This window comes from Cronobacter sp. HA18003, from assembly GCF_011605905.1.
GTDB classification, from domain to species: domain Bacteria; phylum Pseudomonadota; class Gammaproteobacteria; order Enterobacterales; family Enterobacteriaceae; genus Cronobacter; species Cronobacter sakazakii.
The window spans coordinates 1-115343 of record NZ_JAANQO010000023.1 but is presented as its reverse complement, the minus strand read 5'-3'; the positions used below and the strand labels follow the sequence as shown (position 1 = coordinate 115343).

Here is a 115343-nt window from a genome sequence, read left to right as displayed (position 1 = left end):
GGCCGAACTGATGGCGGATTGCCAGATATCTTCCGTCTATCTGGCGCTTTCCGGCAAGCATATCAGCTGCCAGAACGAAATCGGTATGGTACCGATCTCCGAAGAGGAAGTGACGCAGGAAGATGTTGAAAATGTTGTCCATACCGCAAAATCAGTACGCGTACGCGATGAACATCGCGTATTGCATGTGATTCCTCAGGAATACGCTATTGATTACCAGGAAGGGATTAAAAACCCGGTTGGCTTATCCGGCGTTCGCATGCAGGCGAAAGTACATTTAATCACCTGCCACAATGACATGGCGAAAAACATCGTCAAGGCAGTGGAACGTTGCGGCCTGAAAGTTGACCAACTTATTTTCGCGGGCCTGGCCTCAAGCTACTCCGTCTTAACGGAAGATGAGCGTGAGCTGGGCGTCTGCGTGGTGGATATCGGCGGTGGTACAATGGATATCGCGGTCTACACCGGCGGTGCGCTGCGTCATACTAAAGTGATTCCGTATGCCGGTAACGTGGTGACCAGCGATATCGCATATGCTTTCGGCACACCGCCGAGCGATGCCGAGGCGATTAAAGTGCGCCATGGCTGCGCGCTCGGGTCGCTGGTCGGTAAAGACGAGAGCGTTGAAGTGCCGAGCGTGGGCGGTCGTCCGCCGCGCAGCCTGCAGCGCCAGACGCTGGCAGAAGTGATTGAACCGCGTTATACCGAGCTGCTTAATCTGGTCAACGAAGAAATTTTGCAATTGCAGGAGCAGCTTCGCCAGCAAGGCGTGAAACATCATCTTGCGGCGGGGATTGTATTAACCGGCGGCGCGGCGCAAATTGAAGGTCTGGCGGCGTGTGCGCAGCGGGTGTTCCATACGCAGGTGCGTATCGGACAACCCTTAAATATTACTGGCCTTACCGATTACGCCCAGGAGCCTTACTACTCCACGGCGGTGGGTTTACTTCACTATGGTAAAGAATCGCATTTAAGCGGTGAGGCGGAAGTGGAAAAACGGACTTCAGTCGGCTCGTGGATCAAACGGATCAACAGCTGGCTGCGAAAAGAGTTTTAATTTTTTTCAGAGACCAGACAAAATTATCGGTCTCAGGCGAAAGGCACAAAACGGAGAGACATTATGTTTGAACCTATGGAACTGACCAACGACGCGGTGATTAAAGTCATCGGCGTCGGTGGCGGCGGCGGTAATGCCGTAGAACATATGGTGCGCGAGCGCATCGAAGGTGTTGAGTTCTTCGCAGTCAACACCGATGCCCAGGCGCTGCGTAAAACCGCAGTCGGCCAGACCATCCAGATTGGTAGCGGCATCACTAAAGGTCTGGGTGCGGGCGCAAACCCGGAAGTCGGTCGTAACGCTGCGGAAGAAGACCGCGAAGCGCTGCGTGCCGCGTTAGATGGCGCTGACATGGTGTTTATCGCAGCCGGTATGGGCGGCGGTACAGGCACCGGTGCTGCGCCGGTTGTCGCTGAAGTGGCGAAAGACCTCGGCATTCTGACCGTGGCTGTCGTGACCAAGCCGTTTAACTTTGAAGGCAAGAAGCGTATGGCTTTTGCCGAACAGGGTATTGCCGAGCTCTCCCGTCATGTCGACTCCCTGATCACCATTCCTAACGACAAGCTGCTGAAAGTGCTGGGTCGTGGGATCTCTCTGCTGGACGCGTTTGGTGCTGCGAACGACGTGCTGAAAGGCGCGGTGCAGGGTATCGCCGAGCTGATTACGCGTCCGGGTCTGATGAACGTCGACTTCGCGGACGTGCGTACCGTGATGTCTGAAATGGGCTACGCCATGATGGGTTCGGGCGTGGCAAGTGGCGAAGACCGTGCGGAAGAAGCGGCCGAAATGGCCATCTCCAGCCCGCTGCTGGAAGATATCGATCTGTCCGGCGCGCGCGGCGTTCTGGTCAACATCACGGCGGGCTTTGACCTGCGTCTTGATGAGTTCGAAACCGTGGGTAACACCATTCGTGCCTTCGCATCGGATAACGCGACCGTGGTTATCGGTACGTCTCTCGACCCGGATATGAACGACGAACTGCGCGTGACCGTAGTTGCGACCGGCATCGGCATGGATAAGCGTCCTGAAATCACGCTGGTGACCAATAAGCAGACGCAGCAGCCTGCAATGGATCGTTATCAGCAACACGGTATGGCGCCGCTGACCCAGGAGCAGAAACCGGCTTCTAAAGTGGTTAACGACCCGACGCCGCAGACGGCAAAAGAGCCAGATTATCTGGATATTCCGGCGTTTCTGCGTAAGCAGGCTGATTAAGAATAAGCCGGAATTTGGGCATATTCGCTCTTTGTGCTAAAATGGCCCACCGGTTGTGATGTACACTATCGGTAAGGTGAATTATTTGGCGAGATTATACGATGATCAAACAAAGGACTCTTAAACGTATCGTTCAGGCGACTGGCGTCGGTTTACATACCGGCAAAAAAGTCACCCTGACGCTGCGCCCTGCGCCGGCAAATACCGGGGTCATCTATCGTCGCACCGACTTGAATCCTCCGGTAGACTTCCCGGCCGATGCCAAATCTGTGCGTGATACCATGCTCTGTACGTGCCTGGTGAATGAGCATGATGTGCGGATTTCTACCGTTGAGCACCTGAACGCCGCGCTGGCTGGCCTCGGTATCGACAACATCATCGTCGAAGTGGATGCGCCTGAAATCCCGATTATGGATGGCAGCGCTGCACCGTTCGTTTACCTGCTCGTTGACGCAGGTATTGATGAGCTGAATGTGGCGAAGAAATTCGTGCGCATTAAAGAAACCGTGCGTGTTGAAGATGGCGATAAGTGGGCGGAATTTAAGCCGTACAACGGTTTTTCGCTGGACTTCACCATCGACTTCAACCACCCGGCGATTGATGCGAGCAACCAGCGCTACTGCATGAATTTCTCTGCAGACGCGTTTATGCGCCAGATTAGCCGCGCTCGTACTTTCGGTTTCATGCGTGATATCGAATATCTGCAGTCCCGCGGCTTGTGCCTGGGCGGCAGCTTCGATTGTGCCATCGTTGTTGACGATTATCGCGTACTGAACGAAGACGGCCTGCGTTTTGAAGACGAATTTGTTCGTCACAAAATGCTGGATGCGATTGGTGACCTGTTCATGTGTGGCCACAACATTATCGGCGCGTTTACCGCCTATAAGTCTGGTCATGCGCTGAACAACAAATTGCTGCAGGCGGTTCTTGCGAAACAAGAAGCCTGGGAATATGTCACCTATGAAGACGAGGCTGAACTGCCTCTGGCCTTCAAAGCGCCGTCGCTGGTGCTGGCGTAACAGCATAGTCTGACTAAAGACGACTGGTAGACCAGGTACTCTCTCCGGCCTGTGTTCACCAGTCGTTTTTTATTGCTCTTAAACAGCCATTTTTCTCTTCGCCTTTTACCCTGCTTTACCATCTCCCTCTTGATGATTAACTGCTGGTTTCTTGTGCGGATTGCGTAAGGTATCGCAGTGATACTGCTGCCGCCTCGCGGGAAAGATGGTAATATTTATCCCCTTATTAACAGACAACATAACGCGGGCAAAAGCCGGCGTTATCCGGTGGGTTACAGTGCCTGGTATATTCACGCGTTGGCGACAGTTTGGAAGACGCTATTTTTGGCCGCATCTCCTTTTGGGGATGGTCGCGGCCAGTCTTGGCCTGCCTGCGCTTAATAACAACGCTGAACCCGCCGCGCCTGCCGAGGCCAGCACCAGCCATACCGGTACGCTACGCAGTTTTGATTCACTGGCGCTGATTAGTGAAACCTCGCGTCGCTCTGCGTCATTCGGGGTGGATTACTGGCAGCAGCACGCCATTCGCACCGTTATCCGTCATCTCTCTTTCGCCATGGCGCCGCAGGCGCTGCCGATGGCGATGGAAGAAAGCCTGCCGCTAAATGCACAGCATCTCGCGCTGCTGGACACCCTGAGCGCGATGCTAACGCAGGATTTACAGCCTGCCGCCGCGCAGGTGCAGCCCGCACCGCGTTTGCTTCCTCCTCTTTCTTTTACGGTCTCTGCCTGGATTCGCCAGGTACAGGGTATCCGCGCCGGTCCTCGTCTCCTCGCCTGAGTATTTTCATTCTTATTCACTTACTTTTTGCCTGTGCGAGGCTTCAGAGAATTTATTATGTTGATCAAAATGTTAACCAAGGTATTTGGGAGTCGTAACGATCGTACTTTACGTCGTATGCGTAAGGTCGTTGCGCTTATTAACGGCATGGAACCGGCGCTGGAGAAACTCTCCGATGAAGAGTTGAAAGCGAAAACCGCAGAGTTCCGCGCGCGTCTGGAAAAAGGCGAAACGCTGGAAAACCTGCTGCCGGAAGCGTTCGCGGTGGTGCGTGAAGCAAGCAAGCGCGTCTTCGGCATGCGTCACTTTGACGTTCAGCTGCTGGGTGGCATGGTGCTTAACGATCGCTGCATCGCGGAGATGCGTACCGGTGAAGGTAAAACCCTGACCGCGACGCTGCCAGCCTACCTGAACGCGCTGACCGGCAAAGGCGTTCACGTGGTCACCGTCAACGACTATCTGGCGCAGCGTGACGCCGAAAACAACCGCCCGCTGTTTGAATTTTTAGGCATGAGCGTTGCGGTTAACATGTCCGGCATGCCGGCACCGGCAAAACGCGAAGCCTACGCTGCGGATATCACCTACGGCACCAACAACGAATATGGTTTCGACTATCTGCGCGACAACATGGCGTTCAGCCCGGAAGAGCGCGTGCAGCGTAAGCTTCACTACGCGCTGGTGGATGAAGTTGACTCCATTCTTATCGATGAGGCGCGTACGCCGCTGATTATCTCCGGCCCGGCCGAAGACAGCTCCGAGCTTTACAAGAAAGTGAACAAAATTATCCCGCATCTGGTACGTCAGGAGAAAGAAGACTCCGATACGTTCCAGGGCGAAGGCCACTTCTCTGTGGACGAAAAAGCGCGTCAGGTTAACCTGACCGAGCGCGGTCTGGTGTTAGTCGAAGAGCTGCTGGTGAAAGAAGGCATCATGGATGAAGGCGAATCGCTCTACTCGCCGGGCAACATCATGCTGATGCACCACGTGACTGCCGCGCTGCGCGCGCACGTGCTCTTTACCCGCGACGTTGATTACATCGTCAAAGATGGCGAAGTCATTATCGTCGATGAACACACCGGTCGTACCATGCAGGGTCGCCGCTGGTCTGATGGTCTGCATCAGGCGGTGGAAGCCAAAGAGGGCGTGGAGATCCAGAATGAAAACCAGACGCTGGCTTCTATCACCTTCCAGAACTATTTCCGTCTCTATGAAAAACTGGCGGGGATGACCGGTACGGCAGATACCGAAGCGTTTGAATTCAGCTCTATCTATAAGCTCGATACCGTCGTGGTACCGACCAACCGTCCGATGATTCGTAAAGACCTGCCGGATCTGGTCTACATGACCGAAGCCGAGAAAATCGACGCAATCATTGAAGATATCAAAGAGCGCACCGCCAAAGGCCAGCCGGTTCTGGTGGGGACCATCTCTATTGAGAAATCTGAAGTTATCTCTCAGGCGCTCACCAAAGCAGGCATCGAACACAACGTCCTGAACGCCAAATTCCACGCCCGCGAAGCGGATATCGTTGCGCAGGCGGGCTACCCGGGTGCGGTCACCATCGCCACCAATATGGCAGGCCGTGGTACCGACATCATGCTGGGCGGTAGCTGGCAGGCGGAAGTCGCCGAGCTGGAAGCGCCGAGCGAAGAGCAGATCGCGCAGATCAAAGCCGACTGGCAGAAACGCCACGACGCGGTGCTGGCCTCAGGTGGCCTGCATATTATCGGTACCGAGCGCCACGAATCGCGTCGTATCGATAACCAGCTGCGTGGCCGTTCTGGCCGTCAGGGCGATCCGGGTTCTTCCCGTTTCTACCTCTCCATGGAAGATGCGCTGATGCGTATTTTCGCCTCGGATCGCGTCGCCAACATGATGCGTAAACTGGGCATGAAGCCGGGCGAAGCGATTGAACACCCGTGGGTGACTAAGGCCATCGCCAACGCGCAGCGCAAAGTGGAAAGCCGCAACTTCGATATCCGTAAGCAACTGCTGGAATATGATGACGTGGCCAACGACCAGCGTCGCGCTATCTACACCCAGCGTAACGAACTGCTGGATGTGGCGGACATTAGCGAAACCATCAACAGCATCCGTGAAGATGTCTTCAAGGCGACCATTGATGCCCATATCCCGCCGCAGTCGCTGGAAGAGATGTGGGATATTCCGGGTCTGGAAGAGCGCCTGAAAAACGACTTCGATCTGGAACTGCCGATTGCGCAGTGGCTGGATAAAGAGCCAGAGCTGCACGAAGAAACGCTGCGTGAACGTATTCTGGAAAGCGCGAAAGAAGTGTATGCGCGTAAAGAGGAAGTCGTAGGCGCAGAGATGATGCGTCACTTCGAAAAAGGCGTGATGCTGCAAACCCTGGACTCCCTCTGGAAAGAGCACCTGGCGGCGATGGACTACCTGCGTCAGGGTATTCATCTGCGCGGTTATGCACAGAAAGATCCGAAGCAGGAATATAAGCGCGAATCGTTTGCCATGTTTGCGGCTATGCTGGAATCGCTGAAATATGAAGTAATCAGCACCATCAGCAAAGTGCAGGTGCGCATGCCGGAAGAAGTGGAAGCGATGGAGCAGCAGCGCCGCGAAGAGGCCGAGCGCCTGGCGCAGATGCAGCAGCTCAGCCATCAGGACGACGAAACCGCTGCCGCTGCAGCACTCGCTGAGCAGACCGGCGAGCGTAAAGTCGGCCGCAACGATCCTTGCCCGTGCGGCTCCGGTAAAAAGTATAAGCAGTGCCACGGCCGCTTAAGCTAACCGGTTGTTAACCGACATAAAAGGCGCAGATATCTGCGCCTTTTTTACAGGAAGAAATGCATGAAAAAATTACAGATTGCGGTAGGTATCGTGCGTAACGCAAAAGGCGAAATCTTTATTACGCAACGTGCCGCCGATGCGCATATGGCGAATAAATGGGAATTTCCTGGCGGTAAAATTGAAGCGGGCGAAACGCCTGAAGCGGCGCTTCGCCGCGAGCTTCAGGAAGAGACCGGCATAACCGTAACTTCCGCCACACTGTTTGAAACGCTGGATTATGAATTCCCGGACCGCCACATCAGCCTGTGGTTTTACCTGGTAGAAAGCTGGGAAGGGGAGCCGTGGGGCAAAGAAGGGCAACCGGGGCATTGGGTGCATCAACAGGCTCTGGATGCGCAGGCGTTTCCGCCCGCCAACGAGCCTGTGATTGCTAAGCTTCGCGCGCAGTCTTAAGGCTGGTTTTCTTCTTCGCTCCAGCCGTCGGTGTCGGAGCGATCGCCGCTGCTGGGAATACGTTTCTCTTCAGCGGCCCATTCACCCAGATCGATAAGCTGGCAGCGTTTTGAACAGAAAGGACGAAACGGACTCTTTTCGCCCCAGATAACTTCTTTGCCGCAGGTCGGGCAGTTAACAATAGTAGCGTCTGACATCATAATTCCTTAACAGCAGGCCAGTTCAAAATCGAACCGTTCCGGTACGCGGCCATGCTCGCTGTCGAGCGGCATAAAGCGGATCGCAAAACGGCTCTTGTGGCCGGAAATCTGTGGGTAAAGCGCTTCCTGAAGCGGAAGTTGCAGGCGCAGCAGGTCGGCATCATCGCCGTTATCCTGATAAAACCCATTCAGGCTGGTTTGTTTGCGAAACGGCGCTGACTGGCGAATAAGATCGAGGATCATATCCAGTGTATACGTCAGCGGTTGTAGCGTGGCCAGCCAGCTATTGACCTGAACGTCACGTTCTTCCTGCGGCGAGCAGAGCCAGACGTGCAGCAGTGGTAAATCGAAGCTGCAACAGCCGCCCGGAATGCTCAGTCGCTGGCGCACCAGAGCGATAAGACGATCTTCACGCAATGTTTGCCCGAGGCGAGGGGCGGCCATCAGCATACTGCTGCGTGCTTTCAGTTCGTGGCGCAGTGACTCAATGCGCTCGTTATCCACCCCCGGCACTTCTGCCCAGCTTTGCAGTTTACGCTGCTGACGTTCCAGCTCTTTTAAGAGCTCAGTGCGGGTATCACCACGCTCAAAGACGTCCAGCAAATCGCCGACATTGCGAAAGAAGTGCAGCGCAGAGGCATGATCGCTGACAGGCAGCAGCGCTTTCATTTGCTGGATGAGAAATTCGATACGCAGCCAGGTGCGCATTTTTTCATTCAGGGGATGTTCAAAAAGAACGTGAGTCTGCATTACTTATTTTCCTGTGGTACGGCCTGCGCCGCCAGTTGCAGATAGCGCTGATGCAGGCGCGCCACATCAGCCTCTATCGTTTCCGGCGAGCCGTTATTATCTATGACGTCATCAGCGACCGCTAACCGGGCTTCACGTGTGGCCTGTGCATTAAGGATAAGCTCAGCATGCTCGCGAGAAACCCCATCGCGCTGCATAGTGCGCTGTATCTGTGTTTCGGGGGTGACATCCACCACCAGCACACGGTTAGCTTTGCTGTGTAATTGGTTTTCAATCAGCAGCGGAACGACCCACAGCACATAGGCCGACGTGGCGCGCGCTATTTCAGTCTGCGTCTGTTGATGAATAAGCGGGTGCAGGAGGCCATTCAGCCAGGCTTTTTCCTGCGGGCTTGAGAAGATGATTTCGCGAAGTGCGCGGCGATTAAGCGTGCCGTCGGCGTGACAAATGGTCGAGCCGAAACGCGCAATAATGGCCTGTAATCCGGGCGTACCAGGCTCCACCACCTGGCGTGCGATGATGTCAGCATCAACAACGGTTACACCGAGATGGGCAAAGGCGTCAGCGACTGTGCTTTTGCCGCTTCCGATACCGCCCGTCAGTGCTACCGTATAAACCATAAAGCCATCATCCCAAAGTGTTGAAGTCTGCGTGAATAGTATAAAAAACAGTCTTTTCAAAAGGTTACGCAGAACGAATTAACGTCACTAGCGGGCTCGCTTATCGACCCGGCGCGCAAGGTAAATTTATAGGATTGTAGCGTAAAAAAGCGCGCTTTCGCAGTCTTGCAGCGCCATTATTAGTGCGTATGATAACGTCACTGGAGTTGGCTGTTGTCCCGCCGCACATGTTCTGTGCTCATCGCCATTAACCAGGAATCGCACATGCGTATTGAAGAAGATTTGAAGTTAGGTTTTAAAGACGTTCTTATCCGCCCGAAACGCTCCACTCTCAAAAGTCGCTCTGACGTTGAACTTGAGCGCCAGTTCACTTTTAAACATTCCCGCGTTCAATGGTCCGGTGTTCCGATCATCGCTGCCAATATGGATACCGTCGGGACTTTCGCAATGGCGCAGGCGCTGGCCGGTTTCGATATCCTGACGGCGGTGCATAAACATTACAGCGTTCAGGACTGGGCAGGGTTTATTGACGCCGTTTCTCCGGATGTGCTGAAGCACGTCATGGTATCTACGGGCACTTCCGACGCTGATTTTGAAAAAACCAAGGAAATCCTCGCGCTTTCTGCGTCCTTAAAGTTTATCTGTATTGACGTTGCGAACGGCTATTCAGAGCATTTCGTGCAGTTCGTTGCTAAAGCACGTGCCGCCTGGCCTGATAAAGCGATTATCGCCGGTAACGTCGTCACCGGTGAAATGTGCGAAGAACTGATCCTCGCGGGTGCCGATATCGTTAAAGTCGGTATTGGTCCGGGGTCTGTCTGCACCACACGCGTAAAAACCGGTGTGGGTTATCCGCAGCTTTCTGCGGTAATCGAATGTGCGGATGCTGCACACGGCCTCGGCGGCCAGATCATCAGCGATGGTGGCTGCACTGTACCAGGAGATGTGGCCAAGGCCTTCGGCGGCGGCGCAGATTTTGTCATGCTGGGCGGAATGCTGGCCGGTCATGACGAAAGCGGCGGTACGGTCGTTGAGCAGAATGGTGAAAAATTCATGCTCTTTTACGGTATGAGCTCTGAGTCCGCCATGAATCGTCACGTTGGCGGTGTAGCGCAGTATCGTGCTGCAGAAGGCAAAACGGTTAAACTACCTCTGCGTGGGCCGGTAGAAAACACCGCGCGCGACATCCTGGGCGGTCTGCGTTCTGCCTGTACCTATGTCGGTGCCTCTCGTCTGAAAGAACTGACCAAGCGCACCACGTTTATTCGTGTGCTGGAGCAGGAAAACCGCGTATTCAACAGTCTCTGAGGGGCTGAACATTATGCTGGCGCACTTCTTGCGCCAGCATTAATTCATTCCACTCATCGCATCCCCGAGCCGGAAAATCGGCAGATACATCGCCACCACCAGCGTACCGACGATTAATCCGATAACCATCATCATGAGCGGCTCCAGCGTGGCCGCCAGCGTTTGTGCGCGCTCAGAGGTTTGACCGAGATGCCATTCGGCAAGTTTCTCCAGCATCAGATCCAGCGAGCCGGTTTCTTCGCCAGTGCGAACCAGTTGAATACACAGGGCGGTAAAAACGGATTCCTGTTCCAGAGCCTTCCAGAACGGCAGGCCACCGGCGATGCTTGCTTTAACACGCCCGACAGCCTGTTGCCACAGCGGCGATGCCAGCGTCTCTTCTACACTTCCCAGGCTTTGCAGTAACGGAATACCGGCGCGCTGCATGAGTGACAGCACCGTATAGATTTGGCTTAACTGCTGGCCGCTAATCAGCGCGCCAAAAAGCGGCATCTTCAGCAGCCATGCGGCCTCACGTAGCTGCCATTGTGGTCTGCGGCGAAGCCTGATAATGACCACAGGCGTAATCACCAGAACACTGAGCCACAAGGCGGCGTGCTGTATCAAAGCTTCAGACAATGCGATAACAGCGCGCGTCACCAGCGGCAGCGGCGTGTTGAAAGAGCGGTAGATAGCCGTGAATTGCGGGAGAACAAAGCAGGTCATCCCGAGTGTCAGCAACAGCGCGACGTTAAAAATAAAGGCCGGATAGCGCAGCGCTTTAATGACCTGTTTACGCAGTTTTTGCTGATCTTCCTGCTGTTGCGCCAGCTGCTGGCAGCATACGTCAAGCTTCCCGGTCATTTCACCGGTGCGCATAAGCAGGATATAAAGTGGTGGAAAAACGGCCGGCCACTGGCGCAAGGTTTCAGAAAAGGCGACGCCTCGACCGAGCTGTTTCGCAAGCTCCCCAAGAAGTGCGCGCCATTGTGCGATGGGATGCTGGCTTGCCAGCATCATCAACCCTTGCGTCAGGCTGACGCCTGCCTGGAGCAGGGCCGCCAACTGGCGGATTGCCAGAATTTTATGTTCGCTGCCCCAGTGGCGTGGGTTTATGCTGGCGCGCTTAAGCATGAAATGTTGCACCTCGTCATCCATCAGCTGCAGCGATGCGTTGATTTTATCTGACGCCCAGACCATGCCTTCGCAGCTTGCGCCTTCTTTATTAACGCCGCGCCAGCGCCATAACAAGTTATCCATGCGGCATACCCGAAACGCGATAAAGCTCTTCAGGCGTCGTCAGCCCCGCTTCAACAGCCTGTAACCCATGCTCAAACAGAGTGGTCATGCCCTGCGCCCGCGCTTGTAAAGCGATCTCTTCAGGCGGTGCGCCGCTGGCGATAGTCTGGCGCAGCGCGGCATTAATGCTGAGCAGCTCGAAAAGCGCGATACGCCCGTAATAACCGCCGTAACAGCGCTCACACCCACAGGCCTTATAGGGATGAATCGGGCGCGGCCAGAGCGAAGCCGGGAGCGTCACTGGTTCCTGTGAAAAGACGCGGCAGTAAGGACAAAGCTTCCTGACCAGCCGTTGTGCGATGACCAGCTCAAGTGCGGAGGCAAGCATCCAGCGCGGCAAACCCATCTGTTCAAGCCGCACCAGGGTTTCGGTTGTAGAGTTAGTGTGAAGCGTGGAGAGCACCAGATGCCCGGTCTGCGCCGCTTTAACCGCAATTTCAGCAGTTTCGAGATCGCGAATCTCACCAATCATGATTACGTCAGGATCTTGCCTGAGCAACGCCCGTAGCACCGCCTGAAAAGTCAGTCCGGCCTTCGGCAGCACCGGCGTCTGGTTCAGGCCCGTTACAGGAATTTCGACGGGGTCCTCCACGCTACAGATATTTACCTGTGGTGCATTAAGTGTATTGAGCGCAGTGTACAACGTGACGGTTTTACCGCTCCCTGTCGGGCCAGTCACCAGGATTAACCCTTGAGGGCGCTGTAACGCCTGACAAAAAAGTGTCTGCTGCGCCTGCGACAGCCCCAGTGCCTGGACTTCCAGTGGTTGTTCCGTTTGCTGTAACAGACGCAAAACCACCTTTTCGCCACAGCGGCAAAGCAGGGTAGAGATGCGAAAAGAGACTGTTCGCCCGCCAAGCTCGATGCTGAATTGTCCGTCTTGCGGGAGCCTGCGCTCCGCAATGTCAAGATTACCCAGCACTTTCAGACGCGCCGTCAGCGCATCCGCAAGCGCTGCAGGTAGCGGCGGCAATGGATGTAAAACGCCGTCGATACGAAATCTTACCTGGTAGTGCGCTTCGGCAGGCTCAAAGTGGATATCGGAAGCGCGCCGCTGTAGCGCCTGTTGCAGCGTCTGGTTAACCAGCTCCACCACAGAAGCGGTTTCCTCCTGAGCTGTCTGGCGTAACGGCTCTGCCGCCAGTTGCCGTTCTTTTTCCAGCCGTTCAGGGCTCCAGCATTCAATATCAATATGCCGGTGCGTGGAAAAACGTAGCGCATCCATCAGCTCATTACTGGGTTCGCCCGCCACGGCGATATGCACCGTGGCGTCATCGATATCCAGTACCAGAGCGTTATAGCGCTGGCATAACGTATGCAGGTAATCGATTAGCATTGCAGCGTCCTCGCTTAAGGTAACGAGCTGCGAAAGACGTCTTCGCAGGCCTGCTTCAATGCGGTATCGCTGGTATCACAGGTTCGTTTCCAGCCTTCCATACCGTTAGTGGTGTTCCACTGCGGTGTGAGCGTTACCGATAAGCCGTTAAGGCTATCCTGCCCGGTAGCGCTTATCACGCCTTGTGCGATAGTCATTTCGCTCACATAACGGGTGGTTTTGGGGGCCGGAATGCCGTTTACGCCTGCATCACAGCTGCTAAGCCCACCGCGATCGATAGCGCACAGCTCAATAGCGGTGCGATAAGGGATAACGGTTTGCAGCATGTCCGTCAGCGCTGCTTTGCGCAGGTAATTCTGATATGCCGGTACGCCAATGGCGCTAAGTATGGCGATGATGCCGATCACCACCATCAGTTCAATGAGTGTAAAGCCGCCCTGTCTGTTCATGGTTCCTCCTTGTTTGGGTGACGCCACTCTGGCAGGCCGTAAAAGGCGGCTCCAGACAAAGAAACCGATTCAGGAATCTGTCTTCAGAAGAAGATTATGTTGTTACATGAAACTGCAACGCGGTTGCGTAATATCTCGCAAATCCTTTTATAAACAACAGAGTGTTGAAAAAACACGGAGACAAAAAAGAGAGGACACAGGAAGATAACGACAAGAAAAGGAGAGGGCAGGCGAAAACCTGCCCGGTATGAGTCAGCGAAAACGCATGGAGAGGTCGAGCGCGCGAATATGTTTAGTCAATGCACCCACAGAGATGAAATCCACGCCGGTTTCTGCGAATTCGCGCAGCGTTTCCAGCGTGACGTTGCCGGAAACTTCCAGCCGTGCCTGGCCCGCAGTACGTTTTACCGCTTCACGCATCTGATCGACGGTAAAGTTGTCGAGCATGATGATATCGGCACCGGCTTTCAGCGCGGCGTCCAGCTCATCAAGCGATTCCACCTCGACTTCTACCGGCACGTCAGGGTGCAACCAGAACGCTTTCTCCACCGCCTGGCGCACCGAGCCGGAAGCGATAATATGGTTTTCTTTGATAAGAAAGGCATCAGAAAGCCCAAGACGATGGTTAGCGCCGCCGCCGCACAGTACCGCGTATTTCAGCGCGCTGCGCAGGCCCGGTATGGTTTTACGGGTGTCGAGCAGTTGTGTGTGCGTACCTTCCAGCAGCGCCACATAGCGGCGCACTTCGGTAGCCACACCGGAAAGCGTCTGTACGAAATTCAGCGCGGTGCGTTCGCCCGTCAGCAGAACACGGGAGGTGCCTTCAAGCTCAAAAAGCGGCTGATCGGGCTGCACGTCGTCACCATCCTTTACGTGCCACGTGACGCGGACATCGCCGCCAAGCTGGATAAACACCTCATCCACCCAACGCTTACCGCAGAATACGCCCGCCTCGCGCGTAATGACGACCGCATGCGAGCGACTGTCTGGCGGTAACAACTGCGCGGTAATATCGCGGCTGGCATCGGTCTCGCCGCCAAGATCTTCACGCAGAGCCTGAGCGACGGTAAAGGGGATATCCAGGGCGATTCGTTCCAGTAGCGCGTCACGTCGATGGTCCGGATTGTAACGGCGAGGTGGCATGATATAACTCCAGATTGGTGGCTAATCAAAAGAATGAAACATGCTACTCTGAAGCGAGTTTGAGTACCACAGAAAGGAGAATTGCACATGCAGGTGAAAGATGGCTGGCTGGTGGATGCCCGGCACGCGCCCTCGCCGCATCATGACTGCCGGCCTGAGGATGAAGCACCTTCGTTGCTGGTGGTGCATAACATCAGCCTGCCGCCGGGCGAGTTCGGTGGCCCGTGGATCGATGCGCTGTTCGCCGGTACGCTTGACCCACAGGCGCACCCTTATTTCGCGGGCATCGCCCACCTGCGCGTTTCGGCGCACTGCCTGATTCGTCGCGATGGTGAAATTGTGCAGTATGTGCCTTTTAATAAACGCGCCTGGCACGCTGGCGTATCCTGCTACCAGGGGCGCGAGCGCTGCAACGACTTTTCTATTGGCATTGAGCTTGAAGGAACGGATGTACAGCCCTACACCGATGCGCAGTACCGGCAACTGGCCGCTGTGACGCGCACGCTGATAAGCCTTTACCCGGCGATGAAAAGTCATATGACTGGCCACAGCGATATCGCGCCTGAACGTAAAACCGATCCCGGTCCGGCTTTTGACTGGCCGCGCTTTCGCGCGCTGGTGGCCGACCCGTCTGATAAGGAGATGAGATGACGCTTTTCACCCTGCTGCTGGTGCTTATCGCCGAACGGCTTTTCAAACTGGGCGAGCACTGGCAACTGGATCATCGCCTTGAGCCGCTGTTTCGCCGCGTGCGCCACTTTTCGCTGTTCTTTACGCTCGGTATGGCAGTGCTGGCAATGTTGGTGGTCTTTCTGTGCCTGAACGCGCTGGAAGGCTGGTTTTTTAATGTGCCGCTGCTGATCTTCTGGATCTTAATCGGCGTGCTGTGTATCGGGGCGGGCGGGGTGCGCAGGCACTATCATGCTTACCTTAAAGCGGCGAGCCAGGATGACAGCCACGCGCGCGAAAACATGGCGTATGAGCTGACGCTTATTCACGGCGTGCCGCCGGGTTGCGATGAGCGTGAGTATTTGCGCGAACTGCAAAACGGTCTGTTGTGGATTAACTACCGCTTTTATCTGGCACCGATGTTCTGGTTTGTGGTGGGCGGTATGTGGGGGCCGGTGACGCTGACGGGTTATGCTTTCTTACGTGCCTGGCAGAGCTGGGTTGCCCGTCATCACACCCCGCACCAGCGATTGCTTTCGGGCATCGACGCCATATTGCATGTGCTGGACTGGGTGCCGGTGCGTCTTGCGGGCGTGGTGTATGCGCTCGTCGGGCATGGTGAGAAAGCGCTGCCTGCGTGGTTTGCCTCACTGCTCGATCGCTATACCTCGCAGTATCAGGTATTAACGGGCCTGGCGCAGTTTGCGCTGGCGCGTGAGCCACACGTGGATAAGGTGGCAACGCCTAAGGCGGCGGTGTCGATGGCGAAGAAAGCGACGCTGGTAATTGTGGTGGTGGTGGCGTTGTTAACGATTTACGGCACGCTCATGTGAGCGTGCCGCTGAAGATACCTCAGGGGTGATCGGCGGGCGGAGTGCCAAACTGCGGCATGCCGTCGTCATCCCAGGTGATCAGCTTCACGCGGGTATGGCGGTTCGGGTCCCAGAGCGGATCGCCTTCAATTTCCGTATAGTTGCGCGCATGGTAGACCAGCACGTCCTGACCATCCGGTGTGGTGGTGAAGCTGTTGTGGCCCGGTCCGTACTGCCGGTTTTCATAGCTGGTGGTGAAAACCGGCCGCAGGGATTTATGCCAGTTACGCGGTTCACGTAAATCCGCCGCCTGATCTATCCAGAGCAGCCCCATGCAGTAGTTTTCATCGGTTGCACTCGCAGAGTAAGTCACGAACAGGCGTTCGCCGTGTTTCACCACTGCCGGGCCTTCATTGACTAAAAAGCCGCGGCACTCCCACTCGAGCTCAGGCTTGCTCAGCATCACCGGCTCGCCTTTCAGCGTCCACGGGTTTTCCATTTCGCACAGGTACAGATTGGAATTACCCGGAATAGTCGGCGCTTTTTGCGCCCACAGATACCAGAGCTTGCCCTGATGTTCGAAGGTCGTAGCGTCCAGTGAGAAGGTATCGTAAGGCGTCTGAATCTGGCCTTTATCCGTCCAGGTGCCGGTCAGCGGGTCGCTGTCTGCACATTCCAGCACGTACATCCGGTGCTGAAACATATTGTCTTTCAGCGCGCGTGTCGGGGCCGCGGCGAAGTAGATGTACCATTTGCCATTGATGTAATGCAGCTCCGGCGCCCAGATGAGCTCGCTCATCGGCCCGGTATCCGGCTTACGCCAGACCACCACCGGTTGCGCCTGGCGCAGCGATTCAATCGACGGCGCGCGGCGAATTTCCAGCCGGTCATACTCCGGCACAGAGGCGATAAAGTAGTACTGGCCCTGATGGCGCAGGATAAACGGATCGGCGCGCTGCTCAATCAGCGGGTTTGGCCAGGGTGAAGTATTCATCATCGCTCCTTACGATTTTGCTTCCACAGGTTTGGTCTGCGGGTATTCAGACAGCTCGCGGTAGTTTTCGCGGCGTTTTTCGAGGTCGCTCTGAATACGCGCCATCAGTTCACGGTCCACTTTCAGCAGGCGCACAACGCCCGCGGTAATCAGATACCCGACGCCCGGGATCACGGTAAAGAGCATGACGATGCCGTTAAGCGCTGTGGCGCTCTGGGCTTTGGCACCCGCGTCGTAGCCATACCAGGAGAGCAGAAAGCCTACCAGCGCGCCAGCAATCGCCAGCCCTAATTTCAGGAAAAAGAGGTTGCCGGAGAAGCTGATACCGGTAATGCGCTTGCCGGTTTTCCATTCGCCGTAATCATCCACGTCTGCCATTAACGACCAGTGCAGCGGCGACGGGATCTGATGCAGCACGTTCAGCAGGAAATACATCACCACAATCAGCACCGTGGCGTGCGGGTTAAGGAAATAGAAGCCGCTGGAGAAAATCGCCAGCACAATATTGGTCCAGAAGAAAACTTTCAGCTTGCACCAGCGGTCGGTCAGCACTTTGGCAAGCGTGCTGCCAATCATCATGCCGATCACGCCGAGGCTGATAAACATCGTGGCGAAGCTGGTGCTCTGCTGCATGACCCAGGTGACGTAATACATGGTCGCCGCCATGCGGATAAAACCCGGGCAGACGTTGCAGATGGTCAGCAGCAGAATGCGCACCCACTGGTCGTTTTTCCAGACATCTTTCAGATCGGCTTTTAAGTCGTCATTGGTCGGTACCGCCGGGCGGATACGCTCGCGCACCGTAGCGAAACTGAACAGGAACATGCACATGCCAATCAGCGCCAGAATGGTCATGGCGATTTGATAGCCTTTGGCTTTGTCCCCGCCGCCGAAGTAATCCACCATCGGCAGCAGCGTCAGGGAGAGGAGCAGCGTGGCAATCCCTACCATCACAAAACGATAAGACTGGCAGGCGACGCGCTCTTTCGGATCATTGGTTATCACGCTGCCCAGCGAACAGTAGGGAATATTGATGGCGGTGTAGGTAATGGAAAGCAGGAAGTAGGTCACAAAGGCATAGACAACTTTGCTGCTGTAGCTCCAGTCCGGTGTGGTAAACATCAGCACGCTGAATAACGCATAGGGGAACGCTATCCACAGCAGCCATGGACGAAAACGCCCGAAGCGGCTGCGGGTGCGGTCGGCGATGGCACCCATAATCGGGTCGGTCACTGCGTCAATCACGCGAATCGACAGAAGCAATACGCCAACCAGCGCCGGGGCCAGGCCAAAAATATCGGTATAGAAGTAATTAACAAACAACATGATGGCGCCAAAGATAATATTGCAGCCGGCGTCACCCATTCCGTAGCCGATTTTTTCTTTGACAGAGAGTCTGCTGTTTTCCATCGACACATCTCCGGTGAATGATATGGACGGAAGTATCATTCGGCCTAAGCAAAACTGCGCAGCAGTAATAAGTCGCAGAGATGGATAATCGTGTTGTGCGAAGGAATTTGTGAGGAAGGTAACAACCCTCACCCGGACGAGTGAGGGTTTGATAGCTTAGCGGGCGTGCGCCGCTTTCGCTTTTTTCTCTTTAATGAAGTAACCGATAGCCAGGATAAGCAGCCATACCGGGATCAGCCACACGGAGATCGCCATACCCGGCGTCATCAGCATAATGACCAGCACCGCAGCCATAAAGAGCAGGCATAGCCAGTTGCCGAGCGGGTAGAAGAGCGCCGGGAAGCGCGGCGTCACCCCCTGTTGCTGTTTGGCGCGGCGAAAACGCATATGGGCAAGGCTAATCATCGCCCAGTTAATCACCAGCGCGGAGACCACCAGCGCCATCAGCAGGCCAAAGGCTTCCTGCGGGGCCAGGTAGTTAATCAACACGCACAGCGCGGTAAAGGCGGCGGAGACCAGAATGGTGTTGACCGGCACGCCGCGCTTGTCGACTTTTTGCAACGCTTTCGGGGCGTTGCCTTGTCTGGCGAGGCCAAACAGCATACGGCTGTTGCAGTAAACGCAGCTGTTATAGACGGAGAGCGCCGCAGTCAGCACCACGATGTTGAGCGCGTTCGCCACGAGAGAGTCGCCCAGTTCATGGAAAATCAGGACAAACGGGCTGGTATCGGCCGTGATACGCGTCCACGGCAGCAGGGAGAGCAGCACCGCCAGCGAGCCCACATAGAAGATCAGAATGCGATAGATAACCTGGTTGGTGGCTTTCGGAATGCTTTTTTCCGGCTCGTCGGCTTCCGCCGCCGTAATGCCGACCAGCTCCAGACCGCCGAACGAAAACATGATGATCGCCATCATCATGACCAGCCCTGAGACGCCATGCGGCAGGAAGCCGCCATGTTCCCACAGGTTGCGCACCGTGGCCTGCGGGCCTGCGGTACCGCTAAAAAGCAGCCAGGCGCCGAACAGGATCATCGCGACCACCGCGATAACTTTAATGATGGCGAACCAGAACTCCATCTCGCCAAAGACTTTTACGTTGGTCAGGTTGATGGCGTTGATAACCACAAAGAATACGGCGGCGGAGGCCCAGGTCGGGATTTCGGGCCACCAGAACTGGATATATTTACCGACCGCGGTCAGCTCCGCCATCGCCACCAGCACATACAGCACCCAGTAGTTCCAGCCGGACGCGAAGCCTGCGAAACCGCCCCAATATTTATAGGCAAAATGGCTAAAAGAGCCTGCCACAGGTTCTTCCACGACCATTTCGCCAAGCTGGCGCATGATCAGAAAGGCAATAAACCCCGCGATGGCGTAACCGAGAATAATCCCCGGCCCTGCGGACTGGATTACGGAGGCGCTGCCCAGAAACAGGCCCGTACCAATAGCACCACCCAGCGCGATAAGCTGAATATGGCGGTTTTTGAGGCCGCGCTTCAGCGTGTCGCCGTGCTGTTGACCTTCCATCATAAAACCTCGTTTGTGGTTATTTTTAATCCGCAGCGTGGCGCTGCTGTAATGTTGTTATGTCGCTGTGTGTAGTCTTTTCTTTACAGCCAATAAGGATGAAATTTCTAATAACGACTACCGCAGCGCCAAGAATAGTGATAAGCGCTGCCAAATGCACCTGCTTTCTCAGCGGGCACTCGCGGAGTGAATAAAAAGAAACCATTTGTAAATCGCTGTGGTTATTTCACGGACGGGCGCGCGTATTGATCTTAAGCGCAGATATTGAATAGATATTCATATTTTAAACTAATGAATCGGTTCAGGTTGCACGCCTTTACGTTTCATTTGAGTTAAAACTACCGCTTTTGAGGTAACGGGTTCATTTGTGCGGAGTTACATTTCTGAAACGTTATTTCTTTATCATTGTTAAAATATGCGGGCTTTCCTGATTTCAATCAAAACCAGGATGGACAGAAGGTGAATACTTTGTTACTTTACCAACACGAACGTTAAATTGGTCATACCAATTGACTCCGGGCGAATGGCAGAGACAGGGAATAATGGCCTACAGCAAAATCCGCCAACCAAAACTTTCCGATGTGATTGAGCAGCAACTGGAGTTTTTGATCCTCGAAGGGACGCTGCGTCCCGGCGAAAAACTGCCTCCTGAACGCGAGCTGGCTAAACAGTTCGACGTTTCCCGACCCTCCCTGCGAGAGGCGATTCAGCGTCTCGAAGCGAAGGGCCTGCTGCTTCGTCGCCAGGGCGGCGGTACTTTTGTTCAGAGTACGCTCTGGCAAAGCTTCAGCGACCCGCTGGTAGAACTCCTCTCTGACCACCCCGAATCCCAGTTTGATCTTCTTGAGACGCGTCACGCGCTGGAAGGCATCGCTGCGTACTACGCGGCGCTGCGCAGCACCGACGAAGACAGAGCGCGGATGAGCGAATGTCATCAGGCTATCGAGCGCGCTCAGGAGTCCGGCGATCTGGACGCAGAATCAAACGCGGTGGTGCAGTATCAGATAGCGGTCACGGAAGCCGCGCATAATGTAGTGCTGCTTCATCTGCTACGCTGCATGGAGCCGATGCTGGCGCAAAACGTCCGTCAGAACTTCGAATTGCTCTACGCGCGACGTGAAATGCTGCCGCTGGTCAGCGGCCATCGCACTCGGATTTACGAGGCGATTATGGCGCGGGAGCCGGAGCAGGCGCGGGAAGCCTCGCATCGTCACCTGGCGTTCATTGAAGAAATTTTGCTGGACCGCAGCCGTGAGCAGAGCCGTCGTGACCGCTCGCTGCGTCGTCTGGAGCAACGTAAGAATTAATGTTTTTCCGGCTTGTGCCGGAAGATTTGTACCAAAAGCGCCATTGAAGCGCGGCAACTAAACCCAGAACCTGTCTTATTGCGCTTTGTTAAGTGCCCGTAGTTCAGGTTGCATCGCGGCGGCAAGATGAAGCCCTTGAAAAGAAAGGGGGCGCACAGCCGCTACAGACGCAGCCGGACGCTGTAAGAGCACAGAGTGCAATGGGACAGGTTCCAGATAAATCAACGTATTAGATAGATGATAAGGAATACCCCCATGTCAGAACGTTTACAAAATGACGTGGATCCGATCGAAACTCGCGACTGGCTACAGGCGATCGAATCGGTAATCCGTGAAGAAGGTGTTGAGCGTGCTCAGTATCTGATCGATCAGCTGCTTTCCGAAGCCCGTAAAGGCGGCGTGAACGTAGCGGCGGGCAGTGCCGCCCGTCAGTACATCAATACCATCCCCGTTGAAGAAGAGCCGGAATACCCGGGTAATCTGGAACTGGAGCGCCGTATTCGTTCTGCTATCCGCTGGAACGCCATTATGACCGTGCTGCGTGCGTCCAAAAAAGACCTCGAGCTCGGCGGCCACATGGCGTCCTTCCAGTCTTCCGCGACCGTCTACGAAGTGTGCTTTAACCACTTCTTCCGTGCGCGCAACGACAAAGACGGCGGCGACCTGGTGTACTTCCAGGGCCACATCTCTCCGGGCGTTTATGCGCGTGCGTTCCTTGAAGGCCGCCTGACCGAAGAGCAGATGAACAACTTCCGTCAGGAAGTTCACGGCAATGGTCTGTCTTCTTACCCGCACCCGAAACTGATGCCGGAATTCTGGCAGTTCCCGACCGTATCCATGGGCCTTGGCCCGATCGGCGCTATCTACCAGGCGAAATTCCTGAAATATCTGGAACACCGCGGCCTGAAAGATACCTCTGAACAGACCGTTTACGCGTTCCTCGGCGACGGTGAAATGGATGAGCCGGAATCTAAAGGCGCCATCACCATCGCGACCCGCGAAAAACTGGACAACCTGGTCTTCGTCATCAACTGCAACCTGCAGCGTCTGGACGGCCCGGTCACCGGTAACGGCAAAATCATCAACGAACTGGAAGGCATCTTCGAAGGCGCTGGCTGGAACGTTATCAAGGTGATGTGGGGTTCCCGTTGGGACGAGCTGCTGCGTAAAGACACCAGCGGCAAACTGGTTCAGCTGATGAACGAAACCGTTGACGGCGACTACCAGACCTTCAAATCCAAAAACGGCGCATACGTGCGTGAGCACTTCTTCGGTAAATACCCGGAGACCGCAGCGCTGGTTGCAGACTGGTCTGACGACGAGATTTGGGCGCTGAACCGTGGCGGCCACGATCCGAAGAAAATCTACGCGGCATTCAAAAAAGCGAAAGAAACCAAAGGTAAAGCGACCGTTATCCTTGCTCACACCATTAAAGGTTACGGCATGGGCGACACCGCCGAAGGTAAGAACATCGCTCACCAGGTGAAGAAAATGAACATGGACGGCGTTCGCTACGTCCGCGATCGTTTCAGCGTGCCGGTGGCCGACGAAGACCTGGAAAAACTGCCGTACATCACCTTCCCGGAAGGCTCTGAAGAGTACAAGTACCTGCATGAACGCCGTCAGGCGCTGCACGGTTACCTGCCGTCTCGTCAGCCGAACTTCACCGAGAAGCTGGAGCTGCCGACGCTTGAAGATTTCCGCTCCCTGCTGGATGAGCAGAGCAAAGAGATCTCCACCACCATCGCTTTCGTACGCGCCCTGAACGTGATGCTGAAGAACCCGTCTATCAAAGACCGTCTGGTTCCTATCATCGCGGACGAAGCCCGTACCTTCGGTATGGAAGGTCTGTTCCGTCAGATCGGTATCTACAGCCCGAACGGCCAGCAGTACACCCCGCAGGACCGTGAGCAGGTGGCGTACTATAAAGAAGACGAGAAAGGCCAGATTCTGCAGGAAGGGATCAACGAGCTGGGCGCAGGTTCTTCCTGGCTTGCCGCTGCGACCTCTTACAGCACCAACAACCTGCCGATGATCCCGTTCTACATCTACTACTCCATGTTCGGGTTCCAGCGTATCGGCGACCTGTGCTGGGCAGCTGGTGACCAGCAGGCGCGCGGCTTCCTGATCGGCGGTACTTCCGGTCGTACCACGCTTAACGGCGAAGGTCTGCAGCACGAAGATGGTCACAGCCACATTCAGTCGCTGACTATCCCGAACTGTATCTCCTACGATCCGGCTTACGCTTACGAAGTCGCTGTCATCATGCATGACGGTCTGCAGCGTATGTACGGCGAAGCGCAGGAAAACGTGTACTACTACATCACCACGCTGAACGAAAACTACCACATGCCGGCGATGCCGGAAGGTGCCGAGGAAGGTATCCGTAAAGGTATCTACAAACTCGAAACCCTCGAAGGTAGCAAAGGTAAAGTTCAGCTGCTGGGCTCCGGCGCTATCCTGCGTCACGTCCGTGAAGCGGCAGAGATTCTGGCGAAAGAGTACGGCGTGGGCTCCGATGTCTACAGCGTGACCTCCTTCACCGAACTGGCGCGCGACGGCCAGGACTGCGAGCGCTGGAACATGCTGCACCCGCTGGAAACTCCGCGTGTACCGTACATCGCTCAGGTGATGAACGACGCACCGGCAGTTGCTTCCACCGACTACATGAAACTGTTCGCCGAGCAGGTTCGTACTTATGTACCGGCTGATGATTATCGCGTACTGGGCACCGACGGCTTTGGCCGCTCTGACAGCCGCGAAAACCTGCGCCACCACTTCGAAGTTGACGCTTCTTACGTGGTTGTCGCTGCGCTGGGCGAACTGGCTAAACGTGGTGAAATCGATAAGAAAGTGGTGGCTGACGCTATCACCAAATTCAATATCGATGCAGAGAAAGTCAACCCGCGTCTGGCATAAGAGGTAAAGAAAGAATGGCTATCGAAATCAATGTACCGGACATCGGGGCGGACGAAGTTGAAGTCACCGAGATCCTGGTCAAAGTGGGCGACAAGGTTGAAGCTGAACAGTCGCTGATCACCGTAGAAGGCGACAAAGCCTCTATGGAAGTCCCGTCTCCGCAGGCGGGCGTGGTCAAAGAGATCAAAGTGTCCGTGGGCGACAAAGTCGAAACCGGCAAACTGATCATGATTTTCGATTCCGCCGAAGGTGCAGCAGCCGCTGCACCTGCGAAGGCTGAAGAGAAGAAAGAAGCCGCTCCGGCAGCAGCACCTGCAGCCGCGGCAGCAAAAGACGTTAACGTACCGGATATCGGCGGCGACGAAGTCGAAGTCACCGAGATCCTGGTGAAAGTGGGCGACAAAGTTGAAGCCGAGCAGTCTCTTATCACCGTAGAAGGCGACAAAGCCTCTATGGAAGTCCCGGCGCCGTTCGCGGGTACCGTGAAAGAGATCAAAATCAACACCGGCGACAAAGTTTCCACTAGCTCCCTGATTATGGTCTTCGAAGTGGCGGGCGCTGCGCCTGCGGCTGAAGCCAAACCGCAGGTTACCGAGCAGGCGGCATCTGCACCGGCGGCAGCCGCTGGCGCGAAAGACGTCAACGTGCCGGATATCGGCGGCGATGAAGTCGAAGTGACCGAAGTGCTGGTGAAAGTGGGCGACAAAGTCACCGCTGAACAGTCTCTTATCACCGTAGAAGGCGACAAAGCCTCTATGGAAGTTCCGGCACCGTTCGCAGGTACCGTGAAAGAGCTGAAGGTGAACGTGGGCGATAAAGTCTCCACCGGGTCGCTTATCATGGTCTTCGAAGTAGAAGGCGCAGCGCCTGCGGCGGCTCCGGCGGCGAAACAGGAAGCGGCGGCTCCGGCTCCGGCGGCGAAAGCTGACAAACCGGCTGCGGCTCCGGCGAAAGCCGAAGGCAAATCTGAATTTGCTGAAAACGACGCTTACGTCCACGCGACGCCGCTGATCCGCCGCCTGGCGCGCGAATTCGGCGTGAACCTCGCGAAAGTGAAAGGCACCGGTCGTAAAGGCCGCATCCTGCGCGAAGACGTTCAGGCTTACGTGAAAGACGCCGTTAAACGTGCAGAATCCGCACCTGCCGCTGGCGCGACCGGTGGTTCTCTGCCGGGTCTGCTGCCGTGGCCGAAAGTGGACTTCAGCAAGTTTGGTGAAGTGGAAGAAGTGGAACTGGGCCGCATCCAGAAAATCTCTGGCGCGAACCTGAGCCGTAACTGGGTGATGATCCCGCACGTTACGCACTTCGACAAAACCGATATCACCGATCTGGAAGCGTTCCGTAAGCAGCAGAACGCCGAAGCTGAGAAGCGTAAGCTGGATGTGAAGATCACCCCGGTTGTCTTCATCATGAAAGCCGTTGCCGCTGCCCTTGAGCAGATGCCGCGCTTTAACAGCTCGCTGTCTGAAGACGGTCAGCGTCTGACGCTGAAAAAATACATCAACATCGGCGTGGCGGTGGATACCCCGAACGGCCTGGTTGTACCGGTGTTCAAAGATGTGAACAAGAAAGGCATCATCGAGCTTTCTCGCGAGCTGATGACCATCTCCAAAAAAGCGCGCGATGGCAAGCTGACCGCCGGCGAAATGCAGGGCGGCTGCTTCACCATCTCCAGCATCGGCGGCCTGGGCACCACCCACTTCGCGCCGATCGTGAACGCGCCGGAAGTGGCTATCCTCGGCGTCTCCAAGTCTGCGATGGAGCCGGTGTGGAATGGTAAAGAGTTCGTGCCGCGCCTGATGCTGCCGATCTCCCTGTCCTTCGACCACCGCGTGATCGACGGTGCTGATGGTGCGCGTTTCATCACCATCATCAACAACACCCTGTCGGACATTCGCCGCCTGGTGATGTAAGCGAAAAGCCGGCCTGACGGCCGGCTTTTTTCTGGTAATTCCGCCTGACTGTGCGAAATTATCAGGTGCCAAAAGGATTCGTCTGCCGTTTGTTGTTTCAAAATTGTTAACAGTTTTGTAAAATGCGAGCGGATAGAACGTCCCGGTGGATGATGGGCGTTAAAACTTAAGCGTCAGACCCGCCGGAAAATTACAAAGAGGTCATGATGAGTACTGAAATCAAAACTCAGGTCGTGGTACTTGGGGCAGGCCCGGCAGGTTACTCTGCAGCCTTCCGTTGCGCTGACTTAGGTCTGGAAACCGTAATCGTCGAGCGTTACAGCACCCTGGGCGGTGTTTGCCTGAACGTAGGCTGTATCCCTTCTAAAGCGCTGCTGCACGTAGCGAAAGTTATCGAAGAAGCCAAAGCGCTTGCCGAGCACGGCATCGTTTTCGGCGAGCCGAAAACCGACATCGATAAAATCCGCACCTGGAAAGAAAAAGTCATCAATCAGCTGACCGGCGGTCTGTCTGGTATGGCCAAAGGCCGTAAAGTGAAAGTGGTGAACGGCCTGGGTAAATTCACCGGCGCGAACACCCTGGAAGTGGAAGGCGAGAACGGCAAAACAGTGATTAACTTCGACAACGCGATCATCGCGGCGGGTTCTCGTCCGATTCAGCTGCCGTTTATTCCGCATGAAGATCCGCGCGTATGGGATTCCACCGACGCACTGGAACTGAAAGAAGTGCCGAAGCGTATGCTGGTTATGGGCGGCGGTATCATCGGTCTGGAGATGGGTACCGTTTACCACGCGCTGGGTTCAGAGATCGACGTGGTTGAAATGTTCGACCAGGTTATCCCGGCTGCCGACAAAGACGTAGTGAAAGTCTTCACCAAGCGCATCAGCAAGAAATTCAACCTGATGCTGGAAACTAAAGTGACTGCCGTTGAAGCGAAAGAAGACGGTATTTACGTTTCTATGGAAGGCAAAAAAGCGCCGGCGGAAGCGCAGCGTTACGACGCGGTGCTGGTAGCTATCGGCCGTGTGCCGAACGGCAAAAACCTGGATGCAGGCAAAGCGGGCGTGGAAGTGGACGACCGTGGCTTTATCCGCGTTGACAAACAAATGCGCACCAACGTGCCGCACATCTATGCGATCGGCGATATCGTCGGTCAGCCGATGCTGGCGCACAAAGGCGTTCACGAAGGTCACGTTGCCGCTGAAGTTATCGCGGGCATGAAACACTACTTCGACCCGAAAGTGATCCCGTCTATCGCTTACACCGAGCCGGAAGTGGCATGGGTGGGTCTGACCGAGAAAGAAGCGAAAGAGAAAGGCATCAGCTACGAAACTGCCACCTTCCCGTGGGCAGCCTCTGGCCGTGCTATCGCTTCCGATTGCGCAGACGGTATGACCAAACTGATTTTCGACAAAGAAACCCACCGTGTCATCGGCGGCGCGATTGTCGGCACCAACGGCGGCGAGCTGCTGGGTGAAATCGGTCTGGCTATCGAAATGGGTTGTGACGCGGAAGATATCGCGCTCACCATCCACGCGCACCCGACCCTGCACGAGTCTGTAGGCCTAGCGGCAGAAGTGTTCGAAGGCAGCATTACCGACCTGCCGAACCCGAAAGCGAAGAAAAAGTAAGTTTTCTCGCTACATAAACGCCTCTTCGGAGGCGTTTTTTATGGCTGTTATTCAGCAGTGCGTCTTCCCTTATTCTTTAACTACCTAATCTGGTAGGAAATTTTCGCTAATCTTCTTCCTTGTATCGCCGATAACAACGTAATAAAGGCGTTTTTGCCGCCGACGGCACGCTCTGGATGCTCAGGACTGTGTGGACAAGGAACGTATTCATCCCCGCTTTGCTTTGCTCATCTCAACACGGTGACGGTGTCTTGCTGTCAACGGCGTGTCTCTTTTTTTCACTCTGGTGACTTTCAATAAAAAAGGAAAAGGTATGTCTGTAAAAAAACTGGCTGTCGTTGGCCTGGTATTAGCCGCGTTTACCCTCACTGGCTGCGGGGCAATGACCACCGCTATCAAGAAACGCAATCTTGAGGTGAAAACCCAGATGAGCCAGACCATCTGGCTTGAGCCGTCTTCTGAGAAAACCGTGTATATCCAGGTGAAAAACACGTCAGACAAAGACATGAGCAACCTGCAAACCCTGCTGGCGAACGATCTCTCCGCCAAAGGGTACAAAGTCACCAGCTCGCCGGACTCTGCCTACTACTGGATCCAGGCGAACGTCCTGAAAGCCGACAAAATGGATCTGCGTGAAGCGCAGGGCTACCTGAAAACCGGTTATGAAGGCGCCGTCGCGGGCGCAGCGCTGGGTGCGGGCATCACCGCGTACAACAGCAACTCTTCCGGTGCGGCGTTAGGCGTTGGCCTGGCGGCGGGGCTTATCGGCATGGCGGCTGACGCGATGGTCGAAGATGTGAACTATACAATGGTCACCGACCTGCAAATTTCCGAGCGCAGCAAAGCGACAGTGACGACGGATAATATTGCTGCGCTGCGTCAGGGCACCTCCGGCGTGAAGCTGCAAACCAGCACCGAGCAGGGTAACCGTGCGAAATACCAGACGCGTGTGGTGTCCAGCGCCAACAAAGTTAACCTGAAATTTGAAGAAGCTAAGCCTGCGCTGGAAGCGCAGCTGGCGAAATCTGTCGCCAGCATTCTGTAAGCGGCATAACGATGGGCCGTCAGTACACGGCCCATCGGTTTTTTGCGTAAAACCCTTACGGAGCGACGGGGTCCCACGTGTTATCGAGATGAGCCGGGTCAATAGCGCTGGCGCGCTGCGCCGTATCCGTCCCCAGGTTTGCCTGAAGCACCCGATCGTCCTGCTTTACAATAAAACTCATCACGCCCGTTTCACCGTAACTGACAGGCCAGGCTAACATCGCAAAACCGTTGTCGTGAGTGGGCAAAAGACGGAAATGGTAACCGTGATAGCCCATATCCTGCCTTTGCGGGCTGAACGCCGGGCCGAGCGGGCTCGGTGCCTCGCCGGGTTTGACCGGCCAGTAAAGACCATCTTTCTTCCCCTCGCTGCTGATGATTTTCTCTGCGTAACGCTGATTCAGGGCGTAATAGCTCAGCTGTGCATCGACGCCGGCATGGAGTGCGGCAATCGCGGCGAGTTCGTTGCGTCCGATCGTGCGGGTGAGGATTTCCTCCGCTGCGCCCTGCATGTCGAACTGCCAGCCCTGCGCGTGTTTGACGAGAGGAACGGGCAATTGCCAGTCCTGCGCGCCCACTTGCAGATGCGCCGTATCACCCTGCAGGACGATATGATGATTTACTTTCCAGTCGCGCAGAAAACGGCTGACTTCCTCAGGATCGGCACCTTCGGGCGGCAAAATCTCGCGCCACTCATCGCCAAGAAGATGATTTAAGGCCGCCTCGTCGTGTGTCGAAATCGCCTGCGTCAGGGCGTCAGCGGCCTGATCCGGCGTGCTGAATTGCGCCTGCGCAAAGGCGTGCGATGCGGACAACCCGAACGCCAGCGCGGCGAGAAATGTCGATTTCACCTTTTTCTCCTTCTTAGTGATGGCGCTCATGCTGACGATGCTCAATGTGCCGCTCTCTTACCGGCGTGTCCGGGCGGTGGGCTGCCGCCAGATGCCGGCTTTCGATACCGCGCTGCTGTTGCACCTGCCAGCGGGCGGAACGGCTGTCGTTACCGCTGAACGCGCTGGCGTGCAGATCGTGATAAGGCGCATGTTGTGTCGCGTCATGGAAAGGGCGTTCCGACGCGTTATGCGCGTGTCTGGCCAGCCGTGCGCTTTCGGGTTTGATATCGTAACCGCGATAGTTGCTACGCTGGGCGCGCGCCTGCAACGACTGTCGGGCGGCCTGGTGCGGGGTATTCACCGTGGCGTTGTGCCCCGTGGCCTGCTGAAAGCGCGCGGCCGCCGCCTGGCGCTGTGAGGCCCGGTTGTCGGCAATAGGGTCTGTTGCGCTGGCAGGGCGGTGAAGCGGTGTGACGACACGGGTATGGGGATTGTCCATACCGTTGCGATACGCCGGATTGGGGTGCCAGGGCATCGTGTTCCCGCGCCGGTTTTCACCGGTGATTCGGTTGTAGTTATTCACGTTAATATTGATGTTATCGCCATTGTGCCAGTAGCCGCCGTCGTGGCGATCGTGATGGTGGTAGTCATCGTCATGATGATGGTGGTGGTCATCATCATCCCAGTCAATGGCGCTGAAAAGCGCATACGTTGTGGCGACACCGAGACTGTATCCCAGCCCTCTGACAAAACTGTTGCCGAACTGCTCGCCGGGCGTTGGTGGTAAATAAACAGGCGGGTACGCCGGGTTCTGCCAGGTGCCGTAAACCGTCGCCGGGTTATAAGTGGGCACGTAAACCACGTTGGGTGTCGCCGGTTCAATTTCGATAACGGTTGAACTGCGCGGCGCGGCGGCAGGTTTTTCCGGTGAGACTGGCGGCGCGGTTCTGGTGATGGTCGTTACCTTTTGCTGTAGCGAAGAGGTGAGCGCGCCAGTCTGTTGAGCCAGCGCGCGCAGGCGCTGTACCGACGCCATGACGTCATCAGGCTGTGCCAGGAAGGCATCGCCCAGGTTTTGTATCCACGACGGGTTCTGCCCCAGCAGCGCCATTAATTGCGGGAACGCTACCAGCGATTTGACGCTGGCGTCCCACGGTTGCCCGGCGACTGCCTGAATGGCAGCGTCGCCCTGTAGGGTGGGATGGTCCTGTGACCACTGCGCGGCCTGCACCATATTCATCGGGTAAGTAGAGGCCATCAGGATCTGCGACAACAGCGCATCAGGGTAGAGCGCGATGGGCGCGACCCACTGGTCAATTTGCGCGGCGGAATATGTCGGTGTGGTTGCGGGCGCAGGCGTGGGTTGAGGCGGCACCGGCGCGGTGGGTGGTGCCGCGACAGGCGCTTCGGCGGCGGAAGGCACCTGACTTTTCACAAACAGGACGCCTGAGGCGCCGAACAGCCCGGCGCTGCACAGCAACGCGAGCAGGTGTGGCTTTAAAGGCAACTTCATAGATGACTCCGGGGCTCATGGCGCCATACGGGCGCTGACGTTGCCGCGAGTATTATCTACCCGAGTTTTCCTTTTTTAACCTTAACAGGGAAAGGGACGCGTGAGTCCGGAATAAGAGTGTGAGTATTTATTACGCAATTATAACTGATAACGAAGCGCAGGGTGGAGAGATGTAGAAGACCGCCCTTGCGGGCGGTCAGCAGCTTAATTGCCCAGATTCAACACCAGCAGCACCGTGATGTCGGAAATATTCCAGCCACCGTGTGATGCCGCCAGCAGTGAACCCAGCGCAACGATGAGCGCAAAAAGCCAACGCATCTCCATTGCGAGTAGTCCCGAAGGCGCTACGTTGATCCTCTCTTCACCGGGAAAGGCAGAACCAGGCAAGTGTGTTATACCTGCCACGTAGGTTGTTGGAACTGCTTCCAGGCCCGGTGACTGGCTGCTACACCAGCGAAGCAGGCCAGGCGCTACTGTAGCGAGCCGGAGAAAAGGCTCAAAGGGCTTTTCGGCGTTTGCAGCGACTTACATGTAAATTCTGAAAGCGGTACGCAAAACGTACATCCGGGCTTGCGGGCCTGTCTTTCTGATGTCACTATTTGCCCTGTGTTATACCTGCCATATAATCTGTGCAACGGTGTCTGCTACCACTCGCGCACAACAGAGAAACCGCCACCCGGCGGTTTTTTTGTGCCCGAAAACACACTTCTGAAACGCGTTCTGCGTAGCTTAACGATTCAGCAAAGATTTAATGTTGCTTTTTTGTAAACAGATTAACACCCCACCAAATTCCTGCTATTCTGCCCGTCGCGGATCCGGGCATTTACCCTACAAACTGCTGTCTCACAGGAGCGTGAAGAGAGAAGCCTGGCTCCCACTATGACAATGAGAGCGAGGAGAACCGTCGTGCTAGAAGAATACCGTAAGCACGTAGCTGAGCGTGCCGCCGAGGGGATTGTAGCCAAACCCTTAGATGCAACCCAAATGGCCGCACTCGTCGAGCTGCTGAAGAACCCGCCCGCGGGTGAAGAAGAGTTTCTGTTAGACCTGCTGACCAACCGTGTACCCCCAGGCGTTGACGAAGCCGCCTATGTAAAAGCAGGTTTCCTTGCCGCTGTCGCCAAAGGCGAAGCCACCTCCCCGCTGGTCACCCCTGAAAAAGCCGTTGAACTGTTAGGCACCATGCAGGGCGGTTATAACATTCATCCGCTGATTGAAGCGCTGGATAACGACAAACTGGCACCGATCGCCGCCAAAGCGCTGTCCCACACGCTGCTGATGTTCGATAACTTCTACGATGTCGAAGAGAAAGCGAAAGCGGGCAACGCTTACGCGAAGCAGATCATGCAGTCCTGGGCGGACGCCGAATGGTTCCTGTCGCGCCCGGAGCTGGCAGAAAAAATCACCGTCACCGTGTTTAAAGTGACCGGTGAAACCAACACCGACGATCTCTCACCTGCGCCGGATGCCTGGTCGCGTCCGGATATTCCGCTGCACGCTCTGGCGATGCTGAAAAACGCCCGCGAAGGCATTGAGCCGGATCAGCCGGGCAGCGTTGGCCCGATCAAACAGATTGAAGCGCTCCAGCAGAAAGGTTTCCCGCTGGCCTACGTCGGCGACGTCGTGGGCACCGGCTCATCGCGTAAATCCGCGACTAACTCCGTGCTGTGGTTTATGGGCGACGACATCCCGTACGTGCCGAACAAACGCGGCGGCGGCGTGGTGCTCGGCGGCAAAATCGCGCCGATTTTCTTCAACACGATGGAAGATGCGGGCGCGCTGCCGATCGAAGTGGATGTGTCAAACCTGAACATGGGCGATGTGATTGACATCTACCCGTTCAAAGGTGAAGTACGCCACCACGAAACCGGTGAGCTGTTGGCGAATTTTGAACTGAAAACCGACGTGCTGATCGACGAAGTGCGCGCGGGCGGCCGTATTCCGCTGATCATCGGCCGCGGCCTGACTACCAAAGCGCGTGAAGCGCTGGGCCTGCCGCACAGCGACGTGTTCCGTCACGCGAAAGATGTGGCTGAAAGCAATCGCGGCTACTCGCTGGCGCAGAAAATGGTCGGTCGCGCCTGCGGCGTCGCGGGTGTCCGTCCGGGTGCCTATTGCGAGCCGAAAATGACCTCCGTGGGTTCTCAGGACACCACCGGTCCGATGACCCGTGATGAACTGAAAGATCTGGCGTGCCTCGGCTTCTCCGCCGATCTCGTGATGCAGTCCTTCTGCCACACGGCGGCGTATCCGAAGCCGGTTGACGTCACCACGCATCACACGCTGCCGGACTTCATCATGAACCGCGGCGGCGTGTCGCTGCGCCCTGGCGACGGCGTGATCCACTCCTGGCTGAACCGTATGCTGCTGCCGGATACCGTCGGTACCGGCGGCGACTCCCACACCCGTTTCCCTATCGGGATTTCGTTCCCGGCGGGCTCTGGCCTGGTGGCGTTCGCTGCCGCGACTGGCGTCATGCCGCTCGATATGCCGGAATCGGTGCTGGTGCGCTTCAAAGGCCAGATGCAGCCGGGCATTACGCTTCGCGATCTGGTGCATGCGATCCCGTATTACGCCATTCAGCAGGGCCTGCTGACCGTTGAGAAGAAAGGGAAGAAAAACATCTTCTCGGGCCGCATTCTGGAAATCGAAGGCTTGCCGGATCTGAAAGTGGAGCAGGCGTTTGAGCTGACTGACGCCTCTGCCGAGCGTTCTGCGGCGGGCTGCACCATCAAGCTCAACAAAGAGCCGATCATCGAGTATCTCAACTCCAACATCGTGCTGCTGAAGTGGATGATTGCGGAAGGCTACGGCGATCGCCGTACGCTGGAGCGTCGTATTCAGGGCATGGAGAAGTGGCTTGCCGATCCGCAACTGCTGGAAGCGGATGCTGACGCGGAATACGCGGCGGTGATCGAGATCGATCTCAACGAGATCAAAGAGCCGATTCTCTGTGCGCCGAACGACCCGGACGACGCACGTCTGCTCTCTGACGTGACCGGCGATAAGATTGACGAAGTGTTTATCGGTTCGTGCATGACCAACATCGGTCACTTCCGTGCGGCCGGTAAGCTGCTGGATACCCATAAAGGCCAGCTGCCGACCCGTCTGTGGGTGGCGCCGCCGACCCGTATGGACGCCGCGCAGCTCACCGAAGAGGGCTACTACAGCGTCTTCGGTAAGAGCGGTGCGCGTATCGAGATCCCGGGCTGCTCGCTGTGCATGGGTAACCAGGCGCGCGTGGCGGACGGCGCGACGGTGGTGTCCACCTCGACCCGTAACTTCCCGAACCGTCTTGGTACCGGCGCGAACGTCTACCTGGCGTCTGCCGAACTCGCCGCCGTCGCGGCGCTGATTGGCCGTCTGCCGACGCCGGAAGAGTATCAGCAGTTCATGTCCCAGGTGGATAAAACCGCCGTGGACACCTACCGTTACCTGAACTTCGACCAGCTTGATCAGTACACTGAGAAAGCGGACGGCGTGATTTTCCAGACGGCGGTATAACGCACCTCTGCCCGGCGTTATTCGCGTCGGGACAGACAGTAAAAAGGGAAGCCACTGGCTTCCCTTTTTTATTGCGGTTAACGGCTCACGACTCCGCTTTGCCGTCGTAGCGCGGCAGGCTCACCACCGGATAAGTAAACTCGCCTTCCACCTGACAGCGCTCCGGTTTCTGCTTACCGGCGTCAAACAGCACATAGCGCTCTTTGTCGGGGAAATAGATCAGATCGTCGCCGTTACGAAACGAAATCATTTCATAAGGTACGCCGTTGTCGGTTTTGCTCTTTTCAATGCCGGAGGCTATCTGGAAGTGATCTTTCCACTTCATCGTGGAGAGGTGATATTTAAAAAACGAGACCAGCACATTGCCGCGATTAACGCATTCAAGGCGAACCGCTTCACCGGCATACGCGTGGGAGAGCGGCAGCGCGACGAGCAGCAGCGCGCGGCGCAGAAGAGTAAAGTTCACAGGCAACCTCAATACAACAGCACTTAAGATAAACCAAGAGTAACACAGCTCATGCAACGGCTTGTCTACAGGGGTGTTGTCAGTTTCGTCGGCGGCTGCGCTTTTCTTTCCGTTTCATGCTGCGATAATAACAAGAGATAAACAAAGCAGCGGCCAGGCGACGCCCGGCCAGAGGAAAACACCATGGATTATGAATTCTTGCGCGACATCACCGGCGTGGTGAAAGTCCGCCTCTCAATGGGCCACGAAGCGCTCGGGCACTGGTTCAACGAAGAGGTGAAAGGCAATCTGGCGCTGCTGGATGAAGTCGAAGCGGCGGCGCGCGACGTCAAGGGCAGCGAGCGGCAGTGGCAGAAAACCGGCCATGAATACACGCTGTGGCTGGATGGCGAAGAAGTCATGGTGCGCGCCAATCAACTGGAATTCTCCGGCGACGAAATGGAAGAAGGAATGAGCTACTACGATGAAGAAAGCCTGTCGCTCTGCGGCGTTGAGGATTTCCTTCAGGTGGTGCAGGCGTACCGCGATTTTCTGGCGCAATACGGATAACGGCGGCGCTTCCGTGCGCCGCGCAGGATCATACGGACGGGATATTGCGTCCGTAATAGATTTCACGCATCTCTTTCCAGAGCTGGTCGGTAATGACCTTGCGCTCTTCTTCGGTTAACTCTTCCGGCCGGGTGTGGAACATGTAGTGCTTAAGGTCGAACTCTTTAAGCAACATTTTGGTATGGAAGATATTTTCCTGATAAACGTTCACATCCATCATGTCATACAGCGATTTAATGTCGTCTGACATAAAGTTCTGTATCGAGTTAATCTCATGATCGATAAAGTGTTTCATACCGTTGACGTCGCGGGTAAAGCCGCGCACGCGGTAGTCGATAGTCACGATATCGGACTCAAGCTGATGGATTAAATAATTCAGCGCCTTCAGAGGCGAAATCACGCCGCAGGTTGACACTTCAATGTCGGCGCGGAAAGTGCACAGGCCGCCTTCCGGGTGGCTTTCCGGGTAGGTGTGGACGCAGATATGGCTCTTGTCGAGGTGCGCGACCACGGTCTCCGGCAGCGGGCCGGGGTGCTCGGTTTTGTCGATAAGCTGCGGGTCGACCGGCTCTTCGCTCACCAGAATCGTGACGCTGGCACCCTGTGGCTCATAGTCCTGGCGTGCGATATTCAGAATATTGGCACCGATAATCGAGCAGGTTTCCGTCAGGATTTCCGTAAGACGGTTGGCGTTATAGAGTTCATCGATATACGCGATATAGCCATCGCGTTCTTCCGCCGTTTTGGCGTAGCAAATATCGTAAATACAAAAACTCAGGCTTTTGGTCAGGTTGTTAAAGCCATGCAGTTTCAGCTTTTTCAATTTTTATCACCTCCTTAGGATGCCTGAGACGCCAGGGCATCTTGCAAATATTGCGGCAGAGCGAATGCTGCCGTATGAATGGCCGGATTGTAATAACGGCACTTCAGCCCCGCGGTGTGAAAGCGCGCCTGTAAGGTTTCGAGCGGGAGTTTGCGCAGGGCGTCGTTATCGGTCGCCCAGGCGAACGTCATGATGCCGCCGTAGTAGGTGGGGATTGCCGCCTGATAAAAGCTCACATCGCCAAAGTAGTGGCTGAGCTTTTTATGGCTGTCGATGGCTTCATCCTGCTGGAGAAAGCAGACGCCGTTCTGCGCGACGAAAATCCCGCCCGGATTCAGGCAGCGCTTGCACCCTTCATAAAACGCCGACGTGAACAGGCTCTCTCCCGGCCCGATGGGATCGGTGCAGTCGGAGATAATCACATCAAACTTCTGGGTGGTCTGGTTGACGAAATTCACGCCGTCGTCGATCACCAGCGTAAAGCGCGGATCGTCATAGCTACCGGCATTGTGGTTAGGCAGATGCTCGCGGCAAAACGCCACCACGCCGGCGTCGATTTCCACCATCGTGATGGATTCCACGCTCTGATGACGCGTCACTTCACGCAGCATCGCGCCATCGCCGCCGCCGATGATCAGCACGCGCTTCGCGTGGCCGTGGGCCAGCAGCGGCACATGCGTCATCATTTCGTGATAGATAAACTCGTCGCGTTCGGTGGTTTGCACCACGCCGTCCAGCGCCATCACCCGGCCAAAGGCGGAGTTTTCGAAAATAATCAGATCCTGATGATCGGTCTTTTCGCGATAGAGCACTTTGTCGACGGCAAAGTATTGACCAAACTGATCGTGCAGCGTTTCGTGCCACATAGGATTCTCGGTCACGGGCTGATTCCTCCTTCGTTAACACCCCATAAAAACGGGCGCAACATCATAGCTAACTATGACCGTAGATGCACGGTCACCATTTCACCAAAGGAGCGGGGGAGGGGATTACTTCACGTAGGCAAGCAGGCTTAGCGAATCACGCGCCAGGGCTTTGCACTTTTTAGCGGTAGGAATAGCGATGCCGCTCAGATCGCGGTAACTGTCCTCGCCGAGCGCCTTCATATTAAAGCTGTCGTAATTGCTTAAATCCCACTGATTCTGCTGGGCGAAAAAGACCAGCGCGCGACGGATCTGCCCGTTCGGCAGGTTCTGGTAGCCACAATCATTTTTCAGAAAAACAAAAACCGCCGTCAGGTCGGCCATGTCTTCCGCTTCTGATTCACTGAGCGCAAAACTGTTAGTGGAAAAGGCCAACAGACAGCCCAGAAACATTAGCCTGACTACTTTTCTCATCACGTCTACCACTCGCCAACCAATACCCAACGATAGCACATTTCGTTCAGGCGCGACGAGGAGATTTCTTGCCTTTAACGCGCGGATAACTGCCTGTTTCAGGCGATGTTGTACGAACATCATCGACCAGAAAGCAGCAGAAAAATCCCTCTATACGATACGGCAATCGCGCACGTTAACGCACCGAAGAGCAAACCACTGAACGAATGAAACGATAAAAGTGATGGGCGTTGCGCCTGGGCGTCTAAACCCTTTTTTATGCTCCGCTTGTAAAGTGTTGATTTTTAATACGTGCAGTTGTGGTGATAAAAAAGGGTTTCAGGCGTTAAAAAGCAAAAATTTGTTTTCAATTCAGGCATTCCGGTAATATTCGCTCTTGTTCACTGCCGTACAGGCAGCTTAGAAAGCTCCCGTCTTTCACGTTGAGGCGTTTCCCCAGTTCACTGCCGTACAGGCAGCTTAGAAAGTCCATCACCATCACGTTGACTGCGCCGCTGGGTTCACTGCCGTACAGGCAGCTTAGAAAGGATCGCCCGGCCCAGCCCCCTCCCTGCAAAGGTTCACTGCCGTACAGGCAGCTTAGAAAGCAAGGCCGCTAAAAATTTCGGCGGCTCTGTTAGTTCACTGCCGTACAGGCAGCTTAGAAAAATGAAACCATAGACGGTAAAGAGCATATTGTGTTCACTGCCGTACAGGCAGCTTAGAAACTGAAAGTTGACAACGCTTACCTGATGTATATGTTCACTGCCGTACAGGCAGCTTAGAAATGGCACAAACGACTATGGCGCAGCGTGGGAGAGTTCACTGCCGTACAGGCAGCTTAGAAAGTCGTGCTCAGGGTGGGTGTGAGCGGCACCGGGTTCACTGCCGTACAGGCAGCTTAGAAAGCACTGCTGCGCTGAAACGCGACCGCGGATTGGTTCACTGCCGTACAGGCAGCTTAGAAAGCGCGAGAGGAACAGTTCCCACGGCGCAGCCGGTTCACTGCCGTACAGGCAGCTTAGAAATCCCAGTCGTCGTTAACAATCGCGTAGTGGAAGTTCACTGCCGTACAGGCAGCTTAGAAAGCCTGCGCCTGGAGCGCGGTAAACGTCTGCCGGTTCACTGCCGTACAGGCAGTCTCATATCCAATTCCCTCGCCGCCAGACTTGACCTTCCCGCAAGGGGAGGGTTTAAGCTCAACGGGTGCACGTTGACGATAAGGACGGGAAGATGCAACGCCGAGAGTTTATCAAGTACACCGCCGCGCTGGGGGCGCTCAGCGCGCTGCCGACATGGAGCCGGGCCGCATTTGCCGCAGAGCAACCCGCGCTGCCTATCCCCGCGCTGCTGACGCCGGACGCCCGCAGCAGCATTCAGCTTACGGTTCTGGCGGGCAAAACCACATTTGCCGGTAAAAATGTCACGACCTGGGGCTATAACGGCTCGCTGCTGGGCCCGGCGATTAAGCTGCGCCAGGGCACGCCGGTCAATATCAATATCCGCAATAACCTCGCCGAAGAGACCACGGTGCACTGGCACGGTCTGGAAGTGCCGGGTGCGGTGGACGGCGGGCCGCAGGGCATTATCGCGCCGGGGCAGACGCGCAGCGTAAGCTTCACGCCTGAGCAGCGCGCCGCGACCTGCTGGTTCCATCCGCATCAGCACGGCAAAACCGGGCATCAGGTGGCGATGGGGCTGGCGGGGCTGGTGCTTATCGAAGATACCGAAAGCCTGCAACTGATGCTTCCCAAAATCTGGGGCGTTGACGACGTGCCGCTGATTATTCAGGACAAAAAATTTACCGCCGACGGCGAGGTCGATTATCAGCTCGACGTGATGACCGCCGCCGTCGGCTGGTTTGGCGATACGCTGCTGTGCAACGGCGCGGTGTATCCGCAGCATACGCCGCCGAAAGGCTGGCTGCGTCTGCGCCTGCTGAACGGCTGTAACGCGCGCTCGCTGAAGATTGCCGCGAGCGATAACCGTCCGCTGTATGTTATCGCCAGCGACGGCGGTCTGCTGGCGGAACCGGTGAAAGTGACCGAACTGCCGATGCTGATGGGCGAGCGTTTTGAAGTGCTGGTGGATACCAGCGACGCGCGGCCTTTCGATATCGTGACGCTGCCGGTCACACAGATGGGCATGACGGTCGCGCCGTTTGATAAACCGCAGCCGGTGGTGCGCATTCAGCCCATCGTGGTGCCCGCCTCAGGGACGCTGCCGGATAAGCTGGTGGAGGTTCCGCCGCTGCCTTCGCTCGACGGGCTTCAGGAGCGCTGGCTGCAATTAATGATGGATCCGATGCTGGATATGATGGGCATGGACGAGCTGGTGAAACGCTACGGTAAGCAGGCGCTCGCGGGCAATGCGCACGGGCAGATGATGGGCCCGATGGGGCACGGGAAGATGTCGCATGGCGGCATGAACCACGGCGGCCACGGGTTCGATTTCCATAACGCCAATAAGATTAACGGCAAAGCGTTTGATATGAACGCGCCCGCGTTTGGGGCGGCGCTCGGCAAATATGAGCGCTGGACCATTTCCGGCGAGGGCGACATGATGCTGCATCCGTTCCATATCCACGGTACGCAGTTCCGTATTTTGACTGAGAACGGCAAGCCGCCCGCCGCGCATCGCGCCGGATGGAAAGATACCGTATGGGTGGAAGGCGCGCGCAGCGAAGTGTTGGTGCGGTTTGATTACGCGGCGTCAGCCGAGCACGCCTATATGGCGCATTGCCATCTGTTAGAGCATGAAGACACCGGGATGATGTTAGGGTTTACGGTGGCGTGATGGATGTTTGGCGGAGGTGTTAACGGCGGGTGCGCTGCGCTTACCCGCCCTACGGGTTGGGCGGTGAAATTTAAACGGCGGGTGCGCTTACCCGCCCTGCGGTAAGGGCGGTGAGATTTAAACGGCGGATGCGCTGCGCTTACCCGCCCTACGGTAATGGCGGTGAGATATAAACGGCGGGTGCGCTGCGCTTACCCGCCCTACAAAAGGGTTACGGTGAGCGCTGTGTAGGGTGGGTAAGCGAAGCGCACCCACCTGTCCCCCCAATAAACCACACTGCAAAAACACCTGCTCCCACATAACACACCCCGGCATCATCAAATAAAACCCCGCCCATAAAAAAAGCCCCTCGATGAGGGGCTTTTTGCTTTCCGATACGGTTTTACTTCGCATCATCCGGCAGGGCATAGGCAACGATATAGTCGCCCATTTTGGTACCGAACGAGCCGTGGCCGCCTGCGGAGATCACGACATACTGCTTGCCGTTCACTTCATAGGTCATCGGCGTCGCCTGGCCGCCAGCCGGCAGGCGAGCTTCCCACAGCTTCTCGCCGTTGGTCACGTTGTACGCGCGCAGATAGTTATCCGCGGTTGCACCGATAAACAGCACGTTACCGCCGGTGGTGATCGGGCCGCCAAGCATCGGCATACCCATGTTAAACGGCACCGGGAACGGCATCGGGAACGGCATGCTGTCGCGCGGCGTACCGATACGTTTTTTCCACACCACGTCGTTGGTCTTCAGATCCAGCGCGGAGATATAACCCCATGCCGGCTGCTTACACGGCAGACCAAACGGAGAGAGGAACGGGTTCAGGGTCACGCCATACGGCACGCCGTACTGCGGCTGGATACCGGCTTCTGTACCGGTGCCCTTCGCGTCTTTCGGCTGTTCCATCGGGTTGCCCGGACCACGCGGGATAAGCTTCGAGACGAACGGCAGCGCCATCGGGTTGGCAATCGCCACCTGACGGTGCGGGTCAATGGCCAGGCCGCCCCATTCGAACATCCCCAGGTTACCCGGGAACACCAGCGTGCCCTGCTCGGACGGCGGCGTGAAGATGCCTTCGTAACGCAGGCTATGGAACATCACGCGGCAGACCAGCTGGTCATACATCGTGGCGCCCCACATATCCGCGCCGCTCAGATCTTTCTTCGGACGGAAGGAAAGGTCAGAGAACGGCTGCGTCGGCGTCACGTAGTCGCCTTTCGCGGCACCCTGCGGAACCGGTTTTTCCGGTGCCGGGACGACGAGCTTACCGTTGCGGCGATCCAGTACGAAAATGTTACCGGTTTTCGCTGGCGCGTAGATGACCGGAACGGTTTCGCCTTTCACGGTAATGTCGGCAAGCGTCGGCTGCGCCGGCAGGTCCATATCCCACAGGTCGTGGTGAACGGTCTGATAAGACCACACCAGCTTACCGGTGGACGCGTTCAGCGCGACGATAGAACTCGCAAAGCGCTCCTGCTCCGGCGTGCGGTTACCGCCCCAGATATCCGGCGTGGTTACGCCCATCGGCAGGTAAACCATGTCGAGCTTCGCATCATAAGACGCCGGTGCCCAGGAGTTCGGGGAGTTCAGCGAGAAATGATGCTCGTCAGCCGGGATCGCGTTCGGGTCTTTCGCACCCGGATCGAAGGCCCACAGCAGTTTACCGGTGTTGATATCAAAACCACGGATGACGCCAGACGGCTCACGGGTGGAGAAGTTATCGGTCACCGCGCCGGCAATCACAATCACCTTATCGGTAACGATCGGCGGCGAAGTCGGCTCATACATACCCGGCGTAGTGACCGGCATGTTGGTCTGCAGGTTCAGAATGCCTTTATTGGCGAAGCTTTCACACAGCTTGCCGTTATCCGCATTCACCGCAAACAGACGACCGTCGTTCACCGGCAGGATAATACGACGCGGACAATCCGCGACGACATCCGGGCTGGCATTCGCGGCAGTCGCTTCGTGATACGACACGCCGCGGCAGGTCACATGCTGGAATGACGGATTAGTATTCAGCTGCGGATCGAAGTGCCATTTCTCTTTACCGGTTGCGGCATCAACGGCGAAAAGACGCTGGTGTGCGGTGCAGAGGAACAGGGTGTCACCGACTTTAATCGGCGTCACTTCGTTGGTTATCTCACCCGGATCGGTCGGCAGCTTCAGGTCGCCGGTGCGGAACACCCAGGCTTCTTTCAGCTTGTGAACGTTGTCGGTGTTGATCTGCTTGAGCGGAGAGTAACGCTGGCCTTCCTGGTTACGCCCGTAAGCCGGCCAGTCGCCGTCAGGAATGCTCTGGCTGCCGTTCACAGCGGCAGGAGTGCTGTCCGCGCTAAGGGTGCCGTTGATTTCCTGCGGATCGTTAAAGCCTGCCCAGAAGAGCAGCCCCGCGGTGATGATAAGCGAGACCAGCAGCGCCGGTACGCCTGCGCGGGACGGCGTGCTGAGGCGACGCCAGACGAATGGCAGAATCAGCCATACGCCGAAGAACACCAGGACGTCGCAGCGCGGCGTCAGCGCCCAGAAGTCGAAGCCGACTTCCCAGATGCCCCACGCCATTGTGCCTAATAAGATGATAGCGTAGAGCCACAGCGCCGCAGCGTTACGTCTCCACAGCAGCCAGGCGGTCGCCAGCATACCCACCCCGGCGATGGGGTAGTACCAGGAACCACCAATTGAAACCAGCCATATACCACCAACCAATAAATACAGCCCTGATAATGCTGCGAACAGGGCTGTGAGCATCACGAGAAGTCGTGATTGTGTCTTTTTTGTTTCTGCCATAACCACACTCTTAATTTTTAAGTAGCAAGTTATTATAGTTGTTAACATATGTGATCTTAATCACAAAAAGAGCTTTTCGCACTTTTCTGTCGGACGGGCGTTTTACTGGTATACTGCCCCGCTTATCGAGCGTTACCGGCGGCAGGCGCGGCAGGTAACGCTGATTTATTTTTAAATCAAACGGTTAGCGATATGAAACATACTGTTGAAGTGATGATTTCCGAGGCGGAAATTAAGGCGCGCGTTGAAGAACTGGGGCGTCAGATTACTGAGCGTTATCAGGACAGCGGCAGCGAAATGGTGCTGGTAGGGCTGCTGCGCGGCTCTTTTATGTTCATGGCGGACCTGTGCCGTCAGGTTCATGTGGCCCATGAAGTCGATTTTATGACCGCCTCCAGCTACGGCAGCGGCATGTCTTCCACGCGCGATGTCAAAATCCTCAAAGATCTGGATGAAGATATCCGCGGTAAAGATGTACTGATCGTCGAAGATATTATCGACTCCGGCAACACGCTCTCCAAAGTGCGTGAAATCCTGAGCCTGCGCGAGCCGAAATCGCTCGCCATCTGTACGCTGCTCGATAAACCGTCGCGCCGTGAAGTGGACGTCGAAGTGGAGTATATCGGCTTCTCGATCCCGGATAAATTTGTGGTGGGCTACGGCATCGATTATGCCCAGCGCTATCGTCATCTGCCGTATATCGGCAACGTGGTGATGCTGGAAGAGTAAATCCGGCGCACAAAAAAAGGGGCCACCGGCCCCTTTTTTTATATCACGCTCGCCCTTATTTATGGCTGGCGTGTGTTTTCTGGATGTTGGATACGCCTTTGCGGTAACCCTGTTCCAGCGTTTCGCGGTCGGTCGCGGTCACGTCCAGATCGCGCAGCAGGCCGTCGTGAATGCCATACGCCCAGCCGTGCAGCGTGACGTTCTGGCCGCGTTTCCAGGCGGACTGCATGATGGTGGAGTGGCCAAGGTTATAGACCTGCTCCATCACGTTCAGCTCGCACAGAGTGTCGAGACGTTTTTCCTGCGGCAGCTCGCTCAGCAGGGCGTTGTGTTTCAGCCAGATGTCGCGAATGTGCAGCAGCCAGTTGTTAATCAGGCCCAGCTCCGGGTTTTCCACCGCCGCCTGCACGCCGCCGCAGCCGTAGTGACCACAGATGATGATGTGCTCCACTTCCAGCACGTCCACCGCGTACTGAACGACGGAGAGGCAGTTAAGGTCGGTGTGGATAACCAGGTTCGCCACGTTGCGGTGAACGAAGATCTCGCCTGGCTCAAGGCCAGTGAGGCGTTCAGCCGGTACGCGGCTGTCGGAACAACCGATCCACAGGAAGCGCGGTTTCTGCGCTTTCGCCAGACGTTCAAAAAAGCCAGGGTCTTCTTTGACCAGCATTTTTGACCAGATTTCGTTATTACTAATAAGTGTGCTGATATCTTTCATAGAGGTTAACGACCTGTAACCAGACAATTGCGTTGGGGTAATATAGGGCAACTAAACTTTTTTTTAAACCACACAACTTCTGCAAGAAAATAAGGTGACTGTACTTTCATGACCATTGCACTGGAACTGGAGCAGCTTAAAAAGACATATCCCGGCGGCGTACAGGCGCTGCGCGGCATTGATTTACAAGTCGAAGCGGGAGATTTCTACGCGCTGCTGGGGCCGAACGGGGCCGGTAAATCCACCACCATCGGTATTATCAGCTCGCTGGTCAATAAAACGTCCGGTCGGGTGCGCGTGTTTGGGTACGATCTGGAACGGGATGTGGTTAACGCCAAACGCCAGCTTGGGCTGGTGCCGCAGGAGTTTAACTTCAACCCCTTCGAGACCGTGCAGCAGATCGTCGTCAACCAGGCGGGCTACTACGGCGTTGAGCGTCGCGAAGCGATTGCACGCAGCGAAAAGTATTTAAATCAGCTCGATCTGTGGGAAAAACGCAACGAACGCGCGCGTATGCTCTCGGGCGGGATGAAGCGTCGTCTGATGATCGCCCGCGCGCTGATGCATGAGCCGAAACTGCTGATTCTTGATGAACCGACGGCAGGCGTGGATATCGAACTGCGCCGTTCGATGTGGGGCTTTCTCAAAGATCTTAACGATAAAGGCACCACGATTATCCTTACCACCCACTATCTCGAAGAAGCGGAGATGCTGTGCCGCAATATCGGCATCATCCAGCGCGGCGAACTGGTGGAGAACACCTCAATGAAATCGCTGCTCTCTAAGCTTAAATCGGAGACGTTTATCCTCGATCTGGCGGCGAAAAGCCCGCTGCCGAAGCTCGAAGGCTATCAGTATCGTCTGGTGGATACCTCGACGCTTGAGGTGGAAGTACTGCGTGAGCAGGGCATTAACAGCGTCTTTAATCAGCTGACCGCGCAGGGTGTTCAGGTGCTGAGTATGCGCAACAAAGCGAACCGTCTTGAAGAGCTGTTCGTCACGCTGGTGAATGAAAAACAAGGAGAGCGCGCATGATGCAGCTTTACTGGGTCGCCCTGAAAAGTATCTGGGCGAAAGAGGTGAACCGTTTTGCCCGCATCTGGGTGCAGACCCTGGTGCCGCCGGTCATCACCATGACCCTCTATTTTATTATTTTCGGTAATCTTATCGGCTCGCGTATCGGCGAAATGCATGGCTTCACTTACATGCAGTTTATCGTGCCGGGCCTTATCATGATGGCGGTGATCACCAACTCTTACGCCAACGTGGCGTCGTCATTTTTCAGCGCCAAGTTCCAGCGCAATATCGAAGAGCTGCTGGTGGCACCGGTGCCGACGCATGTGATTATCGCCGGTTACGTGGGCGGTGGCGTGGCGCGCGGGCTGTGCGTCGGTATTCTGGTGACGGCGGTGTCGCTGTTTTTCGTGCCGTTCCAGGTACACTCGTGGCTGTTTGTCGCCCTGACGCTGCTGATGACCGCGATTCTGTTCTCCCTCGCCGGGTTGCTGAATGCGGTATTCGCCAAAACGTTTGATGATATCAGCCTGATCCCGACGTTCGTACTGACGCCGCTGACCTATCTCGGCGGCGTGTTTTATTCGCTGACGCTGCTGCCGCCGTTCTGGCAGGCGCTGTCGCATTTAAACCCGATTGTCTACATGATAAGCGGCTTCCGCTTTGGTTTCCTCGGGATAACCGATGTCCCGCTGCTGTTTACCGTTGCGGTGCTGGCGTGCTTTATCATCGCGTTTTATCTGCTGTGCTGGTATCTCATCAGCCGCGGACGCGGCCTGCGCTCCTGACAGACTCAGCGCGCTGGTGTGGAAACTTTCACGCCAGCGCGTCGCCCGCGACCCGTGCCCGGAATGTGTAAGGTGCAATAAATAACAACCGGGCTTGGTATTCATGTCACTTTTGTTAAAATGTGCATAATTTCACCTCTGGCAGTGACTGTTCCTTCATTCCTATGCTAAATCGTCTCTTTTTGTGTCTGCTCCTTCTGGTGGCAGGCGTCGCGCAGGCCAGCCTGCTTGGTAGCGAGCAACCCCCCCCGCAATATATGCAAATCACTGAAGACGCCGCGATCTGGGCGAAGGTCGGTGATAACGTGCAGACGGTTGGTATCATTCGTGAAGGGCAGTTGCTCGCCGTGATGCCGATTGCCGCGGATTATTATGAGTTCCGCTTTGGCTTCGGCACCGGGTTTATCGACAAAGCCCACCTGACCGACGTGCAGGGCAAAAAACGCGTGACGGACAGCCTGGGCGATCTGAATAAGCCACTCAGCAATCAAAATTTGCTGACCTGGCGGGATGTCACTATCTACAACGAACCGGACGTGAACAGCGAACCGTTCGGCACGCTGGCCGAAAATCTGCGTTATCCCATCGCAGGCAAGCTGAAAGACAGGCTGAACCAGACCTGGTATCAGATCCGCATCGGCGATCGGCTGGGCTATATCAGTAGCCTGGACGCGCAGGAGGATAACGGCATTCCGGTGCTGACGTACCATCACATTCTGCGCGATGAAGAGAACACCCGGTTTCGCCACACCTCCACCACCACGTCCGTGCGCGCGTTCAGCAACCAGATGACGTGGCTGCGCGATCAGGGTTATGCGACGATTAGCCTCTACGATCTCGACGGCTACGTGCATAACCGCATTAATCTGCCCGCCCGCGCGGTGGCCATCACGTTCGATGACGGCCTGAAATCGGTCTACCGCTATGCGTATCCGGTGATGAAAGAATATGGCTTTAAGGCGACGGCGTTTATTATCTCGTCACGTATCAAGCGCCATCCGCAGCGGTGGGACCCAAAAACGCTCCAGTTTATGAGCGTTTCAGAACTGAAAGCGATTCAGGATGTGTTTGATATCCAGTCGCACACCCATTTTCTGCACCGCACCGACGGCGCGCGCCATCCGATTCTGTTAAGCCGCACGTATCACAACATTCTCTTTGATTATCAGCGTTCGCGCCGCGCGCTCTCGCAGTTTAATCCGCACGTGCTGTTTCTCTCTTATCCGTTCGGCGGGTATGACGATAAAGCCGTGAAGGCGGCGGGCGATGCCGGGTTTCATCTGGCGGTGACGACGGTGAAAGGGAAAGTGAAACCGGGTGATAACCCGTATCTGTTAAAGCGGCTCTATATTCTGCGCACCGACTCGCTGGAAACGATGTCGAAAATCATCAGTAATCAGCCGCAGGGATAAAAAAAGCCCTCGCGAGGAGGGCTTTATTCTTGTGCGCGTAGCGCTTACGCCACCTGCACCGGCACCGCTTTGGCGAGACGTTTCATCTCGTTGTCGCCGTCGAAATAGGCAACTTTCGGCTGCCAGCTGCGCGCCTGCTCATCCGGCATGGTCACGTAGCTTGCAATAATCAGGATATCGCCGACATCCGCGCAGTGGGCCGCGGCACCGTTCACCGAAATGATCTTCGAGCCGCGCTCGCCCGCGATGGCGTACGTCGAAAAGCGTTTGCCATTGGTCACGTTGTAGATATCAATGGCTTCATATTCCAGAATGCCCGCGGCCTCGAGGAAATCCTGATCGATGGCGCAGGAGCCTTCATAATGCAGGTCCGCCTGAGTAACTTTGACGCGGTGCAGTTTGCCCTGCAACATGGTGCGAATCATAACTTGAACCCTGTTTACCTGAATGTCGTCAGAGCCGGGCGGTGACCCGGCTCCAGGAATTTATCCCGGGCAGTATTGCCCTTTTTACCCATGCTGTCTACTGGGTTAATTCCACGGTCTGATTGTCGATGAGCCGCGCCTGGCCGAGCCACGCGGCCATCAGAATCACCGCGCGCTGGCTTGCCGGTGAGAGCGCCTGCAGCGTGTCGGCATCGCGGATTTGAAGGTCGTCCGGGCGGAAGCCTTTCTCGCTAAGCGCTTCGCTTGCCGCGGCGATAATCGCCTCCAGATCACGCTCGCCCGCGCGCAGTTTCTCCGCCATCGTGTTCATCACTTTGCTCAAGCCCGGCGCGATTTTACGCTGGTCGCTGGTGAGATAGCCGTTGCGGGAGCTGAGCGCCAGCCCGTCTTTGGCGCGCACCGTCGGTACACCGATAATCTCGATGTCATAACCCATATCGGCCGTCATTTTGCGAATAAGCGCAAGCTGCTGATAATCCTTTTCGCCAAAGCAGGCGACATCCGGCTGAACAAGGTTAAAGAGCTTGCTCACCACGGTCGAGACGCCACGGAAATGCCCCGGACGGCTTGCGCCTTCGAGCATCGTAGAGAGGCCGGGAACGTCAACATAGGTCTGATCACTCATGCCCTGCGGATAGACCTCTTCCGGCGTCGGTGCGAATACGAAATCGGCGCCGCGTTTTTTCAGCTTTTCGCAATCTTCCTGAAGCGTGCGCGGATAGCGCGCCAGATCGTCGGCGCGATCAAACTGCATCGGGTTGACGAAAATACTTACCACTACCGCGTCGGCACTGGCTTTCGCCTCATCCACCAGCTTCATATGGCCGTCATGGAGATTCCCCATGGTCGGCACCAGGGCAATGCGTTTGCCCTCCATGCGCAGGCGACGGATCTGCTGGCGCAGCAGCGGCACGGTTTCAATAATCAGCACAATGACACTCCTTTAGTGAAAGCTGTGTTCTTCGCCCGGGTACGCGCCGGACTCCACTTCAGCAATATACTGGCGCACCGCGGCGCGCATATCGCCCGCTTCAGCCAGGAAGTTTTTGGCGAATTTCGGGATGTGGCCGCCGGTAATACCGAAGGCGTCATGCATCACGAGGATCTGCCCGTCAGTGACGTTACCGGCACCGATGCCGATAACCGGAATGGAAAGCGCGTTGGTGATGCGCTGCGCCAGCGCGACCGGCACACATTCCAGCACCAGCAGTTGCGCGCCCGCGGCTTCTAAAGCCAGCGCGTCGTTAAGCAGCGTCTGTGCGGCGGCTTCATCGCGGCCCTGCACTTTATAGCCGCCGAAAATATTCACGGATTGCGGGGTCAGCCCCAGATGCCCGCACACCGGCACGGCGCGCTCGGTCAGCATGCGTACTGTGTCGGCAAGCCACTGGCCGCCTTCAATTTTGACCATATTGGCACCCGCGCGCATAACCGCGGCGCTGTTTTCAAAGGCTTGTTCAGGCGTGGCGTAAGCCATAAAGGGTAAATCGGCGAGCAACAGACAGTGCGGTGCGCCGCGGCGAACGGCGCGGGTATGGTAGGCGATATCGTCAACGGTGACCGGCAGAGTGGAGTCGTGGCCCTGGACGGTCATGCCCAGTGAATCCCCCACCAGCATGACGCCAATTCCTTCTTCTTCAAAGAGTTTCGCAAAGCTGAAATCGTAGGCGGTGATAGTGGCGAATTTTTTGCCGGTTTCCTTCAGGCGTCGCAATTGAGAAATGGTTGTCGGTTTCATGGGTGTCCCGCAAACAGAAAAAAAGCAGTGTAAACGATGCGTTTACGGGAGGATACCGCGAGGAAATACGAAGGGGAACTTTTTGATTTACCAGTGGCGAATTGCTGAACAATCAAGGCGTTCGAGCACGTCGGCCAGGCGCTCGCCATCCGGGAAGCGCAGCGCGGGTGCAATCTCTGAAAGCGGCAGCAGCATAAAAGCGCGGTTTTTCATGTCGTAGTGAGGAACGATCAGGCGCTCGGTGTTTATCGTCGCATCGCCAAACAGCATGATATCAAGATCGAGCGTGCGTGGCCCCCAGCGCTCCGCTTTACGTACGCGCCCCTGCTCAAGCTCAATGCGCTGCGTGTTATCAAGAAGTGCTTCGGCGCTGAGCGTCGTCTCCAGCGCCACGGCGGCGTTCAGATAATCGGGCTGATCCTGCGGGCCAAGCGGAGGGGTGCGATAGAAAGAGGAGGTCGCCACAACGCGGCTACCCGGAATACGCGCCAGCGCAGCCAGCGCGTTATTGACCTGGGTAAGCGGCTCGGCGAGATTGCTGCCGAGCGCGATAAAGGCCAGCGTCACGCGTTACCCTCGCGGCGCGGGGAGGTGCGACGGCGTGGACGACGCGTGCGGCGACGCGCGGCCGGCTCGTCGCCCAGATCGTTGAGCATATCTTTTTGCATCGGCGGCGCGGCGGACTGGAATTCGCCCCACCAGTTCGTCAGACGTTGCAGCTCGCTGTTGTTTTCCGCTTCGGCGCGCAGCGCCAGCAGATCGTAAGCCGCGCGGAATTTCGGATGCTCCATCAGCTTCCAGGCGCGTTTGCCCTGGCGGCGCGACAGGCGCAGCTGCAGCATCCAGATATCGCGGATAAGCGTGGTGATGCGTTTCGGGATCGCGAGCGAGCGGCAGGCTTCATCCAGCACGTCGTTCATGGCGAGCGCGAAGGCGTCGTAGTAGGCAAGGCCGCTCTCCTGGGCGATTTTCTGCGCCATTTCGAGCTGCGGATACCAGTACATCGCGGCGAACAGGAACGCCGGGTTCACGCGCATATCATTATGAATGCGGTGATCGGTGTTCTTCAGCACCTGCGCGATGATGCGCTCCATCGGGCTGTCGCCTTTCTCGGTGAAATAGCGGCTGATACCGGGGAACAGCGGCTGGAACAGATTGTATTCGCACAGCAGGCGATAAGTCGCATAGCCGTAACCGGTCTGCAACAGCTTCAGCGACTCTTCAAACAGACGCGCTGGCGGCACGTCATTGAGCAGCGTGGCGAGGCGCGGGATAGGCTCGCCGGTTTCCGGGCTGATGCGCATATCAAGCCGGGCGGCGAAGCGCACCGCGCGCAGCATACGCACCGGATCTTCGCGGTAGCGGGTTTCCGGATCGCCGATAAGACGGATAATCCCTTCTTTAAGATCGTTCAGGCCGCCGACGTAATCACGTACTGTGAAATCGGCCACGCTGTAATAGAGGCTGTTGATGGTGAAATCGCGACGCTGGGCGTCTTCTTCGATAGAGCCGAAAATGTTGTCGCGCAGCAGCATGCCGTTCTGGCCGCGCTGGGAGGTGGCGCGATCGCCCGCGTTCTCTTCGTGATGGCCGCGAAAGGTGGCGACTTCAATGATTTCCGGCCCGAACATGACGTGGGCCAGGCGGAAACGGCGGCCAACCAGGCGGCAGTTGCGGAACAGCTTGCGTACCTGATCCGGCGTAGCGTTGGTGGTGACGTCGAAATCTTTCGGCTTTTTGCCAAGCAGCAGATCGCGCACACCACCGCCGACAAGCCAGGCTTCATAACCGGCTTTATTCAGGCGGTACATCACTTTAAGCGCGTTCTCGCTGATATCTTTGCGGGAGATAGCGTGCTGTTCACGCGGGATAATGGTTATGGCGGGCTGTGCGACGCCTTCGTCAACCACGCTCTCCTCGCGGTTTAACACCTTACGGCAAAAATTAGCGACTCGGGTAAAAATGGTGCACCTCGGTAGTGTCAGACTCTGGACAAAAAACAGCGGCTAATATAGCTCAGCGCAACGCATTTGAGAATGCCGGATTCGCGGCTGCCGCCGCAGGCACCGCGCTGAGATCCCATTTTTCCACCGCCTGACGCAACAGCGTTTCGGTGGAAAGCGCGCGCCAGTCGTCATCGACCGGCTGGTTTAAAAACGCCAGCGCCTCAACCAGCACCGGACGCGGGTCGCCTTCCGGCAGCGGCGGCGCGTGGTTCTGTTTGGAAAGCTTGTTGCCATCCGGGTTCACCACCAGCGGCAGATGAACGTAATCCGGTGCCTGCCAGCCAAACTGCTGATAGAGCGAAATCTGGCGCACCGTCGGCTCGATAAGATCCGCCCCGCGCACGATTTCCGTCACGCCCTGGAAATGGTCATCGACAACGACCGCCAGGTTATAGGCGAACAGCCCGTCGCGGCGGTGAATAATAAAATCTTCGCGGGCGAGCGCCGGGTCGGCGGTGATATCGCCACGCAGTTTATCGGTAAACGCCATGACCGGGTGCGTCTGCACGAGCCGCACGGCGGCGTTCTCCGGGCCGTGACGTAACGCGCGGCAGTGGCCATCATAAATGCCGCCCAGTTGCTGAATACGGCTGCGCGGGCAGGTGCAGTAGTAGCTTAGTCCGTGCTCGCGCAGGTACGCCAGCGCCTCGCGGTAGGCCTCGTGACGCTGCGACTGATACAGCACCTCGCCGTCCCAGTGCAGGCCGTAATGATCAAGCTGGCGCAAAATCGCGTCGGCGGCACCCGGTACTTCGCGCGGCGGATCGATATCTTCGATACGGACAAGCCACTGGCCTTTTAATGCGCGGGCCTGAAGATAGCTGCCGAGCGCGGCAATCAGCGAGCCGAAATGCAGTTCGCCGGAAGGAGAGGGGGCGAAACGCCCGATGTATGGCTTAACAGACATGGTGATGGCAGAGATAAAAGAATACGGCGGGAAAATCCCGCCGTAAGTGTGAGTAATTTGCGTCGGCGATTAGCCGGCCATCTGTTTTTCGCGGATTTCAGCGAGCGTCTTACAGTCGATGCACAGATCGGCGGTCGGACGGGCTTCCAGACGACGGATGCCGATTTCAACACCGCAGGATTCGCAGTAGCCGAAATCTTCGTCTTCCACTTTTTTCAGCGTCTTTTCAATCTTCTTGATAAGCTTGCGTTCGCGGTCGCGGTTACGCAGCTCAAGGCTGAACTCCTCTTCCTGGGCGGCACGGTCTACCGGATCCGGGAAGTTTGCAGCTTCATCCTGCATGTGGGTTACGGTGCGATCGACTTCATCCCGGAGTTGATTACGCCATGCCTCAAGAATACGCCTGAAGTGCGCCAGCTGGGCTTCGTTCATATACTCTTCGCCCGGTTTCTCCTGATACGGCTCCACCCCAGCGATGGCGAGAATACTCAGGGACGATGTTTTACGGTTTTGCCCTTCTTGCATGTTGCTTCTCCTTAACACGCACTATCGATCCCCTTCTCGGGGGAAAAATCAGGCCGCTATAAATAACAGAAGCTTTTCCGGATAGCAATTATCTAAACGTTACACTTGACAACCCTGTGAGGAAAAGCGTATTTACGCACGCGGCCGTATCATTATTAGTCGATTGCGGATCAACTGGTTATAAGCGAACCGGCAAAGGCGACGTCAGCGTTATCTCACTGGCGGAGAGCGAGGCCTTCCAGGCCAGCACTTCCACCCCCTTGCGCTGCGCCTCGCTTAACAGCTCAGCATAGCGCTCATCGATATGGCGCGCCGGGGCAACCTGCGTAATGGCGGAGTGCAGCACGGCGAACAGCAGCACGGCGCGATCCCCTTGTTCCACTACGCTCATCAGCTCCCGTAAATGCTTCTGACCGCGCGCGGTCACCGCATCCGGGAAGTAGCCTGAATCCTGCTCCGACAGCGTCACGGATTTCACCTCAATATAGCAGTTAACCTTGTCACTCGCCTGCAACATAAAGTCGATGCGGCTGCGTTCGGCCCCGTACTTGACTTCGCTCTTAAGGCTCTCGTAACCGGCGAGCGCAGGCAGGCGCTGCGCCTGCAACGCCTCTTTCACCACCGTGTTGGCGCGCAGCGTATTCACGCAAATCAGCGCGCCGTCACGGGTTTGGGTTAATTCCCACGTGTGCGGATATTTGCGCGTCGCGACGCTTGAGGTGGAATACCAGACGGTATCTCCGGGCGTCGCGCAGCCGGTCATCGCACCGGTGTTCGGGCAGTGCAGGGTTAAGGTTTCGCCTTGCGGCGTGACCACATCGGCGAGAAAGCGCTTATAGCGCTGAATCAACCGGGCCGGTTGCAGTGCGGGGGTAAATTCCATGTCGCTTCCTTATGGGTTCAGAGACCAGCGTTGCAGCGGCTGGTAACGGGTACGTCCCTGTTCAAATCGCGATTCATACAGCACAAACTCCCGCACCGGAAGCTGCCAGCCAAACCCTGGCGGCGGCAGCCTGACCGGGTGCTGAGCGTTACGCAGTAATGTGACATGCGGATGAAAGGGTTGCGCGCTTTGTGGGCAACCACTGCGCGCCGCCTGCGCGCGCAGTAAATTCGCGAGCTGCAACAGGCCGCGCGGCGGCTGACGGGAGCCAAGCCAGACGACCTGCGAGCGCGGCCAGTGTCCGGCGTCGTCCAGCGTAAGCGTAAACCCCGGCTGCTGAATGCGCCCCGCAAGCTCGCTTAACGTGCGCTGTTTCTGCGCGCTGACGTCACCTAAAAACGCGAGCGTGATATGCAAATTGGCGGCGGCAATCGGCCTGCCCGCGTCCGGCGCAAAGTGTGCGGCGCGCCACTCGATAATCTGTTGCTGAAGGTCGGCTGGCAGGGGCAGCGCGAAAAACAGCCGTTTCTGGTCTGACATAGCGGTAACTCGTAATGATCGGGCGGAATGCTACAATGCGTGCCTTTCATAGTAACCCTCTGGAGCCTGTCGTGTCGTCTTTACCGGTCGCCGCCGTTTTGCCTGAACTTCTCAACGCCCTGCAGCACGCGCCGCAGGTGCTGCTGTGCGCCCCGACCGGCGCGGGGAAATCGACCTGGCTGCCGCTGGAAATTTTAAAGTCCGGCGTGCTGGACGGGAAAATCATCATGCTGGAGCCCAGAAGACTCGCGGCGCGCAACGTGGCGCAGCGTCTGGCGGATCTGCTCGGCGAGCCGTGCGGCGAAACCGTGGGCTACCGGATGCGCGCTGAAAGCTGCACCGGCCCGGCCACGCGGCTGGAAGTCGTGACCGAAGGCATTCTGACGCGGCTGTTGCAGCGCGACCCGGAGCTTTCCGGCGTGTCGCTGGTGATCCTCGATGAATTCCACGAGCGCAGCGTGCAGGCGGATCTCGCGCTGGCGCTGTTGCTTGATGTCCAGCAGGGGCTGCGTGAGGATCTCAAACTGCTGATTATGTCTGCGACGCTCGACAACGCGCGCCTGCAGGCGCTGCTGCCGCAGGCGCCGACGGTGGTCTCCGAAGGGCGCAGTTTCCCGGTGGAGCGGCGCTATCAGGCGCTTTCCGCGCATCAGCGTTTCGATGAGGCGGTGGCGCAGGCGGTAAGCGGGCTGTTGCGTGAAGAACCTGGTTCGCTGCTGCTGTTTTTGCCGGGCGTCGGTGAGATCCAGCGCGTGCAGACGCAGCTTGCGGAGCGCGTGGGGCGCGACGTGCTGCTGTGTCCGCTCTACGGTGCGCTGCCGCTCGCGGAGCAGCGCAAGGCTATCCTGCCCGCGCCGCCGGGCTTTCGCAAAGTGGTGCTCGCCACCAATATCGCCGAAACCAGTCTGACCATCGAAGGCATCCGACTGGTGGTCGACAGCGCCCAGGAGCGCGTGGCGCGCTTTGACGCCCGCACCGGGCTGACGCGCCTTATCACGCAGCGCATCAGCCAGGCGTCGATGACCCAGCGCGCCGGGCGCGCCGGACGTCTTGAGCCGGGCATCTGCCTGCATCTTCTGCCAAAAGAGCAGGCGGAACGCACCGCCGCGCAGGCGGAAGCGGAAATCACGCAAAGCGATCTCTCCGGGCTGCTGCTGGAACTGCTGATGTGGGGATGCCGTGACGTGACGGATCTCCAGTGGCTCGATCTGCCGCCTGCGGTGAACCTTGCCGCCGCGCGCGAACTGCTCACGGCGCTGGGCGCGCTGAAAGAGGGCCAGCTTACCGCGCGTGGACGCCAGATGGCGCAGTTCGGCAACGATCCGCGCCTCGCCGCGATGCTGGCCTGCGCCGAAGGCGCTGACGCGCAGGCGACGGCGGCGCGGCTCTCCGCCATCCTTGAAGAGCCGCCGCGCGGCGCAGAGGCTGATTTGCGCAGCGCCTTTTCCCGAAGCCAGGGCAACTGGCAGGCGCGCAGCGCGCAACTCATGAAGCGGCTTAACGCCCGCGGCGGCACGCCGTCGCTCTCGCTGGCGCCCGCGCTGCTTGCCTGCGCGTTCAGCGACCGCATCGCGCGTCGTCGTGGGCAGGAAGGGCGTTATCAGCTCGCCAACGGCATGGGCGCGATGCTCAGTCAGGATGACGCATTGACGCGCTATGAGTGGCTTATCGCGCCGCTCTTATTGCAGGGCAGTAACAGCGCCGACGCGCGGATTTTACAGGCGCTGCCGCTGGATATTGACGCGCTCATTGATGAATGCCCGCATCTGCTGAGCCAGCGCGATTCGCTGGAGTGGAATGACGAACAGGGTACGCTGCGCGCGCAGCGCCGCTGGCAGGTAGGGCAACTGGTGCTGAAAACGCAGCCGCTCTCAAAACCCTCCGAAGACGAGCTTCATCAGGCGATGCTTAACGGCATTCGCGAAAAAGGGCTTTCTGTTCTTAACTGGACGCCAGAGGCGGAGCAGTTGCGCCTGCGTTTGCACTGCGCGGCGCGCTGGCTGCCGGAGCAGCCGTGGCCGGACGTCAGCGACGAGGCGCTGCTGGCGTCGCTTGATGTCTGGCTGTTACCGGCGCTTCACGGCGTGCATTCGCTGCGCGCGCTGAAAAATATTAATCTCGCCCAGGCGCTGCTGCATTTACTCGACTGGACGCAGCGGCAACGGCTGGATAGTGCGCTGCCGGCGCATTACACTGTGCCGACCGGCAGCCGGATAGCGATTCGCTATCATGAGGAAAACCCACCGGCGCTGGCGGTGCGCATCCAGGAGATGTTCGGTGAAGCCGAAACACCGGTTATCGCCGAAGGCCGGGTGCCGCTCACCCTTGAACTGCTTTCACCCGCCCAGCGGCCGCTACAGATCACGCGCGATCTCAGCGCGTTCTGGCGCGGCGCCTGGAAAGAGGTGCAGAAAGAGATGAAAGGGCGCTACCCGAAACATGTCTGGCCGGACGATCCGGCCAACGCGCTGCCAACCCGGCGCACCAAAAAGTATCAGTAACGGCGGCGTTGCCGTCGTGATGATTTGAGAGCTTTCTTCTTCCGCCTGCGTGCGGAAGAGCCAAGAATCTGGCCTTTGCGCCTGTACGTTGTGGAGAAAAAGCATGGCGGGGAATGACCGCGAACCTATCGGACGCAAAGGACGACCGACGCGTCCGGCAAAACAGAAGGTAAGCCGTCGTCGTCTCAGGGACGAGGATTATGACGATGAATATGAAGACGATGATGAGGAGCCGATGCCGCGTAAGGTAAAAGGCAAAAAAGGCAAAGGCGGAAAACAGGGCGGCAAACGCCGCTGGCTGTGGCTTCTGTTAAAGCTGTTTGTGATTTTTGTGGTGCTGCTGGCTATCTACGGCGTCTATCTCGATCAGAAAATCCGCAGCCGTATCGATGGCAAAGTCTGGCAACTGCCGGCGGCGGTCTACGGGCGCATGGTTAACCTTGAGCCGGATATGACCATCAGCAAGCAGGAGATGGTGAAGCTGCTGGAGGCGACGCAGTATCGTCAGGTGACGAAAATGACGCGCCCTGGCGAGTTTACCGTCCAGGCCAACAGCATCGAGATGATCCGCCGTCCGTTCGATTTCCCGGACAGTAAAGAAGGGCAGATCCGCGCGCGTCTGGAGTTTGACGGCGACCATTTGGCCTCTATCGAGAACATGGACAGCAACCGTAACTTCGGTTTCTTCCGCCTCGATCCGCGGCTGATTACGATGCTGTCATCGCCGAACGGCGAGCAGCGCCTGTTTGTGCCGCGCTCCGGATTCCCGGATCTGCTGGTGGACACGCTCGTCGCGACGGAAGACCGCCACTTCTACGAGCATGACGGCATCAGCGTCTGGTCGATTGGCCGTGCGGTGCTGGCGAACCTGACGGCGGGCCGCGCGGTGCAGGGCGGCAGTACGCTGACGCAGCAGCTGGTGAAAAACCTGTTCCTGACCAACAAGCGTACCCTGTGGCGTAAAGCCAACGAAGCGTACATGGCGCTTATCATGGACGCGCGTTATGACAAGGACCGCATCCTTGAGCTGTACCTGAACGAGGTGTATCTCGGCCAGAGCGGCGACGATCAGATCCGCGGCTTCCCGCTGGCGAGCCTCTATTACTTTGGTCGTCCGGTTGAAGAGCTGAGCCTCGATCAGCAGGCGCTGCTGGTGGGCATGGTGAAGGGTGCGTCGCTCTATAACCCGTGGCGTAACCCGAAACTGGCGCTGGAGCGTCGTAACCTGGTGCTGCGCCTGTTGCAGGAGCAGAAGGTTATCGACCAGGAGCTCTACGACATGCTGAGCGCCCGTCCGCTCGGGGTACAGCCGCGCGGCGGCGTGATCTCCCCGCAGCCGGCGTTTATGCAGATGGTGCGTCAGGAGCTGCAGGCGAAGCTTGGCGATAAAGTGAAAGATCTCTCCGGCGTGAAGATCTTCACCACGTTTGACTCGGTTGCGCAGGACGCGGCGGAGAAAGCGGCGGTGGAAGGCATTCCGGCGCTGATTAAACAGCGCAAGCTGAAAGATCTCGAAACCGCGATGGTGGTGGTGGACCGTTTCACCGGCGAAGTCCGCGCGATGGTGGGCGGCGCGAATCCGCAGTTCGCGGGCTATAACCGCGCGATGCAGGCGCGTCGCTCGATTGGCTCGCTCGCCAAACCGGCGACCTATCTGACTGCGTTAAGCCAGCCGAACACCTATCGTCTGAATACCTGGATCGCCGATGCGCCGATCTCCCTGCGCCAGCCGAACGGGCAGGTGTGGTCGCCGCAGAACGATGATCACCGCTTCAGCGGCCAGGTGATGCTGGTGGATGCGCTGACGCGCTCCATGAACGTGCCGACGGTAAACCTCGGTATGGCGCTCGGTCTGCCAGCCGTGACGGACACCTGGAAAAAACTGGGCGCGCCGGAAAATCAGCTGCATCCGGTTCCGGCTATGCTGCTCGGTGCGCTTAACCTGACGCCGGTAGAAGTGGCGCAGGCGTTCCAGACTATCGCGAGCGGCGGTAACCGCGCCCAGCTCTCGGTGCTGCGCTCGGTGATTGCCGAAGATGGCACCGTGCTGTATCAGAGCTTCCCGCAGTCGGAGCGCGCCGTACCGGCGCAGGCCGCCTACCTGACGCTCTGGACGATGCAGCAGGTTGTGCAGCGCGGTACCGGCCATGCGCTGGCGGTGAAATTCCCGAAACTGCATCTCGCCGGGAAAACCGGGACCACCAACAACAACGTCGACACCTGGTTTGCCGGTATCGACGGGCGTGAAGTGGTGATCACCTGGGTGGGCCGCGACAATAACCAGCCGACCAAGCTCTACGGGGCCAGCGGCGCGATGGCGATTTACCAGCGCTATCTGAGCAACCAGTCGCCGATCCCGCTGGATCTGACGCCACCTGAAGATATCGTCGACATGGGCGTTGACGATATGGGCAACTTCCTGTGCGGCGGCGGTGGCATGCGTACGCTGCCGGTCTGGACCAGCGATCCGAACGCGCTCTGCCAGCAGAGCCAGCCGGTCGCGCCGTCGGGCAATCCGTTCGATCAGTCCGCGCCGCAGCAGCCGCAACAGCAACAGCCTCAGCAGGCGCCGCAGCAGGAAGAGAAGAGCGACGGCGTCGCGGGCTGGATTAAAGACATGTTCGGCAGCAACTGACGCTCCGTTCGGGAACACAGGGCTTAGCGCCTCTCCGGCTTCGGCGGGATGAGGGCTAAGCCCTTTTTTATTGTCACCGCTTTTTAAAGTGCCGGTAACGATTCGCTATCCGCTGATTAACCAGATAATTTCCTCTGGTGATTAATTGGGCCATTGGCCGCCCGCGCTGCGCCAGGCGCTTGCTATATAAACAACCTTTCGCATATCATCTCGGGCGCATAATAATAATTCTCGTTTACGTTATCATTTGTCACTATCACTCAGAGAAATTAGCATGGCGCGTTCCACTCACACTCAGATCAATACCAGGATTTGCAGACTGGCGGTTGTTGTTGCAACGGCGTGCGGCGGCTTTGCCGCTTCCGCGTTAGCCGCCGACGGCCAGAAAGAGGAAACCATAACCGTTTCCGCTGCTGCTGCGCAGGAAAGCGCCTGGGGCCCGGCCCCGACCATTGCGGCGAAGCGTTCCGCCACCGCCACCAAAACCGATACCCCGATTGAAAAAACGCCGCAGTCCGTGTCCGTCGTGACGCGCGAAGAGATGGATACCCGTCAGCCGACCACCGTGAAAGAAGCGTTGAGCTATAGCCCGAGCGTTTTCTCCACACGCGGCAGCTCCTCAACTTACGATGTCGTGACCATCCGCGGTTTTACGACCTCAACCACGGTGAACACTAACCAGTACCTCGATGGAATGAAGCTTCAGGGCAACAACTACTCTGAAATTTCCATGGATCCTTATTTCCTGGAACGCGTGGAGCTGATGCGCGGGCCGACGTCCGTGCTCTATGGCAACAGCAACCCTGGCGGTATCGTCAGCATGGTCAGCAAACGTCCGACCACCGAGCCGCTGCGCGAAGTGCAGTTCAAAATGGGCAGCCATAATCTCTGGCAGACCGGTTTTGATTTCAGCGACGCGATTGATGACGCGGGCGTGTGGTCTTATCGTCTGACCGGTTTAGGCCGCAGCCAAAATGCTCAGCAGGAGATGGCGAAATCGTCGCGTTACGCGATTGCCCCTTCGTTCAGCTGGCGTCCGGATAACAACACCGATTTTACGTTCCTGAGTAACTTCCAGAGCGACCCGTACGCCGGTTTCTACGGCTGGCTGCCGCGCTCCGGCACGATCGTGCCGTATTACGATGCTAACGGTAAGGCGCATAAGCTGCCGACTGATTTCAACGAAGGCGAAGAAAATAACAAGATGTCTCGCCGTCAGCAGATGGTTGGCTACAGCTTCTCGCACGCCTTCGATGACACCTTCACGCTGCGCCAGAACCTGCGTTACACCCGCGAGCACACGCTTTACCGCTCGGTGTACGGCAATGCGTTTGTTGCGCCGTCCACGATTAACCGCGCGTATGTCCGTTCCGATGAGGACATGAACGCCTTCAGCGTCGATACGCAGTTGCAGTCTAATTTCGCGACTGGCGCGGTGGATCATAAGCTGCTGACCGGCGTTGATTACTCCCGCATGCGCAACGACATTAACGCGGACTACGGCACCGCCAGCCCGCTCAATATGCTGGATCCACAGTACGGCAACCCTGACATTAACGTGAACTTCCTCTATGACGTGATTAATCGTCAGGAGCAAACGGGCCTGTATGTGCAGGATCAGGCGGAGTGGAACAAGTGGGTAATGACTTTAGGCGGCCGTTACGATTTCGCGAAAACGTCCACTTATACCCGCTCCTCCGGCGCGCTTGCTGAGATTAACGATCAGCAGTTCACCTGGCGCGGCGGCATCAACTATCTGTTCGATAACGGCGTATCGCCGTACTTCAGCTACAGCGAATCGTTTGAGCCTGTCTCTGGTTCCACCTTAGGCCGCAAACCGTTCGAGCCCTCACGCGGCAAGCAGTATGAAGCGGGCGTGAAATATGTGCCGAAGGATATGCCGGTCGTGCTGACGGCCGCGGTATATCAGCTCACAAAAGATAAAAACCTGACGGCCGATCCGGCGAATAACAGCTTCAGCGTCCAGGGCGGTGAGATCCGTTCCCGCGGCATTGAACTGGAAGCGAAAGCGGCTGTGTCAGCGAATGTGAATGTGACCGCGTCTTATAGCTTTACCGATGCGAAATATACGCATGACACGCTCTTTGAAGACAAGCGTCCGGCGGAAGTGCCGCGCAATATGGCGTCGCTGTGGGCGGATTACACCTTCCACGATACCGCGCTGAGCGGCCTGACTGTCGGCGCTGGCGGCCGTTATGTCGGCAATACCGTCAGCTATTACGCCTACGGTGATAAACAGAATCAACCGTTTAACGTTGCAAGCTACACCGTGGCGGATGCGATGGTGAAATACGATCTGGCGCGTTTAGGCCTGCCGGGCTCGTCTGTCGCCTTAAACGTCAATAACCTGTTTGACCGCGAATATGTCTCTAGCTGCTACAAAGACTACGCATGCTACTGGGGCGCGGAACGTCAGGTTACGGCGACCGCCACATTCCGCTTCTGATCCGTCTTTGGGCACGCTTTGGCGTGCCCTTCAACAAGTTGGCTACCATGCAGGACAAAATTTCCCCGCCCGATGCTGGTTTTTCGTTAAAAGATGTCACTTTTCGCGTGCCCGGACGCACGCTGCTGCACCCCTTGTCGCTCACCTTTCCGGCGGGCAGAGTCACCGGCCTTATCGGCCATAACGGCTCCGGCAAATCGACGCTTCTGAAAATGCTTGGTCGTCATCAGAAACCCTCCGGTGGCGACATTCTGCTTAACGGCGAGCCGCTGGCGGGCTGGAACAGCAAAGCGTTCGCGCGTGAAGTCGCGTATCTGCCGCAGCAGTTGCCCGCCGCCGAAGGCATGACGGTGCGTGAACTGGTGGCGATTGGTCGTTACCCGTGGCACGGCGCGCTTGGGCGTTTTGGGGCGGAAGACCGCGAACGGGTGGAGGAGGCGATTAGCCTGGTGGGGCTTAAACCGCTTGCGCACCGGCTGGTAGACAGCCTTTCCGGCGGCGAGCGCCAGCGGGCCTGGATTGCCATGCTGGTGGCGCAGAACAGCCGCTGCCTGCTGCTCGACGAACCGACCTCAGCGCTGGATATCGCTCATCAGGTCGACGTGCTGGCGCTGATCCACCGTTTAAGCCAGCAGCGCGGGTTAACCGTGATTGCGGTACTGCACGACATCAACATGGCCGCGCGTTACTGCGACCATCTGGTGGCGCTGCGCGGCGGGGAGATGATAGCCCAGGGCAGCCCGCTGGAACTGATGAACGGCGAAACGCTCAAACAGATTTATGGCATTCCGATGGGCATCCTGCCGCATCCGGCGGGCCTCGCACCCGTGAGCTTTGTCTGCTGATGCGCGACGTTCTCTCAACCCCTTTCAGCCGTCGGCGTCTGATGACGGCGATGGCTCTCTCGCCGCTGATGTGGCACATGGCGAAAGCCCGTGCGGCATCGGTGGATCTCAAACGTATCGTGGCGCTCGAATGGCTGCCCGTCGAACAGCTGATCGCGCTTGGCGTGATGCCTTACGCGGTGGCGGATGTGCCGAACTACCGCCTGTGGGTTGATTATCCGCCGCTGCCGGATGCCGTCATCGACGTCGGGCTGCGTACCGAGCCCAATCTGGAGCTGCTCACTGAGCTTAAGCCGTCGCTGATGATCTGGTCGGCCGGTTATGGCCCATCGGAAGCGCAGCTTAAGCGTATCGCACCCGGCATGGGCGTGACGTTTACTGACGGTAAAGCGCCGCTCGCGATGGCGCGGCAGTCGCTGCTGACGCTGGCCGAACGGCTGGGCCTTGAGAAAGCGGCCCATGCTCACCTTGATGAATTCGAACAGTTTCTTACACAGATGAAAGCGCGCCTGGCGGGACGCGGGCAGCGTCCGCTGCTGATGATGTCGCTGCTGGACTCACGCCACGCGCTGACGCTTGGCACTAACAGCCTGTTTCAGCCGGTGCTGGACGCGGTGAAGATCCCCAACGCCTGGCAGGATAAGACCAACTTCTGGGGCAGCGCGATTGTCGGCGTCGAGCGGCTTGCGCAGTTCCGCGACGCTGACGTCATCTGCTTTGAGCATGGCGATGATCAGGCGATGCGCCAGCTTGCCGCCACGCCGCTCTGGCAGGCGATGCCGTTCGTACGCGAGGGCCGTTTTCAGCGCGTGCCCGCCGTCTGGTTTTACGGCGCGACGCTCTCGGCGATGCGCTTTGGCCGCGTGCTGGAAAACGCGCTGGGAGGCCGGGCATGAGGCGACATCATCTGCTTTTCCCGGCGCTGCTGCTGGGACTGCTGTTCGCGCTGGCGCTCGGCCTGAGCTGGGCCAACCTGAACGCCTGGCTGCCGCGCGCGCAGTGGCAAGAGGCGCTGTGGCGCCCCAATATCGACGCCATCGATCAGATGCTTTTCCATTACAGCCTGCTGCCGCGCTTTGTGGTATCGCTGTTGGTCGGTGCCGGGCTTGGGCTGGTTGGCGTACTGTTCCAGCAGGTGCTGCGTAACCCGCTGGCGGAGCCGACCACGCTCGGCGTGGCGACCGGCGCGCAGCTTGGCGTGACCGTGGCGACGCTCTGGGCGCTGCCGGGCGGCGTGTTGACCGCGCAGTTCGCGGCACTGGCCGGTGCCTGCGTGGTCGGGCTGCTGGTGTTTGGCGTCGCCTGGGGCAAACGCCTCTCGCCGGTCACGCTGATTCTGGCGGGCCTGGTGGTGAGCCTCTACTGCGGTGCCGTCAATCAGTTGCTGGTGTTGTTCCATCACGATCAGCTGCAAAGCATGTTTTTGTGGAGCACCGGCGCGCTTAACCAGAACGACTGGAGCGTGGCGGCGCGGCTGTGGCCACAACTGCTGGCAGGCTTCTTACTGACGCTGCTGCTGTTGCGCCCGCTTACGCTGATGGGGCTGGATGACGGCGTGGCGCGCAATCTTGGGCTTGCGCTGTCGCTGGCGCGGCTCGCGACGCTGACGCTGGCGATTGTTATCAGCGCGCTGCTGGTCAACTCGGTCGGGATTATCGGGTTTATCGGGCTGTTCGCGCCGCTGCTCGCGAAAATGCTCGGCGCGCGTCGGCTGCTGGCGCGGTTGCTGCTGGCGTCGTTCATCGGCGCGCTGCTGCTGTGGCTGTCGGATCAGTTTATCCTCTGGCTCTCCCGCGTCTGGCTGGAAGTCTCCACCGGGATGGCAACGGCGCTGTTTGGCGCGCCGCTGCTGCTGTGGCTCCTGCCGCGTCTGCGTACCATGAGCGCGCCGGCGATGAACGCGGGCGACACGATCCCGGCCGAGCGCGGCCATGTGGCGCGCTGGGCGCTGGCGGGGCTGTTACTGCTGCTGGGCGTGGCGGCGCTGGCGCTCTGTTTTGGCCGCGACGCGCACGGCTGGGTGTGGGCGCAGGGTGACGTGCTGCGCGAGCTGCTGGGCTGGCGCTGGCCGCGCGTGCTGGCGGCGCTATGCGCAGGCACGATGCTGGCGGCGGCGGGCTGTATTATCCAGCGGCTGACCGGCAACCCGATGGCGAGCCCGGAAGTGCTGGGCATTAGCTCCGGCGCGGCGTTCGGCGTGGTGTTGATGCTGCTGTTCGTGCCGGGCGACGCATTCGGCTGGCTGCTGCCGGCGGGCAGCGTCGGGGCGGCGGCGACGCTGATGATTATTCTGATTGCCGCCGGACGCGGCGGGTTTTCGCCGCACCGGATGCTGCTCGCGGGGATGGCGCTCAGCACCGCGTTTACGATGCTGCTGGTAATGCTGCAGGCGAGCGGCGATCCGCGTATGGCGCAGGTGATCACCTGGATCTCCGGCTCCACTTACAGCGTGACGCCGCAGCAGGCGCGAAATTCGCTGTGGGTGATGCTGATATTGCTGGCGCTGACGCCGCTGTGCCGCCGCTGGCTGACGGTGCTGCCGCTTGGCGGCGAGACCGCGCGTGCGGTCGGGATGGCGCTGACGCCGACCCGCATTGTGCTGCTGTTGCTGGCTTCAGCGCTGACCGCCGCGGCGACGCTGACCATCGGGCCGCTGAGTTTTATCGGGCTGATGGCACCGCACATTACGCGGATGCTCGGTTTTCGCCGCGCGTTGCCGCAGCTCATTATCGCTTCGTTGCTCGGCGGTATGTTGATGATGCTGGCCGATTGGGCAGGGCGGATGGTGATGTTCCCGTACCAGATCCCGGCCGGGCTGCTGGCGACGTTTATCGGCGCGCCCTATTTTGTGTATTTGTTGCGTAAGCAGAGCCGTTAATCAGAGGCAGGAAATCGTGGTGGGTTGCCTGGGGAACGGTGGGGCGTTTGATGGATGAAAGGTGGGTGCGCTGCGCTTACCCACCCTACGTGGGGCGTTTGGTGGGTGAACGGTGGGTGCGCTTCGCTTACCCACCGTACATTGACTCACCTTTCTCAATGCATCGTAGGGCGGGTAAGCGTATGCGCACCCGTCACGGTCAAAAAACGGTTACAGCTTCGCAAACACCCGGCGCGCGGCGTCGATGGTGTTGTTGATATCTTCTTCGCTGTGCGCGACAGACATAAAGCCCGCTTCAAACGCCGACGGCGCGAAATAAACCCCTTCTTCCAGCATCAGATGGAAGAAACGCTTAAAGCGCTCGACATCACATTTCACCACATCCTGATAGCAGGTCACGCTGTCGGCATCGGTAAAGAAGAAGCCGAACATCCCGCCGACGTGGTTCACCACCAGCGGCACGCCGGCTTCCTGCGCGGCGTCGAGCAGGCCTTCCGCCAGTTGGGTCGTCAGCGCGTCGAGGGTGCTGTGAACGCCAGGCTGCGCCACTTCGCTAAGACATGCGAAGCCCGCCGCCATCGCAATCGGGTTACCAGAGAGCGTGCCCGCCTGATAAACCGGGCCAGTCGGCGCCAGCGCTTCCATCACTTCGCGGCGTCCGCCGAACGCGCCCACCGGCATACCGCCGCCGATGATTTTGCCAAGACAGGTCAGATCCGGCACCACGTTGTAGTACGCCTGCGCGCCTGCCAGCGCGACGCGGAAACCCGTCATCACTTCATCGATAATCAGCAGCGCGCCGAATTCGTCGCACAGCGCACGCAGGCCCGGCAGGAAATCGGGCTGCGGCGGGATGCAGTTCATGTTGCCAGCTACCGGCTCAACGATAATGCAGGCGATATCCTGCGGGTAAAGCTCGAAGGCCTCGCGCACAGAGGCGAGATCGTTATAGGTACAGGTCAGGGTATGTTTAGCGAAATCTGCCGGTACGCCCGGCGAGTTCGGCTGGCCAAGCGTCAGCGCGCCGGAGCCCGCTTTCACCAGCAGGTGATCCGCGTGGCCGTGGTAGCAGCCTTCGAACTTGATGATTTTATCGCGACGGGTAAAACCGCGCGCCAGACGGATGGCGCTCATGGTCGCTTCGGTGCCGGAGTTCACCATACGCACCATATCCATCGTCGGCACCAGTTCGGTGACGAGCTGCGCCATTTTCACTTCCATTTCCGTCGGCGCGCCGAAGCTCAGGCCGCGCTCTGCCGCTTCAATCACCGCGTTGCGAATCGCCGGGTGGTTATGGCCGAGCACCATCGGCCCCCAGGAGCCAACGTAGTCGATATAGGCTTTGCCGTCGGCATCATAGAGATAAGCCCCGTCCGCCCGTTCGATAAACAGCGGCGTACCGCCCACGCCGGTAAAGGCGCGCACCGGTGAGTTCACGCCGCCTGGGATAAGTTCGCGGGCGGCGGCAAAGAGGTTTTCAGACTTACTCATGAATCGGCTCCTGATTCGGGGAAAAGAGGGATAACGGGTTATTCTAAGTCATCCCTTCCACGTTATGAAAGTTTTGCCCGATTAAACCCCGACAGCGGGCAGGGTTTTTTTGAATGACGCCGCCGCACGGCGTACAATGCGCAGCCTGAATGCATCCCGGAGAACTGTTCGTATGAAGTCGCAGACGATACCCACCCGCCGCGTCAGAGGATTTCGACGCGCCGCGGTTATCCGCCAGTTACTGTCGCGTGACAAAACGCCGCTGACGATTTTGCTGCTGGCGTCTCTCACTGGCGTACTGGCGGGGCTTGCGGGCGTAGCATTTGAAAAAGCGGTCGCCTGGGTGACGGCGCATCGCATTGAAGGCCTGGCGCAGGTGGCGCACATCCCGTGGCTCGTCTGGCTGCTGGCGTTTTTGTTTTCCGCGTTGCTGGCGATGGTGGGCTATTTTCTGGTGCGCCGCTTCGCGCCGGAGGCGGGCGGTTCGGGTATTCCTGAAATCGAAGGCGCGCTGGAGGAGTTACGCCCGGTGCGCTGGTGGCGCGTGCTGCCGGTGAAGTTTTTCGGCGGGATGGGCACGCTTGGCGCAGGCATGGTGCTCGGCCGCGAAGGCCCGATGGTGCAGATGGGCGGTAATATCGGGCGCATGGTGCTGGATATTTTTCATCGCCCGGATGCCGAGGCGCGCCATACGTTGCTGGCGACGGGGGCGGCGGCAGGCCTGGCGGCGGCTTTTAACGCGCCGCTCGCGGGCATTCTGTTCATTATTGAAGAGATGCGCACGCAGTTTCACTACAACCTGATTTCCATTAAAGCGGTGTTTACCGGGGTCATTATGTCGACCATCGTCTTTCGCATTTTCAATGGCGAAAAATCGGTAATCGAAGTCGGGCAATTGACCGACGCGCCAGTTTATACGCTCTGGCTCTATCTGCTGCTGGGGATTATTTTCGGTGCCGTGGGGCCGCTGTTTAACCGTCTGGTGCTCGGGATGCAGGATGTGTTCGCACGTATTCATGGCGGCAATACTACCCGCTGGGTGTTGCTCGGTGGCGCGATTGGCGGCGCGTGTGGTCTGCTTGCGCTGTGGGAGCCTGCGGCAGCGGGCGGCGGGTTTGGGTTAATCCCCATCGCCGCGGCGGGTAATTTTACCGTCGGGATGCTGCTGTTTATTTTCATTGCGCGCGTGGTGACGACGGTATTCTGTTTCTCCTCCGGCGCACCGGGCGGGATTTTCGCCCCGATGCTGGCGCTCGGCACGCTGCTTGGCAGCGCGTTCGGCATGGCCTGCGCCGCCTGGTTCCCGCAGTGGCACTTACAGGCGGGCACGTTCGCCATCGCGGGCATGGGCGCGCTGCTTGCCGCCTCGGTAAGGGCACCGATTACGGGTATCGTGCTGGTGCTGGAGATGACGGATAATTACCAGCTCATTTTGCCAATGATTATTACCTGCCTCGGCGCGACACTGCTCGCCCAGTTCCTCGGCGGCAAGCCGCTCTATTCCACTATCCTCGCGCGAACGCTTGCGAAACAGGAGGCGGAACGACAGGCACAGGCCGACGGGCGGAATACTTGAACGATTTACCAGGGTAATAGATAATGGCCCTAAAGATCGGGTTATTCTTTGCCCGATTGCTGGTTTCAACGGGAGCAAAAAATGAGTGATGACGTAGCGCTGCCGCTGCAGTTTACCGACGCAGCCGCCAATAAAGTAAAAAGCCTGATCGCAGACGAGGACAACCCGAATCTCAAGCTGCGCGTCTACATCACCGGTGGTGGGTGCAGCGGCTTCCAGTATGGTTTTACCTTTGATGACCAGATTAACGATGGCGATATGACTATCGAGAAGCAGGGCGTGTCGCTGGTCGTAGACCCGATGAGCCTGCAATACCTGGTGGGCGGCGCGGTGGATTACACCGAAGGCCTCGAAGGCTCGCGCTTTGTGGTGAATAACCCGAACGCCACCAGCACCTGCGGGTGTGGTTCTTCCTTCAGCATCTGATTGCCTTGCTGAAATAAAAAAGCCGTGTTTTGCGACACGGCTTTTTTTATGGCTTACGCTTTTTCGTCCAGCGCGAAGGTGGGGAGCTTCAGGTGCCAGCGGATCGCGGCAAGACGGATCGCAAGCGTCACCACCATGCCCATCATGCTTGCCTGCTCCAGCGGCACTTCAAAGGTGTAAAACGCCGTCGCATGGACGATGCCGCCCACGATGCACGCGGTGGCGTAGATTTCGGTTCGCAGGATCATCGGGATTTCGCGCGCCAGCACGTCACGAATAATACCGCCGCCGACGCCCGTTACCACGCCCATGCAAATCGCCACCAGCGGCCCGGTGCCAGCCATAAACGCTTTATTCACGCCGATGCCGACAAACACCGCGAGGCCTACCGCGTCCAGCACCGGTAGCACCCACTTCGGCAGGCGACGCGGCTGGCGCACCAGCGCAATCGTCAGCAGACACGTCACCATCGCCACCACCAGATCGGTGGGATCTTTCACCCAGAACACCGGGCCATGATCGAGCGCCATATCGCGGATCGTACCGCCACCCACCGCGGTGACGACGCCCAGCACCAGTACGCCGAAAGGATCCATACGCAGTTTGCCCGCCAGCAAAACGCCGGAGATGGCAAACACCGCGGTGCCAATAATATCCAGCCAGTAAACCAGCATGATGTTCCTCGACTCGTTATTTTACCTCTGCCAGCGCCTGACAGAGCTGATTCGCGGCGAGGATAATACGCGGGCCGGCGCGCTCAAACCAGTCATCGTTAATGCTTATGACAGGAACATTTTGCAGAGGCTGCCAGAACTGCCGCGTGGCAGCGATGGACTTCTCGCCGCCGGTGACGACAACGGCCTCGGGATGGCGCGCCAGCACCTGTTCGCGGCTCACCTGCGGCCAGGGAACGGGGCTGTCGGCGAAGATATTCTCGCCGCCGCACGCCGCGACGATTTCATTCTGGATAGAGGCTTTGCTGGTGGTAAAAAGCGGGCGCATGCCGAACTGCAAAAACACGCGCTTTTTCGGCTGGCTTTTATATCGCGCAGTAAGCGCTTGCCAGCGCTGTTCAAGCTCGCGCGCCGCGGCCTGTGCCTTTTCCGGCGTCGGGCTGTAGGGGGCGAGCGCGCGCAGCGCGTCGGCCACCTGCGCGACATTTTGCGGATCGAGCCAGAGCACGTGAATGCCGAGCGATTTGAGCTGGTTTATCTGCCGTTCCGGGTTGCCGCCGCGCCAGGCGACCAGCAGATCGGGTTTAAGCGCCGCGATACGCTCCACGTTCATCCCCTGCCAGTTCGCCACCTGTTCGCGCTGACGCGCGGCGTCGGGGTAGTCAGAGTAAGCGCTTACCGCAACCGGCGTGATCCCGGCGGCAAAGGCGAGTTCGGTATTGGCAGGAGAGAGGGTAATAACCCGCGGCGCGGCAAAAAGCCACGCCGGGAGAACCAACAGGGCGACAAGCGCCCCGGTAAGCCAGCGTTTAGCCACGGTTCAGGCTCGTGAGCAGCGTCTCGACCATCAGGCTCGACTGCTTCGCCGCCACCGCCAGGAACTCTTCAAAGCTCAGGTGCGACTGCTGATCGGCGACGTCAGAGATAGCGCGCACCACCACAAACGGCACGCCGAAGTTATGACAGACGTGGCCAATGGCGGTCGCTTCCATCTCAACGGCAATCGCCTGCGGGAAGTTGTGGCGGATTTTAGCAAGGTTCACGGAACCGTTGATAAAGGCGTCGCCGCTCACCACCAGCCCGCGCACCGCGTGCAGGTTCAGTTTTTCGATGGTTTCCTGCGCCGCCGCGATCAGTTTTTCATCGGCTTTGAACGCCGCCGGGCAGCCCGCCATCTGACCATATTCGTAGCCGAACGCGGTGACGTCGGCGTCGTGGTAGCGCACTTCGTCGGAAACCACGATATCGCCCACTTTCAGCGACGGCGCGAGACCGCCCGCCGAGCCGGTGTTGATAATCACGTCAGGTTTGCAGTGCTCCAGCAGCAGCGTCGCGCCCATCGCGGCGGAAACTTTACCGATGCCCGATTTCAGCAGCGCCACATCCACGCCGTTGAGGGTGCCGGTGTAAATTTCGCAGCCGGCGATAGTCAGGGTCTGGCGGTTGTCGATTTTGTCACGCAGCAGCGTCACTTCTTCTTCCATTGCGCCAATAATGCCTGCTTTCATAGAGATACTCGCTAAATGATGGATTCAGAGGCATAGTCTATCATGGCAGACAGCAAGGATTTAATTCGCGTGCGCGCAGACCGGGAGGGCGGATGGAGAAAATCGATTTCCGAAACAAAATCAACTGGCATCGCCGGTATCGCTCGCCGCAGGGCGTGAAGAGTGAACACGAGATCCTGCGTATTTTTGAAAGCGATCGCGGCCGTATTATCAACTCGCCCGCGATCCGCCGCCTGCAACAGAAAACCCAGGTTTTTCCCCTTGAGCGCAACGCCGCGGTGCGCACGCGCCTTACGCACTCTCTGGAAGTGCAACAGGTGGGGCGCTATATCGCCAAAGAAGTGTTGAGCCGCCTGAAAGAGCAGGGGCTGCTTGAGGCGTATGGCCTCTCGGAGCTGACCGGGCCGTTTGAGAGCATTGTTGAGATGTCGTGCCTGATGCATGACATCGGCAATCCGCCGTTTGGCCACTTCGGTGAGGCCGCGATTAACGACTGGTTCAGCCAGCGGCTCTTTCCGGCTGATGCCGAAAACCTGCCCGTAAGCCAGGACCGCTGCACGGTGCAGACGCTGCGCCTGCAGGAGGGCGAAGAGGCGCTTAACGCCCTGCGCGGCAACGTGCGCCGCGATCTGTGTCATTTCGAAGGGAACGCGCAGGGTATTCGGCTGGTGCATACGCTGTTGCGCATGAATCTCACCTGGGCGCAGGTTGGCGGTATCCTCAAATATTCGCGCCCGGCCTGGCACCACGGCCCGGTGCCGGAAACCCATAGCTACCTGATGAAAAAGCCGGGGTTTTATCTCTCCGAAGATCAATATATTTCGCGGTTGCGTAAAGAACTGCAATTAGACACTTACAGTCGCTTCCCGCTTGCCTGGATTATGGAAGCGGCTGACGATATTTCTTATTGCGTGGCGGATCTCGAAGATGCGGTTGAAAAACGTATTTTCAGCGTTGAGCAGTTATATCAACATCTCTATGACGCCTGGGGTGAACATGCGCCGGGCGATCTCTTTAATCTGGTCGTGCAAAACGCCTGGGATAAATCGGGAACCAATCAATTGCACCACAGCGCGGAAGATCAGTTCTTTATGTATCTGCGCGTGAATACATTAAATCGGCTGGCACCTTACGCCGCGCAGCGCTTTATTGATAATTTGCCGGACGTCTTTAACGGTTCGTTTAATCACGCGTTGCTGGAGGATGACAGCCCGTACAGCCGCCTGCTGGAGCTGTATAAAAATGTCGCGGTGCGTCATGTATTTAACCACCCTGACGTCGAGCAACTGGAGTTGCAGGGCTACCGGGTTATTAGCGGGTTGCTGGATATTTACAGCCCGCTGCTTGCGCTGACGCTCGCGCAATTTCGCGAGCTGGTGGAAAAAGAGAGCGTACGGTCGCTGCCGATTGAATCGCGTCTTTACCATAAACTTTCCTCCCGTCACCGGCTGGCTTATATCGAGGCCGTGAGTCATCTACATCCGCAGGCGGCAGATTTCCCGGTTTGGGAATATTATTATCGTTGCCGTCTTATCCAGGACTATATCAGCGGCATGACCGATCTCTACGCCTGGGATGAATATCGCAAACTGATGGCGGTAGAATAAGCCGCTTCGTTTTGTAAAGACGGACAATAAATTTTTACTTTTTTCAGAAAATTAACGACGGAACTTCGCGCTATAAATCGACTCTGACAGACACCTTCACAGCAATTTATTTGCGTTACTTGTTAGTTGAGAATGAATCGATGAAAAAAACCACGTTAGCAATGAGTGCGCTGGCCCTGAGCCTGGGGCTGGCTTTAAGCCCGGCTTCCTTCGCCGCTGAAACCGCGTCCGCCGTGACGTCGCAGGCGATGCCGAGCCTGGCGCCGATGCTGGAAAAAGTCATGCCTTCTGTCGTCAGCATTAGTGTTGAAGGCAGCACCACGGTGAATACGCCGCGTATGCCGCGCAACTTCCAGCAATTCTTCGGTGATGATTCGCCGTTCTGCCAGGAAGGCTCACCGTTCCAGAGTTCGCCTTTCTGCCAGGGCGGCCCTGGCGGCGCGGATGACGGCGGCCAGCAGCAGAAATTTATGGCCCTCGGCTCCGGTGTGATTATCGATGCCGCCAAAGGTTATGTGGTTACCAACAACCACGTAGTGGATAACGCCACCACCATTAAAGTGCAGCTGAGCGATGGCCGTAAGCTGGACGCGAAAATCGTGGGTAAAGATCCGCGCTCCGATATCGCGCTTATCCAGATTCAGGATCCGAAAAACCTGACGGCGATTAAACTTGCCGACTCCGACAGCCTGCGCGTCGGCGACTACGCCGTGGCTATCGGCAACCCGTTCGGGCTTGGCGAAACGGTGACCTCCGGTATCGTCTCGGCGCTGGGCCGCAGCGGCCTGAACGCGGAAAACTATGAGAACTTTATCCAGACCGATGCGGCAATTAACCGCGGGAACTCCGGCGGCGCGCTGGTGAACCTGAACGGTGAGCTTATCGGTATTAACACCGCGATTCTGGCGCCGGACGGCGGTAACATCGGTATCGGCTTCGCTATTCCGAGCAATATGGTGAAAAGCCTGACGTCGCAGATGGTCGAATATGGCCAGGTGAAACGCGGCGAGCTGGGCATCATGGGCACCGAGCTGAACTCTGAACTTGCCAAAGCGATGAAAGTGGACGCCCAGCGCGGCGCGTTTGTAAGCCAGGTGCTGGCGAACTCTTCCGCCGCCAAAGCGGGTGTGAAAGCGGGCGACGTGATTGTGTCGCTGAACGGCAAACCGATTAGCAGCTTCGCCGCGCTGCGTGCGCAGGTCGGCACCATGCCGGTCGGCACGAAACTGACGCTCGGTCTGCTGCGCGACGGTAAACCAGTGAATGTCGATCTGGTGCTGCAGCAGAGCAGCCAGACGCAGGTAGATTCGTCTTCCATCTTTAGCGGTATCGAAGGGGCGGAGATGAGCAACCGCGCCGGTAAAGAGAAAGGCGTGGTGGTGAACAGCGTCAAAGCGGGCTCGCCTGCGGCGCGTATCGGCCTGAAGAAAGGCGATGTTATCGTCGGCGCGAACCAGCAGCCGGTGAGCAATATCGCTGAACTGCGCAAAATCCTCGACAGCAAGCCGTCGGTGCTGGCGCTGAATATTCAGCGTGGCGACAGCTCTATCTATCTGCTGATGCAGTAACACCTGATGTAAAAACAAAAGGCCGCGATTGCGGCCTTTTTTACGTCTGATGCCCGGCGCGAAACCCGCGGGCGACGCTTATTTGTTGCGGGTGAGCTTTTCGAGGTCGGATTCGATCTCTGAGATCTTGTTCGCCACGACGCTTTCCAGATGGCGCAGATCGTCCAGGATTTTGCGTTTGAGATCCACTTCGGTGCGGTCGCGCTGGCAGAGTTGATCCAGCTCGTCTATCACGTAGCGCAGGTTAGGGCTGATCTCCTGCACTTCTTTATAACCCTGACCCACGCCGTCGGCGACCACGGTTTTGCGCTGGCGTGGGTATTTAAACTTCACGCTCTTGGCGAAGAACTCGCCCTTATCCTTATGGAAGTAGATCTTCAGGATATCGTTGTTCGCTTCCTGGCGCAGACTGTAACGGTCGATTTCATCAGGATTGGTTATGCCAAGACTCTTAAGGTTGTCGTACATAGCGATCCCCCTGGGGAAATATTAACCTTTAGATAATTAATGAAAAGATCCCATCGCGCCACCCTCAGATGCGAAAAAGGCGGGTCAGGCCCGCCTTTTTTCGTTCTGCTTAGTCGATGGTGCGCAGCAGTTCGTTGATACCGACTTTACCGCGGGTTTTCGCGTCGACTTTCTTCACGATCACCGCGCAGTAGAGGCTGTATGAGCCATCTTTCGACGGCAGGTTGCCGGAAACCACCACGGAGCCTGCCGGCACGCGACCGTAGAAGACTTCGCCGGTTTCGCGATCGTAAATTTTGGTGCTCTGGCCGATGTAAACGCCCATCGAGATAACAGAGCCTTCTTCAACGATAACGCCTTCCACCACTTCGGAGCGCGCGCCAATAAAGCAGTTGTCTTCAATGATGGTCGGGTTGGCCTGCAGCGGCTCCAGTACGCCGCCGATGCCGACGCCGCCGGAGAGGTGAACGTTTTTACCGATCTGCGCGCAGGAGCCGACGGTCGCCCAGGTGTCCACCATGGTGCCTTCGTCGACATACGCGCCGATGTTGACATATGACGGCATCAGCACGGTGTTGCGGGCGATAAACGCACCCTGGCGCACGGCTGCAGGCGGCACCACGCGAAAGCCTTCTTTCTGGAAGCGCGCTTCGTCGTAGTTAGCGAATTTCATCGGCACTTTGTCGAAGTAGCGGCTTTCCGCGCCTTCAATCACCTGGTTGTCGTTAATGCGGAAGGAGAGCAGCACCGCTTTTTTCAGCCACTGGTGGGTGACCCACTCGCCGTTGATCTTCTCTGCGACGCGCAGTTCGCCACTGTCCAGCAGGGCGATAACCTGGTTGACCGCCTCGCGGGTGACGGCATCGACGTTCGCCGGCGTGATGTCGGCGCGGCGCTCGAAAGCGGATTCAATAACGTTCTGTAGCTGCTGCATAATTAGCTTCTTTCCTGATAACTTTTGGGTATTAAAAATTCACTACACTTTATCGTTTGGATTGAGGTCCTCTGTCAACCGTTGTCTCACCTCTTGCTGGAGCAGATTATTAAGCCCACGCCGGTCCGCTGTCGCGATTATAAATAAATCTTCTACTCGCTCCCCGATTGTACTGATTCGGGCCCCGTGCAGCGAAATGCCGAGGTCGGCGAAGACCTGCCCGACGCGCGCCAGAAGGCCGGGCTGATCGAGCGCGATAAGCTCCAGAAACGATTTTCTGTCGGTGTGCGTTGGCAGGAAATTGACCTCGGTTTCCACCGTAAAGTGCCGCAGTTTGGCCGGCTGACGGCGCGGCTGCGGCGGCTGCCAGGTGCGCTGGGTGATCGCCTGCTCAAGACCGTGGCGAATCGCCTCGTGGCGGTCGGGAGAGAGCGGGCTGCCGTCCGGCTCCAGTACAATAAAGGTATCCATCGCCATGTCGTCGCGGGTCGTGAAGATCTGCGCGTCGTGTACGCTCAGATTGCGCCGGTCAAGCTCGGCGCAGACGGCGGCGAAGAGGTAAGGGCGGTCCGGGCTCCAGATAAATATCTCGGTGCCGCCGCGCGTCGCCTGCGGGCTTAACAGGATAAGCGGCTTGCTGAGATCGTGACGGAGCAGATGCCGCGCGTGCCAGGCGAGCTGATTGGGACTGTGGCGCACAAAGTAGTTGGCGCGACAACGTCCCCAGATGTGATGCAACGCCTCTTCGTCGATGTTTTCCATACGCAGCAGCGCCAGCGCCTGAAGCTGGTGATGACGCACCCGCTCGCGCATGTCGGGCGTGCTTTGCATGCCGCGACGCAGCTGTTTTTCGGTCGCGAAGTAGAGTTCGCGCAGCAGACTCTGCTTCCAGCTGTTCCAGAGCGTTTCGTTGGTAGCGCAGATATCCGCCACCGTCAGGCAGACAAGGAAACGCAGCCGGTTTTCGGTCTGCACTTCTTCGGCAAACTGCTTAATGACTTCCGGGTCCTGAATGTCGCGGCGCTGCGCCGTGACCGACATCAGCAGATGGTGGCGCACCAGCCAGGCGACCAGCTGCGTTTCACGCGAGTTGAGGCCGTGCAGCTCGGCAAATTTCAGGATGTCCTGCGCGCCCAGCACCGAGTGATCGCCGCCACGGCCTTTGGCAATATCATGGAACAGCGCGGCGATGAGGATCAGTTCCGGGTGCGACAGGCGCGGCCAGAGATCCACGCAGAGCGGGTGTTTCGCGCGCGTCTCTTCTTTGGCGAAGCTTTCCAGCTTCAGCAGCACGCGAATGGTGTGCTCATCCACCGTATAGGCGTGGAACAGGTCGAACTGCATCTGGCCGACAATATGCGACCACTGCGGCATGTAAGCCCACAACACGCTGTGGCGATGCATCGGCAACAGGCCGCGGCTTACCGCGCCCGGATGGCGCAGCATCGCCAGAAACAGTGAACGGGCTTCCGGGATGTAACACAGCGGCTGTTTAAGATGGCGGCGCGCGTGGCGCAGATGGCGCAACGTGGTGGAGTAGATCCCGGTGATGTCGCGGTTACGCACCATCATATAAAACATGCGCAGAATAGCCTGCGGCTCGCGAATAAACAGCGTCTCGTCGCGCAGATCGATAAGCGTGCCGCGCAACTGGAAATCGTCATCCAGCACGCGCGGCTTTTCATCGGTGGTGAGCGCGAGAATCGCTTCGTCGAACAGTTGCAGCAGCATCTGGTTGAGCTCGCCGACGCGGCGCGTGACGCGGTAAAAATCCTTCATCATATGCTCAACCGGCTCGTTGCCTTCGCCTTCATAACGCAGGCGCTGGGCCACGCTCAACTGGCGATCAAACAGCAGACGGTTGTCGTAGCGGTTGAGTTCCAGATGCAGCGCAAAACGAATGCGCCACAGCAGATGCTGACACTCGTCGAGCTCGTTGCGCTCGGCTTCCGTCAGAAAGCCGAAGCCGACCATTTCACGGAGCGATGTGGCGCCAAAGTGGCGGCGCGCCACCCATTGCAGCGTGTGGATATCGCGCAGGCCGCCAGGGCTGCTTTTGATGTCCGGCTCCAGGTTGTAGCTGGTGCCGTGATAGCGCTGATGGCGCTCGTTCTGCTCTTCCACTTTGGCGGCGAAGAATTTTTCCGAAGGCCAGAAGCCGTCGCTGAAAATATGCTTTTGCAGTTCGAGAAAGAGCGCCACGTCGCCAATCAGCAGGCGTGATTCGATAAGGTTTGTGGCGACGGTGAGATCCGAAAGCCCTTCCAGCAGACACTCTTCCAGCGTGCGCACACTGTGGCCCACTTCCAGCTTCACGTCCCACAGGAGCGTCAGCAGCTCGCCCACTTTTTGCGCCTGCGCTTCGCTTAAGCGCTTGCGGCTCAGGATCAGCAGATCGATATCGGATAGCGGGTGCAGCTCGCCGCGCCCGTAACCGCCGACCGCGACCAGCGCGGTGTCCGGAGTGTCGCCGAAGCCTGCGGCAATCCACAGCCGTTGCAGGAGCTGGTCGATAAATTCAGTGCGGGCTTCAATGAGTTGTTCGGCGGTGTAGCCGTCGTCAAACGCCGCGCCCAGCCACTGCTGAAAAGCGTCGAGATGCTGTTTGATTTGCGCGCAGTTAAGCGCGTCGGCAGGCCAGGTGGCGGGGTAATCAGGCTGTCCGGGAAGAGGAGCAAGCGTGGTATTCACAGACTGCTCGGGTAATGTGTTACTCATCATGCGCCACCCATAAAAAAAGCCGGCGTTTGCCGGCTTCTTATTAGTCGTTATGCGAAATGATGTTGGGTATGGTGTCGTCTTTACGCAACGTCAGAATTTCGCAGCCGTTATCCGTCACCACAATAGTATGCTCGTACTGTGCAGACAAGCTGCGATCCTTGGTTTTCACCGTCCAGCCATCCTTCATGGTGCGGATGCGGTAGTCGCCGGCGTTCACCATCGGCTCGACCGTAAAGGTCATGCCCGGTTGCAGCACCACGCCGCCGTCATCGGCGTCGTAATGCAGCACTTGCGGCTCTTCATGGAAGCCGCGGCCAATGCCGTGTCCGCAATACTCGCGCACCACAGAAAAGCCTTCCGCTTCGACGAATTTCTGAATGGCGGCACCGAGCGTGCGCAGGCGGATGCCGGGTTTCACCATACGCAGCGCCAGATAGAGGCTTTCCTGCGTAATGCGGCACAGGCGCTCGCCCAGAATGGTCGGTTTGCCGACGATAAACATTTTGGACGTGTCGCCGTGGTAGTCATCTTTAATGACGGTCACGTCGATGTTAACGATGTCGCCATCTTTCAGCAGCTTGCCGTCATCAGGGATCCCGTGGCACACCACTTCATTAATAGAGATGCACACGGATTTCGGAAAACCGTGGTAGTTCAGACACGCGGAGATGGCATGCTGGTGATTGGTAATGTAATCGTGGCAGATACGATCCAGCTCGCCCGTGCTGACGCCCGGCTTCACATGTTCTTCGATCATTTCAAGCACTTCAGCGGCAAGCCTGCCCGCGACGCGCATTTTTTCGATTTCTTCAGGGGTTTTGATTGAAATAGCCATAATCTGGTCCGCTGGTGCCGGAAAAGTCGGCAATACTGATAAATGTAAAACAATGGTATCAGGGCATCAGGAAGGTGCCAAATTGAGAATCATTAAGGGCACGTCCTGTGAACAACTATTGGAGTCCTGGCCGAATTTGTGATATAAAGCGCGCCGGACTTCTGTACCAGAATCCTGGCACAGAGGCGACTACTCTCACTTTGTGTAATAACACACACGTATCGGCACATATTCCGGGGTGCCCTTCGGGGTCGGTAATATGGGATACGTGGAGGCATAACCCCAACTTTTAAACAGAGGTTTTAAATCATGGCAACTGTTTCCATGCGCGACATGCTCAAGGCTGGTGTTCACTTCGGTCACCAGACCCGTTACTGGAACCCGAAAATGAAGCCGTTCATCTTCGGTGCGCGTAACAAAGTTCACATCATCAACCTTGAGAAAACCGTACCGATGTTCAACGAAGCCCTGGCTGAGCTGAGCAAAATTTCTTCCCGTAAAGGTAAGATTCTGTTCGTCGGTACCAAACGCGCTGCAAGCGAAGCGGTGAAAGAAGCTGCTAACAGCTGCGACCAGTTCTTCGTGAACCATCGCTGGCTGGGCGGTATGCTGACTAACTGGAAAACCGTTCGTCAGTCCATCAAGCGCCTGAAAGATCTGGAAACTCAGTCTCAGGACGGCACCTTCGATAAGCTGACCAAAAAAGAAGCGCTGATGCGCACCCGTGAGCTGGAAAAGCTGGAAAACAGCCTCGGCGGTATCAAAGACATGGGCGGCCTGCCGGACGCACTGTTCGTTATCGACGCTGACCACGAGCACATCGCTATCAAAGAAGCAAACAACCTGGGTATCCCGGTATTTGCTATCGTTGATACCAACTCCGATCCGGACGGTGTTGACTTCGTTATCCCGGGTAACGATGACGCCATCCGTGCCGTCAGCCTGTACCTGAATGCTGTTGCTGCAACCGTTCGTGAAGGCCGTTCTCAGGATCTGGCTGCTCAGGCGGAAGAAAGCTTCGTAGAAGCTGAATAATAAGGCATGCTCGTTTAGAGCCCTTATTAACCAGGTAGTAACAAGTTTGGTTAGGGGGCCTGTCTCAGGCTCCCTTTTTTGTTTGAGTCGGGTGTGTCGATAGTATCCGACAGGCCTGGACTTATCTCCCCGCACGAGATAACCGAGGATTATAGAATGGCTGAAATTACCGCTTCCCTGGTAAAAGAGCTGCGCGAACGTACTGGCGCAGGCATGATGGAATGTAAAAAAGCTCTGGTTGAAGCTAATGGCGACATCGAGCTGGCTATCGAAAACATGCGTAAATCTGGCGCGATCAAAGCGGCGAAAAAAGCAGGCAACGTAGCTGCTGACGGCGTGATCAAAACCAAGATCGAAGGCAACTACGGCGTGATCCTGGAAGTTAACTGCCAGACCGACTTCGTTGCTAAAGACGGCGGTTTCCAGGCGTTCGCTGACAAAGTGCTGGACGCGGCTTTTGCGGGCAAAATCACCGACGTTGAAGCACTGAAAGCGCAGTTCGAAGAAGAGCGCGTTGCACTGGTTGCTAAAATCGGCGAGAACATCAACATCCGTCGTATCGCATCCCTGGAAGGCGACGTTCTGGCGAGCTACCTGCACGGCGCGCGTATCGGCGTTCTGGTTGCGGCTAAAAACGCTGACGAAGAGCTGGTTAAACAGCTGGCGATGCACGTTGCTGCAAGCAAGCCGGAATTCGTTAAGCCGGAAGACGTGTCTGCTGACGTGGTAGAAAAAGAGTACCAGGTACAGCTGGACATCGCCATGCAGTCTGGCAAGCCGAAAGAAATCGCAGAGAAAATGGTTGAAGGCCGCATGAAGAAATTCACCGGCGAAGTTTCTCTGACCGGTCAGCCGTTCGTTATGGACCCGAGCAAAACTGTTGCTCAGCTGCTGAAAGAGCACAACGCTGACGTCACTAACTTCATCCGCTTTGAAGTGGGCGAAGGCATCCAGAAAGTTGAGACTGACTTTGCAGCAGAAGTTGCTGCCATGTCCCGCCAGTCTTAATGGTGTAAAAGAGCCGCCTGAGGGCGGCTCCTTTTTATCCGTCATTCATAAATTTCGGCCTGCTCTTATATAGCCGGAGCCGGAATGCGACGCATCATGTCGCCTGAATTAACCATCCCATTCGTTGACAGTTCCAGGAAAGAAACATGGCTACCAATGCAAAACCCGTCTATAAACGCATTCTGCTCAAGCTGAGTGGCGAAGCGCTGCAAGGAGCAGAAGGCTTCGGTATTGATGCGAGCATTCTGGATCGCATGGCGCAGGAAATTAAAGAGCTGGTGGAGCTGGGCATCCAGGTCGGGGTGGTGATCGGCGGCGGCAACTTATTCCGCGGCGCTGGCCTTGCCAAAGCCGGTATGAACCGTGTCGTGGGCGACCACATGGGTATGCTCGCGACCGTAATGAACGGCCTTGCGATGCGCGACGCGCTGCATCGCGCCTATGTTAACGCCCGCCTGATGTCTGCCTTCCCGTTAAACGGCGTGTGCGACAACTATAGCTGGGCTGAAGCTATCAGCCTGCTGCGTAACAACCGCGTGGTTATTTTCTCCGCCGGTACCGGCAACCCGTTCTTCACCACCGATTCCGCCGCCTGCCTGCGCGGCATCGAAATCGAAGCGGAAGTGGTGCTGAAGGCGACGAAAGTAGACGGCGTCTACTCCGCAGACCCGATGAAAGATCCGACCGCGACGCTCTACGATCAGCTTTCCTATCAGGAAGTGCTCGAAAAAGAGCTGAAAGTGATGGATCTGGCGGCCTTTACGCTCGCACGCGACCACAAATTGCCGATTCGTGTTTTCAACATGAATAAGCCGGGCGCGCTGCGCCGCGTGGTAATGGGCGAAAAAGAAGGCACTTTGATTACGGAATAATTTTCGTTTGAAGGGAATCAGGGTAAGATTCCGCTTTAAAATCAGTTTCCGTGACCAGGCGACCCGTCGGGTGCCGCAAGATAAAGAAGGCTATACTTAGCACGCAGCCGCAAGGCATCGTGGCGCGGGTGTGGTCTGCCTGATAACCAGTTTTCAAGGATTCGTAACGTGATTAGCGATATCAGAAAAGATGCTGAAGTACGCATGGACAAGTGCGTTGAAGCATTCAAAACCCAAATCAGCAAAGTGCGTACCGGCCGCGCTTCCCCGAGCCTGCTGGACGGGATCGTAGTGGAATACTACGGCACGCCGACGCCGCTGCGTCAGCTGGCTAACGTCACCGTAGAAGACTCCCGTACGCTGAAAATCAACGTGTTCGATCGCTCCATGGGCCCGGCCGTTGAGAAAGCGATCATGGCATCTGACCTCGGTCTGAACCCAAGCTCCGCAGGCAGCGATATCCGCGTTCCGCTGCCGCCGCTGACCGAAGAGCGTCGTAAAGACCTCATCAAAGTGGTGCGTGGCGAAGCTGAGCAGGCGCGCGTCGCTATCCGTAACGTCCGTCGCGACGCGAACGATAAAGTCAAAGCGCTGCTGAAAGATAAAGAGATCGGTGAAGATGAAGATCGCCGCTCTCAGGACGACGTTCAGAAACTGACTGACGCCGCCATCAAGAAAGTGGACGCGGCGCTGGCTGATAAAGAAGCCGAGCTGATGCAGTTCTAAGCCCTTTCTGATGATACTGTAAACGCCGTACAGGAGAGCCGCATCGCGGTTTTCGCTGGCGGCGTTTTGCATTGGATCGCGCGCCTGCGCGATGCGTTTATTCTTATTTCACGTTGAGCGCCTCATGAAGCATTTAACCATTCTCGGCTCAACCGGCTCTATCGGTTGCAGCACCCTTGATGTTATTCGCCATAATCCGGAAGAATTTTCGGTGACCGCCCTGGTGGCGGGAAAGAATGTCGCCAGAATGGTTGAGCAATGCCTGGAGTTTAGCCCCCGTTTCGCGGTAATGGATGATGAGGTGAGCGCCCGTGAATTGCGTGAAACGCTGCGCCAGCACGGCAGCCGCACTGAAGTATTAGCAGGGCGCGACGCCGCCTGCGAGATGGCTGCGCTCGACGACGTGACCCAGGTGATGGCGGCCATTGTCGGTGCCGCCGGGCTTCTGCCGACGCTTGCGGCTATCGCTGCCGGTAAGCAAGTGTTACTGGCGAATAAAGAATCGCTGGTGACCTGCGGGCGACTTTTTATGGACGCGGTCGCGCAGAGCGGGGCGCAACTGCTGCCGGTGGACAGCGAGCACAACGCGATTTTTCAGAGTTTACCGGCAACAATTCAACACAACCTGGGGTACGCTAAACTTGAGGAAAGCGGAGTTTCTTCGATTATCCTCACCGGATCTGGTGGACCGTTTCGACAGACGCCTTTGCCTGAACTGGCCGCAATGACGCCAGACCAGGCGTGCCGTCATCCTAACTGGTCGATGGGGCGTAAAATATCCGTCGATTCGGCTACCATGATGAATAAAGGTCTCGAATACATTGAAGCTCGCTGGCTTTTTAATGCCCGGGCAGACCAGATGGAAGTATTGATTCATCCACAGTCGGTGATTCATTCCATGGTGCGTTATGCCGATGGCAGCGTGCTGGCACAACTGGGCGAACCCGATATGCGCACCCCCATCGCGCATACGATGGCCTGGCCGGCGCGCGTTCCTTCCGGCGTACAGCACCTGGATTTTTGCAAGATAGCGACGTTGAGCTTCGGTGAGCCGGATTATCAGCGTTATCCCTGTCTGAAGCTTGCCATTGATGCCTTCGAAAAAGGGCAGGCGGCGACGACAGCGCTTAACGCGGCGAATGAAATTACGGTCGCCGCTTTTCTTGCCGGAGAGATTCGTTTTACGGATATCGCAGCGCTTAATCAGGCGGTGCTGGATGAAATGGATCTTCGCGAACCGCAAAGTGTGGATGAAGTGCTCACCGTCGACGCCGAAGCGCGTGTTGTTGCGCAGAAACGGGTGACGCGTCTCGCAAGCTGATGATTAATCATACGGTGAAGGCGAGGTTATTTGTGAGCGCTCTGCTTCGGTGATATAGTCTGCGCCACCTGAATACGGGTGGGTGAGCCTGGCCTGTCGGGCGAGCCGTGGTTGTCACGGCTTTTTTATGCAAAGGCTTCAGTATTCCTGAGTACCGCTTAATCCTTATCAGGGAATAAATACGCGTTATGTTGTCTGTAAACCTTCCATTAAGCGAAAACTTGCCCGCACATGGCGCGCGCCATGTTGCCATTATTATGGATGGCAACGGCCGCTGGGCGAAAAGACAAGGGAAAATCAGAGCCTTTGGTCATAAAGCGGGGGCGAAGTCGGTTCGCCGCGCGGTTTCTTTCGCTGCAAACAATGGTATTGAGGCACTGACGCTTTACGCATTCAGCAGCGAAAACTGGAACCGTCCTGCCCAGGAAGTCAGCGCGCTGATGGAGTTATTTGTCTGGGCGCTCGACAGCGAAGTCAAAAGCCTGCATCGCCATAATGTGCGTCTGCGGGTTATCGGCGATATTAGCCGTTTCAATACTCGTTTGCAGGATCGTATCCACAAAGCCGAAGCGTTAACCAGCCAGAATACTGGCCTGACGCTGAATATCGCCGCGAATTATGGCGGACGTTGGGATATTATTCAGGGAGTGCAGCAGCTAGCGGCGCAGGTCCAGGAAGGATTATTACGTCCTGACCAGATTGATGAAGAGATGCTCAGTAAGCAAATCTGCATGCATGAGCTGGCTCCCGTAGATTTAGTGATTAGGACAGGGGGAGAGCATCGAATCAGTAATTTCCTGCTGTGGCAAATTGCCTATGCAGAGCTCTATTTTACCGATGTTCTCTGGCCTGATTTTGATGAACAAGACTTTGAAGGTGCGCTAAATGCCTTTGCCAACCGGGAAAGACGGTTCGGCGGCACGGCACCTGGCGGCATCGATGCCTGATGGGGGTAGCTTTTGCTGAAGTATCGCCTGATTTCTGCGTTTGTTTTAATACCGGTTGTTATCGCCGCGCTGTTTTTGTTGCCGCCGATGGGGTTCGCGATTGCGACGCTGGTCGTCTGCGTGCTGGCCGCCTGGGAATGGGGACAACTGAGCGGTTTTACTTCCCGAACTCAGCGGGTATGGCTGGCGCTGCTTTGCGGGCTGCTTCTGGCGCTGATGCTCTTTTTTCTGCCGATTTATCAGGCGCCAATTAGCGTTCCGCTGGTCGAAGGCGCGCTCTGGGCGTCGCTGGGCTGGTGGGTGGTCGCGCTGTTGTTGGTGTTGTTCTACCCGAACTCCGCCACCTTCTGGCGGCATTCAAAAGCGCTGCGTCTGGTGTTTGGCTTGCTGACGATTGTCCCGTTTTTCTGGGGCATGGTGGCGCTGCGCGCCTGGCATTACGAAGCGAATCACTACAGCGGCGCGCTCTGGCTGCTGTATGTCATGTTCCTCGTCTGGGGAGCGGATTCCGGCGCGTATATGTTCGGTAAAATGTTCGGCAAGCATAAACTTGCGCCGAAAGTCTCTCCGGGGAAAACCTGGCAGGGCTTTATCGGTGGCCTCGTAACCGCTGCGATCATCTCCTGGATTTACGGCGCGTGGGCGGATCTGAACGTTGCGCCGGTTACGCTGTTGACCTGTTCTATTGTCGCTGCGCTGGCCTCTGTACTGGGTGACCTGACCGAGAGCATGTTTAAGCGCGAGGCGGGCATTAAAGACAGCGGACATCTGATCCCAGGCCACGGCGGCATTCTCGATCGCATCGACAGCCTGACGGCAGCGGTGCCGGTTTTCGCCTGTCTGCTGCTGTTGGTCTTCAGGACGATTTAACGGAATAAATTATGTTGAGCATACTCTGGAATCTGGCGGCTTTTATTATCGCACTGGGCGTTCTTATCACGGTGCATGAGTTCGGCCATTTCTGGGTTGCCCGTAAAGTCGGCGTGCGTGTAGAGCGCTTCTCCGTCGGCTTTGGTAAGGCGTTGTGGCGGCGCACTGACCGCCACGGCACCGAATATGTCATCGCCCTGATCCCGCTCGGCGGCTATGTCAAAATGCTCGACGAGCGCGTGGAGCCGGTTGCGCCGGAACGACGCCACGAAGCCTTCAACAATAAATCTGTGTCGCAGCGTGCGGCAATTATCGCCGCCGGACCCATCGCCAATTTTCTCTTCGCTATTTTCGCTTACTGGCTCGTTTTCATGATGGGTGTGCCGGGCCTTAAACCGGTGATTGGTGAAATAACGCCCAATTCCATCGCGGCGAAGGCACAAATCGAACCTGGCACGGAACTAAAAGCCGTAGATGGCATCGAAACGCCAGACTGGGATGCTGTGCGTCTTGAGCTGGTTGGCCGTATCGGCGACAAGAACGTGACGCTCAGCATTGCCTCGCCAGGCGACACGGCGACCACGGATAAAGTGCTCGATCTGCGTCAGTGGCAGTTCGAACCGGATAAAGAAGATCCGGTCACGTCGCTTGGTATCAGGCCGTTTGGTCCGAAGATTGAACCGGTGCTTGCACAGGTTCAGCCGAAGTCGGCCGCCAGTAAAGCGGGTTTGCAAGCCGGGGACAGGATCGTTAAAGTCGATGGTCAGCCGCTCAGTGAGTGGTCGACCTTTGTGACGATGGTGCGCGATAATCCGGCGCGCCCGCTCGCAATCGAAATAGAAAGACAGGGCAGCCCCTTGTCTTTGACGCTGATACCGGATACAAAACCCGGTAATGAAAAGGCGGAAGGGTTTGCAGGCGTAGTGCCGAAAATTGCGCCGCTGCCCGATGAGTACAAAACAGTGCGCCAGTATGGGCCGTTTAACGCGATAGCAGAAGCCACGGAGAAAACGTGGCAGCTGATGAAGCTGACGGTCAACATGCTGGGAAAATTACTGACCGGCGACGTTAAACTGAACAACCTCAGTGGGCCAATCTCGATAGCCCAGGGAGCAGGGATGTCAGCGGAGTTCGGGTTGATTTACTACCTGATGTTTCTGGCGCTGATCAGCGTGAACTTAGGGATTATCAATCTGTTCCCGCTACCCGTACTCGACGGGGGGCATCTGCTGTTTCTGGCGATTGAGAAGCTTAAAGGCGGGCCGGTTTCCGAGCGAGTTCAAGACTTTAGTTATCGCATTGGCTCAATGTTGCTGGTGCTGTTAATGGGGCTTGCACTTTTCAATGATTTCTCTCGGCTATAGAGAGCAGGTTAGGAAGAACGCATAACAACGATGGCGATGAAAAAGTTGCTCATAGCGTCGCTGCTGTTTAGCAGCGCCACCGTATACGGTGCAGACGGGTTCGTAGTGAAGGACATTCATTTCGAAGGCCTGCAGCGAGTCGCCGTTGGTGCGGCCCTCCTCAGCATGCCGGTTCGCGTTGGCGACACGGTAAATGACGAGGATATCAGTAATACTATCCGTGCGTTGTTTGCCTCTGGCAACTTCGAGGATGTTCGGGTGCTGCGCGACGGCGATACGCTGCTCGTTCAGGTGAAAGAGCGCCCGACGATCGCCAGCATTACTTTCTCCGGCAACAAGTCGGTGAAAGATGACATGCTCAAGCAGAACCTCGAGGCCTCCGGCGTGCGCGTGGGTGAATCCCTTGACCGCACCACGCTTTCCGATATCGAAAAAGGTCTGGAAGACTTTTACTACAGCGTCGGTAAATACAGCGCCAGCGTAAAAGCCGTGGTCACGCCGCTGCCGCGTAACCGCGTTGACCTGAAGCTTGTCTTCCAGGAAGGCGTCTCCGCCAAAATCCAGCAGATCAACATTGTCGGCAACCGTGCGTTCAGCACCGAAGAGTTGATTTCCAACTTCCAGCTGCGTGACGAAGTGCCGTGGTGGAACGTGGTGGGCGATCGCAAATACCAGAAGCAAAAACTTCAGGGCGATCTCGAAACGCTGCGTAGCTACTACCTCGATCGCGGTTACGCGCGCTTCAATATCGACTCCACGCAGGTCAGCCTGACGCCGGATAAAAAAGGCATTTATGTCACCATCAACGTAACCGAAGGCGATCAGTACAAGATTGCCGGCGTTGAAGTGAGTGGCAACCTGGCCGGCCACTCCGCTGAAATTGAGTCGCTCACCAAAATGCAGCCGGGCGAGCTTTACAACGGCACGAAAGTGACCCGTATGGAAGACGACATCAAAAAACTGCTTGGCCGTTACGGTTATGCGTATCCGCGCGTACAGACGCAGCCGGAAATCAACGACGCCGATAAGACCGTTAAGCTGCATGTGAATGTCGATTCCGGCAACCGTTTCTATGTACGCAAAATTCGCTTTGAAGGTAACGACACCTCCAAAGATGCCGTACTGCGCCGTGAGATGCGTCAGATGGAAGGCGCGTGGCTTGGCAGCGATCTGGTCGATCAGGGTAAAGAGCGTCTGAACCGTCTCGGCTATTTCGAGACCGTGGATGTGGATACCCAGCGTGTTTCCGGCAGCCCGGATCAGGTTGATGTGGTCTACAAAGTTAAAGAACGCAACACCGGCAGCTTTAACTTCGGCGTGGGCTACGGCACCGAAAGCGGCGTCAGCTTCCAGGTTGGCGTGCAGCAGGATAACTGGCTCGGTACCGGTTATTCCGTCGGTATCAACGGCACTAAAAACGACTACCAGACATATTCTGAGTTCTCCGTCACCAACCCGTACTTTACGGTTGATGGTGTGAGTCTCGGTGGGCGCATTTTCTACAATGACTTTAAAGCGGACGATGCGGACCTCTCCTCCTACACCAACAAAAGCTATGGTGTGGATGGCACGCTGGGCTTCCCGGTTAACGAATACAACACGCTGCGCCTCGGCTTAGGTTACGTACACAACGACCTGTCGAATATGGAACCGCAGGTGGCGATGTGGCGTTACCTGGATTCTTTAGGCCAGAGCGCGAAAACGACCTCCGATGACAACGGTTTCTCGGCGGACGATTTCACGCTGAACTACGGCTGGACTTACAACCACCTTGACCGCGGCTTCTTCCCGACGTCCGGCTCTCGTGTGAACCTTAACGGTAAAGTGACGATTCCGGGCTCGGATAACGAGTTCTATAAAGTCACGCTCGATACAGCAACCTATGTGCCTATCGATGACGACCATAAGTGGGTGGTTCTGGGTCGTACGCGCTGGGGTTACGGGGATGGCCTGGGCGGCAAAGAGATGCCGTTCTATGAAAACTTCTATGCAGGTGGTTCAAGCACCGTGCGTGGTTTCCAGTCCAATAACATCGGTCCTAAAGCGGTGTATTACAGCGGTCCGGGTCTGGATAACTGTGACAAAGCGGTGGGTGGCTATTGTTCTTCCGATGATGCCGTCGGCGGTAACGCGATGGGCGTCGCAAGCCTTGAGTTTATTACTCCGACGCCGTTCCTGAGCGAGAAGTACGCGAACTCCGTTCGTACCTCGCTGTTTGCCGATGCGGGTTCCGTCTGGGATACCAACTGGAAAAACACCGCAGCAATGCGTGCGGCAGGCGTGCCGGATTATAGCGATCCAAGCAACATCCGTATGTCCGCGGGTATTGCGTTACAATGGATGTCTCCACTTGGGCCGCTGGTGTTCTCTTATGCCCAGCCGTTCAAGAAATACGAGGGAGACAAAGCAGAACAGTTCCAGTTCAATATTGGCAAGACCTGGTAATGTTCATTACAAGGGAATGCGTTTAGCAGTCGCGATGACTTTCGGTGCGTGCGCATAGCACGCATCCGGGCCACGCAAAGAATAGTGCTCTCGGGCACATATGGGATGGTAAGGAGTTTATTGTGAAAAAGTGGTTATTCGCTGCAGGTCTTGGCCTGGCAATGGCAGCATCAGCTCAGGCTGCTGACAAGATCGCTGTAGTTAACATGGGTAATCTGTTCCAGCAGGTTGCACAGAGCACTGGCGTTTCTAAAACGCTGGAAAATGAGTTCAAAGGCCGTGCCGGCGAACTGCAGCGCATGGAAACCGACCTGCAGGCTAAAATGCAGCGTCTGCAGCGTGACGGCTCTACCATGAAGGCGAGCGAGCGCAGCAAACTGGAGAAAGACGTCATGGCGGGTCGCCAGGAGTTCTCCAGCAAAGCGCAGCAGTTCGAACAGGATCGTGCACGTCGTTCTAACGAAGAACGCGGCAAGCTGGTGACTCGTATCCAGAGCGCTGTGAAAAAAGTGGCTGCTGACCAGGATATCGATCTGGTGGTAGACGCCAATACGGTGGCTTACACCAGCAACGATGTAAAAGACATCACCGCCGATGTGCTGAAACAGGTTAAATAAGTAATGCCTTCAATTCGACTGGCTGATTTAGCCCGGCAGTTGGATGCGGAGTTACACGGTGATGGCGATATCGCCATCACCGGCGTCGCTTCCATGCAATCTGCGCAGGAAGGGCAAATCACGTTCATGGTAAACCCGCGTTACCGTGAACAACTGGCGCACTGCCAGGCCTCAGCGGTCGTCATGACCGAGGCCGATCTTCCTTTTGCCAACAGCGCCGCGCTGGTAGTGAAAAATCCCTACCTGACTTACGCGCGCATGGCTCAGATTCTCGATACCACGCCGCAGCCTGCGTCCAGCATCGCGCCGAGCGCGGTGATTGACGCCTCCGCACGGCTTGGCAATAACGTGGCCGTTGGCGCTAACGCTGTGATTGAATCCGGCGTAGAGCTTGGCGACAACGTCGTTATCGGCCCAGGCTGTTTTGTCGGTAAGAACAGCAAGCTCGGTGCCGGTACTCGCCTGTGGGCGAACGTCAGCATTTATCACGATATTCAGATTGGCGAAAACTGCCTGATCCAGTCCAGCACCGTTATCGGCGCGGATGGCTTTGGCTACGCCAACGATCGCGGCAATTGGGTTAAAATTCCGCAGCTTGGCCGTGTCATTATCGGTGACCGCGTTGAGATTGGTGCCTGTACCACGATCGACCGTGGCGCGCTTGATGACACCATTATCGGCAATGGCGTGATCATTGATAATCAGTGCCAGATTGCACATAACGTCGTGATTGGCGACAATACGGCGGTCGCAGGCGGTGTCATCATGGCTGGTAGCCTGAAAATCGGCCGCTATTGCATGATTGGCGGCGCCAGCGTGATTAACGGCCATATGGAAATCTGCGACAAAGTAACGGTAACAGGGATGGGGATGGTTATGCGTCCTATTACTGAACCTGGGGTCTACTCTTCAGGCATACCGCTGCAACCGAACAAAGTGTGGCGCAAAACGGCGGCGCTGGTGATGAATATTGATGAAATGAACAAACGCTTAAAAGCAGTTGAGCGTAAAGTCACTCAGCAAGACTAACTCGCCGGTATATAAAGCCTGCCCGCCAACAGAACCGCGGCCTGCAAGCGATCCAGAATCGCCGCAGGCCGTGTTATTATTGCCCATTCAGTATATTTTTAGACAGGAAGAGTATTTTGACTACTGAAACTCATACTCTGCACATTGAAGAGATTTTAGAGCTTCTGCCGCACCGTTATCCATTCCTGCTGGTGGATCGCGTGCTGGATTTTGAGGAAGGTCGTTTTCTACGCGCAGTAAAAAATGTCTCTGTAAACGAGCCTTTTTTCCAGGGTCACTTTCCTGGTAAACCCATTTTTCCGGGCGTGTTGATTTTAGAAGCCATGGCGCAGGCCACCGGTATTCTGGCATTCAAAAGCGTTGGCAAACTGGAACCGGGTGAACTTTACTATTTTGCAGGCATCGATGAAGCGCGCTTTAAGCGCCCTGTCGTGCCAGGCGACCAGATGGTGATGGAAGTTACCTTTGAAAAAACGCGCCGTGGAGTGACACGCTTCAAAGGCGTCGCGCTGGTTGACGGTAAAGTGGTGTGTGAAGCCACCATGATGTGTGCACGGAGCCGGGAGGCCTGATACGTGATTGATAAGACCGCCTTTATTCATCCCACCGCCATTGTGGAAGAGGGTGCCGTCATCGGCGCTAACGCCCACATTGGTCCGTTTTGTATTGTCGGCCCTGATGTCAAAATCGGTGAAGGTACCGTACTGAAATCGCACGTTGTCGTGAATGGTCATACTACGATCGGCCGCGATAACGAGATCTATCAGTTCGCCTCTATCGGCGAGGTAAACCAGGATCTGAAATATGCTGGCGAACCGACCCGCGTTGAAATTGGCGATCGCAACCGCATCCGCGAAAGCGTCACCATTCATCGCGGCACGGCACAGGGTGGTGGTCTGACGAAGGTGGGCAGCGATAACCTGCTGATGATTAATGCGCACGTCGCGCATGACTGCACAGTAGGCAATCGCTGCATTCTTGCCAATAACGCTACGCTTGCCGGGCATGTTTCCGTGGATGATTTCGCAATCATCGGCGGCATGACGGCCGTGCATCAGTTCTGCATCATCGGGGCGCACGTGATGGTCGGCGGCTGCTCCGGCGTCGCGCAGGACGTGCCGCCTTACGTCATCGCGCAGGGCAACCACGCGACCCCGTTTGGTGTGAACATTGAAGGGCTTAAGCGTCGCGGCTTCAGCAAAGAAGCGCTGCACGCTATCCGTAACGCTTACAAGCTGCTTTATCGCAGCGGTAAGACGCTGGACGAAGTGAAGCCGGAAATCGCAGAGATTGCCGCAAAACATCCTGAAGTGCAGCCGTTCTACGATTTCTTCGCCCGTTCCACGCGTGGTCTGATTCGTTAATGACCCGCCCGCTGACGATTGCCCTGGTCGCCGGAGAAACCTCCGGCGACATTCTTGGTGCTGGTCTCATCCGTGCCCTCAAAGCGCGCGTGCCGAACGCGCGTTTTGTCGGCGTCGCGGGCCCGCGTATGCAGGCCGAAGGCTGCGAAGCCTGGTATGAGATGGAAGAGCTGGCCGTGATGGGGATTGTGGAAGTGCTGGGCCGCCTGCGCCGCCTGCTGCATATCCGCGCCGATCTCACCGAGCGCTTCACCGCGCTGAAACCGGATGTGTTTGTCGGTATCGACGCGCCGGATTTCAACATCACGCTGGAAGGCAACCTGAAACAACAGGGTATTCGCACCATTCACTACGTCAGCCCTTCAGTCTGGGCCTGGCGTCAGAAACGCGTTTTCAAAATAGGCAGAGCCACCAATCTGGTGCTCGCGTTTCTGCCTTTCGAAAAAGCGTTTTATGACAAATTTAACGTGCCGTGTCGCTTTATCGGCCATACCATGGCGGACGCGATGCCGCTGGACCCGGACAAAAACGCGGCGCGTGATGTGCTCGGTATCGCCCACGACGCCCGTTGTCTGGCCCTGTTGCCGGGCAGTCGCAGCGCGGAAGTCGAGATGCTGAGTGCCGACTTCCTGAAAACCGCGCAGCGTTTACGCGAGCATTACCCGGATCTCGAAATTGTCGTGCCGCTGGTCAATGCAAAGCGGCGCGAGCAGTTCGAGCGCATCAAAGCGGAAGTCGCGCCAGAGCTGACCGCGCATCTGCTTGACGGTCACGCGCGCGAAGCGATGATCGCAAGCGACGCGGCGCTGCTTGCCTCTGGCACCGCCGCGCTCGAATGTATGCTGGCGAAATGTCCGATGGTCGTCGGTTATCGCATGAAGCCGTTCACTTTCTGGCTGGCGAAACGGCTGGTGAAAACTGAATTTGTGTCGCTGCCTAATCTCCTGGCGGGGCGCGAGCTGGTGAAAGAGCTGCTCCAGGATGACTGCGAGCCGCAGAAGCTCGCCGACGCGCTGTTGCCGCTGCTCGCTGACGGCAAGCAGAGCCATGAGATGCACGACACTTTCCGTAAACTGCATCAGCAGATCCGCTGCAATGCCGATGAACAGGCGGCGGACGCGGTGCTGGAACTGGCGCAATGATGGAATTTATCTATCCCCACACGCACCTGGTGGCGGGCGTTGATGAAGTGGGCCGTGGCCCGCTGGTCGGCGCTGTAGTCACCGCTGCGGTGATCCTCGATCCGCTCAAGCCCATCGTCGGGCTGGCGGATTCCAAAAAGCTGTCTGAAAAACGTCGCCTCGCGCTGTTTGATGAGATCAAAGAGAAAGCGATCGCCTGGAGTCTCGGGCGCGCGGAACCGCACGAGATTGACGAGCTCAATATTCTTCACGCCACGATGCTCGCCATGCAGCGCGCCGTGGCGGGGCTTGCCGTTACGCCGGAATATGTGCTGGTAGACGGTAACCGCTGCCCGGCCCTGCCGATGCCGAGCATGGCCGTCGTCAAAGGCGACAGCCGCGTGGCGGAAATCAGCGCCGCGTCGATACTGGCTAAAGTAACGCGCGATGCGGAAATGGCTGAACTGGATCTCACCTTTCCTCAATATGGATTTGCTCAGCATAAGGGCTATCCGACCGCCTTTCACCTTGAGCGGCTTGCCGAGCACGGCGCGACGGCGCATCATCGGCGTAGCTTTGCGCCGGTCAGACGCGCGCTGGGCATTGCCTCTTAACGACGAAACAGAGTTAACCGGAAACAGAAATGGCTGAACCGCGTTTTGTGCACCTGCGAGTGCACAGTGACTATTCCATGATTGATGGACTGGCAAAAACGGGGCCGCTGGTAAAAAAGGCGGCCGCACTTGGCATGCCTGCCTTTGCCATTACTGACTTCACCAACCTGTGCGGGCTGGTCAAATTCTACGGCGGCGCGCATGGCGTCGGTATCAAGCCGATTATCGGCGCCGACTTCAACATGCAGTGCGAGCTGCTGGGCGACGACTTCTCGCATATCACCGTGCTGGCGGCGAACAATACCGGCTATCAGAACCTGACGCTGCTTATCTCACGCGCCTACCAGCGCGGTTACGGCGCGGCTGGCCCGTGGATAGACCAGCAATGGCTGGCGGAGCTGGGCGAAGGGCTGATCCTGCTCTCCGGCGGTCGTCAGGGTGATGTTGGTAAGTGTTTACTTCGTGGTAATAACGTTATGGCCGAGCAGGCGCTGGCGTTTTATCAGGAGCATTTCCCTGACCGCTACTATCTGGAGCTGGTGCGTACCGGCCGTCCGGATGAAGAGCGGTATTTGCATGCTGCCGTCGCGCTGGCGGAAGAAAAAGGCATACCGGTCGTCGCCACCAACGACGTGCGCTTTATTGAGCCTGGCGATTTTGACGCGCACGAAATCCGCGTCGCCATCCACGACGGCTTTACGCTCGATGATCCGAAAAGGCCGCGCCACTATTCGCCGCAGCAATATTTGCGTACCGAAGAGGAGATGTGCGAGCTGTTCTCCGATCTCCCGGAGGCGCTGGAAAACAGCGTGGAGATCGCCCGTCGCTGTAACGTGACGGTTCGTCTTGGCGAATATTTCCTGCCGAAATTCCCGACCGGCGACATGACCACCGAAGATTTCCTGGTCATGAAATCGAAAGAGGGCCTGGAAGAGCGTCTTGAGTTCCTGTTCCCCGATCCGGAAATCCGCGCGCAGAAACGCCCGGAATATGATGAGCGCCTGGATATTGAACTCCAGGTGATTAACCAGATGGGCTTTCCTGGTTACTTCCTGATCGTCATGGAGTTTATCCAGTGGTCGAAGGATAACGGTATTCCGGTAGGGCCAGGCCGTGGTTCGGGCGCGGGGTCGCTGGTGGCGTATGCGCTGAAAATCACCGATCTCGATCCGCTGGAATTCGACCTGCTGTTCGAACGTTTCCTTAACCCGGAACGTGTCTCCATGCCCGACTTCGACGTCGACTTCTGCATGGAAAAACGCGACCAGGTGATTGAGCACGTGGCCGACATGTATGGTCGCGACGCGGTTTCCCAGATTATTACCTTCGGCACCATGGCGGCGAAAGCGGTGATCCGCGACGTAGGCCGCGTGCTCGGGCATCCTTACGGGTTTGTCGATCGCATCTCTAAACTGGTGCCACCCGATCCGGGCATGACGCTTGCCAAAGCGTTTGAAGCCGAACCGCAACTGCAGGAAATTTACGATGCCGATGAAGAGGTCAAAGCCCTCATCGACATGGCGCGCAAGCTCGAAGGCGTAACGCGTAACGCCGGTAAACACGCCGGTGGCGTGGTGATCGCGCCGACGAAAATTACCGATTTCGCGCCGCTCTATTGTGACGAGATGGGCCACCATCCGGTCACTCAGTTTGATAAAAACGACGTGGAATACGCGGGGCTGGTGAAGTTCGACTTCTTAGGTCTGCGCACGCTTACCATTATCAACTGGGCGCTGGAGATGATTAACGCCCGCCGCGCGAAGCAGGGGCTTGAGCCTATCGACATCGCGGCCATTCCGCTGGATGACAAGAAAAGCTTCGACATGCTTCAGCGCTCGGAAACCACCGCGGTCTTCCAGCTTGAATCGCGCGGCATGAAAGATCTCATCAAGCGTCTGCAGCCAGACTGCTTCGAAGATATGATAGCCCTGGTGGCGCTGTTCCGTCCGGGGCCGCTGCAGTCGGGCATGGTGGATAACTTTATCGACCGTAAACACGGACGCGAAGCTATCTCTTACCCGGATATTCAGTGGCAGCACGAGAGCCTGAAACCGGTGCTGGAGCCGACCTACGGCATCATTCTGTATCAGGAACAGGTGATGCAGATAGCCCAGGTGCTCTCAGGGTATACCCTCGGCGGCGCGGATATGCTCCGTCGTGCGATGGGTAAAAAGAAACCCGAAGAGATGGCCAAGCAGCGCTCCATCTTTGAAGACGGCGCGAAAAACAATGGCATCGACGGCGAACTGGCGATGAAAATCTTCGACCTGGTGGAAAAATTCGCCGGGTACGGATTTAACAAATCGCACTCTGCCGCCTATGCTTTGGTGTCATACCAGACGCTGTGGCTCAAAGCCCACTATCCGGCGGAGTTTATGGCAGCGGTTATGACCGCCGATATGGACAACACCGATAAAGTGGTGGGGCTGGTGGATGAGTGCTGGCGCATGGGGCTTAAGATCCTGCCGCCGGATATCAACTCCGGGCTGTACCATTTCCACGTCAACGACGACGGGGAGATTGTCTACGGTATTGGCGCGATCAAAGGCGTTGGCGAAGGCCCTATCGAGGCCATCATCGAGGCGCGTAATAAAGACGGCTACTTCCGCGAGCTGTTCGATCTCTGCGCCCGTACCGACACCAAAAAGCTTAACCGCCGCGTGCTGGAAAAACTGATCATGTCCGGGGCGTTTGACCGCCTCGGGCCGCACCGCGCCGCGCTGATGAATTCGCTCGGCGACGCGCTGAAAGCGGCGGATCAACATGCGAAAGCCGAGGCCATCGGCCAGGCGGATATGTTCGGCGTGCTGGCGGAAGAGCCGGAGCAAATCGAGCAATCCTACGCCAGTTGTCAGCCGTGGCCGGAGCAGGTGGTGCTGGATGGCGAGCGCGAAACGCTGGGGTTGTATCTCACCGGTCACCCCATCAACCAGTACCTGAAAGAGATCGAGCGTTATGTCGGCGGCATGCGCTTAAAAGATATGCATCCTACCGAGCGTGGCAAAGTGACCACGGCGGCGGGTTTGATAATTGCCGCGCGGGTTATGGTCACCAAGCGCGGCAATCGTATCGGCATCTGTACGCTGGATGACCGTTCCGGACGTCTTGAAGTGATGTTGTTCACCGACGCTCTGGAAAAATACCAGCATCTGCTGGAAAAAGACCGAATCCTTATCGTCAGCGGACAGGTCAGCTTTGATGACTTCAGCGGTGGCCTTAAAATGACCGCCCGCGAAGTCATGGACATTGACGAAGCCCGCGAAAAGTATGCGCGTGGGCTTGCTATCTCGCTGACGGACAGGCAAATTGATGACCAGCTTTTAAACCGACTCCGTCAGTCTCTGGAACCCCACCGTTCGGGAACCATTCCAGTACATCTCTACTATCAGAGGGCGGATGCACGCGCCCGGCTGCGCTTTGGCGCGACGTGGCGTGTCTCTCCGAACGATCGTTTACTCAACGATCTGCGTGGCCTGATTGGTTCAGAGCAGGTGGAACTGGAGTTTGACTGATGCGTTGCATCAGGTGCCAGGCCCCTGAATCGCTGGATTCAATCCGCGTGGCCTGCCAGGTTCGGAGCAGGTGGAACTGGAGTTTGACTAATACAGGAATACTATGAGTCTGAATTTCCTTGATTTTGAACAGCCGATTGCAGAGCTGGAAGCGAAAATCGATTCCCTGACTGCGGTTAGCCGTCAGGATGAGAAACTGGATATTAACATCGACGAAGAAGTGCATCGTCTGCGTGAAAAAAGCGTAGAACTGACGCGCAAAATCTTTGCCGATCTCGGCGCATGGCAGATTGCCCAGCTGGCGCGTCATCCACAGCGTCCGTACACCCTGGATTATGTCCGCCTGGCGTTTGACGAATTTGACGAACTGGCAGGCGATCGCGCTTACGCTGACGACAAAGCAATCGTCGGCGGCATCGCGCGTCTGGATGGGCGTCCGGTGATGATCATCGGCCACCAGAAAGGCCGTGAAACCAAAGAGAAAATCCGTCGTAACTTTGGTATGCCCGCCCCGGAAGGTTACCGTAAGGCGCTGCGCCTGATGGAAATGGCTGAGCGTTTCAACATGCCCATCATTACTTTCATCGACACCCCTGGCGCATATCCGGGTGTGGGCGCGGAAGAGCGCGGTCAGTCGGAGGCTATCGCCCGCAACCTGCGTGAGATGTCTCGCCTGAAAGTGCCGGTTATTTGTACCGTTATCGGTGAAGGCGGCTCCGGCGGCGCGCTGGCCATCGGTGTTGGCGATAAAGTGAATATGCTGCAATACAGCACCTATTCCGTTATCTCGCCGGAAGGCTGTGCTTCCATTCTCTGGAAAAGCGCCGATAAAGCGCCGCTTGCGGCAGAAGCGATGGGCATCATCGCGCCGCGCCTGAAAGAGCTGAAGCTTATCGACAGCGTTATCCCGGAACCGCTGGGCGGCGCGCACCGCAATCCGGAAGCCATGGCGCAGTCGCTGAAAACCCAGCTGCTTGCCGATCTCGCCGATCTCGACGTGCTGAGCAAAGACGATCTGCTCAACCGCCGTTATCAGCGTCTGATGAGCTACGGTTACGCCTGATAAACGGCAGATAAAAATCTCAATGAGGGTCGCGATAGCGGCCCTTTTTTATGGTCGCTCATCGCTGATGAAATGTGATTTTTGCAATGAGTTAACGTGAGGTGACGCGTCTTTCTCCCTTCCTACACTGGCTTGTGAACCACAACCACAAGGGGACACCGGAATGGAAATAGCAAAAATCGCGGCGATTGGTGCCGCAGGGGTTCTTGCAGGCGCTCAGGCGCTGGCCGCGCCGCTACTCAGCAGCAGCACGCCTTACACCCTTAACGCCAGCGACCTCACTAAAAAAGAGCAGGAGCTGACCAATTTTCCACTGATGCAGTCGGTAAAAAGCGCTATCCGCACGCTGGATAACGCGCAGGTCGAGCAGATAGCGCCGGGGCGCGCCGCGAACCCGGATAACGTTAAGCGGGTCGAGAAAATCCTGAGCGCGCAGGACTGGGAATATCTCTTTCCGCTGCGTGCGCCGGAATATACCTACATCAACTTTCTGAAAGCCGTCGGCAAATTCCCGGCGGTGTGCGGTAGCTACAGCGACGGACGCGACGCCGACGCCATCTGCCGCAAATCGCTCGCCACCATGTTTGCGCACTTCGCGCAGGAGACCGGCGGTCATGAGAGCTGGCGCGAGCAGCCGGAGTGGCGGCAGGCGCTGGTTTATCTGCGCGAAATGGGCTGGACCGAAGGACAAAAGGGGGGCTATAACGGCGAATGTAACCCGGACACCTGGCAGGGGCAGACCTGGCCCTGCGGTAAAGATAAAGACGGCGATTACATGAGTTATTTCGGGCGCGGCGCCAAGCAGCTCTCCTATAACTACAACTACGGGCCGTTCTCTGACGCCATGTATGGCGATGTCCGTCCGCTGCTTGATAAACCAGAAATGGTCGCCGATACCTGGCTGAATCTCGCCAGCGCGATCTTTTTCTTTGTTTATCCGCAACCGCCTAAGCCTGGCATGCTGCATGTGATTGATGGCACCTGGGTGCCGAACGAACACGATAAAGAGAACGGGCTGGTGCCCGGCTTTGGCGTGACCATCCAGATAATCAACGGTGGTGTCGAGTGTGGCGGCGACGCGGAAAACGCCCAGTCGCTGAACCGTATCGCGTATTACAAAGAGTTTGCCAAATACCTGAAAGTGCCGGTGCCGGCAGATGAAGTCCTCGGCTGTAAGAAAATGAAGCAGTTTGACGCGGGTGGCGCAGGTGCGCTGCCAATTTACTGGGAAATGGACTGGAGCTGGAGCACCACAACGCCGGATGGTCAGGCTTATGCCTGTCAGCTGGTGGGCTACCAGACGCCGTTCAGCGCGTTCAAAGAGGGGGATTATGCCAAATGTGTGCAGAATCACTTTAACGTGAATATCGTTAACGACGCCTCCGGCGGCACTACGCCCGCGCCGCAGCCTGAGCCGCAACCACAACCGTCTCCGACGCCTTCAGGCAATGTCGCGCCGGTTGCGCGTATCAGCGGTCCGGTGGGCGCGGTTGAGTCGGGCAGCAAAGTCTCGCTGAGCGCGACGGGCTCCAGCGATGCGAACGGCGACGCGTTGACCTACACCTGGATGGCGCAAAACGGGCAGACGTTGAGCGGTAAAGACAAGAGCGTAGTGACCTTTAACGCGCCAGAAAGCACCAGCGACGCGCAGTACACCATCAGCCTGAAAGTGGACGACGGTAAACTGAGCGACACCACCAGCTATATCCTCAACGTGAAAGCGAAAACGCCGGATGCTGGCCCCGTGAGCTACCCGTCATGGACCGCGAGCCATAGCTGGAAGCCGGGCGACATCGTCCTCAACCAGGGCGCGCTTTATCAGTGCAAGCCGTTCCCGGCTGGCGGCTGGTGCAGTGTGGCGCCTGCTTACTATGAGCCAGGCGCGGGCCTTAACTGGCAGGATGCCTGGAACGCGCTGTAAGCGTAAAAAGCCAGTCTGCGGGCTGGCTTTTTGGATTATTACCGCGAGAAGGCAAACGGCGGATTGCAGGTTTTTTGCCTTCTCGCCCGTCGTTCCGCTTCGCTCAACTATGCTTACCAGACGGTTTTTTTGCCAGGGGGTAAGCAGTGAATATCATCGCCATCATGGGGCCGCACGGCGTTTTTTATAAAGACGAGCCGATGAAAGAGTTGCAGGCGGCGCTCCAGCAGCAGGGCTTTCAGCTAATCTGGCCGAAAAACAGCAACGATCTGCTGAAGTTTATCGAGCACAACCCACGCATCTGTGGCGTCATTTTCGACTGGGATGAGTACAGTCTCGATTTATGCTGTGAAATCAATCAGCTCAACGAATATTTGCCGCTGTACGCGTTTATCAATACGCACTCGACGCTGGATGTCAGCGCCAACGAGATGCGCATGGCGCTCTGGTTTTTCGAGTATTCGCTGGGCATTGCTGATGACATCGCGACGCGCATTCGCCAGTACACCCAGGAATATCTCGACAACATCACGCCGCCGTTTACCAAAGCGCTGTTTACCTATGTGAAAGAGGGCAAATATACGTTCTGCACGCCAGGGCATATGGGCGGCACGGCGTATCAGAAAAGCCCGGTCGGCTGCCTGTTTTACGATTTTTTTGGCGGCAACACGCTGAAGGCGGATGTTTCGATCTCCGTCACCGAGCTTGGATCGCTGCTCGATCACACCGGGCCGCATCTGGAGGCGGAAGAGTATATCGCCCGCACTTTCGGGGCCGAGCAGAGCTATATGGTGACCAACGGCACATCCACGTCGAATAAAATCATCGGGATGTACGCCGCGCACGCTGGCAGCACGGTGCTTATCGATCGCAACTGCCATAAATCGCTGACGCATCTGCTGATGATGAGCGATATTGTGCCGCTGTGGCTCAAGCCCACGCGTAATGCGCTCGGTATTCTCGGCGGCATTCCGAAGCGGGAATTTACCCGCGAGTCGATCGCCCAAAAAGTGGCGCAGACGCCGGACGCGAGTTGGCCGGTCCATGCGGTCATCACCAACTCCACCTACGACGGGCTGCTGTATAACACCAACTGGATCAAGCAGACGCTGGACGTTCCCTCGATCCATTTCGACTCCGCCTGGGTGCCTTACACCCATTTTCACCCGATCTACAAGGGCAAGAGCGGCATGAGCGGCGAGCGTGTGCCGGGGAAAGTGTTCTTTGAAACTCAGTCGACCCACAAAATGCTGGCGGCGCTGTCGCAGGCGTCGCTTATCCATATTAAGGGCGACTATGACGAAGAGACGTTTAACGAAGCGTACATGATGCACACCACCACCTCGCCGAGTTATCCGCTGGTGGCGTCGATTGAAACTGCCGCGGCGATGCTGCGCGGTAATCCGGGCCGCCGCTTGATTAACCGCTCGGTGGAGCGCGCGCTGCATTTTCGCAAAGAGGTGCAGCGTCTTCGCGAGGAGAGTGACAGCTGGTTCTTTGATATCTGGCAGCCAGAGGAGATTGACGAAGCGGACTGCTGGCCGATTACGCCCGGCGACGACTGGCACGGTTTTACCCATGCCGACCGCGATCATATGTATCTCGATCCGGTGAAGGTGACGATCCTGACGCCGGGCATGGACGCGCAGGGCAATATGGAGAAAGAGGGGATCCCCGCGGCGCTGGTGGCGAAGTTTCTTGACGAGCGCGGCGTGGTGGTCGAGAAAACCGGCCCGTACAATCTGCTGTTCCTGTTTAGTATCGGCATCGATAAAACCCGCGCGATGGGCCTGCTGCGCGGCCTGACGGAGTTTAAGCGCGCCTACGATCTCAACCTGCGGGTGAAAAACATGCTGCCCGATCTCTGGGCGGAAGATCCCGATTTCTACCGCAACATGCGCGTGCAGGAGCTGGCGCAGGGGATCCACAAACTTATTCAGCAGCACGATCTGCCGGATCTGATGCTGCGGGCGTTTGATGTGCTGCCGGAGATGAAAATGACGCCGCATGAAATGTATCAGCAGCAGGTGAAGGGCAATGTCGAAACGGTGGAGATCGAAAAACTGATCGGGCGAGTGTCTGCCAATATGATCCTGCCATATCCGCCCGGCGTGCCGCTGGTGATGCCTGGCGAGATGATCACCGAAGATTCGCGCGCGGTGCTCGATTTCCTGCTTATGCTCTGCTCCATCGGCAGGCACTATCCCGGTTTTGAAACGGATATCCACGGCGCGAAGTGCGGCGAAGACGGCGTCTATAGGGTACGTGTCCTAAAAAGCGAGTAACCCCTTGTTTTGCCGCATGAGGCTCAGTAACGTGCCAGACAATCATAAGGAGGGATTATGCTGGGTTTAAAACAGATTCACCATATCGCCATTATCGCGACGGATTACCACCGCAGCAAAGCGTTCTACTGCGATACGCTGGGCTTTACCCTGCAGTCAGAGGTTTATCGTGAGGCGCGCGATTCCTGGAAGGGCGATCTGGCGCTGAACGGACAGTACGTGATCGAGCTCTTTTCGTTTCCGTTTCCGCCCGCGCGACCGAGCCGCCCGGAAGCCTGCGGTTTGCGCCATCTCGCATTCAGCGTGGACGACGTCGAGAGGGCGGTGGCGTTTCTGGAAAGCCGTGGCGTGACGTGCGAGGCGGTACGCGTGGATCCGCTCACCGGCAAGCGCTTTACGTTCTTCAACGATCCGGATGGCCTGCCGCTGGAACTCTACCAGCAGTAACGCTTGCTCCCGACGCCATTGCCCGGTAAGTTGCCCGGCAATGGCTCTTCTTTCTTGCGATGCAATGGACACTTCTCTGCTCTCAGCCCTGCGGGGCCGACGCCAGCTGCTGGTGGCTTACAGCGGCGGGCTCGATTCGACGGTGTTACTCCATCAACTGGTGCGGCTGCGCGAGACGCATCCTGAACTGCGCCTGCGCGCCATTCACGTTCATCACGGTATCAGCCCGAACGCTGACCGCTGGGCGGCGCATTGTCAGGCGCATTGTCACCGCTGGCAGGTGCCGTTTGAGCTGGCGTATGTGGAGCTGGCGCAGGACGGTCTCGGTCTTGAGGCGCAGGCCCGCAAGGCGCGCTACCAGGCGTTTGAAGCCGCACTTCTGCCGGGCGAAGCGCTGGTGACGGCGCAGCATCTCAATGACCAGTGCGAAACCCTGCTGCTGGCGCTAAAGCGCGGCAGCGGCCCGGCGGGGCTGGCGGCGATGCCTGCCGAACTGCCGTTTGCGGATAGCGTTCTCCTGCGCCCGCTGCTGAACACGCCGCGTGCGCAGCTGGAGGCGTGGGCCTCTCGCCACCAGCTTGTGTGGATCGACGATGAAAGCAACGAGGACGATCGCTTCGATCGCAACTTTTTACGCCTGCACATTCTGCCTGCGCTGGAAGCGCGCTGGCCGCACTTCACCCAGGCGGCGGCGCGCAGCGCACAACTCTGTGGCGAGCAGGAGCAACTGCTGGATGAGCTGCTGACGCCGGAGCTTGCCGCGCTGATGGATGGCAAAACGCTCGCGATTGCGCCGCTTGAAACCATGAGCGCGCTGAAACGCGCCGCGCTGCTGCGCCGCTGGCTGGCCGCGCTGAACGCGGCGATGCCTTCGCGCGCCACGCTGCAACGGCTCTGGGATGAAGTGGCCCAAAGCCGTGAGGATGCCGCGCCGCGCCTGAAATGCGGCGATTATGAAGCGCGGCGCTATCAGGGGCGGCTGTGGTGGGTGAGAGCGCGGCAGGGGCAGCGCCAGACGGTGCTTGCCTGGCCCGATCCGCATAAGGCATTGCTCCTGCCGGAATCGCTGGGCTGCCTGCGTTTCGGTGAGGCAGGCGACGCCGTGCGTCCACCGCGCCCCGGCGAAACGGTCTCGGTGCGCTTCAGCGCACCAGGGATGTTGTATATCGTCGGGCGCGATCGCGGACGCACGCTTAAAAAACTCTGGCAGGAACTGCAGGTGCCGCCCTGGCAGCGCGAGATAACGCCAATTCTGTTTTATGATGAGCAACCCATTTGCGCCCCCGGCCTGTTCATTACCCGTGAAGGCCAGGCGCAGAACGAACCGGGCTGGAGTCTGGCCTGGCACAAGGAGCACAACGATGATTAAACATGGCGTATGGCTGGCGAGCCTGATGGCGTTAAGCGTGACGGCGCAGGCCAAAGGCGACGCGGCGGCAGGCGAAGAGAAAGCAGTCATGTGCCTCGCCTGCCACGGCGCGTCCGGCAAAGCCAGCGCGCCCATTTACCCGAATCTCGCCGGGCAAAATGAGGCGTATCTTGAACATGCGCTTCAGGCGTACAAAAAAGGCGAGCGCAGCGGCGGGCAGGCGGAAATCATGAAGGCGTACGTGAGTGGGTTGTCGGATGAAGATATCGCAAATCTGGCGGCTTACTACGCCGGGCAGAAGCCCTGAAAAAAAACGGGCAGCCGCCAGGGCTGCCCGTCAGGGTGGCGTGCGTGTCAGGATTCGCTGACAACCACCGTACCGATTTGTGGATGGCTGAAGCTCGCAATTTTGTCGAGACGTACTTCGCGTACGGCACCGGCTTCATCGGCAATCAAATATTCGACGTTTTTGCGCGTAACCAGATCCTGCGCTTTGGCCTTCATGACCTCGCCGCTTTTGAGTTCCAGCGTCAGTAATAAGTGATGCTGGCAGGCGAGCTCGAGGTTGTCATAGTCATCGCAGTTGATGGGTTGATAGGCATCATTCATTGACATAATCGCTCACCAGTAAGTTCGCGGCAGCATACGCCGCCTGTTCCCTGACCGACTCCGAGAGGGCTTCGTCAGAGGCCACCTCATTCAGAGCCCTTAATACGCAGCCCAGCGCGTCGGGAATGTACCCCAGTTCGCCGCTGGCTATCTGCGAATAGCGCTGTCGTATTAATTCACAATATTTATCCACATGCCCTCCTGTCAGAGCCTGACGACAGACTTCACCGCGGGATGCAAGTCTAAGCCTACGTAGTTAAACTCTGTTTAGCAAGGTGACTATACCATAGTCATCAGAGCCATAGCGCAGGCTCTCGCAGCGTTACCGCGCTGCGCTTGAAGCGGCAGCCAGCCGACACGTATTACGCTACAATACCCCCCAACTTTTCAGGGGGCCCTATGGCGTTAAAAGCAACCATTTATAAAGCGGCGGTCAATGTGGCCGACCTCGACCGGCAGCAGTTTCTCGACATCAACCTGACGCTGGCGCGCCATCCTTCGGAAACGCAGGAGCGGATGATGCTGCGCCTGCTGGCCTGGATGATGTACGCCGACGAGCGGTTGCAGTTTACCCGCGGCCTGTGCGCCGATGACGAGCCGGAGATCTGGCTGCGCAACGATCATCTCGGCATCGATCTCTGGATTGAGCTCGGGCTGCCGGAAGAGCGACGCCTTAAGAAGGCGGTGAGCCAGTCGCAGCAGGTGGCGCTGTTTACCTATAATGATCGCGCCGCGCAGATCTGGTGGCAGCAGAATCAGGACAAACTGCGGCAGTATAAGAACCTGACTATCTGGTATATCAATGATGAACAGCTCGCGCAGCTGAGCGCGCTGGCACAGAGAACCATGACGTTACAGGTCACGTTGCAGGAAGGCGTTATCTGGCTTTCCGGCGGCGAGGAAAACCTGGAGCTTCATCCGACCGTCTGGCAAGCTCAGGCATGATTACGTTTTCACGAAGCGTGGCGGTGCCCGATGACGAGGTGACGTTCAGCGCCATCCGGGCGCAGGGCGCGGGCGGGCAGCATGTGAATAAAAGCTCGACGGTCATTCACCTGCGGTTTGATATCAACGCCTCCAGCCTGCCGGATGAGTGGAAAGCACGCCTGCTGGCGGCGAGTCACCACTTGATTACCGCCGAGGGTGTGGTGGTTATCAAGGCGCAGGAGTATCGCAGCCAGGAGATGAACCGCGAGGCGGCGCTGGCGCGTCTTGTGATGCTGGTGCGGGAACTTACCGCCACCCAAAAGCGTCGAAAGGAGACTCGCCCGACGCGCGCTTCGAAAGTGCGCCGCCTGGAGGCGAAAACCCATAAATCCGCCACCAAAGCCCTGCGGGGAAAAGTGCGCGGTATGCCGGATTAAAAGCACCACGAACAATAAGGAAATACGGTGAAAAAAATCATATTTTGCGCAGCGGCGGCGTTAAGCCTGTTTACGCTGTTTGGCTGTAACAACCGGGCAGAAATGCAGACCTTAGCGCCGACCAGCGCCGCGGAGCTGAAGCCGATGCAGCAGAGCTGGAAAGGCGTGCTGCCCTGCGCCGATTGCGAAGGCATCGAGACCGCGCTGTTTTTAGAAAAAGACGGCACCTGGGTGATGAATCAACGTTATCTGGGGGCGAAGGGGCAGGCGGTGTTCGCCGCTTACGGCACCTGGGCGCGTACCGCCGATAAGCTGGTGCTCACTGACAGCGCGGGCGAGAAAACCTATTTCCGCGCGCGCGGTGAGGCGCTGGAAATGCTTGACCGGGAAGGCCACCCGATTGAGTCGTCGCTGAATTACCGGCTGGATCCGGTGAGCGATCCGCTGCCGAAAACGTCAATGACCATGACGGGGATGTACCAGCACAATGCAAGCGCCGCCACCTTTACCGACTGCGCCACCGGGCGCGAGACGAACGTAGAAAATCATGCCGCGCTGGCGCATGACTATCAAAGCGCGGGTGGCGTGAGCCAGAAACCGGTGCTGCTGGTGGTGGAAGCGCACTTTACCATGACGGTCGATCCGGCGAGCGGCGCGGTGCAAAAGCGTCTGGTCGCCGATCGCAAAGTGGCGTTCAGGCCCGGTAAAGATTGCGATCATCCGTAACGGAGACAGGTAAGCCAATAAGAAAAAGGCCCTCTACTGAGGGCCTTTTTAATGCAATGTGGAGAGCGCTTAGCGCTTCACATTCGCGACCAGGTAATCGAGGATGTCACCGGTTTTGATCATCTTTTTCTCGCCGTCGCGACGGTATTTGTATTCAATCTCGTCGTTGTCGAGGTTGCGATCGCCAATCACCACGGTGTGCGGAATGCCGATAAGCTCCATATCCGCAAACATCACGCCCGGACGCTCTTTACGGTCATCCATCAGCACGTCGATGCCTTTGGCGCGCAGCTCAGCGTAGAGTTTCTCCGCCAGCTCCTGCACGCGGAAGGATTTGTGCATGTTCATCGGCAGAATCGCGACCTGGAACGGCGCAATGGCGTCCGGCCAGACAATACCGCGTTCATCATGGTTCTGCTCAATCGCCGCCGCCACCACGCGCGTAACGCCGATGCCGTAGCAGCCCATCGTCAGCACCTGGTTACGGCCATCTTCGCCTTGTACGGAGGCTTTCAGCGCGTCGGAGTATTTAGTGCCAAGCTGGAAAATGTGACCCACTTCGATACCGCGTTTGATAAGCAGCGTGCCCTGACCATCCGGGCTTGGATCGCCGGCTACCACGTTGCGGATATCCGCAACCTGCGGAGTCGCCACGTCGCGATCCCAGTTGATGCCGAAGTAGTGTTTACCGTCGATGTTCGCACCTGCGGCGAAATCGCTCATCGCGGCCACGCTGCGGTCAATAACGACCGGAACCGGCATATTCACCGGGCCAAGCGAACCCGGACCGGCGTTAACTGCGGCGCGGATTTCGGCTTCTGTCGCGAACGTCAGCGGGCTGGCGACCTGCGCCAGTTTTTCGGCTTTTACTTCGTTCAGTTCGTGGTCGCCGCGCACCAGCAGCGCCACCAGCGGGAACTCGCTGCCTTCAGCCGCTTTCACCAGCAGGGTTTTCACGGTTTTTTCAATTGGCAGGTTGAACTGCTCAACCAGCTCGGCGATGGTTTTCGCGTTCGGCGTATCGACCAGCGTCATCTCCTGGGTTGCCGCCGCGCGTGGGGTCAGCGGGGCGACCGCTTCGGCAAGCTCAATGTTAGCCGCGAAGTCAGAGGTGTCAGAGAAGACGATATCGTCTTCGCCGCTCTGTGCCAGCACCTGGAATTCGTGCGACGCGCTGCCGCCAATTGAGCCGGTATCTGCCTGCACCGGGCGGAAATCGAGCCCCATGCGGGTGAAGATTTTGCTGTAGGCCTCATACATCGCGTCGTAGGTCTGCTGCAGCGATTCCTGCGTGGTATGGAAAGAGTAGGCGTCTTTCATCAGGAACTCGCGCGAGCGCATCACGCCGAAACGCGGGCGCACTTCGTCACGGAATTTGGTCTGGATCTGATAGAAGTTGAGCGGCAGCTGTTTATAAGAGCTCAGCTCATTGCGGATCAGATCGGTGATGACTTCTTCGTGCGTCGGGCCGAGCACAAACGCGCGATCGCCGCGATCGACAAAACGCAGCAGTTCCGGACCGTACTGTTCCCAGCGGCCGCTCTCCTGCCACAGTTCAGCGGGCTGAACCACTGGCATCGACACCTCGATAGCACCGGCGTTGTTCATCTCTTCACGCACGATATTTTCGACTTTTTTCAGGACGCGCAGGCCGGTTGGCAGCCAGGTGTATAACCCAGAGGCCAGCTTGCGGATCATCCCGGCGCGCAGCATCAGCTGGTGGCTGATAACCTCCGCGTCGGCAGGTGTCTCCTTCAGAGTGGAGAGCAGATATTGGCTAGTACGCATGTTGTTACGGTTCCGTTTGAACGTGTGAATTCAGGCACGCTAAAGCCTGACACAAAAAAGTGGTTTAGTGTACCAGTGAGAATGGGCCGCCAAAAGAGAGGCTATGGAAATTAACGCGGCTCCAGGGCATAGACCTCAAAGCCCTGCGGCGTTACGCGCCAGCGGACGTTGAAATCAAGCAACCAGACGGCGTAGCTCTTGCCGGTTTCTTCCTCTTTACGATAAGCCGGACGCGGATCCTGGGCGAGCACTTCACAGATGAACTGGCCAAGCCGTGGGTAGCGTTTCTCAAGCGGCGGCAGGGCCTTCGCAATCTCATCGGTAAAAAAGACGGATATCGCCGCCTCCGGTGCTTCTCGTGCATAGCCCGCGCGCGCATCGGGCAGCGCTTCGGCGAAGGGCAAATACGGTTTGATATCGATGACTGGCGTGCCGTCCACCAGATCCAGCCCGCCGAGCGTCAGGATCACGCGGTCTTTTTCGCAGCGGATGCCCTGAAGTTCCACCAGCGACATGCCAACGGGGTTCGGGCGAAAGGTAGAGCGCGTGGCGAAAACGCCCATTCTGGCGTTGCCGCCAAGCCTTGGCGGACGCACGGTAGGCCGCCAGCCGCCTTCCATCGTCTGATGAAAAACAAACACGACCCAGATGTGGCTAAACGCGTCCAGCCCGCGCACGGCGTCAGGCTGGTTATAAGGCGCGATTAAATGCAGCTCGCCGCGCGCGCTGTTAACCAGTCCTGGCTGGCGCGGCACGGCGAATTTTTCTTTATAAGGCGAGCGGATGACGCCGATTTGCTCAAACGCAAAAGTCGTCATTTGGTCGGAACGCTAAGGGCTGACCCTAAGCAAACTGCCTGGCGGTAGCAGCCCGGCGTGCCGCTGGTCACTTCACAGCTGTGCAGCAGAACGGCGTTCGCTTTCATTTTAGAGGCGTTAATCTGCAGGCGCTTACGGGCCGTCGGGATATTCGGCGGAGAATCCTGGTTAGAAGCCTGGCAGGATTCGCCACTCACTTCGCCCAGATCGCGGAAGGGTTTACCAACCAGATCGGCTGCGTTGGTGTAGATTTTTACCGGAGCAGGGCGAACCGTCTTCTGGCGAACTGGCTCGGATTTTTGCGGCGACGCGGTGCTTTGAACAGGTTCTACGGGGGATCTGCTTAGCACGGAGCAGCCGCTCAGGATGAATGCTAAAAGACAGATCGGTAAAGCACGCATAATAATTCCTCGTCGGTGATAAAAACGTGGCTTATTGAATCAGGAGCTTGCAGAAATAACAAGACGGGCTTAAGCCCGTCCTGAAATTATAACCACTGGCAATCAAATCGGCTTACCAGCCTTTGACGGCACCGCCGTTGAAGACTTTGTTCGCGGCTTCATTCACTTCGTCAGACTGATAAGCCTTAACGAATTTCTTCACGTTTTCCGCGTCTTTGTTATCTTCGCGGGTCACAATCATGTTCACGTACGGGGAATCTTTGTCTTCCACAAAGATGCCGTCTTTCGCTGGCGTCAGGTTGATCTGGCTGGCGTAAGTGGTATTGATCACCGCAAGGGCAATCTGGTCGTCATCCAGCGAGCGCGGCAGCTGCGGCGCTTCCAGTTCGACAATCTTCAGGTTTTTCGGGTTTTCGGTGATATCCAGCACGGTCGGCAGCAGGCCGATATCGTCTTTCAGCTTGATAAGACCGACTTTCTGCAGCAGCAGCAGGGAACGGCCAAGGTTGGTCGGATCGTTCGGCACGGCAACCTGCGCGCCCGGTTGCAGCTCATCCAGTGATTTGATTTTGCGGGAGTAACCAGCGATCGGGTACACGAAGGTGTTGCCGACGGAAACCAGCTTGTAGCCACGGTCTTTGATCTGCTGATCCAGATACGGTTTGTGCTGGAACGCGTTCGCGTCGATATCGCCTTTGCTCAGCGCTTCGTTCGGCAGAACGTAGTCGTTAAAAGTCACCAGCTCGACATCGAGACCATATTTCTCTTTGGCGACTTTTTTGGCGACTTCAGCAACCTGCTGTTCCGCACCCACAATTACGCCCACTTTAATATGGTTCGGATCTTTTTCTTCCTGACCGCAACCTGCCAGAGCCAGTGTGCCGAGAAGGGCGCCTACTGCCGCAAAGGTTTTAAACTTGAAAGACATAATCATTCCTTAACTGAAAGTATATTGATGTTGTGTGTAACGTTACTTGTGAGTGACAGCCCGGACGATGCGATCGCCTGAGAACTGAATTAAATACACCAGTACGACCAGTAAGACTAATACGGTGTTCATCACGGTCGCGTTGTAGCCGATGTAGCCATACTGATAACCGATCTGGCCCAGACCGCCTGCGCCGACCGCGCCGCCCATAGCGGAATAGCCGACAAGCGTAATCAGCGTAATGGTCGCGGCGTTCACCAGGCCCGGCAGGGCTTCAGGCAGCAGCACCTTGCGAACAATCTGCATCGGCGTGGCACCCATCGCGCGTGAAGCTTCAATAAGACCTGACGGGATCTCCAGCAGGGCGTTTTCCACCATACGGGCGATAAACGGCGCGGCACCCACGGTCAGCGGGACGATAGCCGCCTGCAGACCAATGGAAGTACCAACGATGGCGCGGGTAAACGGGATCATCCATACCAGTAAGATAATAAAAGGAATGGAACGGAAGATATTCACCAGCGCAGAAAGAATGCGATAGAGCTTTGCGTTTTCGATAATCTGGCCCGGACGCGTTACGTACAGCAATACGCCAACCGGCAGGCCAATCACAAAACCAAAAAAGCCGGAAACAAAGGTCATCGCCAGCGTTTCCCAGATGCCGCGCACCAGTAACCACATCATTGCTTCAGACATAACCCAGAACCTCTACTTTTACATGATGTTGTTGCAGGTAAGCGATGGCCGCTTGCGTTTCTTCCTGTGTGCCGTGCATTTCTGTCAGCATAATGCCGAATTTCACGCCGCCGGCGTAATCCATCTGCGCGCTGATAATGTTGTTGTTCACGTTATAGCGACGCGCGGTTTCGGAGAGGAGCGGTGCGTCAACCGACTGGCCGGTGAATTCAAGGCGCAGCAGCGGTACGCGGTTATCACCGGATTGCGCCTTAAGACGCTCGGCGTAATCTTCCGGGATATCCAGATGCAGTGTGGACTGAATAAACTGCTGGGCCAGCGGGGTTTTCGGGTGCGAGAACACTTCGCTGACGCTGTCCTGTTCAATAAGCTCGCCGTTGCTGATCACTGCAACGCAGTCGCAGATACGCTTCACAACATCCATTTCATGCGTAATGAGCAGAATAGTCAGGCCCAGACGGCGGTTAATGTCTTTTAACAGTTCCAGAATCGAGCGGGTGGTGGCCGGGTCCAGCGCGCTGGTGGCTTCATCGCACAGCAGCACTTTCGGGTTGCTGGCAAGCGCTCGGGCAATCGCCACGCGCTGTTTCTGACCGCCAGAGAGGTTTGCCGGATAGGCGTCCTGCTTTTCACTCAGGCCAACCAGATCCAGCAGCTCGGTTACGCGGCGTTTGATTTCGTCACGCGGCGTGTTATCAAGCTCCAGCGGAAGTGCGATGTTGCCAAAAACAGTTCGTGATGCCAGCAGATTAAAATGCTGAAAAATCATGCCAATCTGGCGACGGGCTTTGGTCAGTTCTGATTCGGAAAGCGCGGTCAGCTCCTGGCCGCCGACCAGCACGCTGCCCTGAGTCGGACGTTCAAGTAGATTGACGCAGCGGATGAGCGTACTTTTACCGGCGCCTGAGGCACCAATCACGCCATAAATCTGTCCTGCCGGGACATGCAGGCTGACATTATTCAGTGCCTGAATGGTGCGGTTTCCCTGCTGGAACACTTTGGTGATATTCGACAGTTTGATCATCTGGTTATTTATTATCTTATAGGAGTTAGCCGTGGCATTTTGTTCTGCCTTATACGGGTGTTGGCCGTAAACAGAATGGATGTTAAGGCATCCAGACGTCTAAATCAATCTGGCTGTCTGCAATGAGCACTTTCTCCGTCCAGGAATCATGCGATACTAGGCGGCATTATTTAAGGCAGGAGTTTTTCAGGTGGCTAAATCTGTACCGGCAATTTTTCTCGACCGTGACGGCACTATTAATATCGATCACGGTTATGTCTCTGAGATTGACCGCTTCGAGTTTATCGATGGCGTTATCGATGCGATGCGCGAGCTTAAAGCCATGGGCTTTGCGCTGGTGCTGGTGACCAATCAGTCCGGCATCGCGCGGGGTAAGTTTACCGAAGCGCAGTTTGAGCAACTGACCGAATGGATGGACTGGTCGCTGGCGGACCGCGGCGTCGACCTCGACGGCATCTATTATTGCCCGCATCACCCGGAAGGGGCAGTGGAGGAGTTTCGCCAGAACTGTGACTGCCGCAAGCCGCAGCCGGGCATGTTAATCTCCGCGCGCGATTTTCTGCACATCGATATGGCGGCTTCTTATATGGTGGGCGATAAATTAGAAGATATGCAGGCGGGTGCCGCTGCGGGTGTAGGCACCAAAGTGCTGGTGCGAACCGGCAAACCTGTGACGCCAGAAGCCGAAGCGGCGGCCGATTGGGTGTTAAATAGCCTCGCTGCGCTGCCTGAAGCGATCAAAAAGCGCTAAAAATACGCGTTATGATGAAAAGGTGAGCGGTCGTGATTTTTTTTAAGTTTTCCGCTTGCCATTACTTCTGAGCTCCCTATAATGCGCCTCCATCGACACGGCGCTGATGAGAAACATCCCACAGCGACGGTGAGTCGGGAAGAGAAAAATCCTGAAATTAAGGGTTGACTCTGAAAGAGGAAAGCGTAATATACGCCACCTCGCGACAGCAGGCTGAATGCCGCGTCGCACCGCTCTTTAACAATTTATCAGACAATCTGTGTGGGCACTCGGGGCACTGATATCTTAACG

General features: G+C 57.1%; 100 protein-coding genes and 1 CRISPR repeat array (1 of these 101 running past the window's edge). Of the genes, 57 read left to right on the top strand and 43 right to left on the bottom strand.

Annotated elements, in window-relative coordinates:
* The 6 genes from ftsA to mutT all read left to right on the top strand — a co-directional run.
* Nucleotides 1-1057 carry the 3' portion of a cell division protein FtsA gene (gene ftsA / locus G6041_RS14590; protein WP_004388394.1) on the top strand. It extends 200 nt beyond the left edge of the window, so only the last 1057 of its 1257 coding nucleotides appear in the window; its start codon lies beyond the left edge, outside the window; the stop codon is at nt 1055-1057.
* 63 nt (nt 1058-1120) lie between these two features.
* Entirely contained in the window at nt 1121-2272 is a 1152-nt protein-coding gene (gene ftsZ / locus G6041_RS14585; RefSeq protein ID WP_004388393.1) for a cell division protein FtsZ, read from the top strand.
* Nucleotides 2273-2373: 101 nt separating this feature from the next.
* The gene (lpxC, locus tag G6041_RS14580) at nt 2374-3291 is read left to right on the top strand and encodes a UDP-3-O-acyl-N-acetylglucosamine deacetylase (RefSeq protein ID WP_004388392.1); all 918 of its coding nucleotides are present in this window, start codon (nt 2374-2376) and stop codon (nt 3289-3291) included.
* 277 nt (nt 3292-3568) lie between these two features.
* On the top strand, nt 3569-4072 hold the full coding sequence (secM, locus tag G6041_RS14575) for a secA translation cis-regulator SecM (RefSeq protein WP_071601446.1): 504 nt from the start codon (nt 3569-3571) through the stop codon (nt 4070-4072).
* Between the two features lie 57 nt (nt 4073-4129).
* Nucleotides 4130-6835, top strand: coding sequence for a preprotein translocase subunit SecA (secA, locus tag G6041_RS14570; protein WP_012125761.1), 2706 nt, complete (start codon nt 4130-4132; stop codon nt 6833-6835).
* 60 nt (nt 6836-6895) lie between these two features.
* Nucleotides 6896-7288: an 8-oxo-dGTP diphosphatase MutT gene (gene mutT / locus G6041_RS14565; protein ID WP_012125760.1), complete on the top strand. Its 393-nt coding sequence runs from the start codon at nt 6896-6898 to the stop codon at nt 7286-7288.
* Here the strand turns inward: mutT and yacG are convergent.
* From yacG to coaE, 3 genes are read right to left on the bottom strand one after another with little or no spacing between them, the layout of a single operon-like run.
* Nucleotides 7285-7485 (bottom strand): DNA gyrase inhibitor YacG, encoded by a 201-nt coding sequence (yacG, locus tag G6041_RS14560; protein ID WP_007864373.1) that lies wholly within the window; start codon nt 7483-7485, stop codon nt 7285-7287. The genes mutT and yacG overlap by 4 nt on opposite strands.
* Before the next feature lie 9 nt (nt 7486-7494).
* On the bottom strand, nt 7495-8238 hold the full coding sequence (zapD, locus tag G6041_RS14555) for a cell division protein ZapD (RefSeq protein WP_004388387.1): 744 nt from the start codon (nt 8236-8238) through the stop codon (nt 7495-7497).
* Nucleotides 8238-8858, bottom strand: a complete 621-nt coding sequence (gene coaE / locus G6041_RS14550; RefSeq protein ID WP_012125757.1) for a dephospho-CoA kinase — start codon at nt 8856-8858, stop codon at nt 8238-8240. The genes zapD and coaE overlap by 1 nt, the downstream gene beginning before the upstream one ends.
* Nucleotides 8859-9122: 264 nt before the next feature.
* Between coaE and G6041_RS14545 the strand changes: the two genes are divergently transcribed.
* Nucleotides 9123-10166 (top strand): GMP reductase, encoded by a 1044-nt coding sequence (locus G6041_RS14545; RefSeq protein WP_004388385.1) that lies wholly within the window; start codon nt 9123-9125, stop codon nt 10164-10166.
* 39 nt (nt 10167-10205) lie between these two features.
* Here the strand turns inward: G6041_RS14545 and hofC are convergent, their stop codons facing one another.
* The 4 genes from hofC to nadC all read right to left on the bottom strand — a co-directional run bounded on the left by hofC (nt 10206) and on the right by nadC (nt 14372).
* Nucleotides 10206-11405 carry a protein transport protein HofC gene (hofC, locus tag G6041_RS14540; protein ID WP_012125755.1) on the bottom strand — a complete coding sequence of 400 codons (1200 nt, stop codon included), beginning with the start codon at nt 11403-11405 and terminating at the stop codon, nt 10206-10208.
* Complete coding sequence (gene gspE, locus G6041_RS14535) at nt 11398-12780, bottom strand: type II secretion system protein GspE (RefSeq protein WP_012125754.1); 1383 nt, start codon at nt 12778-12780, stop codon at nt 11398-11400. Before gspE ends, hofC begins: the two co-directional genes overlap by 8 nt.
* A 14-nt stretch (nt 12781-12794) precedes the next feature.
* The gene (gene ppdD, locus G6041_RS14530) at nt 12795-13229 is read right to left on the bottom strand and encodes a prepilin peptidase-dependent pilin (protein ID WP_012125753.1); all 435 of its coding nucleotides are present in this window, start codon (nt 13227-13229) and stop codon (nt 12795-12797) included.
* Between the two features lie 252 nt (nt 13230-13481).
* Entirely contained in the window at nt 13482-14372 is an 891-nt protein-coding gene (gene nadC / locus G6041_RS14525; protein WP_012125752.1) for a carboxylating nicotinate-nucleotide diphosphorylase, read from the bottom strand.
* Between the two features lie 87 nt (nt 14373-14459).
* Between nadC and ampD the strand changes: the two genes are divergently transcribed.
* Nucleotides 14460-15023 carry a 1,6-anhydro-N-acetylmuramyl-L-alanine amidase AmpD gene (gene ampD, locus G6041_RS14520; protein WP_012125751.1) on the top strand — a complete coding sequence of 188 codons (564 nt, stop codon included), beginning with the start codon at nt 14460-14462 and terminating at the stop codon, nt 15021-15023.
* Nucleotides 15020-15874, top strand: a complete 855-nt coding sequence (gene ampE / locus G6041_RS14515; protein ID WP_012125750.1) for a beta-lactamase regulator AmpE — start codon at nt 15020-15022, stop codon at nt 15872-15874. Before ampD ends, ampE begins: the two co-directional genes overlap by 4 nt.
* A 19-nt stretch (nt 15875-15893) precedes the next feature.
* Here the strand turns inward: ampE and G6041_RS14510 are convergent, their stop codons facing one another.
* The 3 genes from G6041_RS14510 to aroP form a co-directional block, all read right to left on the bottom strand.
* Complete coding sequence (locus tag G6041_RS14510; RefSeq protein ID WP_054628579.1) at nt 15894-16847, bottom strand: glycoside hydrolase family 43 protein; 954 nt, start codon at nt 16845-16847, stop codon at nt 15894-15896.
* A gap of 9 nt (nt 16848-16856) precedes the next feature.
* Nucleotides 16857-18257, bottom strand: a complete 1401-nt coding sequence (locus G6041_RS14505; RefSeq protein ID WP_004388378.1) for a glycoside-pentoside-hexuronide (GPH):cation symporter — start codon at nt 18255-18257, stop codon at nt 16857-16859.
* Nucleotides 18258-18413: 156 nt separating this feature from the next.
* Complete coding sequence (gene aroP / locus G6041_RS14500) at nt 18414-19784, bottom strand: aromatic amino acid transporter AroP (RefSeq protein WP_029039307.1); 1371 nt, start codon at nt 19782-19784, stop codon at nt 18414-18416.
* Between the two features lie 542 nt (nt 19785-20326).
* Between aroP and pdhR the strand changes: the two genes are divergently transcribed.
* The 5 genes from pdhR to traT all read left to right on the top strand — a co-directional run bounded on the left by pdhR (nt 20327) and on the right by traT (nt 28599).
* The gene (gene pdhR, locus G6041_RS14495; RefSeq protein ID WP_004388376.1) at nt 20327-21091 is read left to right on the top strand and encodes a pyruvate dehydrogenase complex transcriptional repressor PdhR; all 765 of its coding nucleotides are present in this window, start codon (nt 20327-20329) and stop codon (nt 21089-21091) included.
* 255 nt (nt 21092-21346) lie between these two features.
* Nucleotides 21347-24010: a pyruvate dehydrogenase (acetyl-transferring), homodimeric type gene (gene aceE / locus G6041_RS14490; RefSeq protein WP_004388375.1), complete on the top strand. Its 2664-nt coding sequence runs from the start codon at nt 21347-21349 to the stop codon at nt 24008-24010.
* Between the two features lie 14 nt (nt 24011-24024).
* On the top strand, nt 24025-25923 hold the full coding sequence (gene aceF, locus G6041_RS14485; protein WP_012125746.1) for a pyruvate dehydrogenase complex dihydrolipoyllysine-residue acetyltransferase: 1899 nt from the start codon (nt 24025-24027) through the stop codon (nt 25921-25923).
* A 206-nt stretch (nt 25924-26129) separates the two neighbouring features.
* Nucleotides 26130-27554, top strand: a complete 1425-nt coding sequence (gene lpdA / locus G6041_RS14480) for a dihydrolipoyl dehydrogenase (RefSeq protein ID WP_004388373.1) — start codon at nt 26130-26132, stop codon at nt 27552-27554.
* A 313-nt stretch (nt 27555-27867) separates the two neighbouring features.
* Nucleotides 27868-28599: a conjugal transfer complement resistance protein TraT gene (traT, locus tag G6041_RS14475; protein ID WP_012125743.1), complete on the top strand. Its 732-nt coding sequence runs from the start codon at nt 27868-27870 to the stop codon at nt 28597-28599.
* A 55-nt stretch (nt 28600-28654) separates the two neighbouring features.
* Here the strand turns inward: traT and G6041_RS14470 are convergent, their stop codons facing one another.
* Entirely contained in the window at nt 28655-29449 is a 795-nt protein-coding gene (locus G6041_RS14470; RefSeq protein ID WP_041460610.1) for a DUF2950 family protein, read from the bottom strand.
* A gap of 13 nt (nt 29450-29462) precedes the next feature.
* A complete protein-coding gene (locus G6041_RS14465; protein WP_012125741.1) occupies nt 29463-30944 on the bottom strand; it encodes a DUF3300 domain-containing protein in 1482 nt (493 codons plus the stop codon).
* A gap of 906 nt (nt 30945-31850) precedes the next feature.
* Here G6041_RS14465 and acnB point away from each other — a divergent pair.
* Nucleotides 31851-34448, top strand: a complete 2598-nt coding sequence (gene acnB, locus G6041_RS14460; protein ID WP_097597520.1) for a bifunctional aconitate hydratase 2/2-methylisocitrate dehydratase — start codon at nt 31851-31853, stop codon at nt 34446-34448.
* A gap of 85 nt (nt 34449-34533) precedes the next feature.
* On the opposite strand, the gene G6041_RS14455 is transcribed toward acnB, so the two are convergent.
* Entirely contained in the window at nt 34534-34914 is a 381-nt protein-coding gene (locus G6041_RS14455) for a hypothetical protein (protein WP_004387876.1), read from the bottom strand.
* Between the two features lie 183 nt (nt 34915-35097).
* On the opposite strand from G6041_RS14455, the gene yacL reads away from it, so the two are divergent.
* Nucleotides 35098-35463 carry a protein YacL gene (gene yacL, locus G6041_RS14450; RefSeq protein ID WP_007707680.1) on the top strand — a complete coding sequence of 122 codons (366 nt, stop codon included), beginning with the start codon at nt 35098-35100 and terminating at the stop codon, nt 35461-35463.
* A 28-nt stretch (nt 35464-35491) separates the two neighbouring features.
* Here yacL and speD read toward each other — a convergent pair whose 3' ends face one another.
* The 3 genes from speD to G6041_RS14435 all read right to left on the bottom strand — a co-directional run bounded on the left by speD (nt 35492) and on the right by G6041_RS14435 (nt 37623).
* Nucleotides 35492-36286, bottom strand: coding sequence for an adenosylmethionine decarboxylase (speD, locus tag G6041_RS14445; RefSeq protein ID WP_004387874.1), 795 nt, complete (start codon nt 36284-36286; stop codon nt 35492-35494).
* Nucleotides 36287-36300: 14 nt separating this feature from the next.
* Nucleotides 36301-37152 (bottom strand): polyamine aminopropyltransferase, encoded by an 852-nt coding sequence (gene speE / locus G6041_RS14440; RefSeq protein WP_007864424.1) that lies wholly within the window; start codon nt 37150-37152, stop codon nt 36301-36303.
* Nucleotides 37153-37275: 123 nt separating this feature from the next.
* Complete coding sequence (locus G6041_RS14435) at nt 37276-37623, bottom strand: YacC family pilotin-like protein (protein ID WP_015386992.1); 348 nt, start codon at nt 37621-37623, stop codon at nt 37276-37278.
* Between the two features lie 378 nt (nt 37624-38001).
* Nucleotides 38002-38690: a CRISPR direct-repeat array (repeat unit 28 nt; unit sequence GTTCACTGCCGTACAGGCAGCTTAGAAA).
* 145 nt (nt 38691-38835) lie between these two features.
* On the opposite strand from G6041_RS14435, the gene cueO reads away from it, so the two are divergent.
* Complete coding sequence (gene cueO, locus G6041_RS14430; RefSeq protein WP_041460608.1) at nt 38836-40398, top strand: multicopper oxidase CueO; 1563 nt, start codon at nt 38836-38838, stop codon at nt 40396-40398.
* 382 nt (nt 40399-40780) lie between these two features.
* Here cueO and G6041_RS14425 read toward each other — a convergent pair whose 3' ends face one another.
* Nucleotides 40781-43177: a glucose/quinate/shikimate family membrane-bound PQQ-dependent dehydrogenase gene (locus G6041_RS14425; protein WP_015386991.1), complete on the bottom strand. Its 2397-nt coding sequence runs from the start codon at nt 43175-43177 to the stop codon at nt 40781-40783.
* A 192-nt stretch (nt 43178-43369) separates the two neighbouring features.
* Here G6041_RS14425 and hpt point away from each other — a divergent pair, with 192 nt between their 5' ends.
* A complete protein-coding gene (gene hpt / locus G6041_RS14420) occupies nt 43370-43906 on the top strand; it encodes a hypoxanthine phosphoribosyltransferase (protein WP_012125735.1) in 537 nt (178 codons plus the stop codon).
* 55 nt (nt 43907-43961) lie between these two features.
* On the opposite strand, the gene can is transcribed toward hpt, so the two are convergent.
* Nucleotides 43962-44624 (bottom strand): carbonate dehydratase, encoded by a 663-nt coding sequence (gene can, locus G6041_RS14415; protein ID WP_004387656.1) that lies wholly within the window; start codon nt 44622-44624, stop codon nt 43962-43964.
* Between the two features lie 108 nt (nt 44625-44732).
* Between can and G6041_RS14410 the strand changes: the two genes are divergently transcribed.
* The 3 genes from G6041_RS14410 to G6041_RS14400 all read left to right on the top strand — a co-directional run bounded on the left by G6041_RS14410 (nt 44733) and on the right by G6041_RS14400 (nt 47838).
* On the top strand, nt 44733-45659 hold the full coding sequence (locus G6041_RS14410; protein ID WP_007896738.1) for an ABC transporter ATP-binding protein: 927 nt from the start codon (nt 44733-44735) through the stop codon (nt 45657-45659).
* Nucleotides 45656-46426 carry an ABC transporter permease gene (locus G6041_RS14405; protein ID WP_004387654.1) on the top strand — a complete coding sequence of 257 codons (771 nt, stop codon included), beginning with the start codon at nt 45656-45658 and terminating at the stop codon, nt 46424-46426. Before G6041_RS14410 ends, G6041_RS14405 begins: the two co-directional genes overlap by 4 nt.
* A 164-nt stretch (nt 46427-46590) precedes the next feature.
* Complete coding sequence (locus G6041_RS14400; protein ID WP_012125734.1) at nt 46591-47838, top strand: polysaccharide deacetylase family protein; 1248 nt, start codon at nt 46591-46593, stop codon at nt 47836-47838.
* A gap of 44 nt (nt 47839-47882) precedes the next feature.
* Here the strand turns inward: G6041_RS14400 and panD are convergent, their stop codons facing one another.
* The 9 genes from panD to thpR all read right to left on the bottom strand — a co-directional run bounded on the left by panD (nt 47883) and on the right by thpR (nt 54883).
* On the bottom strand, nt 47883-48263 hold the full coding sequence (gene panD, locus G6041_RS14395) for an aspartate 1-decarboxylase (RefSeq protein ID WP_004387652.1): 381 nt from the start codon (nt 48261-48263) through the stop codon (nt 47883-47885).
* Between the two features lie 97 nt (nt 48264-48360).
* Nucleotides 48361-49215 (bottom strand): pantoate--beta-alanine ligase, encoded by an 855-nt coding sequence (gene panC, locus G6041_RS14390; protein WP_012125733.1) that lies wholly within the window; start codon nt 49213-49215, stop codon nt 48361-48363.
* Nucleotides 49216-49227: 12 nt separating this feature from the next.
* Nucleotides 49228-50022, bottom strand: coding sequence for a 3-methyl-2-oxobutanoate hydroxymethyltransferase (gene panB / locus G6041_RS14385; protein ID WP_012125732.1), 795 nt, complete (start codon nt 50020-50022; stop codon nt 49228-49230).
* Nucleotides 50023-50109: 87 nt separating this feature from the next.
* Nucleotides 50110-50589, bottom strand: coding sequence for a 2-amino-4-hydroxy-6-hydroxymethyldihydropteridine diphosphokinase (folK, locus tag G6041_RS14380; protein ID WP_012125731.1), 480 nt, complete (start codon nt 50587-50589; stop codon nt 50110-50112).
* On the bottom strand, nt 50586-51986 hold the full coding sequence (gene pcnB, locus G6041_RS14375) for a polynucleotide adenylyltransferase PcnB (protein WP_204352783.1): 1401 nt from the start codon (nt 51984-51986) through the stop codon (nt 50586-50588). The genes folK and pcnB overlap by 4 nt, the downstream gene beginning before the upstream one ends.
* Before the next feature lie 52 nt (nt 51987-52038).
* A complete protein-coding gene (gene gluQRS / locus G6041_RS14370) occupies nt 52039-52935 on the bottom strand; it encodes a tRNA glutamyl-Q(34) synthetase GluQRS (RefSeq protein ID WP_012125728.1) in 897 nt (298 codons plus the stop codon).
* A 69-nt stretch (nt 52936-53004) separates the two neighbouring features.
* Nucleotides 53005-53460: an RNA polymerase-binding protein DksA gene (dksA, locus tag G6041_RS14365; protein ID WP_001155227.1), complete on the bottom strand. Its 456-nt coding sequence runs from the start codon at nt 53458-53460 to the stop codon at nt 53005-53007.
* Between the two features lie 178 nt (nt 53461-53638).
* Nucleotides 53639-54343: a DNA/RNA nuclease SfsA gene (sfsA, locus tag G6041_RS14360; RefSeq protein ID WP_004387646.1), complete on the bottom strand. Its 705-nt coding sequence runs from the start codon at nt 54341-54343 to the stop codon at nt 53639-53641.
* 9 nt (nt 54344-54352) lie between these two features.
* On the bottom strand, nt 54353-54883 hold the full coding sequence (thpR, locus tag G6041_RS14355; protein WP_004387645.1) for an RNA 2',3'-cyclic phosphodiesterase: 531 nt from the start codon (nt 54881-54883) through the stop codon (nt 54353-54355).
* A 71-nt stretch (nt 54884-54954) separates the two neighbouring features.
* On the opposite strand from thpR, the gene hrpB reads away from it, so the two are divergent.
* The 6 genes from hrpB to fhuB all read left to right on the top strand — a co-directional run bounded on the left by hrpB (nt 54955) and on the right by fhuB (nt 66209).
* Nucleotides 54955-57384 carry an ATP-dependent helicase HrpB gene (gene hrpB, locus G6041_RS14350; protein ID WP_041460607.1) on the top strand — a complete coding sequence of 810 codons (2430 nt, stop codon included), beginning with the start codon at nt 54955-54957 and terminating at the stop codon, nt 57382-57384.
* 103 nt (nt 57385-57487) lie between these two features.
* Complete coding sequence (mrcB, locus tag G6041_RS14345; RefSeq protein ID WP_012125726.1) at nt 57488-60019, top strand: bifunctional glycosyl transferase/transpeptidase; 2532 nt, start codon at nt 57488-57490, stop codon at nt 60017-60019.
* Nucleotides 60020-60293: 274 nt separating this feature from the next.
* Entirely contained in the window at nt 60294-62486 is a 2193-nt protein-coding gene (gene fhuA / locus G6041_RS14340) for a ferrichrome porin FhuA (protein ID WP_012125725.1), read from the top strand.
* A 47-nt stretch (nt 62487-62533) separates the two neighbouring features.
* Nucleotides 62534-63331: a Fe3+-hydroxamate ABC transporter ATP-binding protein FhuC gene (fhuC, locus tag G6041_RS14335; RefSeq protein WP_004386154.1), complete on the top strand. Its 798-nt coding sequence runs from the start codon at nt 62534-62536 to the stop codon at nt 63329-63331.
* Nucleotides 63331-64227, top strand: a complete 897-nt coding sequence (gene fhuD, locus G6041_RS14330; RefSeq protein ID WP_012125723.1) for a Fe(3+)-hydroxamate ABC transporter substrate-binding protein FhuD — start codon at nt 63331-63333, stop codon at nt 64225-64227. The genes fhuC and fhuD overlap by 1 nt, the downstream gene beginning before the upstream one ends.
* The gene (gene fhuB, locus G6041_RS14325; protein ID WP_012125722.1) at nt 64224-66209 is read left to right on the top strand and encodes a Fe(3+)-hydroxamate ABC transporter permease FhuB; all 1986 of its coding nucleotides are present in this window, start codon (nt 64224-64226) and stop codon (nt 66207-66209) included. The genes fhuD and fhuB overlap by 4 nt, the downstream gene beginning before the upstream one ends.
* A gap of 210 nt (nt 66210-66419) precedes the next feature.
* Here fhuB and hemL read toward each other — a convergent pair whose 3' ends face one another.
* On the bottom strand, nt 66420-67700 hold the full coding sequence (gene hemL, locus G6041_RS14320; RefSeq protein WP_014729567.1) for a glutamate-1-semialdehyde 2,1-aminomutase: 1281 nt from the start codon (nt 67698-67700) through the stop codon (nt 66420-66422).
* A gap of 172 nt (nt 67701-67872) precedes the next feature.
* Between hemL and clcA the strand changes: the two genes are divergently transcribed.
* Nucleotides 67873-69276 carry a H(+)/Cl(-) exchange transporter ClcA gene (gene clcA / locus G6041_RS14315; RefSeq protein ID WP_012125720.1) on the top strand — a complete coding sequence of 468 codons (1404 nt, stop codon included), beginning with the start codon at nt 67873-67875 and terminating at the stop codon, nt 69274-69276.
* Between the two features lie 81 nt (nt 69277-69357).
* Nucleotides 69358-69702: an iron-sulfur cluster insertion protein ErpA gene (gene erpA / locus G6041_RS14310; RefSeq protein WP_004386149.1), complete on the top strand. Its 345-nt coding sequence runs from the start codon at nt 69358-69360 to the stop codon at nt 69700-69702.
* A 53-nt stretch (nt 69703-69755) separates the two neighbouring features.
* Here the strand turns inward: erpA and G6041_RS14305 are convergent, their stop codons facing one another.
* The 3 genes from G6041_RS14305 to mtnN are packed head-to-tail and all read right to left on the bottom strand — an operon-like array spanning nt 69756 to nt 71884.
* The gene (locus G6041_RS14305) at nt 69756-70376 is read right to left on the bottom strand and encodes a TRIC cation channel family protein (protein ID WP_004386148.1); all 621 of its coding nucleotides are present in this window, start codon (nt 70374-70376) and stop codon (nt 69756-69758) included.
* Nucleotides 70377-70392: 16 nt separating this feature from the next.
* Complete coding sequence (gene btuF / locus G6041_RS14300; protein WP_012125719.1) at nt 70393-71193, bottom strand: vitamin B12 ABC transporter substrate-binding protein BtuF; 801 nt, start codon at nt 71191-71193, stop codon at nt 70393-70395.
* Nucleotides 71186-71884, bottom strand: a complete 699-nt coding sequence (mtnN, locus tag G6041_RS14295; protein WP_007896708.1) for a 5'-methylthioadenosine/S-adenosylhomocysteine nucleosidase — start codon at nt 71882-71884, stop codon at nt 71186-71188. Before mtnN ends, btuF begins: the two co-directional genes overlap by 8 nt.
* A gap of 92 nt (nt 71885-71976) precedes the next feature.
* On the opposite strand from mtnN, the gene dgt reads away from it, so the two are divergent.
* A complete protein-coding gene (gene dgt, locus G6041_RS14290; RefSeq protein ID WP_012125718.1) occupies nt 71977-73491 on the top strand; it encodes a dGTPase in 1515 nt (504 codons plus the stop codon).
* 140 nt (nt 73492-73631) lie between these two features.
* Nucleotides 73632-75059 (top strand): serine endoprotease DegP, encoded by a 1428-nt coding sequence (gene degP / locus G6041_RS14285; RefSeq protein ID WP_012125717.1) that lies wholly within the window; start codon nt 73632-73634, stop codon nt 75057-75059.
* Nucleotides 75060-75137: 78 nt separating this feature from the next.
* Here the strand turns inward: degP and G6041_RS14280 are convergent, their stop codons facing one another.
* The 4 genes from G6041_RS14280 to map form a co-directional block, all read right to left on the bottom strand.
* Entirely contained in the window at nt 75138-75527 is a 390-nt protein-coding gene (locus G6041_RS14280) for a DUF3461 family protein (protein WP_004386143.1), read from the bottom strand.
* 109 nt (nt 75528-75636) lie between these two features.
* Nucleotides 75637-76461 (bottom strand): 2,3,4,5-tetrahydropyridine-2,6-dicarboxylate N-succinyltransferase, encoded by an 825-nt coding sequence (gene dapD / locus G6041_RS14275; protein ID WP_004386142.1) that lies wholly within the window; start codon nt 76459-76461, stop codon nt 75637-75639.
* A 42-nt stretch (nt 76462-76503) separates the two neighbouring features.
* Nucleotides 76504-79179 (bottom strand): bifunctional uridylyltransferase/uridylyl-removing protein GlnD, encoded by a 2676-nt coding sequence (gene glnD / locus G6041_RS14270; RefSeq protein WP_041460747.1) that lies wholly within the window; start codon nt 79177-79179, stop codon nt 76504-76506.
* Nucleotides 79180-79222: 43 nt separating this feature from the next.
* Nucleotides 79223-80017: a type I methionyl aminopeptidase gene (gene map, locus G6041_RS14265; RefSeq protein WP_007864522.1), complete on the bottom strand. Its 795-nt coding sequence runs from the start codon at nt 80015-80017 to the stop codon at nt 79223-79225.
* 309 nt (nt 80018-80326) lie between these two features.
* Between map and rpsB the strand changes: the two genes are divergently transcribed.
* From rpsB to G6041_RS14155, 22 genes are all read left to right on the top strand, one after another.
* Nucleotides 80327-81052 carry a 30S ribosomal protein S2 gene (gene rpsB / locus G6041_RS14260; protein ID WP_004386139.1) on the top strand — a complete coding sequence of 242 codons (726 nt, stop codon included), beginning with the start codon at nt 80327-80329 and terminating at the stop codon, nt 81050-81052.
* A gap of 156 nt (nt 81053-81208) precedes the next feature.
* Nucleotides 81209-82060, top strand: a complete 852-nt coding sequence (tsf, locus tag G6041_RS14255; protein WP_004386138.1) for a translation elongation factor Ts — start codon at nt 81209-81211, stop codon at nt 82058-82060.
* A 146-nt stretch (nt 82061-82206) separates the two neighbouring features.
* Complete coding sequence (gene pyrH, locus G6041_RS14250; RefSeq protein ID WP_004386137.1) at nt 82207-82932, top strand: UMP kinase; 726 nt, start codon at nt 82207-82209, stop codon at nt 82930-82932.
* 168 nt (nt 82933-83100) lie between these two features.
* Nucleotides 83101-83658: a ribosome recycling factor gene (frr, locus tag G6041_RS14245; RefSeq protein ID WP_004386136.1), complete on the top strand. Its 558-nt coding sequence runs from the start codon at nt 83101-83103 to the stop codon at nt 83656-83658.
* 124 nt (nt 83659-83782) lie between these two features.
* Entirely contained in the window at nt 83783-84979 is a 1197-nt protein-coding gene (gene ispC, locus G6041_RS14240) for a 1-deoxy-D-xylulose-5-phosphate reductoisomerase (RefSeq protein WP_041460746.1), read from the top strand.
* A gap of 188 nt (nt 84980-85167) precedes the next feature.
* A complete protein-coding gene (ispU, locus tag G6041_RS14235) occupies nt 85168-85926 on the top strand; it encodes a (2E,6E)-farnesyl-diphosphate-specific ditrans,polycis-undecaprenyl-diphosphate synthase (protein WP_004386134.1) in 759 nt (252 codons plus the stop codon).
* A 12-nt stretch (nt 85927-85938) separates the two neighbouring features.
* Nucleotides 85939-86796, top strand: a complete 858-nt coding sequence (cdsA, locus tag G6041_RS14230) for a phosphatidate cytidylyltransferase (RefSeq protein WP_012125713.1) — start codon at nt 85939-85941, stop codon at nt 86794-86796.
* An 11-nt stretch (nt 86797-86807) separates the two neighbouring features.
* Complete coding sequence (gene rseP, locus G6041_RS14225) at nt 86808-88160, top strand: sigma E protease regulator RseP (RefSeq protein ID WP_012125712.1); 1353 nt, start codon at nt 86808-86810, stop codon at nt 88158-88160.
* 30 nt (nt 88161-88190) lie between these two features.
* Entirely contained in the window at nt 88191-90605 is a 2415-nt protein-coding gene (bamA, locus tag G6041_RS14220; protein ID WP_004386130.1) for an outer membrane protein assembly factor BamA, read from the top strand.
* Between the two features lie 122 nt (nt 90606-90727).
* A complete protein-coding gene (gene skp, locus G6041_RS14215; RefSeq protein ID WP_004386129.1) occupies nt 90728-91222 on the top strand; it encodes a molecular chaperone Skp in 495 nt (164 codons plus the stop codon).
* 3 nt (nt 91223-91225) lie between these two features.
* On the top strand, nt 91226-92251 hold the full coding sequence (gene lpxD, locus G6041_RS14210; RefSeq protein ID WP_012125710.1) for a UDP-3-O-(3-hydroxymyristoyl)glucosamine N-acyltransferase: 1026 nt from the start codon (nt 91226-91228) through the stop codon (nt 92249-92251).
* A gap of 116 nt (nt 92252-92367) precedes the next feature.
* Complete coding sequence (gene fabZ, locus G6041_RS14205) at nt 92368-92823, top strand: 3-hydroxyacyl-ACP dehydratase FabZ (RefSeq protein ID WP_004386127.1); 456 nt, start codon at nt 92368-92370, stop codon at nt 92821-92823.
* 3 nt (nt 92824-92826) lie between these two features.
* The gene (gene lpxA / locus G6041_RS14200) at nt 92827-93615 is read left to right on the top strand and encodes an acyl-ACP--UDP-N-acetylglucosamine O-acyltransferase (protein ID WP_007790874.1); all 789 of its coding nucleotides are present in this window, start codon (nt 92827-92829) and stop codon (nt 93613-93615) included.
* A complete protein-coding gene (gene lpxB, locus G6041_RS14195) occupies nt 93615-94757 on the top strand; it encodes a lipid-A-disaccharide synthase (protein WP_012125708.1) in 1143 nt (380 codons plus the stop codon). Before lpxA ends, lpxB begins: the two co-directional genes overlap by 1 nt.
* Nucleotides 94754-95350, top strand: a complete 597-nt coding sequence (rnhB, locus tag G6041_RS14190; RefSeq protein ID WP_007896690.1) for a ribonuclease HII — start codon at nt 94754-94756, stop codon at nt 95348-95350. Before lpxB ends, rnhB begins: the two co-directional genes overlap by 4 nt.
* Before the next feature lie 29 nt (nt 95351-95379).
* The gene (gene dnaE / locus G6041_RS14185; RefSeq protein ID WP_012125707.1) at nt 95380-98862 is read left to right on the top strand and encodes a DNA polymerase III subunit alpha; all 3483 of its coding nucleotides are present in this window, start codon (nt 95380-95382) and stop codon (nt 98860-98862) included.
* Between the two features lie 103 nt (nt 98863-98965).
* Nucleotides 98966-99925, top strand: coding sequence for an acetyl-CoA carboxylase carboxyl transferase subunit alpha (gene accA / locus G6041_RS14180; protein ID WP_004386121.1), 960 nt, complete (start codon nt 98966-98968; stop codon nt 99923-99925).
* Between the two features lie 163 nt (nt 99926-100088).
* Nucleotides 100089-101846 carry a chitinase gene (locus tag G6041_RS14175; RefSeq protein WP_012125705.1) on the top strand — a complete coding sequence of 586 codons (1758 nt, stop codon included), beginning with the start codon at nt 100089-100091 and terminating at the stop codon, nt 101844-101846.
* 146 nt (nt 101847-101992) lie between these two features.
* Nucleotides 101993-104131 (top strand): lysine decarboxylase LdcC, encoded by a 2139-nt coding sequence (locus tag G6041_RS14170; RefSeq protein ID WP_012125704.1) that lies wholly within the window; start codon nt 101993-101995, stop codon nt 104129-104131.
* A 57-nt stretch (nt 104132-104188) separates the two neighbouring features.
* Nucleotides 104189-104578: a VOC family protein gene (locus G6041_RS14165; RefSeq protein WP_007759960.1), complete on the top strand. Its 390-nt coding sequence runs from the start codon at nt 104189-104191 to the stop codon at nt 104576-104578.
* 64 nt (nt 104579-104642) lie between these two features.
* On the top strand, nt 104643-105947 hold the full coding sequence (tilS, locus tag G6041_RS14160; protein ID WP_012125703.1) for a tRNA lysidine(34) synthetase TilS: 1305 nt from the start codon (nt 104643-104645) through the stop codon (nt 105945-105947).
* Nucleotides 105940-106254 carry a c-type cytochrome gene (locus G6041_RS14155; protein ID WP_012125702.1) on the top strand — a complete coding sequence of 105 codons (315 nt, stop codon included), beginning with the start codon at nt 105940-105942 and terminating at the stop codon, nt 106252-106254. The genes tilS and G6041_RS14155 overlap by 8 nt, the downstream gene beginning before the upstream one ends.
* 47 nt (nt 106255-106301) lie before the next feature.
* Here the strand turns inward: G6041_RS14155 and rof are convergent, their stop codons facing one another.
* Nucleotides 106302-106562 (bottom strand): Rho-binding antiterminator, encoded by a 261-nt coding sequence (gene rof / locus G6041_RS14150; RefSeq protein ID WP_007776988.1) that lies wholly within the window; start codon nt 106560-106562, stop codon nt 106302-106304.
* Nucleotides 106549-106749, bottom strand: a complete 201-nt coding sequence (locus tag G6041_RS14145) for a YaeP family protein (protein WP_004385445.1) — start codon at nt 106747-106749, stop codon at nt 106549-106551. The genes rof and G6041_RS14145 overlap by 14 nt, the downstream gene beginning before the upstream one ends.
* 206 nt (nt 106750-106955) lie before the next feature.
* On the opposite strand from G6041_RS14145, the gene G6041_RS14140 reads away from it, so the two are divergent.
* From G6041_RS14140 to nlpE, 3 genes are read left to right on the top strand one after another with little or no spacing between them, the layout of a single operon-like run.
* A complete protein-coding gene (locus tag G6041_RS14140) occupies nt 106956-107501 on the top strand; it encodes a YaeQ family protein (RefSeq protein WP_012125701.1) in 546 nt (181 codons plus the stop codon).
* Nucleotides 107498-107920, top strand: a complete 423-nt coding sequence (gene arfB, locus G6041_RS14135) for an alternative ribosome rescue aminoacyl-tRNA hydrolase ArfB (protein WP_084999264.1) — start codon at nt 107498-107500, stop codon at nt 107918-107920. The genes G6041_RS14140 and arfB overlap by 4 nt, the downstream gene beginning before the upstream one ends.
* Nucleotides 107921-107947: 27 nt before the next feature.
* A complete protein-coding gene (nlpE, locus tag G6041_RS14130; RefSeq protein WP_012125700.1) occupies nt 107948-108646 on the top strand; it encodes an envelope stress response activation lipoprotein NlpE in 699 nt (232 codons plus the stop codon).
* Between the two features lie 69 nt (nt 108647-108715).
* Here the strand turns inward: nlpE and proS are convergent, their stop codons facing one another.
* The 6 genes from proS to metN all read right to left on the bottom strand — a co-directional run bounded on the left by proS (nt 108716) and on the right by metN (nt 114301).
* On the bottom strand, nt 108716-110434 hold the full coding sequence (gene proS, locus G6041_RS14125; RefSeq protein WP_012125699.1) for a proline--tRNA ligase: 1719 nt from the start codon (nt 110432-110434) through the stop codon (nt 108716-108718).
* A 110-nt stretch (nt 110435-110544) separates the two neighbouring features.
* Complete coding sequence (gene tsaA / locus G6041_RS14120; RefSeq protein ID WP_012125698.1) at nt 110545-111252, bottom strand: tRNA (N6-threonylcarbamoyladenosine(37)-N6)-methyltransferase TrmO; 708 nt, start codon at nt 111250-111252, stop codon at nt 110545-110547.
* On the bottom strand, nt 111249-111653 hold the full coding sequence (gene rcsF / locus G6041_RS14115) for an Rcs stress response system protein RcsF (RefSeq protein WP_004385439.1): 405 nt from the start codon (nt 111651-111653) through the stop codon (nt 111249-111251). Before rcsF ends, tsaA begins: the two co-directional genes overlap by 4 nt.
* A 112-nt stretch (nt 111654-111765) precedes the next feature.
* Nucleotides 111766-112581 carry a MetQ/NlpA family lipoprotein gene (locus G6041_RS14110; protein ID WP_004385438.1) on the bottom strand — a complete coding sequence of 272 codons (816 nt, stop codon included), beginning with the start codon at nt 112579-112581 and terminating at the stop codon, nt 111766-111768.
* A gap of 42 nt (nt 112582-112623) precedes the next feature.
* Nucleotides 112624-113277: a methionine ABC transporter permease MetI gene (locus G6041_RS14105; protein ID WP_004385437.1), complete on the bottom strand. Its 654-nt coding sequence runs from the start codon at nt 113275-113277 to the stop codon at nt 112624-112626.
* On the bottom strand, nt 113270-114301 hold the full coding sequence (gene metN / locus G6041_RS14100; RefSeq protein ID WP_012125696.1) for a methionine ABC transporter ATP-binding protein MetN: 1032 nt from the start codon (nt 114299-114301) through the stop codon (nt 113270-113272). The genes G6041_RS14105 and metN overlap by 8 nt, the downstream gene beginning before the upstream one ends.
* A gap of 190 nt (nt 114302-114491) precedes the next feature.
* On the opposite strand from metN, the gene gmhB reads away from it, so the two are divergent.
* Entirely contained in the window at nt 114492-115052 is a 561-nt protein-coding gene (gene gmhB / locus G6041_RS14095) for a D-glycero-beta-D-manno-heptose 1,7-bisphosphate 7-phosphatase (RefSeq protein WP_004385435.1), read from the top strand.
* The last annotated feature ends 291 nt before the right edge of the window (nt 115053-115343 follow it).

Coding starts and splice junctions, on each gene's coding strand:
- ftsZ (WP_004388393.1), top strand. CDS start 1,121: ATGTTTGAACCTATGGAACTGACCAACGACGCGGTGATTAAAGTCATC.
- lpxC (WP_004388392.1), top strand. CDS start 2,374: ATGATCAAACAAAGGACTCTTAAACGTATCGTTCAGGCGACTGGCGTC.
- secA (WP_012125761.1), top strand. CDS start 4,130: ATGTTGATCAAAATGTTAACCAAGGTATTTGGGAGTCGTAACGATCGT.
- mutT (WP_012125760.1), top strand. CDS start 6,896: ATGAAAAAATTACAGATTGCGGTAGGTATCGTGCGTAACGCAAAAGGC.
- yacG (WP_007864373.1), bottom strand. CDS start 7,485: ATGTCAGACGCTACTATTGTTAACTGCCCGACCTGCGGCAAAGAAGTT.
- zapD (WP_004388387.1), bottom strand. CDS start 8,238: ATGCAGACTCACGTTCTTTTTGAACATCCCCTGAATGAAAAAATGCGC.
- coaE (WP_012125757.1), bottom strand. CDS start 8,858: ATGGTTTATACGGTAGCACTGACGGGCGGTATCGGAAGCGGCAAAAGC.
- G6041_RS14545 (WP_004388385.1), top strand. CDS start 9,123: ATGCGTATTGAAGAAGATTTGAAGTTAGGTTTTAAAGACGTTCTTATC.
- hofC (WP_012125755.1), bottom strand. CDS start 11,405: ATGGATAACTTGTTATGGCGCTGGCGCGGCGTTAATAAAGAAGGCGCA.
- gspE (WP_012125754.1), bottom strand. CDS start 12,780: ATGCTAATCGATTACCTGCATACGTTATGCCAGCGCTATAACGCTCTG.
- ppdD (WP_012125753.1), bottom strand. CDS start 13,229: ATGAACAGACAGGGCGGCTTTACACTCATTGAACTGATGGTGGTGATC.
- nadC (WP_012125752.1), bottom strand. CDS start 14,372: ATGCCACCTCGCCGTTACAATCCGGACCATCGACGTGACGCGCTACTG.
- ampD (WP_012125751.1), top strand. CDS start 14,460: ATGCAGGTGAAAGATGGCTGGCTGGTGGATGCCCGGCACGCGCCCTCG.
- ampE (WP_012125750.1), top strand. CDS start 15,020: ATGACGCTTTTCACCCTGCTGCTGGTGCTTATCGCCGAACGGCTTTTC.
- G6041_RS14510 (WP_054628579.1), bottom strand. CDS start 16,847: ATGAATACTTCACCCTGGCCAAACCCGCTGATTGAGCAGCGCGCCGAT.
- G6041_RS14505 (WP_004388378.1), bottom strand. CDS start 18,257: ATGGAAAACAGCAGACTCTCTGTCAAAGAAAAAATCGGCTACGGAATG.
- aroP (WP_029039307.1), bottom strand. CDS start 19,784: ATGGAAGGTCAACAGCACGGCGACACGCTGAAGCGCGGCCTCAAAAAC.
- pdhR (WP_004388376.1), top strand. CDS start 20,327: ATGGCCTACAGCAAAATCCGCCAACCAAAACTTTCCGATGTGATTGAG.
- aceE (WP_004388375.1), top strand. CDS start 21,347: ATGTCAGAACGTTTACAAAATGACGTGGATCCGATCGAAACTCGCGAC.
- aceF (WP_012125746.1), top strand. CDS start 24,025: ATGGCTATCGAAATCAATGTACCGGACATCGGGGCGGACGAAGTTGAA.
- lpdA (WP_004388373.1), top strand. CDS start 26,130: ATGAGTACTGAAATCAAAACTCAGGTCGTGGTACTTGGGGCAGGCCCG.
- traT (WP_012125743.1), top strand. CDS start 27,868: ATGTCTGTAAAAAAACTGGCTGTCGTTGGCCTGGTATTAGCCGCGTTT.
- G6041_RS14465 (WP_012125741.1), bottom strand. CDS start 30,944: ATGAAGTTGCCTTTAAAGCCACACCTGCTCGCGTTGCTGTGCAGCGCC.
- yacL (WP_007707680.1), top strand. CDS start 35,098: ATGGATTATGAATTCTTGCGCGACATCACCGGCGTGGTGAAAGTCCGC.
- speE (WP_007864424.1), bottom strand. CDS start 37,152: ATGTGGCACGAAACGCTGCACGATCAGTTTGGTCAATACTTTGCCGTC.
- G6041_RS14435 (WP_015386992.1), bottom strand. CDS start 37,623: ATGAGAAAAGTAGTCAGGCTAATGTTTCTGGGCTGTCTGTTGGCCTTT.
- cueO (WP_041460608.1), top strand. CDS start 38,836: ATGCAACGCCGAGAGTTTATCAAGTACACCGCCGCGCTGGGGGCGCTC.
- G6041_RS14425 (WP_015386991.1), bottom strand. CDS start 43,177: ATGGCAGAAACAAAAAAGACACAATCACGACTTCTCGTGATGCTCACA.
- hpt (WP_012125735.1), top strand. CDS start 43,370: ATGAAACATACTGTTGAAGTGATGATTTCCGAGGCGGAAATTAAGGCG.
- can (WP_004387656.1), bottom strand. CDS start 44,624: ATGAAAGATATCAGCACACTTATTAGTAATAACGAAATCTGGTCAAAA.
- G6041_RS14410 (WP_007896738.1), top strand. CDS start 44,733: ATGACCATTGCACTGGAACTGGAGCAGCTTAAAAAGACATATCCCGGC.
- G6041_RS14405 (WP_004387654.1), top strand. CDS start 45,656: ATGATGCAGCTTTACTGGGTCGCCCTGAAAAGTATCTGGGCGAAAGAG.
- G6041_RS14400 (WP_012125734.1), top strand. CDS start 46,591: ATGCTAAATCGTCTCTTTTTGTGTCTGCTCCTTCTGGTGGCAGGCGTC.
- panD (WP_004387652.1), bottom strand. CDS start 48,263: ATGATTCGCACCATGTTGCAGGGCAAACTGCACCGCGTCAAAGTTACT.
- panB (WP_012125732.1), bottom strand. CDS start 50,022: ATGAAACCGACAACCATTTCTCAATTGCGACGCCTGAAGGAAACCGGC.
- gluQRS (WP_012125728.1), bottom strand. CDS start 52,935: ATGTCTGTTAAGCCATACATCGGGCGTTTCGCCCCCTCTCCTTCCGGC.
- dksA (WP_001155227.1), bottom strand. CDS start 53,460: ATGCAAGAAGGGCAAAACCGTAAAACATCGTCCCTGAGTATTCTCGCC.
- sfsA (WP_004387646.1), bottom strand. CDS start 54,343: ATGGAATTTACCCCCGCACTGCAACCGGCCCGGTTGATTCAGCGCTAT.
- thpR (WP_004387645.1), bottom strand. CDS start 54,883: ATGTCAGACCAGAAACGGCTGTTTTTCGCGCTGCCCCTGCCAGCCGAC.
- mrcB (WP_012125726.1), top strand. CDS start 57,488: ATGGCGGGGAATGACCGCGAACCTATCGGACGCAAAGGACGACCGACG.
- fhuA (WP_012125725.1), top strand. CDS start 60,294: ATGGCGCGTTCCACTCACACTCAGATCAATACCAGGATTTGCAGACTG.
- fhuC (WP_004386154.1), top strand. CDS start 62,534: ATGCAGGACAAAATTTCCCCGCCCGATGCTGGTTTTTCGTTAAAAGAT.
- fhuD (WP_012125723.1), top strand. CDS start 63,331: ATGCGCGACGTTCTCTCAACCCCTTTCAGCCGTCGGCGTCTGATGACG.
- fhuB (WP_012125722.1), top strand. CDS start 64,224: ATGAGGCGACATCATCTGCTTTTCCCGGCGCTGCTGCTGGGACTGCTG.
- hemL (WP_014729567.1), bottom strand. CDS start 67,700: ATGAGTAAGTCTGAAAACCTCTTTGCCGCCGCCCGCGAACTTATCCCA.
- clcA (WP_012125720.1), top strand. CDS start 67,873: ATGAAGTCGCAGACGATACCCACCCGCCGCGTCAGAGGATTTCGACGC.
- erpA (WP_004386149.1), top strand. CDS start 69,358: ATGAGTGATGACGTAGCGCTGCCGCTGCAGTTTACCGACGCAGCCGCC.
- G6041_RS14305 (WP_004386148.1), bottom strand. CDS start 70,376: ATGCTGGTTTACTGGCTGGATATTATTGGCACCGCGGTGTTTGCCATC.
- mtnN (WP_007896708.1), bottom strand. CDS start 71,884: ATGAAAGCAGGCATTATTGGCGCAATGGAAGAAGAAGTGACGCTGCTG.
- dgt (WP_012125718.1), top strand. CDS start 71,977: ATGGAGAAAATCGATTTCCGAAACAAAATCAACTGGCATCGCCGGTAT.
- degP (WP_012125717.1), top strand. CDS start 73,632: ATGAAAAAAACCACGTTAGCAATGAGTGCGCTGGCCCTGAGCCTGGGG.
- G6041_RS14280 (WP_004386143.1), bottom strand. CDS start 75,527: ATGTACGACAACCTTAAGAGTCTTGGCATAACCAATCCTGATGAAATC.
- dapD (WP_004386142.1), bottom strand. CDS start 76,461: ATGCAGCAGCTACAGAACGTTATTGAATCCGCTTTCGAGCGCCGCGCC.
- glnD (WP_041460747.1), bottom strand. CDS start 79,179: ATGAGTAACACATTACCCGAGCAGTCTGTGAATACCACGCTTGCTCCT.
- map (WP_007864522.1), bottom strand. CDS start 80,017: ATGGCTATTTCAATCAAAACCCCTGAAGAAATCGAAAAAATGCGCGTC.
- rpsB (WP_004386139.1), top strand. CDS start 80,327: ATGGCAACTGTTTCCATGCGCGACATGCTCAAGGCTGGTGTTCACTTC.
- tsf (WP_004386138.1), top strand. CDS start 81,209: ATGGCTGAAATTACCGCTTCCCTGGTAAAAGAGCTGCGCGAACGTACT.
- pyrH (WP_004386137.1), top strand. CDS start 82,207: ATGGCTACCAATGCAAAACCCGTCTATAAACGCATTCTGCTCAAGCTG.
- ispC (WP_041460746.1), top strand. CDS start 83,783: ATGAAGCATTTAACCATTCTCGGCTCAACCGGCTCTATCGGTTGCAGC.
- ispU (WP_004386134.1), top strand. CDS start 85,168: ATGTTGTCTGTAAACCTTCCATTAAGCGAAAACTTGCCCGCACATGGC.
- rseP (WP_012125712.1), top strand. CDS start 86,808: ATGTTGAGCATACTCTGGAATCTGGCGGCTTTTATTATCGCACTGGGC.
- bamA (WP_004386130.1), top strand. CDS start 88,191: ATGGCGATGAAAAAGTTGCTCATAGCGTCGCTGCTGTTTAGCAGCGCC.
- lpxD (WP_012125710.1), top strand. CDS start 91,226: ATGCCTTCAATTCGACTGGCTGATTTAGCCCGGCAGTTGGATGCGGAG.
- lpxB (WP_012125708.1), top strand. CDS start 93,615: ATGACCCGCCCGCTGACGATTGCCCTGGTCGCCGGAGAAACCTCCGGC.
- rnhB (WP_007896690.1), top strand. CDS start 94,754: ATGATGGAATTTATCTATCCCCACACGCACCTGGTGGCGGGCGTTGAT.
- dnaE (WP_012125707.1), top strand. CDS start 95,380: ATGGCTGAACCGCGTTTTGTGCACCTGCGAGTGCACAGTGACTATTCC.
- accA (WP_004386121.1), top strand. CDS start 98,966: ATGAGTCTGAATTTCCTTGATTTTGAACAGCCGATTGCAGAGCTGGAA.
- G6041_RS14175 (WP_012125705.1), top strand. CDS start 100,089: ATGGAAATAGCAAAAATCGCGGCGATTGGTGCCGCAGGGGTTCTTGCA.
- G6041_RS14165 (WP_007759960.1), top strand. CDS start 104,189: ATGCTGGGTTTAAAACAGATTCACCATATCGCCATTATCGCGACGGAT.
- tilS (WP_012125703.1), top strand. CDS start 104,643: ATGGACACTTCTCTGCTCTCAGCCCTGCGGGGCCGACGCCAGCTGCTG.
- G6041_RS14155 (WP_012125702.1), top strand. CDS start 105,940: ATGATTAAACATGGCGTATGGCTGGCGAGCCTGATGGCGTTAAGCGTG.
- rof (WP_007776988.1), bottom strand. CDS start 106,562: ATGTCAATGAATGATGCCTATCAACCCATCAACTGCGATGACTATGAC.
- G6041_RS14140 (WP_012125701.1), top strand. CDS start 106,956: ATGGCGTTAAAAGCAACCATTTATAAAGCGGCGGTCAATGTGGCCGAC.
- arfB (WP_084999264.1), top strand. CDS start 107,498: ATGATTACGTTTTCACGAAGCGTGGCGGTGCCCGATGACGAGGTGACG.
- proS (WP_012125699.1), bottom strand. CDS start 110,434: ATGCGTACTAGCCAATATCTGCTCTCCACTCTGAAGGAGACACCTGCC.
- tsaA (WP_012125698.1), bottom strand. CDS start 111,252: ATGACGACTTTTGCGTTTGAGCAAATCGGCGTCATCCGCTCGCCTTAT.
- rcsF (WP_004385439.1), bottom strand. CDS start 111,653: ATGCGTGCTTTACCGATCTGTCTTTTAGCATTCATCCTGAGCGGCTGC.
- G6041_RS14110 (WP_004385438.1), bottom strand. CDS start 112,581: ATGTCTTTCAAGTTTAAAACCTTTGCGGCAGTAGGCGCCCTTCTCGGC.
- G6041_RS14105 (WP_004385437.1), bottom strand. CDS start 113,277: ATGTCTGAAGCAATGATGTGGTTACTGGTGCGCGGCATCTGGGAAACG.
- metN (WP_012125696.1), bottom strand. CDS start 114,301: ATGATCAAACTGTCGAATATCACCAAAGTGTTCCAGCAGGGAAACCGC.